The sequence below is a fragment of the Corynebacterium meridianum genome, assembly GCF_016342265.1.
GTDB lineage: Bacteria > Actinomycetota > Actinomycetes > Mycobacteriales > Mycobacteriaceae > Corynebacterium > Corynebacterium meridianum.
This window is the reverse complement of the sequence record NZ_JAEIOS010000011.1, coordinates 519,042-634,384: the sequence shown is the minus strand read 5'-3', so window position 1 is coordinate 634,384 and position 115,343 is coordinate 519,042. Positions and strand designations below refer to the sequence as shown.

Annotated in this window: 99 protein-coding genes and 1 pseudogene (2 of these 100 cut by a window edge); 73 read left to right on the top strand and 27 right to left on the bottom strand. The window is 67.5% G+C overall.

The genetic code is table 11. The features are described from left to right. From JDV75_RS06015 to JDV75_RS05995, 5 genes are all read left to right on the top strand, one after another. Positions 1 to 787, top strand: the 3' portion of a protein-coding gene (locus JDV75_RS06015) for a glycosyltransferase family 4 protein (protein WP_198738309.1). It extends 356 nt beyond the left edge of the window; the window shows 787 of its 1,143 coding nt (coding positions 357–1,143); the start codon falls outside the window, past its left edge; the stop codon is at positions 785 to 787. Positions 788 to 883: 96 nt separating this feature from the next. Next, positions 884 to 1,846 (top strand): ROK family protein, encoded by a 963-nt coding sequence (locus tag JDV75_RS06010; protein ID WP_198738308.1) that lies wholly within the window; start codon positions 884 to 886, stop codon positions 1,844 to 1,846. Positions 1,847 to 1,948: 102 nt separating this feature from the next. Then, entirely contained in the window at positions 1,949 to 2,698 is a 750-nt protein-coding gene (locus JDV75_RS06005; RefSeq protein WP_198738307.1) for a lysophospholipid acyltransferase family protein, read from the top strand. A gap of 5 nt (positions 2,699 to 2,703) precedes the next feature. Further along, complete coding sequence (locus tag JDV75_RS06000) at positions 2,704 to 4,116, top strand: LssY C-terminal domain-containing protein (protein WP_248095310.1); 1,413 nt, start codon at positions 2,704 to 2,706, stop codon at positions 4,114 to 4,116. A 52-nt stretch (positions 4,117 to 4,168) separates the two neighbouring features. Then, positions 4,169 to 4,525, top strand: a complete 357-nt coding sequence (locus JDV75_RS05995) for a zinc ribbon domain-containing protein YjdM (RefSeq protein WP_198738305.1) — start codon at positions 4,169 to 4,171, stop codon at positions 4,523 to 4,525. A gap of 96 nt (positions 4,526 to 4,621) precedes the next feature. On the opposite strand, the gene JDV75_RS05990 is transcribed toward JDV75_RS05995, so the two are convergent. Beyond that, the gene (locus JDV75_RS05990) at positions 4,622 to 5,626 is read right to left on the bottom strand and encodes a sortase family protein (protein WP_198738304.1); all 1,005 of its coding nucleotides are present in this window, start codon (positions 5,624 to 5,626) and stop codon (positions 4,622 to 4,624) included. 407 nt (positions 5,627 to 6,033) lie between these two features. Between JDV75_RS05990 and metE the strand changes: the two genes are divergently transcribed. Further along, positions 6,034 to 8,403, top strand: a complete 2,370-nt coding sequence (gene metE, locus JDV75_RS05985) for a 5-methyltetrahydropteroyltriglutamate--homocysteine S-methyltransferase (protein ID WP_198738303.1) — start codon at positions 6,034 to 6,036, stop codon at positions 8,401 to 8,403. A gap of 101 nt (positions 8,404 to 8,504) precedes the next feature. Next, entirely contained in the window at positions 8,505 to 9,251 is a 747-nt protein-coding gene (locus tag JDV75_RS05980; protein WP_198738302.1) for a cyclase family protein, read from the top strand. Here JDV75_RS05980 and JDV75_RS05975 read toward each other — a convergent pair. Beyond that, entirely contained in the window at positions 9,238 to 11,538 is a 2,301-nt protein-coding gene (locus tag JDV75_RS05975) for a glycosyltransferase 87 family protein (protein WP_198738301.1), read from the bottom strand. The genes JDV75_RS05980 and JDV75_RS05975 overlap by 14 nt on opposite strands. A 131-nt stretch (positions 11,539 to 11,669) precedes the next feature. Here JDV75_RS05975 and JDV75_RS05970 point away from each other — a divergent pair, with 131 nt between their 5' ends. Both JDV75_RS05970 and JDV75_RS05965 read left to right on the top strand, forming a co-directional pair. Continuing rightward, positions 11,670 to 12,185: a polyadenylate-specific 3'-exoribonuclease AS gene (locus tag JDV75_RS05970; RefSeq protein WP_198738300.1), complete on the top strand. Its 516-nt coding sequence runs from the start codon at positions 11,670 to 11,672 to the stop codon at positions 12,183 to 12,185. A gap of 81 nt (positions 12,186 to 12,266) precedes the next feature. After that, on the top strand, positions 12,267 to 13,658 hold the full coding sequence (locus JDV75_RS05965; protein WP_198738299.1) for a class II 3-deoxy-7-phosphoheptulonate synthase: 1,392 nt from the start codon (positions 12,267 to 12,269) through the stop codon (positions 13,656 to 13,658). 108 nt (positions 13,659 to 13,766) lie between these two features. Here JDV75_RS05965 and JDV75_RS05960 read toward each other — a convergent pair whose 3' ends face one another. Further along, positions 13,767 to 16,058 carry a PASTA domain-containing protein gene (locus JDV75_RS05960; protein WP_198738298.1) on the bottom strand — a complete coding sequence of 764 codons (2,292 nt, stop codon included), beginning with the start codon at positions 16,056 to 16,058 and terminating at the stop codon, positions 13,767 to 13,769. 148 nt (positions 16,059 to 16,206) lie between these two features. Here JDV75_RS05960 and JDV75_RS05955 point away from each other — a divergent pair, with 148 nt between their 5' ends. After that, entirely contained in the window at positions 16,207 to 16,572 is a 366-nt protein-coding gene (locus JDV75_RS05955; protein ID WP_248095304.1) for an Rv2175c family DNA-binding protein, read from the top strand. Here JDV75_RS05955 and JDV75_RS05950 read toward each other — a convergent pair. Both JDV75_RS05950 and JDV75_RS05945 read right to left on the bottom strand, forming a co-directional pair. Next, a complete protein-coding gene (locus JDV75_RS05950; RefSeq protein WP_198738476.1) occupies positions 16,541 to 18,055 on the bottom strand; it encodes an alpha-(1->6)-mannopyranosyltransferase A in 1,515 nt (504 codons plus the stop codon). The two genes, JDV75_RS05955 and JDV75_RS05950, sit on opposite strands and share 32 nt — an antisense overlap. A 28-nt stretch (positions 18,056 to 18,083) precedes the next feature. Next, positions 18,084 to 19,172 (bottom strand): polyprenyl synthetase family protein, encoded by a 1,089-nt coding sequence (locus JDV75_RS05945; RefSeq protein WP_198738297.1) that lies wholly within the window; start codon positions 19,170 to 19,172, stop codon positions 18,084 to 18,086. 117 nt (positions 19,173 to 19,289) lie between these two features. Between JDV75_RS05945 and JDV75_RS05940 the strand changes: the two genes are divergently transcribed. Further along, the gene (locus JDV75_RS05940; RefSeq protein WP_198738296.1) at positions 19,290 to 20,273 is read left to right on the top strand and encodes a methylenetetrahydrofolate reductase; all 984 of its coding nucleotides are present in this window, start codon (positions 19,290 to 19,292) and stop codon (positions 20,271 to 20,273) included. Here JDV75_RS05940 and JDV75_RS05935 read toward each other — a convergent pair. Next, on the bottom strand, positions 20,251 to 20,856 hold the full coding sequence (locus JDV75_RS05935; RefSeq protein ID WP_418884382.1) for a GNAT family N-acetyltransferase: 606 nt from the start codon (positions 20,854 to 20,856) through the stop codon (positions 20,251 to 20,253). The two genes, JDV75_RS05940 and JDV75_RS05935, sit on opposite strands and share 23 nt — an antisense overlap. A gap of 264 nt (positions 20,857 to 21,120) precedes the next feature. Here JDV75_RS05935 and JDV75_RS05930 point away from each other — a divergent pair, with 264 nt between their 5' ends. The 24 genes from JDV75_RS05930 (at position 21,121) to JDV75_RS05815 (ending at position 48,720) form a co-directional block, all read left to right on the top strand. After that, complete coding sequence (locus tag JDV75_RS05930; protein WP_198738294.1) at positions 21,121 to 21,543, top strand: SAV_6107 family HEPN domain-containing protein; 423 nt, start codon at positions 21,121 to 21,123, stop codon at positions 21,541 to 21,543. A gap of 137 nt (positions 21,544 to 21,680) precedes the next feature. Further along, positions 21,681 to 22,088 carry a DUF3040 domain-containing protein gene (locus JDV75_RS05925; protein WP_198738293.1) on the top strand — a complete coding sequence of 136 codons (408 nt, stop codon included), beginning with the start codon at positions 21,681 to 21,683 and terminating at the stop codon, positions 22,086 to 22,088. Positions 22,089 to 22,617: 529 nt separating this feature from the next. Continuing rightward, on the top strand, positions 22,618 to 23,049 hold the full coding sequence (gene mraZ, locus JDV75_RS05920) for a division/cell wall cluster transcriptional repressor MraZ (protein ID WP_198738292.1): 432 nt from the start codon (positions 22,618 to 22,620) through the stop codon (positions 23,047 to 23,049). A gap of 193 nt (positions 23,050 to 23,242) precedes the next feature. Then, positions 23,243 to 24,253, top strand: a complete 1,011-nt coding sequence (gene rsmH, locus JDV75_RS05915) for a 16S rRNA (cytosine(1402)-N(4))-methyltransferase RsmH (RefSeq protein WP_198738291.1) — start codon at positions 23,243 to 23,245, stop codon at positions 24,251 to 24,253. After that, complete coding sequence (gene ftsL / locus JDV75_RS05910) at positions 24,250 to 25,095, top strand: cell division protein FtsL (protein WP_198738290.1); 846 nt, start codon at positions 24,250 to 24,252, stop codon at positions 25,093 to 25,095. Before rsmH ends, ftsL begins: the two co-directional genes overlap by 4 nt. A gap of 140 nt (positions 25,096 to 25,235) precedes the next feature. Next, entirely contained in the window at positions 25,236 to 27,077 is a 1,842-nt protein-coding gene (locus JDV75_RS05905; protein ID WP_198738475.1) for a peptidoglycan D,D-transpeptidase FtsI family protein, read from the top strand. 132 nt (positions 27,078 to 27,209) lie between these two features. Then, complete coding sequence (locus tag JDV75_RS05900; RefSeq protein ID WP_198738289.1) at positions 27,210 to 28,757, top strand: UDP-N-acetylmuramoyl-L-alanyl-D-glutamate--2,6-diaminopimelate ligase; 1,548 nt, start codon at positions 27,210 to 27,212, stop codon at positions 28,755 to 28,757. Next, entirely contained in the window at positions 28,754 to 30,262 is a 1,509-nt protein-coding gene (locus JDV75_RS05895; RefSeq protein WP_198738288.1) for a UDP-N-acetylmuramoyl-tripeptide--D-alanyl-D-alanine ligase, read from the top strand. The genes JDV75_RS05900 and JDV75_RS05895 overlap by 4 nt, the downstream gene beginning before the upstream one ends. Beyond that, positions 30,259 to 31,359: a phospho-N-acetylmuramoyl-pentapeptide-transferase gene (mraY, locus tag JDV75_RS05890; RefSeq protein ID WP_198738287.1), complete on the top strand. Its 1,101-nt coding sequence runs from the start codon at positions 30,259 to 30,261 to the stop codon at positions 31,357 to 31,359. The genes JDV75_RS05895 and mraY overlap by 4 nt, the downstream gene beginning before the upstream one ends. A gap of 3 nt (positions 31,360 to 31,362) precedes the next feature. Next, complete coding sequence (gene murD, locus JDV75_RS05885) at positions 31,363 to 32,745, top strand: UDP-N-acetylmuramoyl-L-alanine--D-glutamate ligase (protein ID WP_198738286.1); 1,383 nt, start codon at positions 31,363 to 31,365, stop codon at positions 32,743 to 32,745. 22 nt (positions 32,746 to 32,767) lie between these two features. Further along, the gene (locus JDV75_RS05880; RefSeq protein ID WP_198738285.1) at positions 32,768 to 34,273 is read left to right on the top strand and encodes a peptidoglycan glycosyltransferase FtsW; all 1,506 of its coding nucleotides are present in this window, start codon (positions 32,768 to 32,770) and stop codon (positions 34,271 to 34,273) included. A gap of 6 nt (positions 34,274 to 34,279) precedes the next feature. Further along, positions 34,280 to 35,371: a UDP-N-acetylglucosamine--N-acetylmuramyl-(pentapeptide) pyrophosphoryl-undecaprenol N-acetylglucosamine transferase gene (locus tag JDV75_RS05875; protein WP_198738284.1), complete on the top strand. Its 1,092-nt coding sequence runs from the start codon at positions 34,280 to 34,282 to the stop codon at positions 35,369 to 35,371. A 33-nt stretch (positions 35,372 to 35,404) separates the two neighbouring features. Beyond that, a complete protein-coding gene (gene murC / locus JDV75_RS05870; RefSeq protein WP_198738283.1) occupies positions 35,405 to 36,847 on the top strand; it encodes a UDP-N-acetylmuramate--L-alanine ligase in 1,443 nt (480 codons plus the stop codon). Beyond that, positions 36,844 to 37,500: an FtsQ-type POTRA domain-containing protein gene (locus JDV75_RS05865; RefSeq protein WP_198738282.1), complete on the top strand. Its 657-nt coding sequence runs from the start codon at positions 36,844 to 36,846 to the stop codon at positions 37,498 to 37,500. Before murC ends, JDV75_RS05865 begins: the two co-directional genes overlap by 4 nt. A gap of 197 nt (positions 37,501 to 37,697) precedes the next feature. Beyond that, a complete protein-coding gene (ftsZ, locus tag JDV75_RS05860; RefSeq protein WP_198738281.1) occupies positions 37,698 to 38,957 on the top strand; it encodes a cell division protein FtsZ in 1,260 nt (419 codons plus the stop codon). 12 nt (positions 38,958 to 38,969) lie between these two features. Further along, complete coding sequence (gene pgeF, locus JDV75_RS05855; RefSeq protein ID WP_198738280.1) at positions 38,970 to 39,725, top strand: peptidoglycan editing factor PgeF; 756 nt, start codon at positions 38,970 to 38,972, stop codon at positions 39,723 to 39,725. After that, entirely contained in the window at positions 39,722 to 40,420 is a 699-nt protein-coding gene (locus JDV75_RS05850; protein WP_198738279.1) for a YggS family pyridoxal phosphate-dependent enzyme, read from the top strand. Before pgeF ends, JDV75_RS05850 begins: the two co-directional genes overlap by 4 nt. Positions 40,421 to 40,495: 75 nt before the next feature. Then, a complete protein-coding gene (locus tag JDV75_RS05845; protein ID WP_198738278.1) occupies positions 40,496 to 40,960 on the top strand; it encodes a cell division protein SepF in 465 nt (154 codons plus the stop codon). 129 nt (positions 40,961 to 41,089) lie between these two features. Then, positions 41,090 to 41,380: a YggT family protein gene (locus JDV75_RS05840; protein WP_198738277.1), complete on the top strand. Its 291-nt coding sequence runs from the start codon at positions 41,090 to 41,092 to the stop codon at positions 41,378 to 41,380. A 205-nt stretch (positions 41,381 to 41,585) separates the two neighbouring features. Further along, positions 41,586 to 42,599, top strand: coding sequence for a DivIVA domain-containing protein (locus tag JDV75_RS05835; RefSeq protein ID WP_198738276.1), 1,014 nt, complete (start codon positions 41,586 to 41,588; stop codon positions 42,597 to 42,599). Positions 42,600 to 42,708: 109 nt separating this feature from the next. Next, positions 42,709 to 42,888, top strand: coding sequence for a hypothetical protein (locus JDV75_RS05830; RefSeq protein ID WP_198738275.1), 180 nt, complete (start codon positions 42,709 to 42,711; stop codon positions 42,886 to 42,888). Positions 42,889 to 43,192: 304 nt separating this feature from the next. Next, on the top strand, positions 43,193 to 46,375 hold the full coding sequence (ileS, locus tag JDV75_RS05825) for an isoleucine--tRNA ligase (protein WP_198738274.1): 3,183 nt from the start codon (positions 43,193 to 43,195) through the stop codon (positions 46,373 to 46,375). Positions 46,376 to 46,484: 109 nt separating this feature from the next. Then, the gene (locus JDV75_RS05820) at positions 46,485 to 47,879 is read left to right on the top strand and encodes a DNA polymerase IV (RefSeq protein ID WP_198738273.1); all 1,395 of its coding nucleotides are present in this window, start codon (positions 46,485 to 46,487) and stop codon (positions 47,877 to 47,879) included. 133 nt (positions 47,880 to 48,012) lie between these two features. Next, positions 48,013 to 48,720, top strand: a complete 708-nt coding sequence (locus JDV75_RS05815; protein ID WP_198738272.1) for a TM2 domain-containing protein — start codon at positions 48,013 to 48,015, stop codon at positions 48,718 to 48,720. 20 nt (positions 48,721 to 48,740) lie between these two features. Here JDV75_RS05815 and JDV75_RS05810 read toward each other — a convergent pair whose 3' ends face one another. Then, positions 48,741 to 49,706, bottom strand: a complete 966-nt coding sequence (locus JDV75_RS05810; RefSeq protein WP_198738271.1) for an asparaginase — start codon at positions 49,704 to 49,706, stop codon at positions 48,741 to 48,743. A 239-nt stretch (positions 49,707 to 49,945) separates the two neighbouring features. Between JDV75_RS05810 and JDV75_RS05805 the strand changes: the two genes are divergently transcribed. Then, a complete protein-coding gene (locus JDV75_RS05805; protein WP_198738270.1) occupies positions 49,946 to 50,548 on the top strand; it encodes a WKL family lipoprotein in 603 nt (200 codons plus the stop codon). A gap of 89 nt (positions 50,549 to 50,637) precedes the next feature. Here JDV75_RS05805 and JDV75_RS05800 read toward each other — a convergent pair whose 3' ends face one another. Further along, positions 50,638 to 51,696 carry a hypothetical protein gene (locus JDV75_RS05800; protein ID WP_198738269.1) on the bottom strand — a complete coding sequence of 353 codons (1,059 nt, stop codon included), beginning with the start codon at positions 51,694 to 51,696 and terminating at the stop codon, positions 50,638 to 50,640. 68 nt (positions 51,697 to 51,764) lie between these two features. On the opposite strand from JDV75_RS05800, the gene lspA reads away from it, so the two are divergent. Genes lspA through JDV75_RS05785 form a run of 3 tightly spaced genes read left to right on the top strand, consistent with a single transcriptional unit; the run spans position 51,765 to position 53,823 of the window. Beyond that, on the top strand, positions 51,765 to 52,298 hold the full coding sequence (gene lspA, locus JDV75_RS05795; RefSeq protein WP_198738268.1) for a signal peptidase II: 534 nt from the start codon (positions 51,765 to 51,767) through the stop codon (positions 52,296 to 52,298). Further along, a complete protein-coding gene (locus JDV75_RS05790; protein ID WP_198738267.1) occupies positions 52,295 to 53,224 on the top strand; it encodes an RluA family pseudouridine synthase in 930 nt (309 codons plus the stop codon). Before lspA ends, JDV75_RS05790 begins: the two co-directional genes overlap by 4 nt. Before the next feature lie 26 nt (positions 53,225 to 53,250). Continuing rightward, positions 53,251 to 53,823 (top strand): hypothetical protein, encoded by a 573-nt coding sequence (locus JDV75_RS05785; RefSeq protein ID WP_232958184.1) that lies wholly within the window; start codon positions 53,251 to 53,253, stop codon positions 53,821 to 53,823. Here the strand turns inward: JDV75_RS05785 and rarD are convergent. Beyond that, positions 53,810 to 54,700 (bottom strand): EamA family transporter RarD, encoded by an 891-nt coding sequence (gene rarD, locus JDV75_RS05780; RefSeq protein WP_198738265.1) that lies wholly within the window; start codon positions 54,698 to 54,700, stop codon positions 53,810 to 53,812. The genes JDV75_RS05785 and rarD overlap by 14 nt on opposite strands. A gap of 140 nt (positions 54,701 to 54,840) precedes the next feature. On the opposite strand from rarD, the gene dnaE reads away from it, so the two are divergent. Continuing rightward, positions 54,841 to 58,398 carry a DNA polymerase III subunit alpha gene (gene dnaE / locus JDV75_RS05775; protein WP_198738264.1) on the top strand — a complete coding sequence of 1,186 codons (3,558 nt, stop codon included), beginning with the start codon at positions 54,841 to 54,843 and terminating at the stop codon, positions 58,396 to 58,398. Here dnaE and JDV75_RS05770 read toward each other — a convergent pair. From JDV75_RS05770 to JDV75_RS05750, 5 genes are read right to left on the bottom strand one after another with little or no spacing between them, the layout of a single operon-like run. Then, on the bottom strand, positions 58,334 to 59,821 hold the full coding sequence (locus tag JDV75_RS05770; RefSeq protein WP_198738263.1) for an ABC transporter ATP-binding protein: 1,488 nt from the start codon (positions 59,819 to 59,821) through the stop codon (positions 58,334 to 58,336). The two genes, dnaE and JDV75_RS05770, sit on opposite strands and share 65 nt — an antisense overlap. Continuing rightward, positions 59,821 to 60,666 carry an ABC transporter permease gene (locus JDV75_RS05765; RefSeq protein ID WP_232958183.1) on the bottom strand — a complete coding sequence of 282 codons (846 nt, stop codon included), beginning with the start codon at positions 60,664 to 60,666 and terminating at the stop codon, positions 59,821 to 59,823. The genes JDV75_RS05770 and JDV75_RS05765 overlap by 1 nt, the downstream gene beginning before the upstream one ends. After that, the gene (locus JDV75_RS05760) at positions 60,663 to 61,601 is read right to left on the bottom strand and encodes an ABC transporter permease (protein WP_248095258.1); all 939 of its coding nucleotides are present in this window, start codon (positions 61,599 to 61,601) and stop codon (positions 60,663 to 60,665) included. The genes JDV75_RS05765 and JDV75_RS05760 overlap by 4 nt, the downstream gene beginning before the upstream one ends. After that, positions 61,598 to 63,121 carry an ABC transporter substrate-binding protein gene (locus JDV75_RS05755; RefSeq protein ID WP_198738262.1) on the bottom strand — a complete coding sequence of 508 codons (1,524 nt, stop codon included), beginning with the start codon at positions 63,119 to 63,121 and terminating at the stop codon, positions 61,598 to 61,600. Before JDV75_RS05755 ends, JDV75_RS05760 begins: the two co-directional genes overlap by 4 nt. Before the next feature lie 38 nt (positions 63,122 to 63,159). Continuing rightward, on the bottom strand, positions 63,160 to 64,239 hold the full coding sequence (locus JDV75_RS05750; RefSeq protein WP_198738261.1) for an FAD-dependent oxidoreductase: 1,080 nt from the start codon (positions 64,237 to 64,239) through the stop codon (positions 63,160 to 63,162). 331 nt (positions 64,240 to 64,570) lie between these two features. Here JDV75_RS05750 and JDV75_RS05745 point away from each other — a divergent pair, with 331 nt between their 5' ends. From JDV75_RS05745 to JDV75_RS05725, 5 genes are all read left to right on the top strand, one after another. Then, entirely contained in the window at positions 64,571 to 66,442 is a 1,872-nt protein-coding gene (locus JDV75_RS05745) for an ABC transporter ATP-binding protein (RefSeq protein ID WP_198738260.1), read from the top strand. Beyond that, on the top strand, positions 66,439 to 68,229 hold the full coding sequence (locus JDV75_RS05740; protein ID WP_198738259.1) for an ATP-binding cassette domain-containing protein: 1,791 nt from the start codon (positions 66,439 to 66,441) through the stop codon (positions 68,227 to 68,229). The genes JDV75_RS05745 and JDV75_RS05740 overlap by 4 nt, the downstream gene beginning before the upstream one ends. A 119-nt stretch (positions 68,230 to 68,348) precedes the next feature. After that, positions 68,349 to 68,567 (top strand): hypothetical protein, encoded by a 219-nt coding sequence (locus tag JDV75_RS05735; protein ID WP_198738258.1) that lies wholly within the window; start codon positions 68,349 to 68,351, stop codon positions 68,565 to 68,567. Positions 68,568 to 68,669: 102 nt separating this feature from the next. Continuing rightward, positions 68,670 to 68,834 (top strand): hypothetical protein, encoded by a 165-nt coding sequence (locus tag JDV75_RS05730; protein ID WP_198738257.1) that lies wholly within the window; start codon positions 68,670 to 68,672, stop codon positions 68,832 to 68,834. Positions 68,835 to 68,940: 106 nt separating this feature from the next. Next, the gene (locus JDV75_RS05725; RefSeq protein ID WP_198738256.1) at positions 68,941 to 69,192 is read left to right on the top strand and encodes a hypothetical protein; all 252 of its coding nucleotides are present in this window, start codon (positions 68,941 to 68,943) and stop codon (positions 69,190 to 69,192) included. Here JDV75_RS05725 and JDV75_RS05720 read toward each other — a convergent pair. Next, complete coding sequence (locus JDV75_RS05720) at positions 69,189 to 69,866, bottom strand: choice-of-anchor I domain-containing protein (protein WP_198738255.1); 678 nt, start codon at positions 69,864 to 69,866, stop codon at positions 69,189 to 69,191. The two genes, JDV75_RS05725 and JDV75_RS05720, sit on opposite strands and share 4 nt — an antisense overlap. Continuing rightward, the gene (locus tag JDV75_RS05715; RefSeq protein ID WP_198738254.1) at positions 69,760 to 70,899 is read right to left on the bottom strand and encodes a choice-of-anchor I family protein; all 1,140 of its coding nucleotides are present in this window, start codon (positions 70,897 to 70,899) and stop codon (positions 69,760 to 69,762) included. The genes JDV75_RS05720 and JDV75_RS05715 overlap by 107 nt, the downstream gene beginning before the upstream one ends. A 258-nt stretch (positions 70,900 to 71,157) precedes the next feature. On the opposite strand from JDV75_RS05715, the gene ilvA reads away from it, so the two are divergent. Continuing rightward, positions 71,158 to 72,468 carry a threonine ammonia-lyase IlvA gene (gene ilvA / locus JDV75_RS05710; RefSeq protein WP_198738253.1) on the top strand — a complete coding sequence of 437 codons (1,311 nt, stop codon included), beginning with the start codon at positions 71,158 to 71,160 and terminating at the stop codon, positions 72,466 to 72,468. A gap of 81 nt (positions 72,469 to 72,549) precedes the next feature. Continuing rightward, entirely contained in the window at positions 72,550 to 74,040 is a 1,491-nt protein-coding gene (locus JDV75_RS05705) for an MFS transporter (RefSeq protein WP_198738252.1), read from the top strand. 38 nt (positions 74,041 to 74,078) lie between these two features. Here JDV75_RS05705 and treZ read toward each other — a convergent pair whose 3' ends face one another. Continuing rightward, on the bottom strand, positions 74,079 to 75,797 hold the full coding sequence (gene treZ / locus JDV75_RS05700; protein WP_232958179.1) for a malto-oligosyltrehalose trehalohydrolase: 1,719 nt from the start codon (positions 75,795 to 75,797) through the stop codon (positions 74,079 to 74,081). 46 nt (positions 75,798 to 75,843) lie between these two features. Between treZ and JDV75_RS05695 the strand changes: the two genes are divergently transcribed. Genes JDV75_RS05695 through JDV75_RS05685 form a run of 3 tightly spaced genes read left to right on the top strand, consistent with a single transcriptional unit; the run spans position 75,844 to position 77,139 of the window. Then, positions 75,844 to 76,476 (top strand): IMPACT family protein, encoded by a 633-nt coding sequence (locus JDV75_RS05695; RefSeq protein ID WP_418884381.1) that lies wholly within the window; start codon positions 75,844 to 75,846, stop codon positions 76,474 to 76,476. A 28-nt stretch (positions 76,477 to 76,504) separates the two neighbouring features. Next, positions 76,505 to 76,735 (top strand): hypothetical protein, encoded by a 231-nt coding sequence (locus JDV75_RS05690; protein ID WP_198738250.1) that lies wholly within the window; start codon positions 76,505 to 76,507, stop codon positions 76,733 to 76,735. After that, positions 76,735 to 77,139: an RNA-binding S4 domain-containing protein gene (locus tag JDV75_RS05685; RefSeq protein ID WP_198738249.1), complete on the top strand. Its 405-nt coding sequence runs from the start codon at positions 76,735 to 76,737 to the stop codon at positions 77,137 to 77,139. Before JDV75_RS05690 ends, JDV75_RS05685 begins: the two co-directional genes overlap by 1 nt. A 208-nt stretch (positions 77,140 to 77,347) precedes the next feature. Here JDV75_RS05685 and JDV75_RS05680 read toward each other — a convergent pair whose 3' ends face one another. From JDV75_RS05680 to JDV75_RS05660, 5 genes are all read right to left on the bottom strand, one after another. Next, positions 77,348 to 78,361: a GTP pyrophosphokinase gene (locus tag JDV75_RS05680; RefSeq protein ID WP_198738248.1), complete on the bottom strand. Its 1,014-nt coding sequence runs from the start codon at positions 78,359 to 78,361 to the stop codon at positions 77,348 to 77,350. Continuing rightward, a complete protein-coding gene (gene treY / locus JDV75_RS05675) occupies positions 78,361 to 80,889 on the bottom strand; it encodes a malto-oligosyltrehalose synthase (protein ID WP_198738247.1) in 2,529 nt (842 codons plus the stop codon). Before treY ends, JDV75_RS05680 begins: the two co-directional genes overlap by 1 nt. Positions 80,890 to 81,413: 524 nt before the next feature. Then, positions 81,414 to 82,652, bottom strand: coding sequence for a hypothetical protein (locus tag JDV75_RS05670; protein ID WP_198738246.1), 1,239 nt, complete (start codon positions 82,650 to 82,652; stop codon positions 81,414 to 81,416). Positions 82,653 to 82,688: 36 nt separating this feature from the next. Further along, on the bottom strand, positions 82,689 to 85,004 hold the full coding sequence (gene glgX, locus JDV75_RS05665) for a glycogen debranching protein GlgX (RefSeq protein WP_198738245.1): 2,316 nt from the start codon (positions 85,002 to 85,004) through the stop codon (positions 82,689 to 82,691). Positions 85,005 to 85,013: 9 nt separating this feature from the next. Then, positions 85,014 to 85,592 (bottom strand): TetR family transcriptional regulator, encoded by a 579-nt coding sequence (locus JDV75_RS05660; RefSeq protein WP_198738244.1) that lies wholly within the window; start codon positions 85,590 to 85,592, stop codon positions 85,014 to 85,016. Between the two features lie 282 nt (positions 85,593 to 85,874). Here JDV75_RS05660 and JDV75_RS05655 point away from each other — a divergent pair, with 282 nt between their 5' ends. The 4 genes from JDV75_RS05655 to JDV75_RS05640 all read left to right on the top strand — a co-directional run bounded on the left by JDV75_RS05655 (position 85,875) and on the right by JDV75_RS05640 (position 88,892). Next, entirely contained in the window at positions 85,875 to 86,561 is a 687-nt protein-coding gene (locus JDV75_RS05655) for a hypothetical protein (protein ID WP_198738243.1), read from the top strand. 275 nt (positions 86,562 to 86,836) lie between these two features. Then, a complete protein-coding gene (gene bioB / locus JDV75_RS05650; RefSeq protein ID WP_198738242.1) occupies positions 86,837 to 87,874 on the top strand; it encodes a biotin synthase BioB in 1,038 nt (345 codons plus the stop codon). A 22-nt stretch (positions 87,875 to 87,896) separates the two neighbouring features. Continuing rightward, complete coding sequence (bsaP, locus tag JDV75_RS05645; protein ID WP_198738241.1) at positions 87,897 to 88,157, top strand: biotin synthase auxiliary protein BsaP; 261 nt, start codon at positions 87,897 to 87,899, stop codon at positions 88,155 to 88,157. Between the two features lie 66 nt (positions 88,158 to 88,223). After that, a complete protein-coding gene (locus JDV75_RS05640) occupies positions 88,224 to 88,892 on the top strand; it encodes a hypothetical protein (protein ID WP_198738240.1) in 669 nt (222 codons plus the stop codon). Here JDV75_RS05640 and JDV75_RS05635 read toward each other — a convergent pair. Both JDV75_RS05635 and JDV75_RS05630 read right to left on the bottom strand, forming a co-directional pair. Next, complete coding sequence (locus JDV75_RS05635) at positions 88,889 to 90,049, bottom strand: type III secretion system chaperone family protein (protein WP_198738239.1); 1,161 nt, start codon at positions 90,047 to 90,049, stop codon at positions 88,889 to 88,891. The genes JDV75_RS05640 and JDV75_RS05635 overlap by 4 nt on opposite strands. 4 nt (positions 90,050 to 90,053) lie before the next feature. Continuing rightward, a complete protein-coding gene (locus JDV75_RS05630) occupies positions 90,054 to 91,142 on the bottom strand; it encodes a YbjN domain-containing protein (RefSeq protein WP_198738238.1) in 1,089 nt (362 codons plus the stop codon). Between the two features lie 216 nt (positions 91,143 to 91,358). Here JDV75_RS05630 and hisD point away from each other — a divergent pair, with 216 nt between their 5' ends. The 16 genes and pseudogenes from hisD (at position 91,359) to glgP (ending at position 108,438) form a co-directional block, all read left to right on the top strand. Then, a complete protein-coding gene (gene hisD, locus JDV75_RS05625; protein WP_198738237.1) occupies positions 91,359 to 92,702 on the top strand; it encodes a histidinol dehydrogenase in 1,344 nt (447 codons plus the stop codon). Then, positions 92,699 to 93,847 (top strand): histidinol-phosphate transaminase, encoded by a 1,149-nt coding sequence (locus JDV75_RS05620; protein WP_198738236.1) that lies wholly within the window; start codon positions 92,699 to 92,701, stop codon positions 93,845 to 93,847. The genes hisD and JDV75_RS05620 overlap by 4 nt, the downstream gene beginning before the upstream one ends. Positions 93,848 to 93,897: 50 nt before the next feature. Then, positions 93,898 to 94,545, top strand: a complete 648-nt coding sequence (gene hisB / locus JDV75_RS05615) for an imidazoleglycerol-phosphate dehydratase HisB (protein ID WP_198738235.1) — start codon at positions 93,898 to 93,900, stop codon at positions 94,543 to 94,545. 21 nt (positions 94,546 to 94,566) lie between these two features. Next, positions 94,567 to 94,758 (top strand): hypothetical protein, encoded by a 192-nt coding sequence (locus JDV75_RS05610; protein WP_232958306.1) that lies wholly within the window; start codon positions 94,567 to 94,569, stop codon positions 94,756 to 94,758. Between the two features lie 58 nt (positions 94,759 to 94,816). Continuing rightward, positions 94,817 to 96,076: pseudogene (locus JDV75_RS05605) on the top strand (MFS transporter); the annotation flags it as partial. Between the two features lie 521 nt (positions 96,077 to 96,597). Continuing rightward, positions 96,598 to 97,242, top strand: coding sequence for an imidazole glycerol phosphate synthase subunit HisH (hisH, locus tag JDV75_RS05600; RefSeq protein ID WP_198738233.1), 645 nt, complete (start codon positions 96,598 to 96,600; stop codon positions 97,240 to 97,242). Between the two features lie 57 nt (positions 97,243 to 97,299). Further along, positions 97,300 to 98,061, top strand: a complete 762-nt coding sequence (gene priA, locus JDV75_RS05595) for a bifunctional 1-(5-phosphoribosyl)-5-((5-phosphoribosylamino)methylideneamino)imidazole-4-carboxamide isomerase/phosphoribosylanthranilate isomerase PriA (protein ID WP_198738232.1) — start codon at positions 97,300 to 97,302, stop codon at positions 98,059 to 98,061. Between the two features lie 14 nt (positions 98,062 to 98,075). Further along, positions 98,076 to 98,870, top strand: coding sequence for an inositol monophosphatase family protein (locus tag JDV75_RS05590; protein WP_198738471.1), 795 nt, complete (start codon positions 98,076 to 98,078; stop codon positions 98,868 to 98,870). Positions 98,871 to 98,908: 38 nt separating this feature from the next. Then, positions 98,909 to 99,685, top strand: coding sequence for an imidazole glycerol phosphate synthase subunit HisF (gene hisF / locus JDV75_RS05585; RefSeq protein WP_198738231.1), 777 nt, complete (start codon positions 98,909 to 98,911; stop codon positions 99,683 to 99,685). Further along, on the top strand, positions 99,682 to 100,068 hold the full coding sequence (gene hisI / locus JDV75_RS05580; RefSeq protein WP_198738230.1) for a phosphoribosyl-AMP cyclohydrolase: 387 nt from the start codon (positions 99,682 to 99,684) through the stop codon (positions 100,066 to 100,068). Before hisF ends, hisI begins: the two co-directional genes overlap by 4 nt. After that, on the top strand, positions 100,065 to 100,736 hold the full coding sequence (locus JDV75_RS05575; protein ID WP_248095222.1) for a TIGR02234 family membrane protein: 672 nt from the start codon (positions 100,065 to 100,067) through the stop codon (positions 100,734 to 100,736). Before hisI ends, JDV75_RS05575 begins: the two co-directional genes overlap by 4 nt. Before the next feature lie 155 nt (positions 100,737 to 100,891). Further along, entirely contained in the window at positions 100,892 to 101,701 is an 810-nt protein-coding gene (gene trpC, locus JDV75_RS05570; protein WP_198738229.1) for an indole-3-glycerol phosphate synthase TrpC, read from the top strand. A gap of 55 nt (positions 101,702 to 101,756) precedes the next feature. Then, a complete protein-coding gene (locus JDV75_RS05565) occupies positions 101,757 to 102,872 on the top strand; it encodes a hypothetical protein (RefSeq protein ID WP_198738228.1) in 1,116 nt (371 codons plus the stop codon). A gap of 176 nt (positions 102,873 to 103,048) precedes the next feature. Next, entirely contained in the window at positions 103,049 to 104,053 is a 1,005-nt protein-coding gene (lgt, locus tag JDV75_RS05560) for a prolipoprotein diacylglyceryl transferase (RefSeq protein ID WP_198738227.1), read from the top strand. A gap of 230 nt (positions 104,054 to 104,283) precedes the next feature. Continuing rightward, positions 104,284 to 105,708, top strand: coding sequence for a pyruvate kinase (pyk, locus tag JDV75_RS05555; protein ID WP_198738226.1), 1,425 nt, complete (start codon positions 104,284 to 104,286; stop codon positions 105,706 to 105,708). A 153-nt stretch (positions 105,709 to 105,861) separates the two neighbouring features. Next, positions 105,862 to 108,438 (top strand): alpha-glucan family phosphorylase, encoded by a 2,577-nt coding sequence (gene glgP, locus JDV75_RS05550; RefSeq protein ID WP_198738225.1) that lies wholly within the window; start codon positions 105,862 to 105,864, stop codon positions 108,436 to 108,438. 126 nt (positions 108,439 to 108,564) lie between these two features. Here glgP and JDV75_RS05545 read toward each other — a convergent pair whose 3' ends face one another. Together JDV75_RS05545 and JDV75_RS05540 are read right to left on the bottom strand one after the other, a co-directional pair. Then, entirely contained in the window at positions 108,565 to 109,863 is a 1,299-nt protein-coding gene (locus JDV75_RS05545; RefSeq protein ID WP_198738224.1) for an amidohydrolase, read from the bottom strand. 286 nt (positions 109,864 to 110,149) lie between these two features. Next, positions 110,150 to 111,532: a DUF4921 family protein gene (locus JDV75_RS05540; protein WP_198738223.1), complete on the bottom strand. Its 1,383-nt coding sequence runs from the start codon at positions 111,530 to 111,532 to the stop codon at positions 110,150 to 110,152. 31 nt (positions 111,533 to 111,563) lie between these two features. On the opposite strand from JDV75_RS05540, the gene JDV75_RS05535 reads away from it, so the two are divergent. Continuing rightward, positions 111,564 to 111,962 (top strand): hypothetical protein, encoded by a 399-nt coding sequence (locus JDV75_RS05535; protein WP_198738222.1) that lies wholly within the window; start codon positions 111,564 to 111,566, stop codon positions 111,960 to 111,962. Here JDV75_RS05535 and JDV75_RS05530 read toward each other — a convergent pair. Beyond that, on the bottom strand, positions 111,932 to 113,104 hold the full coding sequence (locus tag JDV75_RS05530) for a glycerate kinase (protein WP_198738221.1): 1,173 nt from the start codon (positions 113,102 to 113,104) through the stop codon (positions 111,932 to 111,934). The two genes, JDV75_RS05535 and JDV75_RS05530, sit on opposite strands and share 31 nt — an antisense overlap. Positions 113,105 to 113,161: 57 nt before the next feature. Here JDV75_RS05530 and JDV75_RS05525 point away from each other — a divergent pair, with 57 nt between their 5' ends. After that, positions 113,162 to 114,226 (top strand): esterase/lipase family protein, encoded by a 1,065-nt coding sequence (locus tag JDV75_RS05525; RefSeq protein ID WP_198738220.1) that lies wholly within the window; start codon positions 113,162 to 113,164, stop codon positions 114,224 to 114,226. 176 nt (positions 114,227 to 114,402) lie between these two features. Continuing rightward, positions 114,403 to 115,343, top strand: partial view of an NADP-specific glutamate dehydrogenase gene (gdhA, locus tag JDV75_RS05520; protein ID WP_198738219.1) — the 5' portion only. The gene runs 403 nt beyond the window's last position; only the first 941 of its 1,344 coding nucleotides appear in the window; its start codon is at positions 114,403 to 114,405; the stop codon falls past the right edge of the window.

Sequence of the window (115,343 nt, the reverse complement as noted above, 5' to 3'; positions counted from 1 at the left end):
CGGCTGGTCGATGATTCCGGGTGCCCGGTCCGCTCTCCGCAGGATCGGTGAGCACTGCGACCACATCACCTACATCTCCGAGTACACCCTGGGCAGGTTCCGGCGGGCCTTCGGGGGCAACGTCACCTTCAGTCCACTGCCCTCCGGGGTCGACACCACGCTGTTCAACCCCGCATCGGCCCAGGAGCATCTGGAGACGCGACGCCGGTTCAGCGTTCCCGCGACCGCACCGCTGATAGTCTGCATCTCCCGACTGGTCCCGCGGAAGGGCCAGGACCAGCTCATCCGTGCGATGCCCATGGTCCTGTCCCGCCACCCCGACGCACACCTGCTCATGGTTGGGGAGGGGAGCTACCGCCGCAAACTCACCTCGATGATCGGGGACGATATCGCGGGCAACGTCCGGTTGGTGGGAAAGCTGGGATTCGCGGAAATGCGGCAGCTTCTCGCCGCCGCCGATGTGTTCGCGATGCCGTGCCGGACCCGTGGCCGCGGTCTCGACGTCGAGGGCCTCGGAATCGTCTACCTCGAGGCACAGGCGAGTGGTGTGCCGGTCATCGCCGGTGATTCCGGCGGCGCACCGGAGACGGTGACCCCGGACACCGGAATCGTCGTCGGAGGGCGCGACACCGACGCCCTCTCGAACTCGTTGATCCGGCTGCTCGACGACGCCGAGCTCCGGGAACGAATGGGACAAGCAGGTAGAAGGCACGTCCTCGGCAACTGGACCTGGGACACCATGGCTGCGCGGCTGCGCAACGTGCTATCCGGAACTGCATCGATTTAGAGGTCGGGCGCCCGGGGTACAAGTGGGGAGTTTCGGTTTCCTCCCGATATAATGGCCAGGTTGTTGATCAGGACGTCAAAGAAGCAAGGTGCGCACATGCCACTCCCATCGGGTTCGGTCACCGTCGGTTTCGATATCGGTGGGACCAACCTCCGGGGTGCTGCGGTGGACGCCACGGGCCGCATCGTCGACTCCGCGCAGGTCCCCACTCCGACCACGGCAGATGAACTCGAATCCGCGGTCGCGGAGATAGTCGCCCACCATGCCCGCAGACATGAGGTAGGGGCCGTCGGGCTCGCCGTCGCCGGTTTCCTCGATCCCGAGTGCACCACAGTCCGCTTCGCCCCGCACCTGCCGTGGCGGGACGCACCTGTCCGGGACACCCTGCAGGAGCAGCTCGGCATCCCGGTGACCCTGGAACACGACGCGAACGCCGCGGCGTGGGGTGAGTACCGCTTCGGCGCCGCTCGCGGGGCCCGGGTCTGGGTCCTGTTCGCGGTGGGGACCGGAATCGGTGGTGCGCTCATGATAGACGGCAGGATCTACCGGGGCGCCTACGGAACAGCCCCCGAGTTCGGGCACCTGACGGTCGTCCGGGACGGGCGACCGTGCTCCTGCGGTAAATCCGGGTGCCTCGAACGCTACTGTTCCGGGACCGCGCTCGTCGACACCGCCAGGGAGATCATCGATCGGGGGGCCGACGGGACCTACGGGCTCTCCGCCGCATACCGGGAGAACGGAGGGGGGGAACTCACCGGGCGCGCCATCATGGCCGCTGCCAGGGGTGGGGATCCCGTCGCGACGGCTGCGGTGTCCGACTACACCGGCTGGTTGGGGCAGGGACTCAGCGTCGTCGCGGACGTCCTGGACCCGGAGCTCATCGTGATCGGAGGCGGGGTGTCGGTCGACTCGGATCTGTGGCTGGACGAGGCCCGCGTGCAGTTCACCGAATCCATCGTCGGGTCCGGACACCGTCCGGTGGCCCGGCTGGCCACGGCGGAGCTGGGCGCCGACGCAGGTATGATCGGCGTGGCGGACCTCGCCCGTCGTGCCGGTTGACGGGCAGGTGGGGTTCGGGGAGTACCAGTCGCATCCGGAGCGCGGGCCGATACGGTCGGCGACCGGGAGCCGATTCAACTCGTCTAAGGAGCGTGTGACGCCATGAAGATCAAGTGGTACTGGCTTTTCAAGCAGGTGGCGATCGGGCCGTTCCTGCGGGTCTACAACCGCCCCGAGGTCCGGGGCGTCGAGAACGTCCCCGCTTCTGGAGGGGCCATCATGGCGTCCAACCACCAGTCCGTCATGGACTCGTTCTTCCTTCCGCTCCTCATTCCCCGCCGGGTCACGTTTCTCGCCAAACAGGAGTACTTCACCGGCAAGGGAACCATCGGGAAGCTGCAGCGCGCCTTCTTCCTTTCCGTCGGTCAGGTTCCGATAGACCGGAGTTCGGGCGATGCCGCGCGTTCGGCCATCGAGACCGGCATCAAGCTCGTCCGTGAGGGAAAGGTCCTGGGAATCTACCCGGAGGGAACCCGCTCGCCGGATGGTCGGATCTACCGGGGAAAGACCGGAGTCGCCCGGATGGCCCTGGCCACCGGAGCCCCGGTGATTCCCGTCGCCATGTTCGGCACCCGGCGGGCGAACCCGATCGGGACCTGGATACCGCGCCCCGTGAAGGTGGCGATGCACATCGGGCCCCCCATCGATCCGGTGGAATTCATCACTTCGCGAGGTCTCGAGGAGGGCAGCTACGAGGCTGCGCGGGCGTTGACCGACCGGATCATCGAGGTCCTCGTCGAGATGACGGGCAACGAGTACGTCGACCACTACGCCGCAGACGTCAAGCAGTCGCTGGCGGAGGGGCACGGGTACCCCGAGGGCATCCAACCCGTCTACAACCGGTCCAGGTGACCGGGGTGAGGGACTCTTCCGCGGAGAAGTCTCCCGGAAAGATCCGCACCGGCCCCACCTGGGTTACACACTCCGGGCGAGCGATCGACGTCTTCTTCTTCATCGTCGCCACCCTCGCCGCCGTCGTGCTGGCGATCGACATCTTCCGCGCGTCGTTCAACACCCGCATACTTCATCTCCTTCTGCTGCTCCCGTTCTGGGGCATCGTCGCCTACCTGGTTCTGCCGCGCATCCACAGCCTGTTGACGGCGGTCTACGTCCCGGACTACTTCATCGGCCGGGCACGGACGTCAGACGGCCTCCTGGGGGACCCGATCAATCTCGCTCTGGACGGCAGCGCCCGGGAGATCCACTCCGCCATGACCAGAGCCGGGTGGATTCTCGCCGACGACATCACACCCCGCAGCACCCTGGGCATCATCCGCTCGGCCGTGTTCCGGAGCAGCTATCCCCATGCACCGGTCAGCCCACTCCTGGTGTTCGGGCGGAAACAGTGCCTCGCCTACCAGCAGGAGGTCGACGGAAACGCTTCGCAACGACACCACGTGCGGTTCTGGCGGTGTCCCGACGGCTGGTACCTGCCCGGCGGGATCCGGGCGCAGTGGGTCGCCGCCGGAACCTACGACCGGGCCGTGGGGCTCTCGCTGTTCACGTTGCAGATAACGCACAAGATCGACGCCGACATCGACGTCGAGCGTGACTACATCGTGAGATCGCTGGAGAGCGCGGACCACAAGATCCGGCACCGGGTGATCGAGAAGTTCTCCACCGGCTACCACTCCCGCAACGGAGGTGGTGACGAGGTACGCACGGACGGTGATCTCCCCGTCGTGGATCTCACCGCTCACACGTCGGAGTTCACATACGATGAACTTCCTTCCGCCGTGCTGCGTGCGGCCCGGGGTTACCCGGACATCGGTGATCCGGCGGCCGGTGCCGCGGCGGGGCCCGATCCGGATCTGCCCGGACACCACCGGGGGGACACCGGGACGAAACGGCCGATGTCCGTCGTCGCCGGGGTGCTGCTGGCCGTCGTGGGGGTCATCGCCGACATCATCGTCGATGTGCAGACGCTGGAACAGTTCATAGGCGACGCCGGGGTAGGAACGGGAGCCACCCTCCAGGTTCTCCGCGGGATCAGCTATCTGGGTCTGCTCTTCTGCGCCTGGCGCACCTGGCGGGGAAGCGGTGCAGCCAGGATCTGGCTGCTGGGTTTCGCACTGTTCAACCTTGTGGCGGACGGCACCATCATCGAGTTCGCCGGTGATCAGTTCAACGGGCTCGGCGCAATGACGGCCGTCGGGGCGAACATCGTGCTGCTGCTCGCCCTGTCCGGCGATGCGGCACGCGTGTGGAGCACCCGGATGAGCGGCCACCAGCCGCTGGCCCGGGATTTCCGGCGTACGGACGCGGATTGACGCAGACGAGGCGATGGGGGAGGTTTCCGTCTGACGTGGTTGGATGGACGTCATGACTGACACCACACCCCCGTGCCCCGAGTGCACCTGTGAGTACACCTATCCGCTGGATGCCCTGGTCATCTGCCCCGAATGCGCCCATGAGTGGGCGCCGGGTGATCCGGAGTCGGCGGCGGAGGACGGTTCGCCCAAGGTGATCGTCGATTCCGTCGGTAACCCGTTGCACGACGGGGACACCGTCACCGTCATCAAGACGATGAAGGTGAAGGGCTCCACTCAGCCGATCAAGGCCGGGACGAAGGTGAAGGGGATCCGGTTGGTGGACGGCGTGGGTGACCACGACATCGACTGCCGGATCGAGGGATTCGGTGCGATGCAGCTCAAGTCATCGGTGGTTCGAAAAGCGTAGCCTGAGGGGGAATGCCGACAGCTCACCTGATGGCGGCACCGGGGGAGAGGACACAGATCCACTTCGCTCCGATGCCGCCGTTGGTTTCGGTGGGCGTCAGACCAGATGCCCGGAGACGATCACGTTGTAGTCGAGGTCGCGGCCATCGCCGACGGCGCAGGCGATGAGGATGATGCGACCGGGAATGTTCGTCGAGTTGAGCTCGACGTCATTGATCGCCTCCGTCTTCGGGACGAGCCAGGTGTTGTCCACCGCCCACTCCCGCTGTCTCCCGCCGGCATCGGACATGGTGATCCGGGAACCGTTGAGCACCGGCGTGGACCAGCGTCGGACCGTTCCGCCGCCGTAGGCGGGTACGTGCTGCGGTGGCGCGCCGAGGTTCACGGACCGCGTGGCGAGTTCAGAGAATCCGTTGAATACGAGCCACTGCTGCGCCCAGGCGTGTCCGAGGATGTAGACGGTGCCCTGTTCGGCGGCGGTCGGGGATACCCCCATCCCCTCGACCCACCGGACCATGCTGTTCTGCGGTCCCGGAGGATTCAGCGGCAGGACATAAGCCATCGGGCCGTAGTCGGCGCTGTTGACCGGTGCCGGCCCGGTCATCCGGAACAGACCGTTCGCGCCGGGGGCCGGACCGCTGTTGGGACTGTGCCCGGTGACGTTTCCGATGGCAGCGGGCGTGGGGATGTGCGGCGGGGCGGGTAGCGGGAGCGCGACCGGTTCGGCCACCGCCGGAGCCGCCTGTCGTGTGTTCTCCGCAGCCACCGTGTCCCGCCCGCCGGAGTCGGCGGCGGTATCGGGGGTTGCCCCGGGAACCGGTGACACCGGGATCGGGATGCCGGACGCAGGCACCCCGGTTTCCGGGGCACCTGCGTCCGGGGTTGTTTCCGCGGTGGGAGACGGTGTCTGCGACGGGGTGATGCCCGTGGACGGGAGTGCGGATGTGGTCACTGCCGGTGACGGCACGTCTGCTTCGTCCCGGGGTGACCCGGTGGTGTTCGTGGACACCAGTGCGATGGTTGCGATGATGAGGATCACCACCGCGAGCACGGAGAGTGCAGTGCGGAGACGGGGGCGGGTGCCGGCGGGGGCTGCGTTCATGACGCCCATGATACGCAGGCGCGACGCGTATCCACCAGTGCCGGGAATCGCCCGTGTGGCAGTACGGTGACTGTTAGACAGACCGGTCCGTCGCACAGTGTGTCCTGCAGGGGGTGCCGCCGTTCCCGGGGGTGGTTGTCATGGGGGAGCGGTCGATCGCTGCAGAGCTGCGGTCAGGGAACTCGACCGGAAGATTGTCTGTGCTGTTGAACGGCGTTTTGTCGGTGCATCCCTCGTGGCTGCCGGAGGTTGCCGCGGCGCCGGTCAGGGGACGGGGGAACGGTTCCGCTTGACAGACAAAGCGGTCTAGTATTGGCTTAGATTCACGGCCGCAGGCCACCACGGGCCGCCCCGGCGGTCGAACATCTCATCTGTTCCAGACGAACACAAAGGACCCTCCACCCATCATGAGCAACTCGATTACCGCCACCGTCGCAGGTGTGCCCCGCATCGGACCGAAGCGCGAGCTGAAGAAGGCACTGGAAACCTACTGGCGCGACTCCTCGACAGGCGCCGATCTCGCGGAGACCGCCCGTGTTCTGGCCCGGAACTCCGCGGCGGACCTCGTCGCCGCCGGTCTCGACTCCGTCCCCACCATCGGACGCAGCTTCTACGACCAGATCCTGGACACCTCGGCGCTGCTCGGCGTGCTCCCCGCCCGGGTCCGCGACATCGCGGACCACGAGAGCACCGGTGACGGCGACGATCTACCGGCCTACATCGACCGCTACTTCGCCGCGGCGCGCGGAACCGCAGAGCTTCCCGCGTCGGCCATGACCAAGTGGTTCGACACCAACTACCACTACATCGTCCCCGAACTGGCCGCGGACACCCGGTTCGAACTCAACGACTCTGCGTTCGTCGCCGACGTGAAGGAACTGACCGCGGGTGGGTTCCCGGTTCGCCCCGTGGTCGTCGGTCCGCTGACCTACCTGGCGCTCGCGCGCACCACCGACGGTTCCGACGCGTTGGACCACCTGGACACGGTCACCGAGGCCTACGTCACCCTCATCGCTCGCCTCGGCGAGGAGGGCGTCTCCTGGATCCAGTTCGACGAGCCCTGGCTGGTCACCGACATCGCGGGCGATGCCGCCCGCCGTGAGGAACTGCTCGCCCGCACCCGCGCCGCCTACGAGCGCCTCGCCGCCGCCGCGGCCGCAGCTCCCGGCACCCCCGAGCTGCTGGTCCAGACCTACTTCGGTGACGGCGATGTCGCCGTTCGCACCCTCACCGGAACCGGCGTCGCAGCCATCGGCGTCGACCTCGTCACCGGTCGCACCGACGAGCGTCGGTCCGACGCCACCGCCACCCCGGACGCGGAACTCCTCCCGTCCTGGAAGGGCGAGGAGCTGCTCGTCGCCGGTGTCGTCGACGGCCGCAACATCTGGCGTACAGACCTCAGCGCCGCGCTGGACACCCTGAAGGCCCTGAAAGCCCGCGGCCCCGTCGCCGTGTCCACCTCCAGCTCCCTGCTCCACGTCCCCTACTCCCTCGCCCAGGAGACCTCCCTCGACGGCGATGCCGAGCTGCGCTCGTGGCTCGCCTTCGGTGCGGAGAAGGCCGCCGAGGTCGCCCTCCTGGCCCGCACCCTGACCGGCGCGGACGACGACGCCGACCGCGCGACGGTCGAGGAGTCCGCCAAGGCCGTCGCCTCCCGCCGCGGATCCGCCCGCACACACAATGAGCAGCTGCGCTCCCGCACCGCGGCCGTCACGGACGTCGACCGTGACCGCGACGACTACGACACCCGTGTAGCCGCCCAGCGCGAGGCACTCGGCCTGCCGCCGCTGCCCACCACCACCATCGGTTCGTTCCCCCAGACGACCGAGATCCGGCGCGCACGCGCGGCCCACAAGAAGGGCGAACTCACCGACGAGCAGTACACCCAGGCGATGAAGGACGAGATCGCCGACGTCATCCGCCGGCAGGAGGAACTGGGGCTCGACGTCCTGGTCCACGGTGAGCCCGAGCGCAACGACATGGTGCAGTACTTCTCCGAGCAGCTCGAGGGCTACCACTCCACGGACCTCGCGTGGGTCCAGTCCTACGGTTCCCGCTGCGTCCGCCCGCCGATCCTCTTCGGCGACGTCACCCGGCCCAACCCGATGACCGTCGACTGGTTCCGCGTCGCGCAGGACCTCACCGACAAGCCCGTCAAGGGCATGCTGACCGGTCCGGTCACCATGCTCGCATGGTCCTTCGTCCGCGACGACCAGCCGCTCGGCGAGACCGCCGACCAGGTGGCCCTCGCGCTGCGGGACGAGATCGACGATCTCGTCGAAGCCGGCGCGAAGATCATCCAGGTCGACGAGCCCGCCATCCGCGAGCTTCTCCCGCTGAAGGCCGAGCAGCAGGCCGACTACCTCCGCTGGGCCGTCGGATCCTTCCGTCTGGCGACCTCGGGTATCGCAGCGGACGTCCAGATCCACACCCACATGTGCTACTCGGAGTTCAACGAGCTCATCGGTACCGTCAGCGACCTCAACGCCGACGTCACCTCCATCGAGGCCGCACGCAACGGCATGCAGGTGCTCTCCGCGCTGAAGGACTCCGGTTTCCACGCCGGCGTCGGCCCTGGTGTCTGGGACATCCACTCACCGCGCGTCCCCGACCGGGGCGAGGTAGACGAGCTGCTCGCCGCAGCCCTCGATTCCGTCGATCCCCGGCAGCTCTGGGTCAACCCGGACTGCGGCCTGAAGACCCGCGCCTGGCCCGAGACGACCGCGAGCATCGAGGTTCTCGTCGCCGCGGCGAAGAACGCCCGCTCCGCCGTCTGATCCACGGGCGGTACCCACCCGAACAGACCCCCGCGGCCGTCGATACGCACGACGACCGCGGGGGTCCCCCTTTCCCGCACACACTTTTTCGAGGACACACCATGACCGACAACAACTCGCTCTGGGAACTCGCCACCCGGCTCCGCACGCACCACCGCTACGTGGACCTCACGCACGCGTTCCATGCCGGACAACCGAAGTTCTCCGCGCTACCCGACGAGGAGCGCACAAGACTGTTCACCGTCACCGATCACGGATTCACGGTCGACGAGTACCGCTTCGTCGGCCAGTGGGGCACCCACGTCGACCCCCCGATCCACTTCGTCAACGGTGCACGTACCCTCGACGAGCTGCCCGTCAACGAGATGATCCTCCCGCTGGCCGTCTTGGACGTCACCGAACAGGTCGCCGGAAACCCGGACTACACCCCGACCGTGGACGACGTGCTCGCGTGGGAGGAACGCAACGGCCGCATCCCCGAGGGCGGATTCGTCGCGCTGCGGACCGGTTGGTCGAAGCGCTGGCCCGACGCGGACGCCATGTTCAACGCCGACGCCGACGGCGTGTTCCACTACCCGGCCTGGAACATCGAGCTCGTCCGGTTCCTCCTCGAGGAACGCGGCATCACCGCCATCGGCCACGAGACCACCGACACCGACCCCGGTGCGGTGGTCAGCGGGGGAGCACTGCCGACCGAACTGTTCCTGCTCCAGCAGGACCGGTGGCAGATCGAGCTGCTCGCCAACCTCGACCGGGTCCCCGAGACAGGGGCCCTCGTCGTCGCCACCTGGGCGAAGCCGAAGGACGGCACCGGGTTCCCGGCCCGGGTCTTCGCTATCCTCCCGTGACCCGTCGGGGCCCGCGGGCCAGCAGCACGAGGGTGGCCACGAGATAGAGCACCGGCGTCAGGGCCAGGAACTCGGTCAACGGATTCCAGCCCCCGGAGCCACCGGGCAGGGATGATTCCAGTGCCGTCGCCGGCCAGAAAAACACCAGCAGCCAGGCGCCGAACACGGCCGTCCCGGTGAGCCGGGTGTTTCCGCCGCCGCGCCCGGACCACACCTTCGTCAGCAGCACCACGATCAGCGGTACGGCGAGAGCCCAGCGCTGTACCGGGACCATGGGCAGGACCAGCAGTGGCACGGTCAGCCACGCGGCCATCTGTTCGGCCGTCGTGGCACCGGAGTTCCGCAACCGGTACAGGACCCAGGCCAGGAAACCCGCGGCGACCACCGTGGGAATCACCGTCACCAGCGGGTTGGTGGTCCCCGCCAAGCGGGCGAACAGTCCGGCCGGGGAGGCGTTCAGGGTGGAATCGAGCGGCAGGCCGGTCAATCCGGGTAGCGGTCCGGCGACAGGCCACACGGCGACCAGGACCACGCTCCCCGACACGAGTGCCGTCGCCACGGCACGTCGACCACCCCGGAGTGCCACCGCCCCGAGGGCGAGTACCGGCCACCCGGACAGTCCCACCGCAACCCCGGAGAGCACTCCGCGGGGGAGCCTCCCGATCCTGGGCGCGAAGGCGTCCGCGGCGAGCAGTCCCACCGCCAGGAGTGTCAGGGGTGCGGCGCAGAGCCCGAGCCGTACCGGTAGCGCCATCACGATGACCGGAGCGACGAACCCGACCACGCGCCACCCCGTCGCGGGTATGACGACGAGCATCCCGAGTACCACGAGGACCACGACAGCGGCGAGTCCCGACCACGGGGATGCGCTGCGTCCGCCCGCGGCAAGCACCTCTTCGATCAGCGCCGCCGATTCCTGGCTGACGTCGTTCGGGACGACCCCCGGAGTGGTCCCGCCGACGACCCCCGAGGAGACGACGGCGATGACGGCGGCGAGTGCCGCACCCGGCCACGCGGGCAGTGGGGCGGGGGTTGATCCGAGCCGGCCCGGGCCGCCCCCGAGAATCTCCGGGGCGGCGGTAGCAGCACCGATCAGGAGCACCGCGAGGAGGACGTAGGTCCCACCGACGAGGAGAGCCACCGGCGACCAGTCCTCCTCGGCACCCCGGTAGGGGAGGGTCCAGTGCGGTGCGACGATCGCCGCGGTGACGAAGGACGCCGCCAGCCAGAAGGCCAGCGCGCCCGCTCGGGTTCCCCGGAGGTCCACCGCGCGAGACCCGAGGACCACGGTCACCGGGGCGATCCACACCCAGTGGTGGGTCCATGACACCGGGGAACACAGCAGCGCAACCGTCGCATTGAGCAGGAGCGCACCGAGGAGTGCCCCGTGCGCCACCGCCCGGTGCATCGCGAAGACCACCGCAACGAGAACGACGAGGACCGCGAGGAACCAGAGCGGCGTCTGGAGTCCGTCCCCGACGATGCGTGCGAACACACCGCGGATCGACTGGTTCCCGCTGTAGGAAAGCTGTCCGATGCGGTCCGGGTCGGAGAGGGTGTGCAGCCAGTATTCGGCGGAGTTGGCCGGGGTGATCAACCAGGCGAGAGCGGTGAATCCCACTCCGGAGAGCACGCAGACCCCGGCGGAGCGCCAGTCACGCCGCACCAGGAAGTAGAGGCCGAACACCGCCGGGGTCAGTTTGATCGCCGCCGCCAGGCCGATGAGCGTGCCCCGGGGAATCCGGGTGCGTCGGGCCAGGACATCGAGGATGACTGCGACCATCAGGAGTATGTTGACCTGCGCGAAGTTCAGCGTCTCCGTCACAGGTTCCAGGCGCAGCAGGAACGCCAGGAGGATCAGCGCCCCCGTTCTCGTCGTCGTCGCGTCCCAGTGTGGACGGAGTCGGTCGAGGACGATGACGAGACACCACCACAGTGCGACGACGCTCACGACATTCAGCAGCGCGGCACCGAGATCCCTGTCCAACAGGGCGGTGGGCGCGAAAAAGATGGCCGCGATCGGGGGATAGGTGAAGGGCAGTTCGATACCGCCGACCGGAAAAGACACGGTGTAGAGCGGAACGCCGTCGATCAGTGCGCGTCCGCCGCTCCGGTACACGTCGAAGTCGATGTGGTAGCGGAGCAGCCGTCCGTTGTCCGGGCGGGACATGTTGAACACCATCGGTATCACCGAGACGACGACCGCGATTAGCGCGGGGGCCCGGAGTGCGACAGGGACCCTGCGGAACCTGTGCCCGGAGGCTGTGCCGGGGGCGGAATCAGACATGACCCGGGATTCTATCCGCCCCGGCCCGTCGGTGGAACGGTGCAGCCCGATAGTCTTGGTCCGGTGGCGTTGCGGTCCGGGCGCCGCTGCCGATCCCGCCGGACCATCGACGAACAGTGAGGTGCTCTCCCGTGCGTTTCTTCTACGACACCGAATTCATCGAGGACGGTCGCACCATAGAACTCGTCTCCATCGGGATCGTCGCGGAGGACGGCCGCGAGTATTACGCGGTGTCCACCGAGTTCGATCCGCGCCGCGCGAATGACTGGGTGAAGCGCCACGTGCTGTCGCAGCTGCCGAACATCAGCTCCCCGGTGTGGCGGAACCTGACCACCATCAGGGACGAGGTTATGGAGTTTCTCACCCGGGGGCCGGGGACGCCGGAACTCTGGGCGTGGGTGGGCGCCTACGACCACGTGGTCCTGGCGCAGCTGTTCGGGGACATGCGGGCACTGCCCCGTTCGCTGCCCCGATTCACCCACGAGTTGCGCCAGTACTGGGAGGCCGCCGGGCGGCCCACACTTCCGGATCTTCCCGACGGCAACCATGACGCCCTCGTCGACGCCCGGCACAACCTGGACAAGTTCCGGCTGTGCGAGCGTCATCTCCCGATGGACAACCGGAACCGGGTTCGCTCGGCGTACTGAGGCGTCGCCGCGCCCGGCGGATGCGGGTACTTTCAGGGGGCTAAGGCACTGTGGGTGCCGGTCACATGGTATGAATGTAGCGTGAGTTGGACAGTAGACCTCCCAGTAGATGAACTTCCCGATCTGCCCCCGTTGCCTGACGGCATCCGGCAGCGCTTCGACAGCGTTGTCGCACGGGACGCGAAACAGCAGCCGACCTGGGATCAACGCCAGGCCGACAATGTGCGCAAGATCCTGGAATCCGTTCCCCCCGTCGTCGTCGCGCCCGAGATCCGCAGGCTGAAGAAGCAGCTCGCCGACGTGGCGCTGGGCAAGGCCTTTCTCCTGCAGGGTGGTGACTGCGCGGAGACGTTCGAGTCGAACACCGAGCCCCACATCCGCGCCAACGTCAAGACCCTGCTGCAGATGGCCGTCGTCCTTACCTACGGTGCCTCCACCCCGGTCGTCAAGATGGCCAGGATCGCCGGCCAGTACGCCAAGCCCCGTTCCTCTGATCTCGACGAGAACGGTCTGCCGAACTACCGCGGCGACATCGTCAACGCCGTCGAGGCCACCCCCGAGGCCCGTCGCCACGACCCGGCCCGCATGATCCGTGCCTACGCCAACGCGTCGGCCGCACTGAACCTCGTCCGTGCGCTCGCCGCATCGGGCACAGCGGACCTGCACAAGCTGCACGAGTGGAACCGCGAGTTCGTCGCGAACTCGCCCGCCGGTGCCCGCTACGAGCAGCTCGGCCGGGAGATCGAGGCGGGGCTCAAGTTCATGGCGGCCTGCGGCGTCAACGACCAAAACCTGCATTCCGCGAACATCTACTGCTCCCACGAGGCACTGCTCGTCGACTACGAACGCGCCATGCTGCGTCTGGCAGAGGACGAGAACGGGCAGACCGAGCTCTACGATCTCTCCGCGCACCAACTCTGGATCGGCGAGCGGACCCGCGGAATCGATGATTTCCACATCAACTTCGCCGCACTGATAGCTAACCCGGTCGGCCTGAAGATCGGCCCCGGCTGCACCCCGGAGGAGGCCGTCGCCTACGCGGAGCGCATCGACCCCCACCGTGAGCCCGGTCGCCTCACCCTGGTGGCACGCATGGGCCACGACAAGGTCCGTAACATCCTGCCGGACATCGTCCGCGCCGTCGAGGAGTCCGGCCACCGGGTCATCTGGCAGTGCGACCCCATGCACGGCAACACCACGACGTCATCGAACGGCTACAAGACCCGCCACTTCGACCACGTCATCGACGAGGTCCAGGGATTCTTCGAGGTGCACCGCGAGCTCGGCACCCATCCCGGTGGCATCCACATCGAGCTGACCGGTGAGAACGTCACCGAGTGTCTCGGTGGGGCCGAGGAGATCACGGACATCGACCTCCCGGGCCGCTACGAGTCCGCCTGTGATCCGCGCCTGAACACCCAGCAGTCGCTGGAACTGGCGTTCCTCGTCGCGGAGATGCTCCGCAACCAGTAGCGCGCGTGACCGTAAGCGGTCACGCAGAAATAAGGAGGGCACCCCGCGAACTAGCGGGGCGCCCTCCTTTTCATCCGGGTATCGGGATCCGGAGTTCGGTCCCGTCCGCTAACCCAGTGTCCTGACCTTCACCGTCGTACCGGGGGTGACATCCCGGTTCCCGGCCGGGGACTGGGTGACGACGCGGGCGCCGTCCGAGGTCCCGTCGATGCCGGTGAAGGGCAGTCCCGCATCCTCCAGGAGTTTCCTGGCCTCGTCCGCACGTTTGCCGATGACGAACGGGACGTTGACCTTCCCGGCCACCAGGAGATTCACCCGGGGGTCCGCGGGATCCACGCGGTCGCCTGGCTTCGGCGACACGTCCATCACCGCGTGGGCGGTCGCACCGACCAGATCGGAGCGCGACACCTCGCCCACCGAGAGCCCGGCGTCGGAAAGTTCGCCGAGGGCCTCGTCTTCGGCGATCCCGATGATGTCGGGAACGGTCAGTGCGTTGGAGACGACGAGCGTCACCTCGGACCCGCGCTTGAGTGTGCTTCCGGCCGGCGGCTCCGTCGTGATGGCGTTTCCCCCGTCCACCTCCGGATCGAACTCCGCGTCCGTGGCGGAGACCGCAAATCCGGCCCGTTCCAGCGCGGCGCGTGCCTCGTCACCGGACATCCCGCTGACCCGGGGTATCTGTACCGGTGCCGGTCCCTTGCTGAGGTGGACCGTGACCGTTCCGGCGACCGGAACCGTCGCCCCTGACGGGGGTTCGGTGTTGACCACTCCTCCTGCGGGGACGTCGTCGGAGTAGACGGATGCGCCGTCCCTCCAGTTGAGGGTCCGCTCGGTGAGTGCGGCCCGGAACCGGCCGGAGTCGTGGTCTGTCGGGAGCGCCGGAACCGTGGGGGCACCCAGCGAGATCAGGACCGACACCGGTTCACCCCGGGGAACACGCTGTTCACCCGGGGGATCTGTGCCGACCACCTGATCGAATGGAACGGTGTCGTCGTAGACACTGCGGGAGACGGGCTCGAACCCGGCCTCGGTGACCGTCGCCGTGGCAGTAGCTGGATCCATCCCGAGAACCTGCGGGATCTCACCGTACCGGCCGGAACCGTACCACCACGCACCCACGGCGATCGCGGCGGTCATGACGGCAACGACGACCAGCCAGACGGTCAGGCCGAGCTTCGACCCACTGGTCACAGCGGGTTTGAAGTGGACATCGTCGAGGTCGTCCGGTTCGTCCCGGGAGGGGGTGGGGTCCGCGGGATACGGCTGGGCCGGCGGCTCGACCGGTACCCCGCTGTCGTACCGGTCCTGCTCCGGGAGAACGGTCGTCTCATCCGACCCCACGGGCGACTCCGTGACCGCGGGGAGAACACGGGTCTCGTCCACCGGTGGTTCCTGTGCGGGTAGCCGGGTTGTTTCCGCACCGGTGCCGGGGCCTCCGGTGATCACGGTGGTGTCGGGAGCACCGGGGGCCGGGATCGTGCCGGTGAGCATGTCAGTGGGCATGTCGATGAAACCCGTGGCCCGGTGGGCCGCGGAGTTCCGGGGGGCGGGCACCTGGAAGGCCGCGAGCCCGAGTTCGGTCGCGACGTCCTCGAGCGCCTCGAGGAACTCACCGGCGTCCGCGAACCGGTCCCCGGGATCGCGGGAGGTGGCCGTGGCGACGAGTTCGTCGAACAGGCGCGGAACGCCGTCGATCCAGGTGCTCGGCGGTGGGACATCCTCGGTGAGCCGGGCGTAAGCCCGGGTCGTGTCGTCGTCCCCGGCGAAAGGGGTGCGTCCGGTCAACAACTCGAACAGGACGATTCCCGCTGAATACACGTCGCTGGCGGGCCCGATCCCGGCGTTCTCGACCTGTTCCGGGGAAAGATAGCTCGCGGTTCCGATGATGCGGTCGCCTGCTGCTGGGGACGCGGCGGCGGCCCGGACGAGGCCGAAATCGGCGAGCTTCACCTGGCCGTCGGTGTTGATCAGGATGTTGTCCGGTTTGATGTCCCGGTGCACCATGCCGGCCCTGTGGGCCACCGACAACCCGGTGAGCACGCTGCGCATCACCGCGGTCGCCGCATGTGGGGGCATGGGACCGCGTTCCGCGAGGAGTTCGCGGAGCGTACCGCCGGTGATGAGTTCCATGATGAGGAACACGTGCCCGCCGTCCGCGCTGGTGTCGTAGACGTTGACCAGACACGGGTCGGACAGCTGGGCCATGGAACGGGCTTCCCTCCGGAAACGGTTGCGGAACGTCTCGTCCCCGGCGTAGCGCTCGTCCATCACCTTCGCGGCCACACTCCGTCCGAGCCGCAGATCCACACACCGGTAGACGGTGGACATGCCACCTCGGGCTATCGGGGTGTCGATCCGGTAGCGGTCCTCGAGGACCTCGCCGATGTCCAGCTGTGTCATGGCCCCAGTATGGACGATGCAGGCCCCCGGTTCCAGCTGACGGATCCGGTCCACGGCCGGGGATACGGCCGCCCGTCCGCGGAGCTGCAGCAGCCGCCGGCGTCCGCCCATACCGCCGGAGGCACCCGGGCACGCTAGATTGTGGGGTGTGAGTTACCCAGAAGCCCATGAAGTCCTGCCCACCGATGAAACCCTGCTGAGCATCCCGGAAACCGCAGAGAAGATGGGGGTCGTCGTCACCCGCGTCCACGATCTGCTGGGGGAGCACAAGCTCATCGCAGTCACCGTCGACGGACGCCGGATGATCCCCGCCGTCTTCCTCGACGAGGGGAGCCGTGTCAACCGTTTCGTTCCCGGGGTCATCGCGCTCCTGTCCGACGGAGGCTACGACGACCGGGAGATCCTCGACTGGTTGTTCACCCCGGACGAATCCCTTCCCGGGCGCCCCGTGGACGGCCTCCACGGGCACCTCGCCCGGGAGGTCATGCGCCGGGCGCAGGCCGCCGGGCTCTGAAGGGACGGGCGTCCCCACCGGCGTCGGCCCCGTCTTGGTGCGGAGCCGGGGCGGTGCGCGCCATCAGCCACCGTGTGAGATACCACGCGACCACCGCCAGTACCCCCATCCAGACGAGGTTGTACATCTGGTGGTTCCCGCTCCCGGTGAATGACATCGCCACGACGACGGAGCACCACACCGTGATCCCGACGATCCTCCGGGGAGGCCCGAACGTCCCGAGGAGCACCACGAGGCTGACGTAATACCAGGGGAGCGTGACCGCATTGAGGGTCACGACGACGGTGTAGGCCGCGGCGATCCCGATGATGTTCCTCCGGTCATCGCCCCGGAACACCCACCACGAGATGACCAGACCGATGAGCATGCCGATCATCCCGATCTCGCGCATGACGGCGAGTACCGTGTTGTAACTCACCTCCGCCCCGGTCACATCGAGAACCGGCGTGACGATTCCCGCGAACAGTGACGGCAACGCCAGCGGGTTGATCACCTTCGAGTTCCCGGACAACTGGGCTATCCATCCCCATCCCGCACCGGACAACCAGGTGCAGGCGCTGACCACGACGAGGGTCGTGGTGACCGCCCAGAAGCCGGCGGCTGTGAATGCGCCCGCCGGGCCCAGCGGCAGGCCCCGTCTCCGGAGGTGGCGGTACATCATCCAGACCAGGAACGGTAGCGCGATGACCGCGGTCGCCTTGAACGCGACGGACACGGCGACGAGTGCCATAGCGGCGGTGAACCGCCCGTTCAGGGCCAGGAGGATACCCAGTGACACCAGCGCTACCATCACGGACTCGTTGTGCATGCCTCCGATGAGGTGGAGCACCGTCACCGGATTCGCGACACCCAACCACAGGGCGATGGCGGCATCGCCGTCGATCCGCGCCGCGATCCGGGGCACTGACCAGACGATTCCATAGAATCCGATCAGCGAGATGAGCTTGTAGAGGAACACGCCCATAGTGACGCTGTCGCCCGCGATGGTGGTCACCCCGTCACCCAGCCAGAGGTGCAGCGGGCCGTAGGGGGTCGTGGTGTTGCGCCAGTCGTGGGAAACCTCGAGCAGCATCGGCCCGGGGTTGACCGCGGCACCCTGCGAATAGGGGTCGAATCCGTCCCTGACCATCGCCCCCTGCATCAGGTACGAGTAGACGTCGCGGGAGAGGATCGGAGCGGCGGGAAGGAGGGGGGAGACCCACCAGAAGAGGGTGCGGACGACGTCCCGTTCGCCGACCTTCCCAGACAGGACCCCGCGACCCAGGAGGACCCAGGCGAGTGTCATCAGGGCGAGTCCCAGCCACATCGCGACATTCGATATCGCGGCGCCGTGTCCGTACGACAGGAAGGAAAGCCCGACCGTGTCGAGGACCCCACCCCGGTAGCGGATCGCACCACCACCGAACGAGGCGAGGGTGATGACGACGGCGGCCAGGGTCCCCACCGGTCGGGCGTCCGGGTGGCGCGCGGAGAGGCGGTCCAGTGTGCGGAGCAGATCAACGGTCACGGCGTCACATTCGTCGTGCGGTGGAACGGACCGCGAGATCGTGGAGCATCGACAGGACGGCCGGTGTGATGTCGGCGGCGTCCAGCTCGGCGAGACCCGAGGCCGTCAGTTCACTGATCCGGTGCTCGACCTTCTCCGGGGCACCCGTGGACCGGATGAGATCGGTGAGTGCGGCGATGTCCGCGGGGGACGTCACCGTGCCGATGCCGCGGCGCAGTTGTTCGGCGCCCTCGGGATCGTGGGCGTCGAGGTGGCGGAGCGCTTCCGCGACGAGGACCGTTCTCTTGCCCTCCCGGAGATCATCCCCGGCGGGTTTGCCGGTGACCTCCGGGTCACCGAACACACCGAGAAGGTCATCCCGCAGCTGGAAAGCGATACCGATGTCGTGTCCGAAGCCGCGGTATGCGGAGATGAGGTCGGGGGACGCCCCACCGAGTGCGGCACCCAGATGGAGGGGGCGTTCGATGGTGTAGGCGGCCGACTTGTAGCGGTTGATCTTCTCGGCGACCTCCATTCGTTCATCCCGTGATGATTCGACGTAGATGTCGAGCATCTGGCCCGCGATGACCTCCGTCCGCATCGCCCACCACGGATCCATGGCGGCACGGAGACGCTCGGGTGGCAGCTCCGCGCCGAGCAGCATCTCGTCGGACCAGGCGAGAGCGAGGTCCCCGAGCAGGGTGGCGGTGGAGACACCGAAGTGATCGGAGTCACCGGCCCAACCGGCGTTACGGTGCCGTTCCCCGGCGGTCCGGTGCACGGTCGGGCGTCCGCGCCGGGTGGCGGAGGAATCGATGATGTCATCGTGGATCAGGGCGCAGGCCTGGATGAACTCCAGGGAGCTGACGGCCTCCAGGACGGCATCGGGGTCTTCGGTGGAGGACCGGGTACCGAGCCAGCCCACCCAGGCGAAGAGCGGCCGGATCCGTTTCCCGCCGCCGAGGACGAATTCCTCGAGGAGCCCCGTCGCATCGGCGACGTGATCGTCCATCTCGGCGAGCCGCTCCCTGCGCGCCGCGAAGAAAGCGGCGAGATGGTCTTGGACGAGGCCTGGAACGGCGCTCAGGTCGTGGTGGGTGTCTAGGCTGGTCATGCTTGTCCTCGGGGGGTTTATGAGGGGGGATGATAGACCGTGCAGTGAACAGAGCGGTCTATTTCGAGGTAGGTTCGTTGGGCAACCGTTCCTGTCACACCAACAAGATACCCAGAGATGTCTCCCTCACATACACCTGCCGTCAACCAGACCTCGGTCACCGAAGCGATCGCCAGCTCTACCTCGGGACGCATACCGTTCTCGGTCGAGTTCATGCCGCCCCGCGATGATGCCGCGGAGCAGCGCATGTGGCATGCGGTGGAAACCTTCGACACGCTCGGTGCCGCGTTCGTCTCCGTGACCTACGGCGCGGGTGGATCGACCCGCTCCCGCACGAGCCGGATCGCCCGGCAGCTGGCCCGTCGTCCGCTCCCGACGCTGGTCCACCTCACTCTGGTCAACCACACCGTCGAAGAACTCGAGGACATCCTGTGGACCTATGCGGGCGTCGGTCTGACCAACCTCCTCGCGCTGCGCGGGGATCCGCCCGGTGATCCGACGGGGGAGTGGAAGCCCACCCCGGGCGGACTCACCTACGCCATAGAACTCATCGAGATGACCCGTGCGCTCCCGGAGACCAGGCATTTCCAGATCGGTGTCGCGTCCTTCCCCGAGCGCCACTACCGCGCGGTGTCCGAGGAATCCGACACCCTCCACACCCTGAACAAGCTGCGGGCGGGCGCCGAGTACTCGATCACCCAGATGTTCCTCGACTGTGACCACTATCTCCGCCTCCGCGACCGGCTGGTCGCCGCCGACCCGGAGCAGGGGGCTAAGCCGGTGATTCCGGGCCTCATGCCCATCACCTCGCTGCGTTCGCTGCGTCGGCAGATAGAGCTGTCCAGTGCGCAACTGCCGAAGGAACTCGAGCGGCGGATGGTGAAGGCCGCGGACGGAGACGAGAAGGCCAATGCCGAGGCCGTGCGTGAGGTCGGGATCGAGTGGACGACGAACATGGCGGAACGGCTCATCGCGGAGGGGGTGCCGGACCTGCACTTCATGACACTCAACAACGCCCGGGCGACACAGGATGTCCTGCACAATCTGGGTATGGCGCCCGAGTGGGTTCCGGCGTCGACTAGCACTCTTTCGGTCGGCTGACGGGCGTCCGGTCCCGAAGGGGGAGTTCGACGGCGAGGACCGCGAACAGCCGTGGGTCCGAGAAGAAGGTGAAGTACCTGATCACGTCGGTGAAGCCCAACGCCCGGTAGAGACCGAAGGCCCGGTTGGCTTCATCGGGCACCTCAGGGGTGGAGAGGAGTGCCCAGCGCTGGGGCACGTCGTCGAGCAGGGCCGTGAGGAGCTTCCTGCCGATCCCCTTCCCCTGCATCCCGGGGAGGACGTGCAGTTCGCTGATCTCGAAGTAGTCGGAGAGTATCTCCGGCCACCGCGGATCCCGTCCACCGGACCTGGCGAGGCCGTCGGCGATGGCTCTGGTCCAGTTTCTGCGGAGTTCGCCGTCCATGCCGTAGGCGATGCCGGTGATCCTGTCGTCCGTCACCGCGCAGATGGCCCGGAACCCGGGGTTGTGCACCAGACTTCGCCAATGCCGGACCCGGCTCTGACGCGAATGGCCGCCGAGACCGCTGGCGTCGAGGTCCATGGCGGTCCAGTAGAGGGCGACCAGCTCGGGGCAGTGGTGCACGAACTCCAGGGGGGTCATGGGTCGGATGACGGTACTCACGGGATCCATGGAACCACGATCGGCCGGTCGGGTGCAGCACCCGGGGTTGGGCTGCGGCGGTCCCGTGCTTCTCCGGACCGGTCGGCGGTGGGGTCGGTGGTGGTTGTGCAAAAGAGGAAGATCACCCCTCCACTTTGTAGAACATATGTTCTATAAAGTGGAGGGGCTGTCCGCCGGGCCACCTATCGTGCACAGGTAGCTGAAGGGCTGCGACCGTAGACATCCCGGTACCGGGATGTGGGCCACGAGGAGGGTGATCGGATCATGTCGAACGTCATTTCCGCGACCACGCGGTTCAACCGGGTCGGCGGACGCCGGGCGGAGTACCTGCGTCGTGCCACCGTTCTGCTCGCGGAGGCCCGCGCCCGGCAGTCGGAGGGCATCTACGATGCGGCCGTGGAGGAGGGGTACCGGGCGGCGCTGCGTACGGCAGGCGCCCTCGTCGCCGATAGCCCCGTCTCCCGGAAGCGTCGGCTGCCCACCAGTGCCTGGGATCAACTCGCCCTGCTCGACGCCGACGGTGCGCGCTGGGCGGCGCGGATGTCCCGGTACTCGCGTCTGCGGGACCGGGCGATGTATGCGGGTGGGTGCCCGGATGCGGATCGTGTCGGGGCGTTCCTGAATGAGGTGGGCCGGTTCATCGATGCCGCGGAGCGTCGGGAGGGTGTCCTGCCTTCGGCCGCCTGACCGGACCGTCCGGGTCGGGCATGGGTGCGGGGGTGTGCTCCAGCGGTGACATGTCGGGAACTTTCCGGATAATCTGGGCGTTATCGTTAATGACAGCACGACACAGAAGTCTGGCGCCACATCCCGGGAGGTTCACCATGTCGCTTTCTGAGCAGGAACAGAGGATGTTCCGAGAGATCGAGGAATCGCTCATGTCCGACCCCAAGTTCGGGGCGGGCCTCGGTGCGGGTGTCTCCGCCGAATCCCGACGACCCGCGATCTCCCTGCGGGGTATCGCGATCGGAGCGGTGGGCCTGCTGCTCCTCATCGGGGGTGTCGCACTCAGCCTGCAGAGCCTCTGGTTCGTCGCACTGAGCGTGCTCGGTTTCCTCGTGATGTTCGGTGCCGGGGTCTGGATGCTGAATGGCGGTGACAGCTCGGATGGCCTCGATCTCGACTTCTCCGGAGGGCCGTCGCGCCGGACGCGACTGGGGGGATCCGGTGGATCCGGGTTCGGTCTCGGCTCTGCCATGGAGGAACGATTCCGCAAACGCTTCGAGGATTGATTAGGGTGCAGCTCCTCCCGGGCTGACTGAGAAAGGACCCCACCGGTTGTCGCCGGTGGGGTCCTTTGGTATTCCGGCACTTCCGGGTGGGGTTGCGACGATTGTGTAGCTGATCGCTCCGCTCCGTGCGCCCCGGGTTCCCACTTTCGCCCACCTTCGTTCCCCACTTTCTCCCACCGCCACGATCTGGACCGGGGGAGAAGTCAAAAATGCTGGTCAGCGGTCTCTCTGTGAGCTCTGTAGCTGTTGTGATCCGTGGGGGAAGAGTGAGCTTCTGGCGCTTTTGGGGGAGTTGGTGGGGTGGATCCCTCAATGTGCCCCACCTTGATGGCTGATTGATAACCCCAGTTCAAGACGGTTTTAACGGTGGCTGGATGGGGGAAAATGCGGTTTGAGGTGTTGTTGGTGGGGGAAAGTGGGGTAGTGTGGTGCTTGGTGGTGGGAGATCCGGGCACACGTGTCCCGGTTGGACCACCCGAGACGGATTGATCTCCCAAAAGTGACACGCGGGTGAAAGGCGGTGCCGATCATGTTCCTCGGTACCTACACGCCAAAGCTCGATGACAAGGGGAGGTTGACCCTGCCGGCGAAGTTCCGTGAGGAACTGGCCGGTGGTCTCGTCGTTTCCATGGGGCAGGACCACTCTCTGGCGGTCTTCCCCAAGGAAGAGTTCGAGGCGCGCACCCGGCGTGCCGCCGAGATCTCGCGTACCAACCCGAGGGCCCGTGCCTTCATCCGCAACCTCGCCGCAAGTGCGGTCGAGCAGCGGCCAGACGGTCACGGCAGGATCACGCTCTCTCCGGCGCACCGCGAATACGCGGGGCTCACCAAGGAGTGTGTGGTCATCGGCGCGGTCGAGTCCCTCGAGATCTGGGATGCCGAGTCCTGGAACGAATACCAGAAGCAGACCGAGGAGATGTTCTCCTCGGCCGCGGACCCGGACCTCAGTGGTCTCATCTGACCATGGGTACGGAACGCGGACCACAACAACTGAATCGAGTGGAGTGCGTGCACGGACTCTGTCCGGAGTGTCGCTCTGGTGTACTTCCCCGACATCAGATAGGCGCCCCGGACAGGGCCCTGTATTCACCCCCTCGAAGACAATGACAGCAATTCCCGGGCCCGGAGCCCTGCACGATCGACCAGGAGGGGCGATGACGATGACCGGAAACGGCACTCACGGCCATGTCCCCGTCCTGCGGGAACGGGTGGCGGAACTGCTCCGTCCCGCGGTCGTCGACGCCGGAGACGATGCGGTGATCATCGACGGGACACTCGGTGCAGGAGGACACAGCGAGTACCTTCTCACGGTGTTCCCCGGAGTCCGGGTCATCGGACTCGACCGGGATCCTCTCGCTCTGGAACAGGCCACCGATCGCCTGAAGCCCTTCGGTGATCGTTTCCGTGGACTGCACACCCGATTCGACAGATTCGTCTCCGCCGTGGACTCCGACGACAGTGAGCCCTGCTCCGTCGTCAGGAGACACGGTGTCGCCGGTGCCCTGTTCGACCTCGGGGTCTCATCCATGCAGCTGGACCAGGCGGAGCGGGGCTTCGCCTACTCGAAGGATGCACCGCTCGACATGCGGATGGACCCGACCTCCGGTATCACCGCCGCCGACATCCTGAACACCTACGGGCACGGTGAACTCGCGCACGTACTGAAAACCTACGGCGACGAGCGCTTCGCGGGAAAGATCGCCTCCGCGGTGCTGCGAGAACGGGAGAAAGCGCCGTTCACCACGTCCGGACGGTTGGTGGAGCTGCTCTACGCCACCATCCCGGCGGCAGCGCGGCGCACCGGGGGACACCCGGCCAAGCGAACCTTCCAGGCGCTGCGCGTGGAAGTCAACGGCGAGCTCGATTCAGTCGCCGCCGTGGTGCCGGCGATCACCCACGAACTACGCGTCGGTGGACGGGCGGTATTCATGGCCTACCAGTCCCTGGAGGACCGCATCGTCAAGAAGGCCCTCACGGAACTCACCACGTCGAGGTCCCCCAAGGGACTGCCGATGGATCTACCCGGAACCGCCCCCGAGTTCCGGCTGGTGACCCGTGGTGCGGAAAAAGCCCCGCGACACGAGATCGAAGACAACCCCAGGGCGGCACCGGTGCGTGTCCGCGCCGTGGAACGGATAGCCCAGTCGAACGGAGAAACCCGATGAGCACCACAGCACGCCTCCGGGCGACCCCCGAAACGAGTTACGTCGCGGCACCGGCTGCCCCCACGCGCCGGTCCGCACCCAACCATGCATCGGGGAACCGGGAATACTCCCACCGCGGCGGAACCCGTACCGCCACCTCCGGAGCGGCGATCGTGGACCTCCACCCCGCCCCGCGTACCCGTCCGACGAGGCAGCAGCCTGCGGCGCCGACGCCGCAGCGCCGCAGGTTCCAGCGCACCCCCGGTTCCCGACAGGTCGTGTCGGTCCGCGGACGCCGGATCGTCGCGCCGAAAGCCGACCCCGTACGCGTCCGCTTCGCGGCGGCTCTCGTCGTCACCCTCCTCGCCGGTGTCATGCTGACCATGTACCTCTCCGGTGTGACCACGCAACAGACCTTCCGTCTCCACGAGCTGTCCCGGACCGACAGCAGACTGGGAAACCAACTGGAGACGCTGAACCGGGATCGCCAGTCCGCCACGTCATCGGCCGAGATCGCCCGCCGTGCCGCGGAGCTCGGCATGGTCGTCCCCGATCAGCCGGGTGTGCTCTCGGTCGGGCCTGACGGCGCGGTCGACGAGGTTCGCGCCGCGGATCCCGCAGCGGTCCGCCCGATCATCGACGTCAACGGCTCACGGGTACTTCCACGCCCGGCGAGCAGTGATCCGGTGGAGACCGACGCCGTGACGGAACAGGTTCAGCCACTGCCTCAGGGCGGGATTCCCGCCCTGAGGCAGGCTCCCGACCGCTCTGAACCGGTAGTGGGTGCAAACAGCCAGGTGCCCGCCGTCGCACCGTACTCACCGAATGTCCGCTCCGACCGGACGGGCGGGAGCGGACGGTGACCCCTCCGGACCGTGGGAGGGGAGACCGTCGGCCGAAGCCCCGGACCCCACGGCCCGGTGAACCTGCACGGTCGGTGGACCGGACGTCCGCAGCCCTGGGACACCAGGCCGCCCCGAAGGCCTCGACCGGACCGGACCAGATGCACCGCCGCCTGCGGATCGTCCGCACGCTCGTCATCGTCGGTGTCATCCTGCTGACCCTCCGACTGGCCTGCGTCCAGCTCGTCTGGGGACCGGAACTCGCGGCCCAGGCCCAGAACCAGCGCAGCCGGGAATACACCGACTTCGCGCGTCGTGGAACGGTCACGGACCGGGACGGTGCGCAACTGGCGTACACCATGCAGGCGCGCTCACTGACCGTCGCCCCACTCGTCCTCCGCCGGGAGATCCAGGAGCGGCACGACATGGCCGTCGACTCGGGTGACCCGGAACAGCTCGCGAAGTTCCCGCCGGTCGAGGAGGTTCTGGATGAGATGGCGACCGTCATACCCCAGATGGTCCGGGAATCAGGTGCATCCGCGCAGAAGGTCAAGCCCGCGGAGATCCTCCGGAAGCTGCAGGCCGACAACTCGTACACGGTCCTGGTGCGGAACGTCGATCCCGACGTCGCGGTCGATATCGCCGAGCGCTTCCCCGGGGTCGCCGCGGACCGACAGGACATCCGCCAGTACCCGAACGGTGCCATCGCCGAGAACGTGATCGGCAAGATCTCGATTGACGGCGAGGGACAGTTCGGTCTGGAGGCGTCCTCGGACGGAGTGCTCTCCGGCATCAACGGCAAGTCGACCGAGGACGTGTCCACCAACGGTCAGATCATCCCCGGGACCCTACGGGACCAGGTGCCCGTCGTCCATGGATCGGATATCGAGCTGACCCTCGATCTGGACCTCCAGACCTACGTGCAGCAGCAGCTGGAACAGGCGAAGGAGAACTCCCGGGCGAAATCCGCCTCCGCCGTGGTCCTCGATTCCGCCACCGGTGAGGTCCTCGCGATGGCCAACACCGACACCATCGACCCGACCGGCGACATCGAGCGGCAGCTGGCCAAGGGCAGGTTCTTCGGTAATCCCGCGGTCCAGGCGCCGTTCGAACCCGGATCGGTGGCGAAGATCATCACCGCCGCCGCCGCGATCGAGGACGGTGTCACGACCCCGGACGAGGTGCTCCAGGTACCCGGGTCCATCGACATGGCCGGGGTCACCGTGAAGGACGCATGGCCGCACGGGGTGGTGCCATTCACCACAACCGGTGTCTTCGGCAAGTCCTCCAACGTCGGCACCCTGATGCTGGCGGACCGCGTCGGCCAGGACCGGTTCGCAGAGATGCTCGACAACTTCGGTGTGGGCCGATACACGGGTATCGAGCTCCCGGGCGAATCCCCTGGCCTGCTCCTCGACCGATCGCAGTGGTCCGGTGGAACATTCGCCAACCTGCCGATCGGGCAGGGCATGTCACTGACCCTGCTGCAGATGGCCGGTGTCTACCAGACTGTGGCCAACGACGGCGAGCGCATCCAGCCGCGGATCATCCGGTCGGTCACCACACCCGATGGTGAGACCATCGAACAGCCGGAACCGGAGCGGGTCCGGGTCGTGAGCCCGGAGACCGCACGCACCCTCCGGGGAATGTTCCAGGCCGTCACCCAACGGGATCCGTCCGGTGTACAGCAGGGGACGGGGCCCCAGGCCGCGGTTGAGGGCTACCAGATCGCGGGCAAGACGGGCACCGCCCAACAGGTGAACCCCGACTGCGACTGCTACTCGAACTCCGACTACTGGATCACCTTCGCCGGGATCGCGCCCGCGGACGATCCACGGTTCGTCATCGCGCTCATGCTGGACGATCCGGAACGCGGTGTGCACGGGGAGGGGGGACAGTCCGCGGCCCCGCTCTTCCACGACATCGCGGCGTGGCTGCTCAACCGCGACAACGTGCCGTTGTCGCCCCCGAGGGAAGGAGATCTCATCCTCCAGGCGCAGTGATCAGGCCCGGGTGGGGCACCATCCGTTCACCGGCCCGGGACTCCCGCCCGCCGGGAACCACAGATACAATCACGTTCCGCCCCGTAACCGAGGCAGTACCGATCCGAAAGTAATAAGGAGTGTGCCAGAATCGTGGCAATCACACTGGATACCATCGCCGAATTGAGTGGCGGCAGCCTCAGTCAGGGGTCCGGCACCTCGGTGCGCGTCAGCGCGATCGGGATCAATGCCCAGGAGCTACCGGAGGGCGGCCTGTTCGCGGCGGTCCCCGGTACCCGCACCCACGGGGCGAAGTACGCCCGGGATTCATCCGCGGCAGCGATCCTGACGGATGCAGAGGGGGAGAAGATCCTCGCGGATCGGCACGAGAAGCGACCCGTCATCGTCGTCGACGATGTACGGGCGATCCTGGGCAAGGTGGCGGCCGTCGTCAATGGTCACCCCTCCCGCGACATGACGCTGTTCGGTGTCACCGGCACCTCCGGGAAGACTACGACCAGCTACCTTCTCGAGGCCGCGCTGCTCGCGGCGGGACACAGTGTCGGGGTGATCGGGACGAACGGAACCCGGATCAACGGAGAGCCTGTTCCGACCGAGTTGACGACGCCCGAGGCACCGGTTCTGCAGGAGGTTCTCGCCCGGATGTCGGCGGGGGGAGTCACCCATGTGGTGATGGAGGTCTCCTCGCACGCGATCGCCCTCGGCCGGATCGTCGGCACGGAATTCGATGTCGCCGGCTTCACCAACCTCTCCCAGGACCACCTCGACTTCCACGAGACCATGGAGGACTATTTCGCCACCAAGGCGCGGTTCTTCCGTCCCGGTTCTCCGATCCGGGCGAAGCATTCGGTGATCTGCGTCGACGATGACTTCGGCCAGAAACTGTCGCGACTCGCCGGCCCCGCCGCGACGACCGTCTCCACGGGTACACGTCCCGCATCCGTGACGGTCGGTGAGCCGGAGATCGGTGCCGCCGGATCACAGCGTTTCAACGTCCACATCGACGGCCGGGACATCGCCTGCGAGATACCGCTCCCCGGTCGGTTCAACGTGGCCAACGCCGCCCTCGCACTCACGATGGCGGTCGCCGCCGGGGAGGACCCGAAAACCGTGGCCGGTGGGTTGGCGCACGTCGTGGTACCGGGACGGATGCAGAACATCGATCGAGGCCAGGACTTCCTGGCCGTCGTCGACTACGCGCACAAGCCGGCTGCGGTGTCCGCCGTTCTGAAGACTCTCCGGAGCCAGGCGGAGGGGCGGGTCGGAATCGTAATCGGTGCCGGCGGTGACCGGGACTCGGCGAAACGACCGCTGATGGGATCGGCCGCGGCGAAGGCCGCTGACCTCGTGATCATCACGGACGACAACCCCCGCAGCGAGGATCCCGGGGAAATCCGGGCCGCGGTGCTCCAGGGGGCACGGGAGGCGGTCCGGGAGCGGAAGAGCGCGGGCAAGAAGAAGCGGGTGGCCGACATCAGGGAGATCGGTTCCCGCGAGGAGGCCATCCGGGCAGCCGTCGACTGGGCCCGTCCCGGGGATGCCGTCATCATCGCCGGAAAAGGTCACGAGACCGGCCAATTGGTCGGGGATGTCCGGCATCCGTTCGATGACGCGGAGTGTCTGACGCGGGCGATCAATGACCGGTTGAGTGTGGAAAAGGAAACGGAGGGACAGTCATGATCCGGATGTCTGTCAGTGACATTCTCGGGGTGACCGGCGGCTACCTCGTGGACGGAGCGGACCCGGAGGCCATCGTCACCGGTGCGGTCGAGTTCGATTCGCGGCGGATCGGCCCGGGTGGCCTGTTCGTCTGCCTCCCTGGTGCGCAGGTCGACGGGCACGACTACGCCGTCGGCGCGGTTGACGCGGGGGCCACGGTGGCTCTGGCCGCCAGGGAGACCGGCGCCCCGTCGATCATCGTCCCTGAGGTACCCGCGCCGGAGAGCAACGCAGCCGCCTACGAGCATGACCCCTCCGGCCACGGGGCGGCGGTCATCGCCGCCCTCGGCAGGCTCGCCCGGCACAACGTCGACGTCGCGGCCGGACACGGCATGCGCGTCGTCGGGGTGACCGGCTCCGCGGGCAAGACCACGGTCAAGGACCTCATCGCCTCCGTGCTCGGTGAAGCCGGAGACGTCGTCGCGCCCCCGGGATCCTTCAACAACGAGATCGGACACCCCTACACCGCACTCCGGTGCTCCACCGACACCGACTATCTCGTGGCGGAGCTGTCCGCACGCGGGGTCGGGCACATCGCGGAACTCGCGGCCATCGCACCACCGGTGGTCGGGGTCGTCCTCAATGTCGGGACCGCACACATCGGCGAGTTCGGCGACCGGGACACCATCGCCCGCGCCAAGGGCGAACTGGTCGAGGTCCTCCCGGACGCCGCCGCCGGCGGAGTGGCCGTTCTCAACGCGGACGATCCGCTCGTAGCCGCGATGGCCGGACGAACCCGCGCCCGGGTGGTCACCTTCAGCGCCGCCGGTGACCCGAACGCCGACTACCGTGCCACCGGAATCGACCTCGATGACGTGTGCCGCGCGACCTTCACCCTCGAAGGCCCGGAGGGGCTGTCGGAGCGGGTGACCCTGAACCTCGTCGGCGAGCACCAGGTGGCCAACGCGCTCGCGGCGACCGCCGCGGCCGTCAGCGTCGGCCTCGACCCCCACGTTGTCTGTGCCGCGGTCTCCGACCACGAACCCGTGTCGGGCCGGCGTATGGAGGTCACCCGGAGAGGCGACGGGGTCACCGTGATCAACGACTCCTACAACGCCAATCCGGATTCGATGGCCGCGGGAATCAGGGCACTCGCCCACAGCGCGGCGGCGAGTGGCGGCACCGCATGGGCTGTACTAGGGCAGATGAATGAACTCGGCCCCGATTCCGCCGACCGGCACGCTGAGATCGGGACCCTTCTCGGCGAGAGCGGGATCCCCCGCCTCGTCGCCGTCGGCACCGGGGTCAACACACACGCCCTGGCGCAGGCGGCGGAAGCCGCGGGCACCCGGGTCGTGACCGCCGATTCCGTCGACGCCGCAATCAACTTCGTACAGCCGGCACTCGGTCCGGAGGACGTGGTGCTGGTCAAGGCCTCATCCTCCGAACAGCTCTGGCGGGTGGCGGACGCGCTGCTCGCGCTGCCCGTACCGGAATCTCTAGAGGAGCAGGACGCAGAACAGTGACCCAGATAATCATCAGTGGAGCCATCGCCTTCCTCGTCGCGATCTTCCTCACCCCGGTCCTGATCCGCTGGTTCAGCGACGAGGGACTCGGCCAGCAGATCCGCGAGGACGGCCCGGCCTCCCACATGCGTAAGCGTGGCACCCCGACGATGGGTGGCGTCGCCATCATCGCCGGGATCGTCGTCGCCTACGTCGTCACCTCCCTCATCGGGATCGCCCGCGGTTTCGGGGGCTTCACCGCCTCCGGGCTCCTGGTACTCGGACTGACCCTCGGTATGGGCCTTCTCGGTTTCGCCGACGACTACATCAAACTCGCCAAGGGGCGGAACCTGGGACTGAACAAGAAGGCCAAGCTCATCGGACAGCTGGTGCTCGCTCTCGTGTTCGGTTGGCTCGTGCTCCAGTTCGCGAACCCGGACGGACTCACCCCGGGTACGACCAACCTGAGCTTCATCCGGGACATCGACACCTTCAACATCGCGCTCGGGGGAGGGGGCGTCGGCCTGGTCCTGTTCCTCGCGTTCATGTTCATCCTGATCTCGGCCTGGTCGAACGCGGTGAACCTCACCGACGGCCTCGACGGCCTGGCGGCAGGCACGACCGCGATGGTCATGGGTGCCTACACCCTGGTCACGTTCTGGCAGTTCCGGAACTCCTGCTCGGTCTCCGTCGTACCCGGGTGCTATTCGGTCCGCGACCCACTGGACCTCGCCATCCTGGCGTCAGCCGGGCTCGGAGCGTGCCTCGGTTTCCTCTGGTGGAATGCCGCGCCGGCCAAGATCTTCATGGGGGACACCGGCTCCCTCGCGCTCGGTGGCCTCGTCGCCGCCATCTCCGTGGCCTCCCGGACCGAACTGCTCATGATCGTCATCGGTGCCCTCTTCGTCATCGAGGCGGCCTCCGTGGTGATCCAGGTCGTGGTGTTCCGGACCCGCGGAACGCGCTTCTTCCGCATGGCCCCCTTCCACCACCACTTCGAGAACGGCGGCTGGGCCGAGACCACCGTGGTCATCCGGTTCTGGCTGCTCACCGCAATGGCGTGCATGGCCGGCATCGCACTGTTCTACGGCGAGTGGCTCACGACGGCGGGGGTGTAGACCATGATCCGCCTCGACGGTCCCATCCTCGTCACCGGTGCCGGCGTGTCCGGCGCAGGATGTGCCCGCATGCTGTGTGATCTCGGGGCCCGGGTCACTGTCGCCGACGACAACGAGACGGCCCGCCTCCGCGTCGCGGAGGCCACCGGTTGCGACACCTGCGATGTCGCGACCGCTCTCGCCAGGATCGCGGACTACCGCATGGTCGTCACCTCGCCCGGCTGGCGTCCCGACACCCCGATTCTCCGACGGGCCGCCGACACCGGAACAGAGGTGATCGGTGACGTCGAACTCGCGTGGCGTCTCGATCGGGCCGGATACTTCGGCGACCCCAGGACCTGGCTCGTCATCACCGGCACCAACGGCAAGACCACCACGACCGCGATGTGCGCGGCCATGATGTCCCAGGGACCCGACACGGCCGCCGCGGTCGGGAACATCGGGGTGGCCGTCGGTGACGCGCTCACCGCGGAACCCCGCATCGACGTGCTCGTCGCGGAACTGTCCAGCTTCCAGCTCCACTGGGCACCGACCCTCACCCCGGATGCCGGGGCCCTGCTCAACCTGGCCGACGACCACATCGACTGGCACGGTTCCTTCGACGGCTATGCGGACGCGAAGCTCCGGGCCCTGCGCGGAGGCTACGCGGTCATCGGTGTCGACGACGCCGAGGTCGTCTCCCGCACCTCCGGTCCCCACGGCCCGGATACGGAGACCGTCGGCTTCACCCTCGGCATCCCGGCCCGTGGTCAGCTCGGTGTGATCGACGGAAACCTTGTCGACAACGCCTTCGGGGACAACCTCGTCCTCGCCCCGGCCGACGGAATCTCACCCGCCGGCCCGGCAGGCATCCAGGACGCCCTGGCCGCGGCGGCACTCGCACGCTCGCAGGGACTGGAGCCGGCGGCCATCCGGGAGGCGCTCGCGGTGTACGAGGTGTCCGGCCACCGGGGGCAGGTGGTGCACGACCACGCCGGGGTCGACTACATCGACAATTCCAAGGCCACCAACCCACACGCCGCCGATGCCGCTCTGACCGGGCACGACTCGGTCATCTGGATCGCCGGCGGACAGCTGAAGGGTGCCGACGTCGATGAACTCGTCGCACGGCACGCCCCACACCTGAAGGCGGTGCTGCTTCTCGGCGCGGACCGTGAGATTCTCGCCCGGGCCGTGCGGAAGCACGCGCCCCACGCGGTAGTCCACCGCACGGATTCCACCGATCCGGAGGAGGCGATGAACCGACTCGTGGCCGCCGCCGTCGACATCGCCGAAGCCGGTGACACCGTCCTGCTCGCGCCGGCGGCCGCGTCCCTCGACATGTACCGCGGCATGGGGCACCGCGGCGACTGTTTCACCCGGGCCGCCCGGGACCTGACCGAATGACCCGAAGAGAGGCCCGACGACCATGACCCAGGACACCACGCCGCGCAGGCAATCGGCGCCCGACCGGCTCCGCGCCCGCTGCCGTGACTATCTCTCCCGACCGTTCTTCGACTATTTCTTCATTCTCTCCGTCGTGGGGCTGATCACCGCGGTCGGCGCGGTGATGGTCCTGTCGTCGTCCACCACATGGTCCGCACTCGACAGCGGGGTCTGGACCCAGGGCGTGCGGCACATCATCTTCCTCGGCATCGGATACCTGGTCCTGTGGCTCACCCTCTGGATGCGGCCGTCGTTGATCCGCAGACTCGCCACGCCGCTGCTCGTCGTCACCGTCATGTTGCTCGGCGCGGTACTCATCCCCGGCGTCGGAACCGGACTCGTCGAGTCGGGTGCCCGCTCCTGGCTGGCCCTGGGCCCCTTCACCTTCCAACCCTCGGAACTCGCCAAGGTCACGCTCGCGGTGTGGGGCGCCCACCACCTGAGCGACCGCCGCCCCACCAGACACTGGCTGCACGACCCCTTCGTCCACTACGGCCTGGTCGCCGCCCTGATCGTCGTCCTGATCCTCCGGCAGCCCGACTTCGGGATGGCCGCTGTCTGCATCTCCGTCGCCGTTCTCGTGCTGATCTTCTCCGGTCTCCCCGGCCGCCTGATCGTCAGTATCGGGGGCGGGTTCGGGTTGCTCGCCCTCGGTACGGCGATCTTCTCCACTCTCCGCAGCAAGGGCGAAGGCAGCTACCGGACCCACCGGATCGAGGTCTACCGCGATGCACTCCTGGGTGACTTCGACGACGTGCGGGGCAAGGCCTTCCAGTCCTACCAGGGCTTCCTCTCACTCGCGGAGGGCGGGACCAGCGGTGTCGGTCCCGGTCAGTCCCGCGCCAAGTGGTTCTACCTCCCGGAGGCGAAGAACGACTTCATCTTCGCGATCATCGGCGAGGAAACCGGACTCGTCGGCGGCACGATCGTCATCCTGCTCTTCGGCGCACTCGGTCTCGTCGGCCTGCGGTGCGCGATGCGCTCGGCCGATCCCTACCTCAAGCTACTCGCGGCGACCCTCACCGCGGGCGTCGTCTCCCAGGCGTTCGTCAACATCGGATACGTCGTCGGTCTGCTTCCCGTGACCGGAATCCAGCTGCCGATGATCTCATCCGGAGGTAGCTCCGCGATCATCACCGTGGGATCCATGGGGTTGCTCGCGAGCGCAGCACGCCACGAGCCGGAGGCGGTGTCGACGATGCAGTCCTACGGGCGCCCGGCGATCGACAGGCTTCTCCGGCTCCGTGAACCGGATCCCGCCGGGTCACGGGGACCAGCGGCGCGCGGGACCCGCCCGGACCGCAGTCCGGCTGAACCCGTGACCCGGCGCCCGCGCCCCGTTCCACCGTCCCCCGGGGAAGGTCGACCGGCGCCCCGGTCCACCACCGCACCCGGTGGTAGCGTCACTGGCGGAACGACACCGCGACGCAGACCCCGCCCCGGAGGTCCTGTCCGAACCGACCGTCACCACCCGCGCAGAAGAGGCTGATCACACATGAACACCCCCCTGTCCGTCGTCGTCGCCGGTGGTGGGACCGCCGGACACATTGAGCCGGCACTCGCCGTCGCCGATGCCCTGCGATCCCGGCACGGCGCCCGCGTCACCGCACTCGGTACCGCCCGTGGACTGGAACAGGAACTTGTTCCGGCGCGCGGCTACGAACTCGCGCTCATCGACCCGGTGCCCGTGCCCCGGAAACCCGGAATGGACCTGCTCCGGCTGCCGATGCGGGTACGCCACGCCGTCGGCCAGACGGTAGACATCCTCCGCGAGGTGGACGCCGACGTACTGATTGGTTTCGGGGGATACGTGGCGGCGCCCGCCTATCTCGCCGCCAGGAGACTCGGGATACCGTTCTTCGTCCACGAAGCCAACGCCCGCGCCGGACTGGCCAACAAGCTGGGGGTGTGGTGCGGCGGCACCGGGCTCAACGCCGTCGCGGACTCTGGACTCCGCGGAGAGGTCGTGGGCGTACCGATCCGCCCAGGTCTGGCCGGTGCGGAACTCAGCGAATCCGGACGCGCCGCACGGCGGGCTCAGGCCGTGGCCAGGTTCGGGCTCGACCCGGAGAAGAAGACACTCCTGGTCACCGGCGGATCGCAGGGGTCCGCGTCCATCAACCGGGCACTCACCGGCGCCGCCCCGGCGATCACCGGGGCGGGTCACCAGATCCTCCACGCCCACGGCCGGAAGAACGCCGCACCCGAGACCTGCGAGGGATGGCACACACTGCCCTACATCGAGGCCATGGACCTCGCCCTGGCGGTTGCCGACCTCGTGGTGTGCCGCGCGGGTGCCATGACCGTCGCGGAGGTCACCGCTTCCGGTCTGCCGGCGATCTACGTCCCCCTCCCGCACGGAAACGGGGAGCAGGAGCTAAACGCCCGCCCCGTCATCGACGCCGGGGGAGCGGAGCTCATCCGCGACGCCGACCTCACCGGTGACATCCTCGCGGAGAGGGTCACCGAAATCCTCGGCGATGACGACAGGCACGCGCGTCTGGTGACGGCGACCCGGGGCAGCGGCCTCGGGCACGCCGCGGAGACGATCGCGGACCTCGTGGCCGACACCGCGCATACGAACTGAACTTCACGACCGAACAAAACAACGAGGTAGACGATGACTGATCTTTCCCGTGTCCATCTGATCGGCATCGGGGGAGCCGGGATGTCCGGTGTCGCCCGCATCCTGCTCGCCCGCGGCATGCAGGTGTCCGGATCAGACGTGAAGGACTCCCGCATCGTCCTCGCACTGCGGGCGATGGGGGCGAGGATAGCGATCGGTCACGACGCCGCGAACCTGGAGCTGCTCGGCGAACCCCCGACGGTGGTCGTCACCTCCTTCGCGGCGATCCCGGAGGACAATCCGGAACTCGCCGGAGCGCGCGTCGCGGGCCTCGAGGTGATCCGTAGATCCGATCTGCTCGCGGAACTGATGACCGACCACCGGCAGCTGCTGCTCGCCGGAACCCACGGCAAGACCTCGACGACGTCGATGGCCGTCGTCGCTCTCCAGTCGGCGGGCTGCGACCCCAGCTTCGCCATCGGCGGTCAACTCAACAAGGCCGGGACGAACGCGCACCACGGCACCGGCGACATCTTCGTAGCGGAAGCGGATGAATCCGACGCCTCACTCCTCCGCTACGAACCGACCGTGGCCGTGGTCACCAACATCGAGCCCGACCACCTGGACTTCTTCGGTACCCCCGAGGCCTATTTCCGGGTGTTCGATGACTTCGCCCGCCGACTGACCCCCGACGGAACGCTCGTGGTCTGCCTCGACGACGAGCACGCGGCGGCCCTCGGGGAGCGGTGCGCGGCCGCCGGTATCCGCGTCCGCGGATACGGCACCGCAGCGGCGGCCGCCGCGCACCCCGGTGTCGAGTGTGGTGCGGAGATCACCGAGATCGTCACCGAGTCCTTCGGCTCGAGGGCAACGATCTCCGTTGGCGGTAAGACACTGAACGTCAACATGCACACCCCGGGGGTGCACATGGTGCTCAACACCACCGCGGCGCTGCTCGCGGGGACGCTGCTCGGGGCCGATGCCGACAAGCTCGCCGTCGGTCTGTCCGGATTCACCGGTGTGCGCCGCAGATTCGAACTCAAGGGTGAGATCCCGGCCCTGCCGGACGGCGCCCATGCGGGTGTCCGCGTCTACGACGACTACGCCCACCACCCCACGGAGGTCACGGCGGTCCTGCGCGCGACGCGGGCAAAGCTCGACAGTGAGTCCGGGGACGGGCGAATCGTCGTCGTGTTCCAACCACACCTCTACTCCCGCACCACCGAATTCGCGGAGGAGTTCGCGACCGCGCTGTCGCTGGCTGACCGTGTCGTGGTACTCGACATCTTCGGCGCCAGGGAGAAACCCGTCGAGGGCGTGGACGGGCGGATCATCGCGGACATGGTGCGGACGGAGCGGTGCGTCTACGTGCCGGAGTTCAACCGTGTCCCTGCGGTGGTCGCCGACCTCGCCGGTCCCGGCGACATCGTCCTCACCATGGGGGCTGGCAGCGTCACGATGCTCGCCGAGGAGATTCTCACGGAGCTCGGACAGTGAGGGGTCGGGTCTCCTGGATCGCCGGTGGTCTGGCACTCATCCTCTGTCTCGGACTACTGCTCTGGTTCGTGCCCGTGTTGAAGGTCGGGGAGATCACCGTCACCGGCGCGCAGCAGACGGCCGAGGAGGACATCGTTACGGCGACCGGGGTGCCCCCCGGCGCGAACATGGTGCGGGTCGACGCCGCGCGGGCGGCGCGGAACGTCGCCGCACTGCCGTGGATCGAGCGAGCCCACGTGGAACGTCGGTTCCCCGGAACCGTGGCCGTGGAGGTCACGGAGCGCAGTGCCGTGCTGTACGCGACGCGTCCCGACGGCGAGCACCTGATCGATGCGGCGGGGGCACCCTTCATCATCGGCCCGCCACCGGTAGGGGCGGTGGAGATCACCGATACCCGGGAGGACGACCGCGAGTTGTTCGCCGGCGCCGCAGCCGTGGTCGAGAGCCTCGATGAGCCGCTGCGGGCGCAGCTGGTGCGGGTCCGTGCACCCGGTCCGTACGAGATCACGCTCGTTCTCCTGGACGGCCGGGAGATCTACTGGGGTGCTCCCGAGGACAATCACGACAAGTCGCGGGCGGCTTCCGCTGCCCTGAGCCGGGATGGGCGGGTCTACAACGTGTCCGACCCGGTGCAGGTCACCGTCCGTCAGTAGCGGACGGGAAGCCGCCGTTTGCCCACGTCAGAAACTTTAAAGTTGAGGTTGAGGGTACCGACACGCCGCGCAGATGTCCGCCACATGCGCGTGTCTTTCGCACATTATGGAAGGCAACAACTCCCGTACGCACGGTCCCTCAGCTGTGTGGCCTTCTCCAACTGATCTAACAAACTGAAAGGCGAGTGCCTAAGACCATGACCTCACCGAAAAACTTCCTCGCCGTCATCAAAGTCGTCGGTGTCGGCGGTGGCGGCGTCAACGCCGTCAACCGCATGATCGAGGAGGGGCTCAAGGGCGTCGAGTTCATCGCCGTCAACACCGACTCGCAGGCACTGATGTTCTCCGAGGCGGACGTCAAGCTCGACATCGGGCGCGAGGCCACCCGTGGTCTCGGGGCCGGAGCGAACCCCGATGTCGGACGCACCTCCGCGGAAGACCACAAGTCCGAGATCGAGGACTGCCTCAAGGGCGCCGACATGGTCTTCGTGACCGCAGGTGAGGGCGGCGGAACCGGTACCGGCGCCGCCCCCGTCGTGGCCAACATCGCGAAGAAGGCCGGGGCGCTGACCGTCGGCGTGGTCACCCGCCCGTTCCGCTTCGAGGGACGTCGCCGCACCAAGCAGGCCATGGAGGGCATCGAGGCCCTGCGTGCCGTCTGTGACACCCTCATCGTCATCCCGAACGACCGACTGCTTCAGCTCGGCGACCTGAACCTGTCCATGATGGAGGCGTTCCGCACGGCCGACGAGGTCCTGCACAACGGTGTTCAGGGCATCACCAACCTCATCACCACGCCCGGCGTGGTCAACGTCGACTTCGCGGACGTTCGCTCCGTAATGGCGGACGCCGGTTCCGCACTCATGGGCATCGGCTCCGCCAGCGGCGACAACCGGGCGGTCGAGGCCACGGAACAGGCCATCAACTCCCCGCTCCTCGAGTCCACGATGGAAGGCGCCCAGGGAGTCCTGCTGAGCTTCGCCGGTGGATCCGATCTCGGCCTCCAGGAGGTCAACGAGGCCGCCGCGCTCGTCGAGGAGAAGGCGGACGAGGACGCGAACATCATCTGGGGAACCATCATCGACGACAATCTCGGCGACGAGGTCCGGGTCACCGTCATCGCCGCTGGATTCGACTTCGACCAGTCCGCCGCGGAGAAGATCGGCCAGGCCACCACCCAGACCCGTGCTGCCCAGCCCGCGACCACCCCCACCCCGGAGCCGAGCCGTGGCCAGTCCCTGTTCGGCGGCGACGACCGCGACGACGAACGCCCCGCGGACCGCGAGCCGGCGGACCCCGTCGAGAGCTCCAACTACGATCAGCGCGCGGACTCCGCCCGGCACCGTCTCGGTTCCGAGCGTTCCGCGGCGGAACGCCCCGGGCACGGCATGTTCACCAGCTCGCGGGGTCGCCGCGACGACGTCGACGACCTGGACGTTCCGGACTTCCTCCGCTGACGGGGCGGGAGCATGGAGCAGGATTCCGCGAACCCCGAAACAGACATTGCCCGCCGCCCGGTGCGGAAGGTATTCACCACCCGCACCGGTGGTGCCTCCAGGGGGGCGTTCGCGTCCTTCAACCTCGCCGACCATGTCGGTGACGACCCTGCGGCGGTGACCGCCAACCGGGCACGCCTCGCCCGGTCCCTCGGCCTGCCGCCCGACCGGATCGTCTGGATGGAGCAGCTGCACACCCCGACCGTCACCGTTGTGCAGGGGCCCTGCGAGGAGCCGGTGCCGGCCACCGACGCACTGGTGACCAGGACCCGGGGCATCGCCCTCGCGGTCCTCACCGCCGACTGCGTCCCCCTGCTCATCAGTGACCACGACGCGGGGGTCATCGCAGCGGTCCACGCCGGGCGGATCGGGGCACGCAACGGGATCGTTCCACGGACCGTCCAACGCATGACCGAGCTCGGCGCACGGCCGGGACACCTCCACGTGTGGATGGGTGCCGCCGCGAGCGGCGTGAACTACGAACTGCCGGAACCGATGCTCGCGGACCTGGAATCGAGGCTCCCCGGGGTCCGGACGCGTACGGCGAAGGGCACCTGGGGTGCTGATCTTAGGATCGGCATCTCCCGCCAGCTGGAGGAACTCGGCGTCACGAAAATCGACGCCGATCTACGGTGCACGGTGGCTGACCCTACGTTCTTCTCCTACCGCAGGGAGGGGACGACCGGTCGTCAGGCCGGTGTCATCTGGATGCCGGAGGAGGACCGGTGACCCGAGCTGAAGACCTGGCGCACCGGCTCGCGTCCGTCCGCGCGGCGGTCCGCTCGGCCGCACACGCCGCTGGGCGTGATCCGGGGGAGATACGGCTGTTGCCGGTCACGAAGTTCCACCCGGTCTCCGATGTCGGGATCCTGCGCGACCTCGGCGTCGAAGCCGTGGGGGAGAACCGGGTCCAGGATGCAGTGGAGAAGGCCACGCGGTACCCGGATGTTGCCGTCCACCTCATCGGGCAGATACAGACCAACAAGGCCAACGCCGCCTGCCGGGTCGCCGCGGCGGTGCATTCGCTCGACAGCGTCCGGCTGGCGGAGGCCCTCAACCGGGGCACGGCTCTGGCGATCGAACGTGGCCAACGTCCCGGGGGACCGCTTCCGGTCCTCGTCCAGTACAGCTTCGACGGGGACCCGAGACGCGGGGGAGTGCCCGAATCCGGGATTCCCGAGCTGCTCGACGCTCTGTCACGGTGCTCGAACCTGACGCTCTCCGGGGTCATGTGCGTGCCACCGGTGGGTAGTGACCCCGCCGAGGTTTTCGCCTCGGCAGCGGACCTCCGGGACCGTCTCGCCACTACCGGGAAACGGCCGATGGAGCTGTCCGCGGGAATGTCGGGGGATCTCGGAGACGCCGTCGCCGCGGGTTCGACAATCGTGCGTGTCGGTACCGCGATTCTCGGACCCCGTGGATAGGGTGGTGACAAACCGCAGTGGGAGACGACCGGAGGACGCGCTAGCCGACGTCCCTTGAGAAGCAAAGGAAACTACATGTCGAGTGTCAAGAAGTTCAAGGAGTTCTTCGGACTGGCGCCCTACGAGGACGGGCCGCACGACGCGGCGTACTACCGTGACGATGTCGACTACGACGACACCGTCGCACCCGGGGACAACTACGCTCCCGTGACACGCGCAGCCGGTCGTGGCTACAGCTACGGCTCGCCCCGACCCGCCTACGAGCCGCAGTCCTATGCCGCGACCATCGTTCCCGTCCGGCTCGTCAGCTTCAAGCAGTGCACCCGGGTGGGTGAACCCTTCCGCGCCGGTGACGCCGTGGTGATCGACCTGAACTCCATGGACCGCGAAGAGGCACGGCGCGTCATCGACTTCGCCGCCGGACTCGTGTTCGCGCTCCGCGGAGAAATGCGCAAACTCTCGCCCCTGACCTTCGCGCTCATCCCGGATGACGTCGAGGTCACGATCGCCGAGCTCGAGGAAGCCGCGGGAATCCGCTGATCCCCGGTTCGCCCACCTGGGCGCCCCATCCTGATCGCGCCCCCGCGATCGACACCCCCGCATCCGGTTGAAACCGTCCGCATGCGGGGGTGTCGCGTGTCCGGCCCCTGATCCGATAGGCTCGGACCGGTGAACCCAATCATCCTGATTCTGCTGCTGCTCATCCGGATCTACAGCTACATTCTCGTACTGCGGATCGTTGTCGAGATGATCCATTCGTTCTCCCGGAACTTCCGGCCGCCACGGTGGTTCGCGTATCTCGCCGAACCCCTGTTCGTTCTGACCGATCCGCCCGTCAAGGCGCTGCGTCGGGTGATTCCACCCCTGCGAATGGGAAATGTGGCGCTCGACATGTCGATCATCGTCCTTTTCCTCATTCTCTGGCTGGCGGCGATCGTTCTCGGGATGATGCTGCGCTGACGACGGGTAATTTCCGCCGCGAAGAACTTTTGCGGTTTGAAGATGTCCGAGTATTTCCGACACGGTGAAACGCCCAGGTACACTTTCGCGATAATTAGAAGTAATATCGGATCAGTCAATGAACCGCAGATGACCACTGTGGGCACCAGGGGCCCGATACACCGAAGTTTCACCAGGGTCCACCAACGAGCGAAGGGAACCGTCCATGCCGCTGACTCCAGCCGACGTGCACAATGTCGCTTTCAGCAAACCGCCGATCGGAAAGCGTGGCTACAACGAGGACGAGGTTGATCAGTTCCTCGACATGGTCGAAGACACCCTCGGTCGTCTGATCGACGAGAAGGAAGACCTGCAGCAGCGGGTCGAGGAAGCGAACAACGAACTGAAGCAGGCCGGTTCCGGCTCTGCCGGCGTGGATGAGGGCGCGCTCCGTTCGAAGATCGAGAAGGAGATCCGGGCGGACTACGAGCGCAAGCTCGCCGAGGCGAACGAAGCCACGAAGAAGGCCCGCAGCGAGGCGGATCAGGCGCGCAAGGCAGCCGCGGATGCCAAGGCCGAGGCCGAGAAGGCCGCCAGGGCTTCTTCCGCGGCACCCGCAGCCGCTCCCGCCGCGTCCAGCGCCGACAGCCAGGTGCAGGCCGCCAGGGTTCTCGGGCTCGCGCAGGAGGTCGCCGACCGCATCCAGGCGGACGCCCGCACCGAGTCGAAGTCGATGCTCGACGAGGCGCACGCCGCCGCCGAGAAGGAACTCTCCGAGGCGACACAGAAATCGAAGACGCTGGTGGCGAACGCCGAGAAGCAGGCATCCGAGAAGCTCTCCAAGGCCAACTCCGAGGCCGAGCAGAAGCTCAGCCAGGCCAACTCCCGCGCGGAGACCCTCGTGAGCGAGGCGACGAAGAAGGCCGACACCATGGTCGCCGAGGCGAAGAAGACCTCCGAATCCATGGTCTCCGACGCCAACGCACAGGCCGAGGCACAGCTGAAGCAGGCGAAGGACAAGGCCGATGCGCTGCAGTCCGACGCCGAGCGCAAGCACACCGAGATCATGGCCACGGTGAAGAACAAGCAGTCCGTCCTGGAGGCCCGTATCGCCGAGCTCCGGACCTTTGAGCGGGAGTACCGTACCCGCATGAAGACCTTCCTCGAGAGCCAGCTAGAGGAGTTGTCCAGCCGCGGCTTCGCCGCCCCCAACGGCGGGGACAACGAGGGCAAGGCCTAGACCCCGCGAATCACCCCAGACGACAGGCCTCCCCGCGGGGAGGCCTGTCGTCTTTCGCCTTGCCACACACCGCAGTCACACACCGCACGATCCGTCGAGAAGGGACGCCATGCTGATCGCCGCCCTCGTCACCGCCCTGATCGGGTTCGGGCTTCTGGTGATGACCGTCCAGTCAGGTTCGGACGTCTATTCCTGGCTGCTCATCGCCGACGCCGCAGTGGGGCTGGGATTCCTCGTGGCGGACATGGCGATCAAGAGCCATCGGAGGCGCGAGCGGCCGGAGGATTGACCGCGGGTTCCCGTGAGTTATACTTTGTTCGCGTCATGCTTCCCCGGCGGGGAGCACGCAAGGCAGTGATCCGGCCATCACCGGGGAGCCATCCGGAAGAACAGATACCGCGGTCTCCGTACCGTGGCTCCCAGTAGAACCGGACGGGTGGGACCGTGACAGACCTTCTCGAAGACAATCAAGTGGGGCGCCCTCAAAGGTGCCCAAGCAGGGTGGTACCGCGTGCCGGTTGATCCGGGGCGTCCCCGCACACGATGAGCACCTTTCATTGATTGTCCTCGAACGCAAGGAGCGTTGAACGCCCATGAATAACCCAGTTGGCGGTGTCTACCCGAAGGTGGATCTCACCGGAGGCTCCACCCGTTTCCCTGACATGGAGAAGTCGGTACTCGACTTCTGGCGTGCCGACGGAACCTTCCGTCAGTCCATCGATCAGCGGGACGGCGCGCCCGAGTACGTCTTCTACGACGGACCGCCCTTCGCCAACGGCCTCCCGCACTACGGACACCTGCTCACCGGCTACGTCAAGGACATCGTCCCCCGGTTCCAGACGATGCGCGGGAAGCGCGTCGAACGGGTCTTCGGCTGGGACTGCCACGGCCTGCCCGCCGAGCTCGAGGCCGAGAAGCAGCTCGGCATCAAGGACAAGGGTGAGATCGAGTCCATGGGCCTCGAGAAGTTCAACGAGTACTGCGCCTCCTCCGTCCTGCGCTACACCGAGGAGTGGAAGGACTACGTTACCCGGCAGGCACGGTGGGTGGACTTCGACAACGGATACAAGACCATGGACTCGGACTTCATGGAGTCCGTCATGTGGGCGTTCAAGGAGCTCTACGACAAGGGGCTGATCTACCAGGGCTTCCGCGTTCTGCCGTATTCCTGGGCTGAGCACACGCCCCTGTCCAACCAGGAGACCCGTCTCGATGACTCCTACAAGATGCGGCAGGACCCGACCCTGACGATCACGATGCCGCTCACCGGTGCGCTCGAGGGATCGGCCGCGGAGAAGACGCTGGCCGAGCACCCCGAGCTCGCCGACGCCGCGGCGATCGCCTGGACGACCACCCCCTGGACGCTGCCCTCCAACGCGGCGTTGGCCGTCAACCCCGGCGTCGACTACGTACTTGCCAGGATCGGTGAGTCGGGCCACGCCGACTTCGTCGGCCGGAAGATCCTCCTCGCGGAGGCTCTCGTCGGCGCGTACGCCAAGGAACTCGGCGAGGACCACGAGGTGCTGGCGACCTTCCCGGGCTCGGACCTGGTGGGCTTCACCTACGAACCCATCTTCACGTTCTTCCCCGTGGAGAACGGATTCCGGATACTCGGGGCCGAGTACGTCACCACCGAGGACGGCACCGGCATCGTCCACCAGGCTCCCGCCTTCGGTGAGGACGACATGCTGATCTGCCAGGCCAATGACGTCGAGGTCGTCGTTCCGGTCGACATGGACGGTAAGTTCACCGCCCAGGTGCCCGACTACGAGGGCATGCTCGTCTTCGACGCGAACAAGGACATCATCCGGGATCTCAAGGCCCGGGGCAGGGTTCTGCGGCACCAGACCATCGAGCACTCCTACCCGCACTCCTGGCGCTCCGGTGAGCCGCTGATCTACATGGCGCTGCCGAGCTGGTTCGTCGCCGTCACCAAGTTCCGCGACCGGATGGTCGAGCTGAACCGCGAGGAGATCGAGTGGATGCCGTCCCACATCCGGGACGGACAGTTCGGCAAGTGGCTCGAGGGTGCACGGGACTGGAACATCTCCCGTAACCGCTACTGGGGCTCCCCGATCCCCGTGTGGGTGTCCGACTCCGACGAGTACCCCCGCGTTGACGTGTACGGCTCACTCGACGAACTCGAGCGTGACTTCGGACGTCGACCCGAGTCCCTGCACCGCCCGCACATCGATGCGCTCACCCGTCCGAACCCCGATGACCCCACCGGGAAGTCCACGATGCACCGCGTCCCCGAGGTGCTGGACTGCTGGTTCGAGTCCGGATCCATGAGCTTCGCCCAGAAGCACTACCCCTTCGAGAACAAGGACTGGGTGGAGACGCACTGGCCGGCGGACTTCATCGTCGAGTACTCGGGACAGACCCGCGGCTGGTTCTACACCATGCACGTCCTGTCCACCGCACTGTTCGACAAGCCGGCCTTCCGGAAGTGCGTCGCCCACGGCATCGTGCTCGGCGACGACGGACTGAAGATGAGCAAGTCGAAGGGGAACTACCCGAACGTCAACGAGGTCTTCGACCGTGACGGATCCGACGCGATGCGCTGGTTCCTGATGAGCTCGCCGATCCTGCGTGGCGGCAACCTCATCGTCACCGAGCAGGGCATCCGCGAGGGCGTCCGGCAGGCGCTGCTGCCGATGTGGAACGCCTACAGCTTCCTGCAGCTGTACTCCTCGAAGCCCGCGGAGTGGTCCACCGACTCCGACAACGTCCTCGACCGGTACATCCTGGCGAAGCTGCACAACCTCGTCACGAACGTCCGGGACGCCCTCGACGGCACGGACATCGCCCGCGCCTGCGATGAGGTCCGCTGGTTCTGTGACGCCCTCACCAACTGGTACGTGCGTCGCTCCAGGGAGCGGTTCTGGGCCGGTGACACCGAACACCCTGAGGCATTCAACACCCTCTACACCGTGCTCGAGACACTCGCACGCGTCGCCGCCCCGCTGCTCCCCATGGTCACCGAGGTCATCTGGCGGGGTCTCACCGGCGGCCGCTCCGTCCACCTCACCGACTACCCGGATCCCACCGACTTCCCCGTCGACGAGGACCTCGTCCGTGCAATGGACCAGATCCGGGGCGTGTGCTCCGCGGCGAGCTCCGTGCGCAAGTCCCACAAGCTGCGCAACCGGCTGCCTCTGCCGAAGCTCACGGTGGCGATGCCGGAGTCCGATCTGCTCGCACCGTTCACCTCCATCCTGCGGGACGAGGTCAACGTCAAGGAGGTCGCCCTCACCGACGACGTCGACTCCGTCGGACGCTTCGAGGTCGTCGTGAACGCCCGTGAGGCCGGACCGCGTCTCGGGAAGGACGTCCAGCGCGTGATCAAGGCGGTGAAGTCCGGGAACTACACCCGCGAGGGTGACACAGTCGTCGCGGACGGTATCTCGTTGAAGGCCAACGAGTACACCGAGCGTCTCAAGGCCGCCGACCCGGAGTCCACCGCACAGGTCGACGGAGCCGAGGGCCTGGTCGTCCTCGATCTGACGGTCACCCCGGAGCTCGAGGCCGAGGGCTGGGCGGCGGACATCGTCCGTGGCCTGCAGGACGCCCGGAAGGCCAGCGGCTTCGAGGTCTCCGACCGGATCACCGTCGAACTGTCTGTCCCCGCGGACAAGCTGGAGTGGGCGGAGCGTCACCGCGAGCTCATCGCCGGAGAGGTTCTCGCAACCGGTTTCGAGGTCCGTACCGGGGAGCTCGCCGGCGACGTGCACGACATCGTCCCCGGGGTCACCGCGGTGGTGGCGAAGGCCTGATCCACCCACCCACGACAGAGCGGGCGCCCGCTCTGTTCCGGGCCGCCGGACGGGAGGTGGCCCGGCCGGTCATTCGCCCACATGTTCGTTTCGCGATACGCTGATTCCCATGCAACGGTGGGTGCTGCACGTAGACATGGATGCGTTCTACGCCTCCGTCGAACAGCTGACCCGTCCCACGCTCCGGGGCCGTCCCGTTCTGGTCGGTGGTGTCTCGGGGCGGGGAGTCGTGGCCGGTGCGTCCTACCAGGCGCGCGCCTTCGGGGCGCACTCCGCGATGCCCATGCACCAGGCGAAGAAGCTCGTCGGTTTCGGGGCGGTGGTGATCACACCACGCGGAAGGGTCTACTCGGCGGCGTCACGCCGGGTGTTCGAGGTCATCCGGCGGCACGCGGGGATCATCGAGCAGCTCTCCATCGACGAGGCATTCATGGAACCCCCGGAGCTGGTCGGCGCGACCCCGGACGAGGTCCGGGACTGGGCGGAGAACCTCCGCTCGGAGGTCAAGGCCGAGACCGGCCTGCCGTGCTCGATCGGAGCCGGTTCCGGGAAGCAGTACGCGAAGATCGGCTCGGGGGAGGCGAAACCCGACGGCGTCTACGTCATCCCCGTGGAAAGACAGCGCGAGATGCTCGATCCGCTGCCGGTCCGGAAACTCTGGGGTATCGGACCAGTCGCGGAGGCGAAACTCCACCAGCTGGGGGTGGACACGATCGCCGATTTCGCCGCGATGACGGAGGCCGAGGTCAGGATAAGCCTCGGGTCAACCGTTGGGGTGGCCCTGTGGCGCCTGGCGCGCGGCCACGATGACCGGCCGGTGGCCCCCCGTGCAGTAGCGAAGCAGATCTCCACGGAGCACACCTACCCGAAGGACCTCACCACGGTCGCGGAGGTGGACGAAGCCATCGACCGGGCTGCCGCGGGTGCCCACCGCCGGCTTTTGGCCGACGGGCGCGGTGCCCGGACGGTCACCGTGAAACTGAAGATGGCCGACTTCCGTACGGAGTCCCGCTCGCAGTCGCTGCCGTACACGACCGACGAGAAGGCCACGCTCGTGGCCGTGGCACACAATCTGGCCCGCTACCCGGACGAAGTTGGCCCGATCAGGCTGGTCGGTGTGAGCTTCTCCGGGCTCGAGCACGCCCGCCAGAACGTTCTCTTCCCGGAGCTCGACCAGCGGATCACGGTGCCCGAACCGGACGCCGACTACGAGGTGGGCGTGCGCGGTTCCACGAATGAGCCACCGGTGCTGACCGTGACGGAACCCGCACCCGAATCGAGGTGGAAGGCGACCGAGGACGTCCACCACCCCGAGTACGGGCACGGCTGGGTGCAGGGGGCGGGCCACGGAATCGTCTCGGTCCGCTTCGAGACCCGGACCACCGATCGTGGCAGGACCCGGAACTTCGACGAGAATGATCCGAGTCTCTGCTCGGCGGACCCCCTCGATTCCCTGGACTGGGATGACTGGTTCGCATCCCGGGAAGACTGCGGGGACGGGTGACGGACGGGGTTCCGGTCCAGTGAGCCTGTGGTTCTTCTGCTGTGGAAATGAAGTAGAGTTTTCCGCATACCCGGCCGGATGGACTGTGCTCCGCTCGGTGGGCCCCGACGCGACACCCTCATGAGGAGACCCGATGACCGACAGCAATCCGTCCCGACCCGAATACGGACAGCCCTCCGGTGAGGGATCAACCTCTCCGATGGAAGGGAACGCACAGAGTCCGTTGGGTTGGGATGACTCCGAAGAGTCTGAATCTCTCCGCCCGCGTGCGGATTCCCGGGAGGCGTCGCCCTCGGAGGACTGGTGGGTTACGGGGCAGGACCCGCAGGCGTCCGACGACGACCAACTGTCCGGGGGATGGGACGACACCGCCGTGTCGGAATCTGCCAACCCGGACGCGGCGGTCCGGGAGACGCCACAGTCGTACAACCCGGGGTATGCCGTGCAGACGCCGGCGCAAAACCGGACGGACCACGCTTACGATCCGCAGGTGCCGGCGTACAGCCAGCAGATGCACGGGTATGCGCCACAGGTGCCCGCGTACGGGCCGCAGGCGAACGGGTACAACCAGTTCGGTGGAGAGCAGAAATCCTGGCTGGCTGCCGTTCTACTCTGTCTGTTCTTCGGGGAACTGGGGGTCCACAACTTCTACATCGGGCAGAAACAGACCGGGACCGTGCAGCTCGCGCTGTACGGAGGCACGTTCCTGTTATTCCTGATCACTTTCGGATTCGGGTTCTTTCTCCTGCTTCCGTCCGTCATCTGGAAGTTCGTCGACCTGATCAAGCTGTTGACCGGTTCGATCTCAACGGACGCGCAGGGTATTCCGCTGAAGCGTTGACCGGCCGGAGCCGGATCGGATCAGAACAGGGTTGCAGGATGTCGCCCGGAGGCGATCGCGATCGCGAGCAGGACCCTCGCCTGTGCGGAGCGGAAGTAGGTTGAGCCGACCGCGCCGAGGGAATTCAACGTCGCCCCGCCGCCGGCGCCACCGTAGCTTCCGCGGACCTCGCCGCGGGGCACCCGGGTGCTGATCACGACCGGGAGTCCGTCGCGCAGCGCGTCGCCCACCGCTGCGGCGAGTCCCGTTCCGATGTTCCCCGACCCCATCGCCTCGATGACGAGGCCGTCCGCGCCCGCCGAGCGGGCCGAGTCGACGAGCTCCCGTGGCGCGCCGGGGTAGGCGTGGATGATGTGGACGACCACGTCCGCGAGATCCACCGCCGGGACAACGTCCGCCCGGGTCGGTTCCTCGGGGGCGTTCGTCGCGAACGCGAGGTCGTCGGTGGTGTGCCACTTCACCGCGCCGCGTGCGGGGAGGACCGCCCTGCCGAACACGATGAGAACCCCGATTCCACGGGCGGTGGGGGAGGTGACCACATTGACCGCGTCCAGCAGGTTGAGTGGGCCGTCCGCGTCGGGATGATCGTGGGGGAGTTGTGCCCCGGTGAGTACCACAGGTCGGTCGTCCGCGTGGAAAGTGTCGAGGGCCACGGCGGTCTCCTCCATCGAGTCCGTGCCGTGGGTGATTACGACGCCGGAGACCTCCGGGTCGCTCAGCGCGTCCTCCACCGCGCGCCGGATCTCGTCGATGTCGGCGAAGGTCATCGAGGATGAGTCCAGCCGGTTGAGTTCGCGGACGTCGAACGCCACGTCCGAGGCCTCGAAACGGGCGGCGACCGGTGCGAGGAGCTCGGACCCCGCCACCGTGGGGAGCAGGACCCCATCCGGGTCGGTGGTGCACGCGATGGTTCCGCCGGTCGTGATCACCACGATCCGCTTCGGGGAGTTTTCGGGGGAGCCTGGGTGCTGGTGCTGCTCGGTCATGGGAACAAGACTGCCACATCCGGTGCACAAAACCCGCAGAGCGCAGAGACTGCCAATGAGCCCCTCGTAACTACGGCAACTTGCGTAACTTCTGTTTACATCAGGCACACTGTTAGGATCAGTGTCGCGTACGCCCGCCACGGGATCCGCCGTGGGCCCAGTCCCTGCCTCGGGCCCCGCAGCACCCGACCGTGGACACTGAACGAGGTACCGGGCGTCCTACCCCACGAGGAGACAACGTGAATATTCTCAAGCACCTGGCCCCCGCAGCAGCGGTGGCCGCAGCCCTGTCACTCGTCGCCTGTTCCGGCGACGATGAGGCACCGGACACCACCGCCCCGGCGTCCTCCAGTACGGCTCCGGGTTCCGCCGCGGCAGCGATTCCGGAACAGCCGACCGCCGAGGAACTCAACGCCATTCTCGCCACGGCGACCAACCCCGACGCCTCCGTCGAGGAGAAGATCCGTACCGTTCAGGGCGGGGAGAACGCTCCCGAGCTGTTCGAGACGATGACCCGCTCCAAGCAGGAATCCGGCGCCGACTTCCAGGTGGTTCCCCCGGTCCTGCCAGGTTATGAGAACGACACCGTCCTCGCCACCGTGAACTTCACCCTCCCGGACCGACCCAGCCAGGTCGCCGAGAACGTCGAGTTCGTCTACGTCGACGGAACCTGGCAGCTCTCCCAGAGCTGGGCGTGCACCCTCATCACCAACACCGTTCCCCCGGAGCAGGTCCCGCCGATGTGCATCGATGCAGGTGCCGAGGAAGTACCTGCGCTCGACCCGGCCGCGCCCGCCGAGGCCCCGGCTGAGGCACCGGCCGGAGAAGCCCCGGCCCAGTAGTCGATCAGGGGAGCCGCCACACCGGCGGCGACGCACCGCGCCCGTCCCACCTTCGGAGGAAGGGGGCCGGGCGCGGTGCGTCGCCGGGTTCAGTCGAAGTGGACCGCCGTGTGGCTGTCCTGGACCACGCGGACGTCGGACCCGTCCCCGGCGTAGATGACCCGGGTGGTGAAGGCGACACCGCCGGACCGCGGCAGCGGGTCGTCGAGATCGAGTTCCAGATGCCCGGTGGAGGAGGTCTCCGCGCTCTCGACGCGTAACTCGCCCGCGGCACCATCGGAGTCACCCTGCGGTGCCAGCGCGTCGAGTGACAGTGCGCCGATGCTGGGGCGCTGATCCACCTCGACATCCATCCCCACCGTCCGCCCGTCGAGCTCGGTGAGCGTGTAGGTCATCGTCTGCAGCATGGTGGTCGAGCCGGTGATCCGGCTCTCGACGGTCCACCGGGCGCCCGGGCCCACCGGCTCGTCGGGGAACACCACCGCGAGGGTGACGAGATTGCCCAATCTGGACTCCATCCCCGCGCGTCCGATGTCTGATGCGGAATCCGGGGCGTGCAGGGACATCGAGACCGGCTTACCCGACGGGGTCGTCGCGTAGCTCACGGTGAACCCGTCGGCTCCCGCGAGTTCGGCGTCCCAGTCGACGTCGGGGTCCTCCCCGGAACGCAGCGTCGTCGTGCCACCGGAGAACCGGGGCGACCCCGCGATCACCGTGACCTGACGGGTCGCACCCGTCTCACCCGCCGTGACCTTCTCGCCGTCCACCGCGCGCACCGTGGCCTGCGCGTCGACGTCGAGAACGGGGAGTCCGTCCGGTTCCGCGGGAGGATGGGGCGGCGTTCCGGCACCGGAGTCGACGAGCGTGGTGAAGCCACCGCCGAACCTCACCGGGAGTTCCTGGGTCGGAGCGTCCGCGTCCGGGACCCCATAGGAGAGAACCTGCCGGGCGGATCCCGGATCGAGGAGAGTGACGCGGGGCGGATCGAGGTCGATACGGACGGTGTCTCCGCTGATCTGGCCGTCCGACTGCGTCGCCGGATCCGGGCCGCCGTCACCGTCGGAGCAGGCGACGAGGGCGGTCGCCGCCACGGCGGACACGCAGAACATGCGGATACGGCGTTTCGTCTTGTTGGGGGAGAGTCTCACCCCGTCAACGGTACCGCTCCCCGGGACGGTGGGCGATCGAGTGGGTTTTGCGGCGGTTTTGGGGGAAGATGGTCACCGTGACTGACAAGGTGACTGACAAGGTGAGGCGAAATAAGGGATATCTGGTGTTCACGGTCGTGGTGATTGTCGTTGCCGCTGCCGTGGACCAACTCTCCAAGGCCCTGATCCTCGCCGGGATGGAACCCGGCGAGGTCGTGCCACTGATCGGCGACTGGTTCCGGTTCCACCTGGTGTTCAATCCCGGGGCCGCATTCTCCTTCGGTACGTCGTTCACGTGGGTGTTCGCCGCCATCCAGTTGATCTTCGTCGTGGGGATCCTCTGGCACTCGCCCCGGGTGGACGGGCGGCTCGCGGCCCTCGGCCTCGCACTCGTCGCCGGCGGTGCGGCCGGAAATCTCACCGACCGGTTGTTCCGGGACCCCGGTTTCTTCGTCGGGCATGTCGTCGACTTCATCTCAGTGGGGGATTTCGCGGTGTTCAACGTGGCGGACTCGTGCATCACCGTCGGGGTGGCCGTGTTCCTGCTGTCCGCGCTGCTGGACGCCCGCGCCGAGTCACGGGCCACGGAGGTGGCCGCATGACCCGGCCCTCCCGCCAACTCCCCGTCCCCGACGGCCTCGCCGGTATGCGCGTCGACGCCGGACTGGCGAAGCTCCTCGGTCTGTCCCGCACCACGGTCGCCGATCTGGCCGCCGCCGGCGACATCCTCGTCGACGGGCGCGCGGTCGGGAAATCCGACCGGCTGACAGCAGGCGACTGGCTCGACGTCACGCTGCCCGAACCAGAGCGCCCCCTGCATCCCAGGGAGGAACTCGTCGAGGGCATGGACATCCTCTACTCCGACGACGACGTCATCGCCGTTAACAAGCCCGTCGGGGTCGCAGCGCACCCGACCGTCGGTTGGGAGGGGCCGACCGTGGTGGGCGGACTGGCCGCCGCCGGCTTCCGGATCTCCACCTCGGGGCCACCGGAACGCAAGGGCATCGTGCAGCGTCTCGACGTCGGTACCTCCGGTGTCATGGTCGTCGCCGCCAGCGAGCGGGCGTACACCCACCTCAAACGCGCGTTCCGGGACCGCACCGTGACCAAGACCTACCACGCGCTCGTGCAGGGCCACCCCGATCCGTCGACCGGCACCATCGAGGCGCCCATCGGCAGGCATCCGTCCGCCGGCTGGCGGTTCTGCGTGCGTAGTGACGGCAAGCACTCGGTGACCCACTACTCGACGATCGAGGCGTTCCGTGAGGCCTCGCTCCTCGACGTCCACCTGGAGACCGGCCGCACCCACCAGATCCGTGTCCACTTCTCCGCGTTGCACCATCCGTGCTGCGGGGACCCGATGTACGGCTCGGACCCGAACCTCAGCAAACGGCTCGGCCTCGACCGCCAGTGGCTGCACGCCGTCTCCCTCGGATTCACCCATCCAGCCGACGGCCGGGCGATGGAGATCGTCTCGCCCTACCCGGATGACCTGCAGCAGGCGCTGGACATCCTGAGGCAGTCGTAGAAGACACCCGGAGGCAGAAAATGGGCATGGACGTGGATCGGATCCGGACCGGTGTCGCGGTGGTCAGCATCGCCGCGCTCATCGGTGCCGTCGCCTGGCTGTCCACCTCGGACCGGGTGGCCAAACCGATGCCGGTCAACGGGGATGTCCTCGGCCGGTACCACGGTGAATCCCTGGACGACTACCTCGCCCGCGCCGGAGACAGCCTCGCGGTGACCCCGGACGACGACGATGGCTTCGCGCTCGTGACGTTCCGCGAGCTGCAGCCCGCCGCGGATGCGGCACGGGTCCTGGAGCAGGCCGACATCGGGCGGGTCAACGCGCTCGTCCTGGATGGTGCGGTCCCCGTGGCGCTGCCCGAACCCACCGGTGCGGAAGGGCGGGAAGAGGTGTTCGACCGCACCCTGAACCTCATCGGACACTCCCTCGGCGACGGCGGCACTCTGCCGGACCGGCGGTTGCGTGGCGTGGTCGTCTGGGACGACGGGAGGGCTCTCCGCGTCCTCGCCGGGGAACCGGAGGTGCTCGCGGTCGAGGTGCTGCCCCCGGATGCTGCGTGGGGCCGGATCGGGGTTCAGCCGGTGGTCAGACCGGAGTGACATCCTCCGCTGCGGGAGCCGCGCGATGCCTGGACCGCTGCTGCGCCACGAGGTCACCGAGGTAGATCGCCACCGAGACCCAGATGATGCAGAAACCCACCCACCGCACGGGGGAGAGCGTCTCGTCGACGATGAGCACCGCCCACAGCATCTGGATCGACGGGGTCATGTACTGGAGCATGCCGATCGTCGCCAACGGGATGCGGCTGGCCGCCATCCCGAACAGCAGCAGCGGTACCGCGGTGACGACCCCGGTGCTCATCAGGATCAGCGTGTGGCCCGTGCCGTACCCGGTGCGGCTCCCCCCACCGCGGACGCCGAGGAATACGAGGTACCCGACCGCGAGGGGTAGGAGCACGAGGGTCTCCCCGGCGAGGGAGGCCGTCGCCGGGACACCGACCCGCTTCTTGAGCAGGCCGTAGGCGCCGAAGGTCACCGCGAGGGTCAGCCCGAGCAGTGGGGGCTCACCGCCGACGACCGTGAGGATGAGCACCGCGACGACCGCGATCGCCACCGAGACCTTCTGCGCCGGCCGCAGCCGCTCCTTCAGGAAGATCATGCCCATCGCCACACTCACGAGGGGATTGATGAAGTAGCCGAGAGCCGCCTCCGAGACGTGCCCGGTGTTCACCGCGATGACGTAGACCAGCCAGTTCAGCGCGATGAGCACCGCCGCCCCGGCGATCGTCCCCCAGGTCCTGCGGTCCGCCCGGCGCAGAACCGGTATCCCGCGGGTCACGCCGAGGACGAGGAACATCACGAGCGCGGTCCACACGATGCGGTGCGCCAGGATCTCCAGCGGCGAGGCGGGTTTCAGCAACGGGAAGTAGGCGGCGAAGGAACCCCAGAGCAGGTAGGCGAGAACCCCGAATATCATTCGGAACACACTACCCGTGTCGGCCCCGGTAGCCCACGGATGTCCCGTGGATCGGCGAATGACACCGTTGTCACCCACGGGGTGGGGCCGTGACCTGGGGCCCTCGCCGGGGACCCTCCCGGCGGTTAGACTATGCGGCCATGAGCGGCTCCTCCTTCGTCCACCTGCACAACCACACGGAATACTCCATGCTCGACGGCATGGCCAAGGTGGACCTGTTAGCCGAGGAGGTCGCCCGACAGAAGATGCCCGCGGTCGGCATGACCGACCACGGCAACATGTTCGGCTCGGATGCGTTCTACCACGCCATGACGGATGCCGGCATCAAACCGATCATCGGCATCGAGGCGTACCTCGCCCCCGAATCCCGGTTCAACAAGCAACGTGTCCGCTGGGGCGAGCCCCACCAGAAGTCCGACGACGTCTCGGCCTCCGGCGCGTACCTGCACCAGACGATGATCGCGGAGAACGCCACCGGCCTGCGCAACCTCTTCTACCTGTCGTCGATGGCGTCCTACGAGGGGCAGCTCGGCAAGTGGCCCCGCATGGACGCCGACCTCATCGCCGAGAACGCCACCGGCATCATCGCCACCACCGGCTGCCCGTCCGGTGACGTCCAGACCCGCCTGCGTCTCGGGCAGTTCGACCAGGCGCTCGAGGCCGCGGCGATGTGGCATGACATCTACGGCCGGGACAACTACTTCCTCGAGCTGATGGACCACGGGATCGACATCGAGACCCGGGTGCGCAGCGAGCTGCTGGAGATCGGCAAGCGCCTCGACCTGCCGCCGTTGGTGACGAACGACTGCCATTACGTCGTCAAGGACCAGGCCAAGGCCCACGAGGCCATGCTCTGCGTGCAGACCGGCAAGACCCTGCACGACGAGGACCGGTTCAAATTCGGCGGCGACGGCTACTACATCAAGTCCGCCGCGGAGATGCGCTCCATGTGGGACAGCACCGTCCCGGGGGCCTGCGACAATACCCTGCTCATCGCGGAGCGGGTGCAGGACTACAGCGAGCTGTGGACACCGCACACCCATGACCGCATGCCCATCGCCACCGTCCCCGACGGATACACCCCCACCTCCTGGCTCACCCACGAGGTGATGGAGGGGCTGAAGGAACGCTTCAACGGGGGTCAGGTGCCGCAGGTCTATCTCGACCGCGCGACGTACGAGATCGACGTGATCGACGGCAAGGGCTACCCCTCCTACTTCCTCATCGTCGCCGAGCTGATCAAGCACGCCCGCTCCGTCGGGATCCGGGTCGGCCCGGGCCGTGGTTCCGCCGCCGGCTCTCTCGTCGCCTACGCCCTGACCATCACCAACATCGACCCCATCGAGCACGACCTGCTCTTCGAGAGGTTCCTCAACCCGGAACGCCCCTCCGCCCCCGACATCGACATCGACTTCGACGACCGCCGCCGGGGCGAGATGATCCGCTACGCGGCGGACAAGTGGGGCGAGGACAAGGTCGCCCAGGTGATCACCTTCGGAACGGTGAAGACGAAGCAGGCGCTGAAGGACTCCGCGCGTGTGCAGTTCGGCCAGCCCGGCTACCAGATCGCAGACCGCATCACCAAGGCGCTTCCACCGGCGCAGCAGGCCAAGGACATCCCGCTGTCCGGGATCATGGATCCCTCGCACGAGCGCTACGGGGAGGCACAGGAGGTGCGCACCCTCATCGAGAACGACCCCGACGTGCGCGCCATCTACGACACCGCACGCGGTCTCGAGGGCGTCATCCGCCAGGCCGGTGTCCACGCCTGCGCCGTGATCATGGCCAGTGTCCCGCTGCTCGACTGCATCCCGATGTGGAAACGCGCCCAGGACGGTGCGATCATCACCGGCTGGCCCTACCCCTCCTGCGAGGCCATCGGGCTGCTGAAGATGGACTTCCTCGGTCTGCGCAACCTCACCGTCATCGGCGACTGCATCGAGAACATCAAGGCCAACCGCGGCATCGACATCGATCTCGAGGCACTGACCACGGACGACGAGGAGACCTACAAGCTGCTCGCCCGTGGCGACACCCTCGGGGTGTTCCAGCTCGACTCCGGCGGCATGCGTGAACTGCTGAAACGCATGGAACCTACCGGCTTCGACGACATCGTCGCCGCTCTCGCGCTCTACCGCCCGGGCCCGATGGGAATGAACGCGCACTGGGACTACGCGGACCGGAAGAACGGCCGCCAGCCGATCACCCCGATCCACCCGGAGCTGGAGGAACCGCTCAAGGAGATCCTGGAGGACACCTACGGTCTGATCGTGTACCAGGAGCAGATCATGCGTATCTCCCAGAAACTGGCGAACTACACCGCCGGCCAGGCCGACGGATTCCGGAAGGCCATGGGCAAGAAGAAGCCCGAGGTGCTCGCCAAGGAGTTCGTGAACTTCCAGGCGGGCATGCGGTCCAACGGCTACTCGGACGAGGCGATCAAGAAGCTCTGGGACACCATCGAACCGTTCGCCGCGTACGCGTTCAACAAGTCGCACGCCGCCGGCTACGGATTGGTCAGCTTCTGGACGGGCTACCTCAAGGCGAACTACACCGCCGAGTACATGGCCGCCCTCCTGACCTCCGTCGCGGACAACAAGGACAAGTCCGCGATCTATCTCTCAGACTGCCGGCACCTCGGAATCCGCGTGCTGTCCCCGGACGTCAACGAGTCCCAGCTGACCTTCCAGTCCGTGGGCGATGACATCCGCTTCGGACTCGGCGCGGTCCGCAACGTCGGTGCCGACGTCGTCGAGTCCATCGTGAAGACCCGTAAGGAGAAGGGTACGTTCGCCAACTTCTCCGATTACCTGGACAAGATCGAAACCGGTCCCTGCTCCAAGCGGGTCACCGAGTCCCTCATCAAGGCCGGAGCGTTCGACTCCCTCGGGCATCCCCGCAAGGGGCTGATGCTGATCCACGAGGAGGCCGTGGACTCAGTCATCACCACGAAGAAAGCTGCGGACAAGGGCCAGTTCGATCTCTTCGCCGGCCTCGGGGGAGAGGACGAGACCCTCGCCAACGCGTTCGCGGTGCAGGTTCCGGACGAGAAGTGGGAACGCAAGCACGAGCTCGCCCTCGAACGCGAGATGCTCGGACTCTACGTCTCCGGGCACCCGCTCGACGGATTCGAGCAGGCACTGGCGGCACAGACCGACACCCCGATCACGACGATCCTCGCCGGGGAACTGAAGAACAAGGCCGAAGTCAAGATCGGCGGGATCATCTCCGCCGTCGACCGGCGCTTCTCCAAGAAGGACGGTTCCCCGTGGGCGATCGTCACCGTGGAAGACCACAACGGCGCCTCCGTGGAGCTGCTCGTGTTCAACAAGGTCTACGCACTGGTCGCGCCCCAGATCGTAGAGGACAACATCATCCTCGCCAAGGCCCACATCTCGATCAGGGACGACCGCACGAGCCTGTTCTGCGACGACCTGAAGACCCCGGATCTCGGACCGGGAAACGGCGCCGGACTTCCCCTGCGGCTCACGCTCCGCACCGACCAGTGCACCATGCCCACCATCGCGAAGCTCAAGCAGGTGCTCATGGCGAACAAGGGCGACTCGGACGTGTACCTGAACCTGGTCGACGGCGATGAATCGACGGTGATGATCCTCGGGGAGCATCTGCGGGTCAACCGCGACGGAAACCTGATGGGTGACCTGAAGGCCACGATGGGGCCGGGGATCCTGGGCTAGCTGCCGATGGTCCGTGGGACCCGGTCGCCGGAGCCACGCACACCACCCGATCGGCGAGTTCCAGCAGCTTTGGATCGTGGCTGGCCGAGACCACGCAGGCGCCCCGCTCACCGCAGCGGCGCAGCGCGGTGAGAACCAGCTCGGCGCTCGCACCGTCGAGAGCTGACGTCGGCTCGTCGGCCACGAGGACGTCCGGCCGGGCGAGCAGCGCCGCCGCCACGCAGACCCGCTGTCTCATGCCTCCCGACAGGTCACCGGGTTTCACCCGTGCGACATCGACGTCTCCGAGATCGAGCATGGCGAGGACAGCGTCGATCTCCGCGCGTGGAGCCCCGGTGACACGAAGCGCCCGGGCGACCGGCACAGAGGGATTCAAGGCGAGTTCCGCCTCCTGCGGTATCCAGGCGAAACACCTCCGAACCGATCGTGGTCGTCGCCTCAACACGGGAGCGAGTGGTGTGCCGTCGAGGTCCACGGATCCGCTCCGGGGAGGGAGCAGACCGAGCAGCGTGCGCAACAGCGTCGATTTCCCGGAGCCTGATGGTCCGGAGATGACGGTGATACATCCGTGCGGTGCGGTGAAATCGACGGGGACGGTCACCGGCCCTCCAGCCCATCCGACGGAGAGACCGGCGGCGCGGAGACCACCGTGGGCGGTCGCCGGGGAATCAGTGGCCGTGGTCGTCTGATCCATCAGATTCGGAAGGTCTCTGGTGGATGTGGTGGCTGGAGATGCCGGCCCGACGCGGATGATGCCCCGTTCGAGGTGCACCGTGCGGTCCGCCAGTGCCGCGGCCACCTCGGTGTCGTGGGTGATGATCAGTGACGTGGCTCCGGTGCGGGCGACGGCCCTCCGGATGGTGTCGATGACGTCGGCGACGGAGGCGGTGTCGACGCCGGCGGTGGGTTCATCGACGATGAGCAGCTCCGGTCCGGAGACTATTCCCGCGGCTACCCCCACCCGGCGCCGTTGTCCACCCGACAGCTGGCCGGGTGTCCGGTCGAGTATCTCCGCGGTGTCGCCGAGCCCCATGTCGGACAGCAGTTCGCGGATCCGGTCATCGCCCGGGCGGGCACTTCCGGCTCCCGACGCACGTCGTTGGCGGAGGATGTCGCGGACGGACATCGTGGGAGGGAGTGCCGCCCCCGGATCCTGGTCGACGTAGGCGGCACGTCGCAGGAAGGTCCGTCGCTTGCGCCCGGACAGTTTCAGGGGGTTCGTGCCGCCACAGGAGATGTCACCGGCTGTCACGGTCAGTCCCCGGGGTATGTGCCCGAGAAGTGCGTGGGCGAGTGTGGTCTTCCCGGTCCCTGATCCACCGAGCAGCGCCGTGATTTCCCCTGCGTCCATCCGGAGATCCACCCCGTCGAGCACCGTGCCTGTCCGTGCGCTGACGGTTAGCCCGGAAACGATGACGTCCATCAGCGTCCACCTCCGTTGACGATGTCGATCAGGATCGCAGGTGGGGCGGTGAGAGCGATGATCAGCAGGACCGGGGCCGCGGCCGCCCACGGGTTCAACGCCAGTCCGGCAAAGGCCTCCGGAACCATCGAGGCCCAGGTTCGGGTGCCGGTACCGACCGTCGCACCGAGAAATGCCGCGGTCGCCGTCAGGAACACCACGCCCACGTAACGGACGCCGAGATCGGCGAACAGGGCGCGACGCATCGCGGGGAGGACGTCACCGATGACTACCACGGGAAACGGTATCCCTGTGGCTCGCCGAACTTCGACGTACCCGGATGAGACGACGGGTTTCGCCGCAGCTTCCAGATACCGTGAGGACAGGGGAAGAGAGAGGATCACGGCCATGAGGGTGACACCGGGAAGTCCGACTCCGTTCGCCGAGATGACCGCCAGGAGCATGATCGTCGGCGGGATGACGAGCAGCGTGTCCGTCAGGAATCTGATCCAGGGCCTCAGCCGGGGGCACAGAGCGGCCGTCAGCCCGACCGCGGCGCCGGAGATGGTCGACGCCGCGGCAGCCAGGGCAGGGGGAATCACCAGAACCGTATTGCCCGTGCAGAGTCGCGCGAGGACATCTCTGCCCACCCGGTCGGTACCCAACGGATGACCCGGTCCCGGGGCGGTGAAGGGGCGGGCGACGGGCTCCGCGGGATCAGGAAGCCCGAGAACAGGGGCGATCAGAGGACCGGCGAGTGCGGTGAGCACCGCACCCGCCCACACCGCCAGCAGGAGAACGGAGAACATCACCGTGGCGGTCCGGCGGTCAGCTCTGCGGGGACCGTACGGCACCGGTGATCTCATGGTGACCCCACATCCGTGGTCTTCCGGTCCGCGACCAGGAAAGCGGTCATCGTGATCACCGCGAGGAGCACGGTCACGGTTGCCGTGGCTTCGGTCTCCCGGTTCGCTATGAGGTTCGCCACCAGCGTTCCGATTCCCGGGAATCCGACCACGTTCTCCACCACGACGGTCCCCGTCACCGCATACGGAACGGTCGCCGCGCAGGCTTGGGCCACCGGTGCGGACGCCGCGGGCAGCGTGTGCCGCACCAACACTGCGAGTGGGTGCATACCGGAGAGCCGTGCCGCGGCGACGTGGGGGAGCACGTGCGCGTCGGCGACCGCAGCACGGACCATGCGTTGCAGCCAGGCGCCGCCGGTGACGGCGATACCCAGTGCCGGCACGAACAGTCCCTCGGGTCTGTCCAACGGGGTCCCGCCCGGTGGCACCAGCGATACGGCGGGGACGAGATGCAGGATGCCCGACAAGATGACGAGGAGAAGGGTCGTGGTGGCGAACTCGGGTACCGCGAGTGTCGCCTGTGCACCCGTGGACAGCCCCGTGTCCCTGGCTGATCCAACGGCTGTCCCCGCAGCGATGCCCAGGGTGCATCCCAGGATGACGAGCAGTGGCCAGGCGAAAGCCACGAGAATCGCCGAGTTGCGGACGGGGATTTCGATCGCCGACCACACTGAGCGCCCGGACCCGTGGAGTGTCCCGCCCTCACCGTGCAGCAGTCCGCCCCACCAGGAAAGGAGCCGGTGGAGTGTCGGTTGGTCGATTCCCATCTGTGCGCGTAATTCCGCGATCCGTTCGGGGTCCGGTGTGTGCACCGCGACCGTCGCCGCATCTCCCGGTAGCCACACCATGATCAGGAAGACGACCGACCCGGAACACAGAACCACAGCGGCGAAGCGGACCACGGTGCGCACCGCGGTGGGTGGTCGCCGGATCACGCGGTGAATACGGGAACTGAGTAGGACACCGGCACGGGCGGGACCCCCTCCCCGAGACCGTTGACGGAGTTGGCGAACGCCCAGATGAGGTCGCCGCCTTCCCGACTGACTGTCGTGGCCAGGGTCGTCAGCATCCGCCGGCGCTCCGACTCATCGGTCTCCGCGAGTGTCGCCGAGAGTTTCTCATCCCACTCTCCGTCGGTCCCGAAACCGGACAGGTTGAACACCGCCCGGGAGCCGGTGGTGAACGTGAGGGATGCGAGGACGGAACGGTTGACGAGGTAGCTCGCGAACATGGGGAGCTCCTGCAGCGCAGGTACGTCGGCGTAGTAGGAGACGGGATCACGTTTGTCGACGGTGACGGTCACACCGGCGTCCCCGAGCTGACGGGCGATGAGATCAGCTCCGTCGTTCATACCGGGGACCAGATCCGCGGTGAACAGCGTCAGCTCACTGATGCCCTTCTCCGCGAATATGGCGGCGGCTTTCCCGACGTCTCGCTTCGGCGGGGTGAGTTTCTCCGGGTAATCCGCGAAGCCCAGTCCCGGAACGTCGGCGCCCGGCTCACCGGCGCCGTCGAGTGCCTGCGCGACGAGTTCCTCACGGTCGATCGCGATCTTCACGGCATGCCGCACCTCGGGGTCGTCGAAGGGGGCCACCCGGGTGTTGAGCACGACCACGAGCGGACGCGAATCGTATGGGCCGGGTATCCAGACCATGCTTTCGTCGAGTGTGCGGGCCGCGGTGGGGGGAAGGTTCAAGGCCATGTCCACGGCACCGGACTCGAGGGCCCGCGTGCGTGCCGCCGGATCCGTGATGACCTGTATCTCGAGGGCTTCCGACACCCGTCTGTCGGCGGGGAAGTGTGGGTTGGCGTCGAGTGTCCATCCCTGCGCGGAATCCCCGGCGCCGAGAACATACGGACCGGAACCGATACCGGTGCCGGGGTCGCCGTCCTTGAACACGAGGCTCGTCATCCCGAGCACCGACTCGATGAAGTCAGCGCGCGGACGGGCCAGTCTGAGTGCGACCGTCCGGTCATCGACGATCGTGGAGGCTTCTGTGTCGATGTCCGCGACGATCGCCGACTGCATCGGGTCTCGGGTGGTGAATGCCACGGATTTCATCACGTCACCTGCGGTGACGGGGCTGCCGTCGGAGAAGGTCGCGCCTTCGCGGATTGTCACGGTCCACTCGGTGGCGTCATCGTTTGACTCGACGGTGTCGGCGAGCTGGTACCGCGCGTCGGATTCCGTGTGGATCACCAGGGGCTCGAACACCGCGTAGATCGCGGCCCAGGTCGCGGTCTGCAGTGCCTTGCTCGGGTCGACTTCTTCACCGGGGCCACCTGTCGCGGCGACCCGCAGGGTCTTCAGGACAGCCTCACCGGTTGCGCCGGAATCCGCCGGATCACCACCGTTGGCATTGTCGCCGTTGTCCGAGCATCCGGCGAGCCAGAAACCGGTTGTGGCGGTCGCCGTCGCTGTGGCGAGAAACTTGAGGAAGGTACGTCTGTGCACGTGGTTCTCCTTGTGGGATCGGGTCGTGGGAGGTGTGGTCATTCGGTGGATCCGTGGAGGATGCGGGGGGATGTCGGGAGGGTGGGAGGTGTCTCGGTGAGGGCGGAAGGAGCCGGGATACCGGGTCTGGCGAGGAACAGGTCCTGGTCGGCCCAGATCGCCGCGAGCTGTCCCTGTGCGGCTGCCTGGGTGACGAAGGTCATCGGCTCGGGTTCGCCCCGGCGCACAGCGCCGTCGCCTGCGGCGAACACCTGTGGGACCGAGGACCGTTGACGGGCATCGGTGAGGATGCACGGTCCCTGCATCTGCACCCCCAGCATTTCCCCGAGCGGGGATCCGGCTGTTGTCGGTGGTGTGGCGAAAATCGTGTCGGCGCGGATGGTGCGCCCACCCGTCGTTCGCACGCTCACCGCATCCGGGTCGCCACTCATCGTGCTGACGGTGTCATCGATGAGGTTCACCCCGGCGTCCGACAACGCCCCTCGGAATTCATCCGGTACTTCCGCGGCGTCGACGATGATGCGGACACGGTCGGATGTCCGGTCCCGCAGGTACAGGGCCTGGTAGACGGTCCGGATGACCGGAGCCCCCGGAACCGGCACCACCAGTATGTCCTTGTCCCTGTTCTCCCATCCGTGGCAGTAGGGGCAGTGTCGGGTCCAGATACCGTGTCCCCGGTCGAGGCCATTGATCAGGGGGACGCCGTCGGCGTCCCGGGTGACGTCCCGTTGGCCGGTCGCGATGATGAGGCGTCGTGCGGTGACCCGTCGGCCGTCGGAGAGTGTCAGGGACACCGCGGGCTCCGTGCGATTCTCGCCGTCTTCCGTGTCGAGGTGCGCCGCTGTGACGGTCGAACGGAGGTAGATGACGGTGTTCAGGCCGGCGATGTCGGCGAGCGCTCGGTCACGGATCTCCGTCGGTGGGGTGCCGTCGAGCCCGAGCAACATGTGTGCCCCGGTGGAGCGGGCGTTGCGGTAGTCACCTGAGTCGATGAGGAGGACGCGTCGACGTTGCCGACCCAGGACCAGCGCGGCTTCGAGTCCGGCGGCTCCGGCCCCGACGACCGCGACCTCGGTGCGGTCGTCGGCGGAGAGACGGGGATGGGACGGTGTGTTCATCGGGGACTCCTGAACTTGAAGAGTGTGACGGAGATACGGAGGAGTGCGGGTGGCCCCGGTTCCGTGGCGGATGGGGGTACACGTCACGCCCGGCCCGGGCGAGGCCGGCCATGGTCGGGGTGATCCCATGACGGGCGTTGATGGAATACATTACCATTAGTTGGTGGTAGGGATTGTCAACTAGATCTCGCAAAACCATCAGCCAATCCGTGGTTGGCGTTGGGGGGCAACTGGAGTAGCGGCCTCCGGCCGGGAGGCCCGGCGCCGGTTGCCATCGCCACGGGGACACACACGAAGAACGACATGGAACACACGAAAAGAGCATGACGTCATGAGTAGCGAGAAAGATCGGTCCCCCCGGCGGCGCCGACAGGGTGGACTCGACTTCTGGGCCGCGCCCCTTCTTCTCGTCCGGTATCTCGGCGGGCGTACCACTCAGCTCCTCGGCGCGGTTGCGCTGGGGATCGCCGCGGGATTCGGTGAACTGCTGTCGGTGTGGGCGATCTGGCGGGTCGTGGTCGTCATCGTCGACGGTGACGGGGACCCGGCGACCGTGTGGCGCCACGTGGTGCTGTGCGGGGTCGGGGTCCTGGGGCGGGCGGTGGCCTACTCCGCTGCGACAGCTCTGGCGCACCTGGTGGCGTTCCACACGATCGCCGAAATCAGGCTTGCCCTGGGCGGAGCGTGGGTGAGGCGTCCGGTCGGTGAGGTCCGACGGAGGCACTCTTCGACGGCCAAAACCCTCGCGCTGGACAGCTGCGAGAAAATGGAGTTGTTCATCGCCCACGTCATTCCGGAGACTGCCGCGGCCGTGACAGTGTGGATCAGTGTGACCGTGTGGCTGTTCACCGTCGACTGGCGGATGACCGTGGCTGCGGTGGCGCTCGTACCCCTGGCCTTCGCGACGATGTTGCGGGCGATCCGCAGCAACGGACACCGCATGGGCCGGTGGCTCGAGGCGAGAACCGCAATGGAGGCCGCGGTGCTGGACCTGCTGACCGCGCTCCCCGTCATCAGGGTATTCAACAGGACCGGGGCGGAACACCGCCGGACCACAGACACAGTGCGTGAAAACGCCCGGTTGCAGTCCGAGTGGGGTGCCGCCTTCGTCAGGTGGGGATCCCCGTTCTCGAGCCTCGTGGCATCCACCGTCCTGGTCATCACCCCGGTGGGCACGTGGCTGTTGTACACCGGCGACCTCACCGTCTCCGGGTTTCTGTTGTTCGTCGTCATCGGACCGGCCTACCCGGTCCCACTCGTCACAGTCTTCCACCGCATGGTCGCGCTGCCGATGCTAGCCGCCGGTGCGACCGCCATAGAAACCGAATTGGCCGAAGGCCCGGACACCGGCATCCACCGCGGCACAGGGGCCCCCGCCCGGGTGCCGGGATACCTCCGGCCGGTCGCCGTCGACTTCGATTCGGTGTCCTTCTCCCACGAACCCGGATCGGAGGTGCTCCACAACCTCTCATTCCACGTTCCCGCAGATTCGGTCACCGCCATCGTCGGTGCCTCCGGAGCCGGAAAATCAACGGTCATCGAGCTGATGGCGGGCTTCCACACCCCGGATTCCGGAAAGATCCGACTCGGTGGCCGCGCAGTCGACGAGATGGAACCCGGTGAACTGTCCCGCCATGTCGCGGCGGTGTTCCAGAAGCCGTACCTCATCGCCGGTTCCATCCGCGACAACATCTGCCTCGCCCGGCCCGATGCCGACGACGCCACCATCGCCGCGGTGGCACACGCTGCCGCAGTCGACGGATTCGTGGAAGACCTGCCGGAGGGGTTGGAGACCGTACTCGGTGAATCAGGTGCCGGGCTGTCCGGGGGACAACGCCAACGCATCGCCATCGCCCGCGCACTGCTCGCCGACCGCCCCGTACTCCTTCTGGATGAGGCGACGGCGGCCACCGACCCGGACAACGAGGCCGCCGTGCACCGTGGTCTGAACGAGCTCACCCGTGGGCGCACCGTCATCGTCGTCGCACACCGGCTACACACGATCCGCCACGCGGACAACATCATCGTCCTCGACGGGGGAACCGTCGCGGAACAGGGCACCCACGATGAACTCATCGCGCGTGGCGGTAGATACGCCGTCCTGTGGGGTGCACACACTGTTCCGGCCGATGTCGTCGCCGGGCGCGCCGGAACGACACACCCGGACCACGGAACGGGTATGCACCGGGGGGATCAGCTGTGAGCGGGGCGGCGATGCTCTGGCGGTACGCCGGCGGCGCCAGGTGGCGGGTGCTCGGTGGAGTTGCGGCCCGAATCGCGCAGTCGCTGTTCCTGGCCCTCGGGTTCCACGCGGCGGTCACGGTCATCATGGTTCTCGCCAGCGGCGGGATCGTGCATCGTGATCACGTGACGCAGGTCGCGGTGCTGTCGATCCTCTCATTGTCCGGGCAACTGGTCATGGGGTGGCTCGCCGCACGATTGTCGTGGCTTGCGGCCTACGAGGTGGTCGCCGAACTGCGGATCGCGGTACTCAACCATCTCGTGACCCTCCCACAGACTTCACTCGGCGGCCGTACGCGTGCGGACATCTCCGCCCTGGTGACCAGTGACACCCAGACCGTCGAGGAGTTCCTCTCCGATGCGCTACCCCGCGCCGGGCAGGTGCTCGGCTTTCCCCTGACGGTGATCGTCGTCGTGTCACTCCACGACCCGGTTCTCGCACTGGCGCTCGCCGCTCCGATCATCGCCGTCTGGCCCGTCATGGCAGTGAGCGGCAGGCGGCTCGCCGAGCTCGGTGATGAGCGACAGGGGAAACAAGCTCATGCGGCTGCCGCGATGATCGATCTCGTGGCCTCGGCACCGGCGCTGTGGCTCTACTCGGGTGAACAGCGGAGCCTGTCGTACTACAGCCGTGCGGTGAACGCGTTTCGTGAGGTGTCCGTGAAAATGGTGCACCGATTGGTCGTGCCCTCCGGTGCCGCCGGGTTCGTCGTCCAGACCGGGCTTCCCCTGATCCTCGCGATCGGAGGTTGGCGGCTGACCCACGGGGAGGTGACCGACACCCGTGTCGTCGTCGCAGTGGTGGCGACACTCGCGGTCGGCGTCTACCAGCCGGTGCACGGGGTGCTCGCCGCCGGCGAATCCTGGCAACTCACCCAGGCTGCGATCAGGCGGGCGGTGGACGTTCTGCGGCTCCCGCCGCTCCCCGCACCCCGTCAACCCCGACAGCCCTCCGACAACGGTGTGGAACTCTCCGGGGTGAGCTACACCTTCGCAGACGGTGCCCCGGCCCTCCGGAAGGTGAGCTTCCGCGTCGCCCCGGGAACGACCACCGCCCTCGTCGGACGCTCCGGTAGTGGCAAATCGACACTGCTGTCCCTGATCGACAGAGGGGACGACCCCGGGGAAGGCGTGGTCCTGATCGGCGGCGTCGATGTCAGGGACATGGACACAGTCACCCGGTGCAGGACGATCACCCAGGTGTTCCAGGACATCCATCTGTTCCCGGGCACCGTTGCGGACAATATAGCGGTCGGCAACCCGGGGGCCTCGCGGGACCAGATCATCGCCGCCGCCCGCACCGCGCAGGCACACCGGTTCATCACCTCACTCGATGACGGGTACGACACCGTCCTCGGGGAAGACGGCGCAGGACTGTCCGGTGGGCAGCGTCAACGACTGTCCATCGCGCGGGCTGTCGTCAGTGACGCGCCCGTCGTCCTGCTCGATGAGGCGACGGCCTCCCTCGACCTGGTGAGTGAAGCCGCCGTCCTCCGTGCGCTCGACGAGCTGTGCCGGGAACGGACGGCGATCATCGTCACACACCGACTGTCCACCATCGTCAGGGCCGATGAAATCGTCGTCCTCGATGGAGGTCAGTGCGTCCAGCGGGGAACCCACCGGAAGCTGTTGGCGGCAGGTGGGACATACGCCCAACTGTGGGCGACGCTCCGCGAATCCGAGACCTGGGCCCTGAACCGGGGGAGTGGAGACGCGGATCCGGCTGATGGTGCCGCCGTCGCGCACTGAAACCCTGGACGCCGGTGCACCGGACGCGGTGACGGTGGGAGAAGTGCCTTTCCGGGAGGGTTACACACCCGACCGTCCTCATTTGTGGATTGAGGGGGACGGGGATTAAATGGGGGTGAGTGATCCGCAAGACAGTGGAGATGGGGTTCTACCGTGACCGACAATCAGACACAGACGTTCCGACGACACCCCGGTCGAACAGGAAAGCCGTTTTCTCCTGGATCGCCGTGGGCCTCGGGGTGTGCGGCCTGCTGTCGTCGTTCGGTGATTCCGGCGTAGTGCACATCATGTCCTCGATCATCTTCTCCGTGGGTATCGCGCTGCCGGGTGCCATGTGACTGTGGTACGAGGAACAGGACAGGAAAGCTCTCGAGCGAGCCCGTAGAGACCGGGAACTCGACCGGTATCTGACCGAAACGGACCGACTCCTGCTCGGACGGGTGGGACCGGCAGAACCCGAACCGGTCAACCGACGGTGGGGACCGATCTGGATCGCGACCCTGGTCCTGCTCTTCGTCGGCGGTGCCCTGGACCCGTCACCGTCCACAGACAGCCCGGGAAACGGACACTCCGTGACCGTCGATCACGGAACCGTCGACAACTGACCACCGCTTTTCTACTGGCCCCGGGCCACCCGTCGACCCGCGCCGTCGGATCGGCGGATCAGGTGGGTCCCACCGCACCGGGGCGTGGTGGGACCCACCACGGTGGATGAGAGAACAGGACGTCATGGTCCGGTTCCTCGTGCTGGTGGCCGTCGCCCCGGTCGTCATACCGGTACAGCTGGTCCGGGCCACACCGGACGGGAAGATGGACGCCCACGGCCCCGATGTGCGTCGTGCCGCGCAGGAAACCCCGCGCGACATCGACCTTCGTCGGACCGGTTTCCAGCCCCGGTTCCACCGGCCCGGTACAGCCGTCGGCTGCTGGCTGCCGGCTGTCCGACGCCTCCCCGCCGTCTAGCGCTGGCGCGGCAGGAGGTTCTGCAGTGCGGCGTGCAGGTGACCGCCCAGGACCGGGACGATCCCGAACAGCGGGCCGAGGATCGCGAGGATCACACCGATGATCCCGCCACCGGACGAACCGTGGGAGGAGCCTCCGGGTAGGGGGAGCTGCTCTCCGTTGTCGTTCCCGTTGTCGCCGCCGTCCTCACCGCCGGTCCCGGTCGTGATCTCCCAGATTGTCGTGGTTCCCGACACCTCGTTGGCCACGGCAAGCAGATTCCGGGCGTTCGGTGACTCGGCTGCCGGGATGAACGTCAGTCCCTCGGGGCCGATGTCGCCCGCGGCCGGGCTGTCGGCCGGCTGGCCGAGGTCGCGGTTGTTCACGTAGGTGACGAATGCGGGGGATCGGGGGTCGGTAACGTCGTAGACCATGATCCCGCAGGCACGCTCCAGTCCGATGAAGGCGTAGGTGCGTCCGCCGATCTCGCCGAGTGTTACGCCCTCGGGCTCCGTGCCCTTGTTGTCCGAGCGGCCGTCGATGTCGGCGGCGAGCTCCGGGAACTGCGCGACGGTGCGGAGGAAATCGTCACCGGAGTTGTAGATGCGCGTCCCGTCGGCGGTGAAGATGCTGAACCCGCGCCCGCCGAAGGCGAACAGCTCGTCGTGGCAGGAGCCATCCGGGTTGTACCCCAAGGGTGGTGGTCACGGTGAGACGCCCCAGCCGCTTCTTCTTCTGCAGCTTGTCGATAGCGTCGGCGTCGAGACCCTCGAATCCGGGGCACAGGGTGAGGTCACCGACCCTGGCCTCCTCGAAATCGCGGACGTCCCCCTCGTTCGCGGTGACGAGGTAAGGGGCTCCGGCGACCTCGTAGGAGGTGATCGCGTCGGGCTGCAGGAGTCCCTTCACCGGCCAGTTGCCGAGCTTCAGTTCGTCGTCCCTGTCGGAGACGTCGGTGGGCACCTCCCGGAAGTCTACGGTGCCGAGCGGGAGCAGTTCGGTGACGGTCGCGGAGGGGATGTCGATGACCGCGAGTGCGTTGTTCTCCTGCAGGCTGACCCAGGCGGTGTCCACGTGGGTGGTGATGTACTCGGGTTCGAGATTCTGCGCGACGGTGCCCGTGACACCCTCCGGGTTGAACACCCGGACCTCCACCGGGAGAATGTCCCCGGTGAAACCGGTGAAATCCGCGGTCCGGACATCGGCGCCGGTGGCCGCCGCGAGTCCGTCCGGCAGCGCGATGACGCTGACACTGCCCTCGGGATCGATGGCGTGGTCCTTGTTCGGTTCACCCTCGTTGGCGACGAGGGCGTGACGACCGTCGCCGGTGATGGTCACCATGTCGGGCAGTGCACCGACACCGACGGAACCGAGGATCGTTCCGTCACCGGCGGCGTCGAAGAACACGACGGTTCCCGGATCCGTGGCGGTCGAGGGCTCGACCGCGGCGACGGCCGGCCCGTCTGCGCGGACGGCGACGGAGTTGATGGTGACATCCGCCCCGGCGCTGACGGAGAACAGCTTGACCGGGTTCGCCGGATCCGCGAGAGCGATGACGTCGATCGCCCCGGCATGGGCGTTGACCGTGAGCAGGCGCCTGCTCGCCGCGTGGTAGGCGGTGATCTCGGCGGCCGATTCGCCGATCAGACCGCTCTCGTACGTTCCGAGGGGCGCCAGGGACAGTGCTGCGTCAGGTGCCTGCGCGCTGATCTGATTCCCGACGATCACCGCCCTGATGTCGGGGTCGCCAGGAAGGTGGCGGTCAGGGCGGCCGTGGTGCAGAGGGCGAGGACACTGCGGCGGTGCGGTGGGCGTCGGGACACGGTGCATCTCCTTGTGACTGGGACGGGTCGCCACCACTTCTACGGGACCCCGGTGCACGGAAGGTGGCGGTCCGGCCAACAGGACCAAAAACCGCGTCACGTGTTCTGGTGTCCGGGACCCATAGATACGGAGATGGTGCAGGGCGCACTACAATCAACGCCTATGACCGATCACCGCACAGACACTGTCTCATCCGACTCCGCAGCAATGGCCCCACTGCCGATTCGCGCCGCGGACATCCAGATGGCGCAGGCGCGGATTTCCACGGTGATCGCCCCGACCCCGCTCCAGTACTGCCCCCGGTTGAGTGAGGAGTCCGGTGCGGATGTGTACCTCAAGCGGGAGGACCTGCAGGATGTCCGCTCGTACAAGATCCGCGGCGCCTACAACAACGTCGCCCAGCTGAGCCCGGAACAGCGGGCCGCCGGGATCGTCGCCGCGTCGGCGGGCAACCACGCCCAGGGTGTGGCGTACGTCTGCCGGACCCTCGGCATCGACGGCCGGATCTTCGTCCCCGATCAGACCCCGAAACAGAAACTCGACCGGATCCGCGTCCACGGTGGAGACCGCATTGAGGTCGTCGTGACCGGCCGCAACTTCGATGAGGCCTCCGCGGCTGCGCGCGCCGCCGCCGCGGAATCCGGTGCGACCCTCGTGGAACCCTTCGACGCGAGAAACACAATCATCGGCCAGGGGACCGTGGCGGCGGAGATCCTCGCCCAGCTCACTTCCCTGGGGAAGACCGCCGACACCATCTTCATCCCCGTCGGCGGTGGCGGGCTCATCGCGGGTGTGACCAGCTACCTCGCCGACATGGCTCCGCGGACCGCCGTCGTCGGTGTCGAGCCCGCCGGTGCCTCCTCCATGCAGGCCGCACTCGCGGCCGACGGCCCCGTGGCTCTGGAGACCATCGACCCCTTCGTCGACGGCGCGGCGGTCAAGCGGGTCGGCGACCTGAACTACCGGGTGATCGACCGGAACCGGTCCCGGGTGCACATGATGAGCGTCAGCGAGGGTGCCGTGTGCACCGAGATGCTCGGTCTGTACCAGAACGAGGGAATCGTCGCGGAACCCGCCGGGGCGCTCTCCGTCGCGGGGCTCAAGGAATTCAGGAGCCGCTCGGGCGACGTCGTGGTCTGCATCATCTCCGGGGGCAACAACGACGTGCTGCGCTACAACGAGATCGTGGAGCGCTCCCTGGTCCACCGCGGGCTCAAGCACTACTTCCTGGTCGACTTCCCGCAGGAACCCGGCCAACTGCGCATGTTCCTCGAGGAGATCCTCGGACCGGACGACGACATCACCCTGTTCGAGTACCTGAAGCGCAACAACCGGGAGACCGGTACCGCGCTGGTCGGTCTCCAGCTCGGTGCCGCCACGGATCTCGACCCGCTGCTCGAGCGCATGGCGCAGTCCCGGATCGGGTGCCGTCAGCTGCAGCCCGGGACCCCGGAGTACCACTTCCTGACGTAGCATTTCCACGGCTTGTCGGGGTCGGAAAAGATCATGTTATCTGATGGACGTGACACGCCCGAACCGACCCCGGAAGAACCCGTGACTGATACCGCTCAGGCCCACCCGCGACGCTGGTGGGGACTCACCGTCCTCTGCTTCGCCATCGCGATCCTGGCCATCGACACCACCGTGCTCAACTTCGCCGTACCGGCGATCGCCGCGGACCTCGACCCGTCCGCGACGCAGCTGTTGTGGATCATCGACGTCTACGCCTTCGTGCTCGCCGCGCTCCTCATCACGATGGGGACGCTCGGCGACCGCGTCGGGCGCCGGAAGGTGCTGCTCATCGGGGCGGGACTGTTCGGTGCGGCCTCGGTGCTCGCCGCCACGGCCCAGACCCCCGAATGGTTGATCGTCGGGAGGGCACTCCAGGGAGCTGCGGGCGCGACGCTCATGCCGTCGACGCTGTCGCTCATCCGGGCGATGTTCACCGACGCCAGGGAACGGGCACGGGCCGTGTCGGTGTGGGTTTCGGTGTACGCCGTGGGTGCCGCCGTCGGCCCCGTGTTGGGCGGCTACCTGCTCGGGCACTTCCACTGGGGTTCCGTGTTCCTCATCAACGTGCCGCTCGTCGCCGTGATCATCGTCGGAGGACTGGTGACACTCCCGGCGTCCGCGGGCAAGAGCGGAGCGGCGTTCGACGGCCCAGGTGCCGTGCTGAGCATTCTCGCGCTGTTCACCCTCGTCTACGTGGTGAAGGTCGTGCCCGTCGAGGGGATCGACGTCTGGGTCATCGCGTGCGCGGTCGTGTGCGTCGTCTCCGCCCGACTGCTCGTCCGGCACCTCCGGACCACGGAGACACCGCTGATCGACGTCGAACTCCTGCGCAACCGCGTCTACGCGACGGTCGTCGTCATCAACGGGGTGTCGATGTTCCTCTACATCGGTGTGCTGTTCTACCTCTCCCAGTACCTGCAGACCGTGCTCGGGTACACCCCGCTCGCCGCGGGACTGCTCATGTTCCCGGGGCTCATCGCCTCGGTCGTCGCGACGCTGATCACCGGCCGGCTCATGGTACGGATCCCACCCCGCCCGCTGCTCGTCGCCGCGCTGATCCTCGCCGCCGTGGCGAGCGTCATCTTCGCCGCCGACGCCCTCGGCATGGGGGAGCACCTCGGTGGCTCCGGGCCGTGGCTCGCCGTCGGATTCACGGTCCTCGGCGTCGGTTGCGGCATGATCGACCCCGTCAGCAACGACTACATCCTCACCGCCGCGCCCCCGAGGCGTGCCGGTGCCGCGGCCTCACTGTCCGAGACCGGCTACGAACTCGGCGGGGCGTTCGGTACCGCGGTGCTCGGCGCGACGGTGATGGGTGTGTTCGGCCACCGGCTGGCCGCGACGACCGATCTCCCCGAGGGAGCCGGGGACTCCCTAGTGCGCGCCCACCAGCTGGCGGGCGGGGACGCCGACCTGATCGCAGCGGCGGACCTGGCGTTCCGGCACGGGGTCGTGGCCGCCAGCGTGGTGGCCGCGCTCGTGGCGTTCCTGACCGTCATCGTGGCGAACCGGACGCTGCGCACCCGGGACTGAGTCGCGCACGGGGCACGGCTCAGTCCCGGGTGGAGCGGTCAGCGCCGGATCAGCGCGAAGCCCCAGGGGTCCAGCGTCGTGGTGTCCGCACCGACCTCGGGTTCCGTGAACGAGTAGATCAGCTCGCCACCGAAATCGACCCTGACGGGCTCGTCGGAGTAGTTGCCGACGAACACCACGTCGCCTCGGTCCACCGCCACCCACCGCTCACCGTGGGTGACGTCGATGTCGTACAGCCACGGACGCGCGAGACGCTGTTCCCGGCGCAACCGGAGAAGCGTGCGGTAGGCGTCGAGAATGTCCCGCTGCCCGTCGGTGAAGTCCCAGTCCAGCTTCGAGGCCTCGAACGTGGCGGGATCGGAGGGCTCCGGGATCTCCTGCTCATCCCAGCCCCAGCGGGTGAACTCCCGTTTCCGGCCCTCACCGGTGAGCCGGTTCAGCTCATCGTCGGTGTGGGAGCAGAAGAACGCGAACGGCGTCGTCGCCCCGAACTCCTCACCCATGAACAGCATCGGCGTGTACGGCGAGGTGAGGATCGTCGCCGCCTTGAGCACCTGCTGGGCGGGGGAGAGATGCATGCTCGGTCGGTCGCCGATCGCCCGGTTGCCCACCTGGTCGTGCGTGGTGGTGTAGGTGACGAAGCTGCTGGCCGGAGTGAACTCCCGGTTCACGGGGCGACCATGCCGCTTGCCGCGGAACGTCGACATCGTCCCGTCGTGGAGGAACACCTCCCGCAGCGTCTTCGCGAGGACCTCCGTGGTGCCGAAGTCGGCGAAGTAGGCGTGCCGTTCCCCGGAGACGAGGGTGTGCAGCGCGTGGTGGATGTCGTCGTCCCACTGGCCGGCGATACCGTAGCCGCCGGCCTGGCGGGCGGCGACCAGACGGGGGTCGTTCTGGTCCGATTCGGCGATGAGGCTGCGCGGGATCCCCGTCGCGGCGGAGACCTCGGTGGCCATGATCTGCAGTTCCTCCAGCAGGTGCAGCGCACCGGGATCGTGGTAGGCCTGCACCGCGTCGAGGCGCAGGCCGTCGACGTGGAAGTCCTCGAACCACGCGCGCGCGGCGTCGATGACGTACCGGCGCACCTCGTTGCTGTCGGGGCCGTTGAGGTTGACCACATCCCCCCAGCCGGTGGAGCCACCGGCGGTGTAGGGGCCGAAGAAACCGTTGTAGTTTCCGTCCGGGCCGAAGTGGTTGTAGACGACGTCGAGGATGACGGCGACGCCGCGCGCGTGGGCGGCGTCGACGAGTTCCCGCAGACCGTCCGGGCCACCGTACCCGGCGTGCACAGCGTGCCAGAGCACCCCGTCATAGCCCCAGTTGCGGTCGCCGCCGAAGGGCTGCACGGGCATGAGCTCGATGGTCGTCACACCCAGGTCGACGAGGTGATCGAGGCGATCTACGACACCCGCGAAGTTACCGGTGGGGGAGAAGGTGCCCACGTGGAGTTCGTAGATCACCTGACCGGGGAGATCATGGCCCGTCCACGAGTCATCGGACCAGCGGTAGCCGTCGTCCGGGACCCGGGACAGGCCGTGGATGCCGTCCGGCTGCTCCGCGGAGCGCGGATCCGGCCACGGGCCCACCCACTGCCCGTCCTTCAGCACCCGGTACCCGTAGCGCATACCGGGTTCCGGGGTCAGGGGCTCGTCCGTTGACCACCAACCGTCGTCGGTGTGCCGCATGGCGTGTGTGTTGTCATCGACGATGAGCTGGAGGTCGTCGGCGTGGGGTGCCCAGACTGAGAAATTTCGCATGCACCCAAGGCTAGGCGAGTACCCGGCTTCCGGCACAATGGTGTGCATGTACCGCCTTCCCGCGCCCGACGTGGTCACCAAGACAGAATTGGAGATCAAACGTTCCAGGTTCATCACCCTGGTCACCAGGGCGGCGGATGAGGAGCAGGCGAGGGGCTTCATCGCCGAAGTGCGGTCCCGGTATCCGGACGCCCGTCACCACTGCAGCGCCTACATCCACCACGTCGACGACGCGAACCCGGTCGAGCGGTCCAGTGACGACGGGGAACCGTCGGGCACAGCCGGTGCCCCGATGCTGGAGGTACTGCGGGGGTCGGGGCTTCTCGACGTCGCGGTGGTCGTCGTCCGCTATTTCGGTGGCGTGAAGCTGGGCACCGGCGGGTTGGTGCGCGCGTACTCGGACGCGGTCTCCGGGGCATTGAGCCGGGTACCGGTGGTTACCCGGGCGAGACGCGAGCTGTACGCGGTCACCGTCGGGCACGCCGACGCGGGCCGACTGGAGTCGGAGCTGCGCAACCGGGGAATCGATGTGACGGGCACCGAATACGCGGCCCGGGCGACCATCCACGTCGCGGTGGAGCCCGGCGGCGGTGCCGGTCTTGCCGGGACCCTGGCGTCCGCGACCCAGGGGACCGTGGAGCCGGAGCGGTTGGGCACGGAGTGGATCGAACTGCCCTGATCGGCCCGCCCCGATAGACTTGTTCCTCATGAGCATCGAAAAGTACCCCAGGAACCCGATCGAGCAGCGGAAGCAGGCGGTTCGCGATCACGCCCGGGCGGGTGTGATCTGCGTGGGCGGTGGTGTCGTCGGCGGCGCCGTGCTGGCGCTCGTCGCGTCGAGCTGGTTCTGGTTGATCCTGGGCCTCGTCGTCGCGGTCGCCGGTGGGTTCTACAACTGGCGACGCATCCAGGCCATCACCGGTCACCGGGACGACTGATGACGGGGGCCGGCGACACACGCTCCGTCGGGGAGACGGGTCCGGTCCGCGTCGATGCGTGGGTCTGGGCCGTACGGCTGCTGAAAACCCGCCAGGCCGCCGGTCAGGCGTGCAAGGCGGGACACGTGAAGGTCAACGGTGGGGCGGTCAAGCCGGCCCAGCAGATCGTGCCCGGTGACCGCGTTCGGGTGTGGGTGAACCACCGGTTGCACGAGGTTGAGGTGACGCGGACGATCCGGAAACGGGTCGGTGCCGCCGTGGCCCGTACCTGCTACATCGACCATTCCCCACCGCCGCCTCCGAAGGAGATACTCGCGTCGGTGCCCCGGCGGGATCGTGGGGCGGGCCGCCCCACCAAGCGCGAGCGGCGGGAGACGGACCGGTTGCTCGGTCGGGCTCCCTGACCGCTCTCACACCTCAGGTCACATGCTGGAGCCCGCCGGCGGGAAGTTGACGCCGAATCCGCGGAAGAAGTCCGCGACGGAGAGCGCCCAGACGTGGACGGCGTCGGCGAGAGCGGGGAAATTCTGGATGGAACTCATGGTTTTCATCTACTCCTTGTATCGATGCCGCAGGAGTCCTGCGGTGTCGTTGTGGCAGTGGGTGCCGGTGTCAGCCGATGATGTGATCAGCTTCCATCACCTTAAGCCGTTGTTTAAGTCGGGCGGCCCGGCTCGCCGCGCGGGTACCCGTCTTTTTCGTTCGCTCGATGTGCTCCCTGCCGAAACGACGCAGGAGCAGGTCGTCGATGATCCGGACCTGGCCGGGGGTGAAACGGTAGCGCATGGACCGCTGGACCGCATCGATGTCGGCGTCGTCGAGCAGGCGTTTCAGTTCCCCGACGGTGGTGATGCCGTTGGCGGCCAGGATCTCCTCCAACCATACGTAGTACTCGGACTTGGACCGGGGGAATCGGTTGCCGACGAGGACGGCGAGGACGCCTGGGAGCGTTTCGGCGGACAGCTCGACGTCGCCGGTCTCCGCGGGGGCGTCCCCCTGGATCGAGGCGATCAGATCGAACTGCTGGTCGGCGAGTTCGATCAACCCGGCCGTCAGAGTGAATGCTCGGTCGACCCGGGGATCCAGGGGCGTACCGCCGCCCTTGTACCGGATGTCGTGCTCGAACTCGGCCCACGCGTGCTGCAGCACCGTGCGGACCTGAACCTCGAAGCGCAGCCCCGAGTAGCCGGCGAGTTCGGCCGCGGCGTCGCTGGTTCCCTCGACACCGACCACCAGGTGGTGGGAGCCGTATCCGAAGGAACCCGACACTCGGGTCTCTGCGGTCTTGTCCACCGATCGGTGCACTGTGAAGGCCTCACGGAGCACGCTGATCACCTGCGGGATCTCGGTGGAGTGGTAGACGGTGACCCGGACCCCGAGGACGTCGTGGATGTCCTCCCACGGGTCGGGGTAGACGGGTTTTCCGGTCTCGTCGGTCTTGTAGGCCTTCGCCTTCAGCGAGCGCCACTCCTTGACCCGCACGGAAACCCGGTCGTAGGTGACTCCGGCTTCCGCGAGCAGCTCCTCGATGACGTCGCGGAACTCGCTCGCCGCCCGCGGATGGGCGCGAACCCATTCGGCGTACCGCTGCCCGAGAACGGAGATCCGCCTGTTCTGTTCGCCCATCAGCCCTCCTCTGACTCCCGGACGAGCAGTGCCGCGGGGAGGAGCGCGAACAGATCGGCGGCCTCCTGGACACCGGAGAACGTCCTTCCGGTGAGCCGTTCGGTCCACGTGCCCTCGGGAAGGGTGACCGTCGTGTGCTGCCAGCCCCCTTCGGCGGCCAGACGGAGCGGACGCCGGACCGCGAGTGCGATGACGTGGACGTCACGTTCCTCCGGTCCGCGGGCGATTCCGACGACGTGTGATTCAGCGGGGCCCACCGCGAAGACGGCCTGGTAGTCGCCGCCGACGAAGGATCCGGGCTCGTCCCGTCGGACGCCGAGCGCTGCGTGCACGACCGCCTGTTTCGCCATGTCGGCGCGCACCTTCAGGTGGGGGTACGTGTCCTCGGCCTCCTCGGGAGTGAGCTCGAGGTCCGTGTCCCCGGTGTGCGCCGGGACGGAGACGCCGGCCGCGATGGCCGATTCGCAGACCGCGGCGACCGGGCTCGGGGCCGCCGACAGCAGCTCGAGGGTCTGGTTACGGGCCGTGTAGTCGACGAAACGCCGGTTGTCCGGGTCCACCAGGGAATCATCGACGAACTCGGTGCCCTGGTAGACGTCCGGGACACCCGGGCCGATCAGGTGCAGCAGCTTCCGTCCGAGCGTGATCTGCACGGCGGCTGCGGCGAGGGGCTCCACGTACGCCGCGATCCTCTCGGTGGCGGGCCCGGAACAGAGTGCGTCGATCCAGTCGGACACGGACTGCTCGAAGCCCTCGTCGACGTCGGTCCAGGTCGTGTGCACACCGGCCTCGCGGACCGCCTTGGTGGCGTAGGCGTGGAAGCGCTCCCGCACGGAATCGGTCATCCGGCCGTCAGCGGGCCACACACCGATGAGGTTCTGCAGCAGGAAGTGCCCGGTGGTGCCATCTGGGGGAGGGGTGATCGCCGTGACCTCGCGGACCATCTCGGCGAAGTCACCCGGGATGTCGGTCACCTCGATGATCCGGGCCCGTACGTCCTCGCTGCGCTTCGTGTCGTGGGTGGACAGGGTCGTCATCGTCCGCGGCCACAGCACACTGCGTTCCTGCTGCAGCAGGTGGAACTCGGCGGGGCCGACACCGAACCGGCCCGGGGCGCCACCGACCTCCTGGAGGGCGACCAGGCGGCAGGCACGGTAGAACGTCGTGTCCTCCACGCCCTTGGCCATCACGGCGCCACAGACCTGGGCGAAGCGGACGGCCGCCTCGCCGTCCGCGAGCAGTCCCGCGGTGATGAGGTCGAGGGCGTCCCGCCTGGACGGGAAGCGGCGGGTCATCTCAGCGACGACCGTCGCGGTCACCCGGGACAGGGAGATGTAGTCGGCGCGGTAGACCGGCATCGCGGCGACGAGTTCGATGATCGTGTCCGTCAGCATCCGCTCACTGACCCCGTCACCGGCGGTGGAGAAGTTGTCGCGGCGCACCGCCCGTGCGAGTCGGCGAACCTCGGCGGCAAGTTCGTCGGCCGCGACGGAACGCTTCAGCGCCTGCTCGGTGGCGGTGACGGCGGCATCGTCCCAGGCGGAACCCGACTGCTGCATCGCGAGCATGGACAGGGTGTCCTCCGCATCGCGGGAGATGAACACGCCGTCCAGCTCCCGGAGCGCGTCGTATCCGGTCGTGCCGTCGACCGCGAGACGCGGATCGAGGGGTTCGTCCACACCGAGGATCTTCTCGACGACGAGCCAACGGTCTTCCCCGATGAGCGCGCGCAGTCGCCCCAGATAGGAGAAGGGATCCGACAGTCCGTCCGGATGATCGACCCGGACCCCGTCGATGAGGTCCTCGGCGATCAGGCGCGACAGCACCCGGTGGGTGTGCTCGAACACCACGGGGTCCTCCTGACGGATACCCGCCAGCCCGTTGACGGAGAAGAAACGTCGGTAGCCGATGATGCCGGACTTCCAGTACATCAGCCGGTAGCTCTGGGCGTCGTGGACGGTCACCGGGTCGTCGGCGTCCTCGGTCCCGGGGCGGACGGGGAAGACGTTGTCGTAGTAGCGGAGTACCGGCTCGCCGTCGATCTCATCGAGGGTGAGCTTGTCCTCGTCGCCCTCCGCGCCGAGGACCGGGAGCCCGAGTTTGCCGCCGGCCCCGTTGTCGTCGTGCCAGTCGATGTCGAAGTAACTCTCGTACTCACTGTCCCTGCCGAGCTTGAGCACATCCCACCACCACGGGTTCTGGCGCGGATCATCGACCCCGAGATGGTTCGGGACGATGTCGATGATGATCCCGAGGCCGTGTTCGCGGGCGGTCGCCGCGAGACTCCGCAGGCCCGCGATGCCCCCGAACGCCGGATTGACCTCGGTGGGGTCGATCACGTCGTAGGAGTGCGCCGAGTCGGCCGGTGCGGTGAGAATGGGGGAGAGGTAGAGGTGACTGACACCCAGTTCCGCCAGGTAGGGAACCACAGCCTCGGCCTCGGCGAAGCCGAACGCCCTGCCCGAAGGATCGGCCTCGGGTCCACGCAGCTGCAGGCGGTAGGTGGCGGTGATGGGACGGCGGGTCATGATTCTCCTGGGTTGGTCATCGGGGTGGGCGGCTGGCCCGTGCGCCCACCACTGTAGCCCGCGTGGCTGGCGGAACACGCGTGACGGGAGTGTCGCGCGGCCCGGGAGCCGGCCGGTGAGGGCGGGAATGGGGCGCCGATCGGTGGGGAAGGATCCCGGGTGCGCCAGTGCACCGGTCGCGGTGCCCCGGGGAGGCACCTGGAGAACTTCATCCGGGTACAGCGGCACCGTACAGCTCGGGAGGCGCACCCGGACACCGCGACCCGCGCCCGCGGCGGCCGGTCCCGGGGGACATCAGCTCATCCTCCGCGAGGGGGCGGCTCCCGGAACAGAGTCCCGGGGCGAATCCCGTCGACACGGTGCAGCGCACGTAGCCCGTGCGTACGGAGTCGGGAGCGGAACGGGAAACGGTCGCGGACACCACCGCGGGCTTGGTGAGAGGCGGGTGTGCGTACGGGCCGGAGCGGTGGTTGCCCCCGAAGCCCCTGAGAGCAGGTCGGCCACCGATCCGGTCATCGGTCATCTCAGAACGGCGGCTGGAGATCCTCTTCCTCATCGGGATCGAGGCCCAGGGTGGTGAAGAGCTGATCGGCGGACCAGAGCGATATCTCCTGTCCCTTGGCGATGAGCTCCTCCGCGCGTTTCTGTTTGGAGGTCGGTTTTCCCCACTCACCGCAGACGAGGATGGTGGTTTTTCTGGTCACGTTCTTGCCGATGGTCGCCCCGGCGTCGGCGATCTCGTGCCAGAGCCGTCCCTTGTCGAAGGGATCGAAGTCTCCGGAGAGGGTCACGTTCTGCCCGAAAAGCAGACCGTCGGGGTCGGCATCGGGATTGGGGTCCGGAACGGTGTCGGGAACCGCGACCTTGGCCCAGGGCACCGACCGGGGGGACTTCTTCTTTCCGGTCGCCGTGCCGGTGGGGGCGGGGCGCGCCGGGGCCTCCGGGATCGTGTCCAGGACCGGCCACACCCGTTCAGCGTCAATCCGCCCGAGGGCGAGGCCTGATCCGTCGAGAACCTCGGCGACGGTGTGTCGGGTGGTGGCGTCGCCGTTGAGGAGCACGAGGAGCCGGGCGGTGGCCTCCGCCGAAGACGCCGGTGAATCCGGTACGCGGAGCCCCAGGGCCCGGCATAGTCCGGTGAGCGAGTGGTCGGTGCCGTCGGGCCGTTCCCGCCGGGCCAGTGCGAGTGTGCAGCCGAGAGGGTGAGCGGACAGAGATGTCGACCCCGAGGAGCGCAGCGCCCGGATGATGGCGGTGACCTGACGGTAGACGTTGTGGGCGACCAGCACCTCGCCGTCGAGGTCGCTGACATGGTCGAGGAGGGCATCGATCGGGTTCCTCCCGTCGCCGCCGTCACCGGGGTCCACCCAGGAGGTGCTTTCCACGACGATTCCGTCGCGGACTCTCGCGACGCTGATGGCGGTGACGGTGTCCCAGCCGGTGTCGTGCTCGACGTGGAGGGCGGTGAAATCGAGGCCGGGGATCTCCACCTCCGGACCGCCACCACTGCGGGCCGCGGCCAGCGCATCGACGAACTGCCGCAGCTCGGCGGTCTGGTTCGGGCTGAACACGATCTCCGTGCCCGGTCCCTCCAGGATCACCCGGCCGCAGGTGACCGGGTCACCGGGCACGGAGGTGACCCCCGTGATCGAGTCCAGCGGGATCTCCGGACCACGGCCACGGAGCGCCGTCAACAGTGGATCGTTGTGGACCGTCACCTTTCGTGGAGTGACGGAGACGGTGGCGCCGTGGGCTGCGATCACGTCGGGTTCACCTCTCGATGCTGGTGTCGTTGCGGATCAGATGTAGTCCCCGGTCCGGTCGCGGTAGTCGTCCTCGGTTGCGCCGGTGCACCGGGGCCCAGCCGCGGGTGTCTTCGACTCGGGCATCTCGTCGTCCGTGCCGTGGACGCAGCCGGGGGCGCTGCGGTCGTTGCCGGACTCGTCGTCCGGTTCCTCCGCCGGGGGTTCCATCTGCTTGAGGATCATCGTCGAGCGGGCGGGGACGGTGATCTTTCCTCCGGCCTCGATGACCTCCTCCTCCAGCGGGTAGCCGGTCTCCTCGACGGTGTTGACGATCAGGCGCCAGCGCACACCGAACCGCTTGCCGGGCAGAGTGAACTCCAGCGGCTCGTGGTAGGCGTTGAAGCACATGATGAATGAGTCGTCGGTGATCCGTTCGCCGCGGTCGCCGGGCTCCGCGATGGCGTCACCGTTGAGGTAGACCATCAGGGATTTGCCGAAGGTGAAGTCCCAGTCGGCCTGGGTCATCAGCTTGCCGGACGGCACCAGCCAGGCGATGTCCCGCTGACGCAGATCATCGTCACCGAGCGGACCGCCGGCGAGGAAACGGCGGCGGCGGAACACGGGGTGGTTCGCCCGGATCCGCAGCAGTCGGCGGGTGAAGTTCACCAGTGTCTTGTTGTCCTCGGCCTGGTCCCAGTCGATCCAGGACAGCTCGGAGTCCTGGCAGTAGACGTTGTTGTTGCCGTCCTGGGTGCGGCCCATCTCGTCGCCGTGGGCGATCATCGGGGTTCCCTGGCTGAGCAGGAGCGTGGTGAGGAAGTTCCGGCGCTGCTGCGCACGGAGCTGGCGGACCTCCGGATCGGAGCTCGGCCCCTCGACACCGCAGTTCCAGGACCGGTTGTGGCTCTCGCCGTCGCGCCCGTCCTCGCCGTTGGCGTCGTTGTGCTTCTCGTTGTAGCTGACCAGGTCGTTGAGCGTGAAGCCGTCGTGGGCGGTGACGAAGTTGATCGACGCGGTGGGGCGACGCCCGTTGTTGGCGTAGAGATCCGACGAGCCGGTCAGTCGGGAGGCGAACTCACCGAGGGTCGCGGGCTCACCGCGCCAGAAGTCGCGCACGGTGTCGCGGTACTTGCCGTTCCACTCGGTCCACAGGGGCGGGAAGTTGCCCACCTGGTAACCGCCTTCGCCGATGTCCCAGGGCTCAGCGATGAGCTTGACCTGGCTGACGACCGGGTCCTGCTGGACGAGATCGAAGAACGCGGACAGTCGGTCCACGTCGTGGAGCTCACGGGCGAGCGTGGAGGCGAGGTCGAAGCGGAAACCGTCGACGTGCATCTCGGTGACCCAGTAGCGCAGAGAGTCCATGATCAGCTGCAGGGTGTGCGGGTGCCGAACGTTCAGGCTGTTGCCCGTACCCGTGTAGTCCATGTAGTGCCGCTTGTCGTCCTCGACGAGCCGGTAGTAGGCGGCGTTGTCGATTCCGCGGAACACGATGGTCGGTCCCATGTGGTTGCCCTCGGCGGTGTGGTTGTAGACCACGTCGAGGATGACCTCGATCCCGGCGTCGTGGAACGCCCGGACCATGCCCTTGAACTCGCTGACCGCACCGCCCGGCTTCGTCGCGGCCGCGTAATCCTGGTGCGGGGCGAGGAAACCGAAGGTGTTGTAGCCCCAGTAGTTGCGCAGGCCGAGCTCCCGGAGCCGGTCATCCTGGAGGAACTGGTGGACCGGCATCAGCTCGATGGCGGTGACGCCGAGGTCCTGCAGGTACTCGATGATGGAGGGGTGCGCCAGTCCGGCGTAGGTGCCGCGGAGGTTCTCGGGGACATCAGGGTGCGTCATGGTCATGCCCTTGACGTGGGCCTCGTAGATGACCGTCTCGTGGTAAGGGGTCTTCGGTGCCCGGTCGTTCGCCCAGTCGAAGAAGGGGTTGATGACGACTGAGGTCATCGTGTGCCCGAGGGAGTCCTCGGTGTTGCGCTTGCTCAGGTCCTCGGGATCGTTGATGTCGTAGGAGAACAGGGAGGGGTGTCCGTCGAACTCACCGTCGAAGGCCTTTGCGTAGGGGTCGACGAGAAGCTTGTTGGGGTCGCACCTGTGACCGTTGTCGGGATCGTAGGGGCCGTAGACCCGGTAACCGTAGCGCTGGCCGGGCTGGACTCCGGGCAGGTAGCAGTGCCAGGTGTGGGCGTCCACTTCCTCGATGGAAATGCGGGTCTCGTTGTTGTCCTCGTCGAGCAGACAGAGCTCGACCTTTTCCGCGACGTCGGAGAAGAGGGCGAAATTGGTGCCGGCTCCGTCATATGTGGAGCCGAGCGGGTAGGCGTCGCCGGGCCAAACCTGGTGGGCGTCTGCGGTGGAACTAGTCATGGTGAGCCATCATATATCCCGCGGAGCGCCAAGTCCCTTCAGAACAAGCGCCACGCCCTGCCGGAACGTGGTTTCCCCTGTCGGCGTGGACGCCTCGGCCGGGTCCGACCCCTCCGCGATACGGAGAGCGGTGACCGACTGCTCGTGGAGCGTCTCGCCCATGATGAAGTGCAGGAGCGTCGTGGCACCGGCCTCCCGGTGCGCCTGGCTCAGCGCGTTTCCGGTGTCGAGAGCTGCGGAAATGGTGGCGGTGAGTGCTGAACGGAGGTCGGCGTCCGACAGTGCGGCAGAGACGATCTCCGCGCCGTCGCGGTGGTCGAGGAGGGCGGTGCGCAGACGGTCGCACATCACGATGGTCCGCTCCATCCATGTGTCGCCGGTGACAGTTGCGGCGCCATCGAGGATCGGAGCACAGATGGCCTGTCCGATGGCTGCGATGAGTGCCTGCTTGCTGGGGAAGTGCCAGTAGAGGGCGCCCGGGGCGACGCCGAGCTGCCGGGCCACCCGGCGCATGGTCATGTCCGCCAGGCCGTAGGTGTCCGCGATATCGAGGCTGGCGGTGATGATGGACTCTCGCGTCAACTGCACACCGCCACGATATCCCGCGATGTCCTCTCCCGGGCGGTTTCAGGGGCGACCGGGGAGGGCGCTGGATCGGAAACCTGTGGTGCAGTAGATTTGCGGACCATGGAGTTTGTGCAGTGGGTGCCGCACATCTGACGGTCAGTCAAAGATTGTCCAAGTTTAAGGAAAAACAACGGGGAATCTGGGACGCGGTTGTTAGGGTGGGGACGCTAGATCTTGTGAAACTTCAGATCAGGGCGCGGATCCCCGCGCTGTCCGTATGAAAATCAGTCAGGAGTACTACCCGTGCCGAGTCTCAGTCTCGCAAAGAAGACCATTGCAGCAGCCGCACTCATCGCCCCGCTCTCCATGAGCATGGTGTCGTGCAGCTCGAACGGAGATGACGCGGCGGAGGCCACGTCATCCACCACCACGTCCGCGTCGACGTCGACGTCGACCTCGACCGAGACCTCCACTTCGACCACGAGCAGTACCACGACCACCGGGTCCGAGGAGACCTCCACCCCGGAGGAGACCTCTACCCCGGAGCCGGCACCGGCGCAGGACAAGGAGGCCGCTGCGGCGGTGGCGGCCGCCGCAGCGAACCTTCCGTCGCCGAAGCCTGCCGCTCCGGTTCAGGGCGGCAGGCCGGCGACCCCCGAGGAAGCCCGTGCCATCGAGGATCTGACCCGACGCGTCGCCTGGGCCCCCACCCTGAAGGGCTACCTGGGCGGCATCCTGGATAACACCTGCAATTCCGTGCTTCAGGCCAATGGTGGTCGTGAGGCCTACGACCTGAACCAGATCCCGGATGTCCCGATGGAGGTCATTCCCGAGCTGCAGGGCCGCAAGGCCGAGGTGCAGAGCGTGACCGACATCATGGTCGAGGGCAACACCGCCTCCGCGACGGTGACCGCCAACTCCGGAGATCAGGTTGAGACCGGCACCATGCGGTTCATGAAGGAAGACGGCGTCTGGAAGCTCTGCGACTGATCGACACGCTCGGCCGCCGGTGACGGTGGCGGCCGCGGAGACCCGGATCCGCAGAACCCCGCCCGCGAACCCGTGAAGAGGTTCCCGGCGGGGTTTTTGCTTTCGTTACAGCTCTCGTGAAGCTCCCCCCGGATCGGGTTATCCGGTCGTTCACTTGGACCGTTTTTTGAACAGCGTTCAACGGAGTCGGTATCCTTGCATTCCAATGACCACCAGCCCGACCTTTAGGGTCTCCGGAACCAGACCCCGGAGCCCGATCCGCAGGAGGACCGAAAATGACCAAGGCAACCATCGACAGTGATGTGTCTGAGCGAGCGCAGGACGACATTCTCGCGGTCGCCCGGAAGAAGGTTCTCGAGGGCGGGGTCGGTCTCGATCAGGACGAGACCCTCGCCGTTCTGAATCTGCCGGATGACCGTCTCCCAGAGCTCCTCGAACTGGCCCATGAGGTCCGCCTCAAGTGGTGCGGCGAAGAGGTGGAGATGGAGGGGATCATCTCCCTGAAGACGGGTGGGTGCCCCGAGGACTGCCACTTCTGCTCGCAGTCCGGTCTCTTCGAATCTCCCGTCCGTTCCGCGTGGCTGGACATTCCCGCCCTGGTCGAGGCCGCGAAGCAGACCCAGAAGACCGGTGCCACCGAGTTCTGCATCGTCGCCGCGGTCAAGGGACCCGACGAGCGTCTCCTGTCCCAGCTGGAGCAGGCTGTCGCGGCGATCAAATCCGAGGTCGACATCGAGGTCGCGGCCTCCGTGGGCATCCTGACCCAGGAGCAGGTCGACCGACTCGCGGCCGCCGGCGTGCACCGCTACAACCACAACCTCGAGACCGCCCGTTCCTACTTCCCCCAGGTTGTCACGACGCACTCCTGGGAGACCCGCCGGGACACGCTCCGAATGGTCAAGGAAGCGGGCATGGAGGTGTGCTGCGGTGGCATCCTCGGCATGGGGGAGACCCTCGAGCAGCGCGCCGAATTCGCACAGGATCTCGCCGCTCTCGATCCGACCGAGGTCCCGATGAACTTCCTCGACCCGCGCCCCGGAACCCCGTTCGCCGACTACGAGGTCATGCCCGCCCAGGATGCGTTGCGTGCGATCGGCGCGTTCCGGCTCGCGCTACCGAAGACGATCCTCCGTTTCGCCGGTGGCCGGGAACTGACCCTCGGTGACCTGGGCGCCGAGCAGGGCCTCCTCGGCGGCATCAACGCGATCATCGTCGGCAACTACCTCACCACCCTCGGGCGTCCCCAGGAGCAGGACCTCGAGATGATGGGTAAACTGCGACTGCCCATCAAGGCACTCAACTCCACCTGCTAGAGAATCCAGGAGACCTCGACCCATGGCCCGCATCGCGGACAACACGGATCTGCTCGAGGCACTGATCACGGGGGCCGCACCGGTCTACCACCCGAACACCGGTCAGTGCATCGCCGAAGGGGAGACGCTCCGGTTGTCCCCCTCGGCGCGTGCCGGCTTGGAGGCGCCCCGCTACTGCCAACTCTGCGGTCGCCGGATGGTCGTCCAGATCCGGCCCGACGGATGGGACGCCGCGTGCTCCCGGCACGGACGCGTCGACTCCGCCTACCTCGGTCAGCGCTGACCGGCCAGGGGCCCGAAGACCCGGCAGCTGGCTGACGGCGGGCTTCCACGCGTAGATTGGACGTCCATGAACCACCCTGAGCACGCCGACGGGCGACCGGAGACGTCAGAAACCGTCGGCGCGCACGCCGGTAATGCCCCGGAGTCCACGCCGGTCGACCGTGTGGCGGCACCGACCGGGCGACTGCTCCCCCGGGTGAAACGCTCCACGGGATCCTATGCGGGGATCCTGGCGCTCTCACTCATCCTGGCCCTCGTCGCGGGCGTGCTCTCCGGTGCGTTCCGCCCCGTCTACACGGGCCGGGTGCTGGAGGACGCCACCGTGGTCATCGTGACACCCGGATCCCAGGAGTTCGACACCTGGCTGGGAATGATCACCGGAAGCTCGATTCTGGGGATCATCGTCGCGATGATCGCGTTCTTCCGGGCTCCTGAGCTCCTCGGCCCCCGGATGCTGGCGTGGGTGGCGTTCTGCTCGCTCATCGGTGCCTTCACCATCGTCGGAATCAGCGATGCCGTCGCGCACCTCGTGCATCCGGCCCCCAACGAGGATGCGCTGCAGATCGGAAAAGAGTACTCATTCGTTCCCCAGGTAACCCTCCACTGGGGTGTGGTGATAGCCCCCTACCTGGCGCTGCTGACCTACTGGTCCGCCGCGGTCCTCGTCCGGCCTGGCCGCGCCCCGATCGAGGATGACGGCGGATACCGTGCGCCGTCAATCCCCGGGAGTGCCTAGCGGGGACGCGACAATGCGCCCCGGATCACGGTGACCGCCTCCACCACGCCCGTGATACCGCAGTTGATCGCCGCCTCGAGCTGGGCGTCGGTCGCCCCGGCCGCGACCGGGAACACCGCCACCGCGCAGACCACCACACGGTCAGGGGTGCCGGACACGAGCGCCGCCCGGGCGTTGACGGTCGGGCAGCGGCGGTCGAATGCCGCGCACGCCGTCGCGGCCTCCCCGAACACCTCGGTTGCCGCACCCTCCACGGGGACCTCCCACCGGGAGATGACGATGAGGTCGCGGCCCGCGCTCCCCACGGCCTCGGTGTCGGAGGTGACCTGCACCTCGACCTCATCTACCGTCAGGGCGAGCGCCCGGAACCGGGGGTGGGGTTCCGCGTCCCCGCGCATCCGTTCCAGGACGATCCGGAGCCGGTACATGTCGAGCGGCTCCGGGATCGCCGGTGTCAACGGAGGCACCCCGGAACCGGGAACAACGGCCCCCGGCACCGGCCGGGTGGACTCCACGGCATCGGTACGCAGCAACTCCGAGGAGTCGATCGCCGGTCCGGCCAAGGGCGGGATTTCGTCGATGAGCGCGAGGCACCCGGTGATCACGAGGATGAGGGCTCTCTCCAGGAACGTGCGCAACTGCGCGTCGGTGATCCCGGCTTCCACACACAGCGACGCGTGGAACCGGACGCTCAGGGTCCCGTCCGCCGCGACCGACGGATAGAAGCACACCGGCAGGGAACGCTGCTCACCGAGCGCGAGCGCATTCTGCAGGACAGGAAGCTGCTCGACGCCCGTCCGCCCTCTGAGTCGTCCCCGGAAGACCAGGTGCAGTCCACCGTTGTCCCGGATCACGAGGAGCTCACCGCGGACGCTCGGCCAGGAGACCATGATCCGGTCCGTGGTCACCGAATGCCGCACCCCGAAGGTTTCCAGTGCCGCCTCCACCATGCCGAAGGTGAGACCCACGGTCGGCTCGTCGGAAGTCCGGTTCCGGCGGCGTCGCAGTGCGCGGAGCGGTGCCGGTCCGAGCAACCGGAGCAGGGTCAGCCTCAACCCCCGGTTCAATTCGCCGGTCGGTGCGTCCCGGGGGAACAGCCCGGAGGGGTCGTCGGGGACTTCCCCGGTGGAGTCCGGTCCGTGGTCGGCGGAAGACACCGGGTCAGTCCTCGGGCCATTCCACCACCGACACCCCGGTGACGTCCTCGCTGATGGACCCGACCGCGATCAGGACGCGGCGGAGCCCGAGGGAGAGCGTGTGCCGGAGCTGGGTGGAGGTCAGACCCGCTGCCGTCGGAACCGACATCTCCACCCGGACCTGGAGCCCGTCGTCATCGGTGTGGCAGTAGGCTTTCGTCAGTGCGGACTTCTCGTTCCAGGTGTTGCAGCAGAGGAATACACGCATGAAGTCCCGTTCCGGATCGAGGTTCGGATCCCACAGCCCACGGAGGATGAGCGACGGGCCGTTGTCCAGGTGGAGGCCGATGAGAACACTGTTGACCGTCGTCGCGAGCCAGGTTTCCCCTCTGTGCATCCCGTGGATACCGAGGTCCTTCAACGTGGACTCCAGTCGGGCCAAATCCACCGGGGAAGGTGGATCCGCGTCCGGGAGATCGATGTCGCCGTCGGCGTTGGAGTTCACCCCGTCGCTGATGTCGCGTTCCTCGTCCGGGTCATCCGGTTCGGTCACGGTCGGTGTCCCCTCATCTCCGTCGTGGGTGCTGTCTTCCGGTGTCTTCTGGAGCCGGAGTGGTCCGTGCAGTGCGTCCCTGTCGAGGGCGTCCCCCGGCGGTGTCGTCGTTTCGGCGGGTTTCAGCTGCGGGAACTCGGTGAGGAACAGGTCGGCGGCCAGCTCCATCGCCTGCATCGCCGAACGGATGAAGGTGTGCAGCTGCTCCGCGGTGGCCCCCGCGCCGATGGGCAGCGCCGCGCGGAAACGGACGGACACCGCCCCGTCATCGGTGATCTTCAGCATCACGGTCGGATTGATCCGCTCCGCGTTCCACGCCGTGATGGTGTGCGCCAGGGCATTGATATCCGACAGGTCGAGGGTACCGCGCAGTTCCCCCTCCACGATGAGCACCGGAGCGTCAACCCGGCCGATGTACACGAGTACCCGGTGCGTCTTCCAGGGCAGCAGCAGCCGTTGACTGCCGGACAGGAAGCGGTAGCCGCAGGCGGTGACGGCCTCCGAGACGTCCGCGAGGCTGATCTTCGTCGGGCCCGTGTCTCCCCCGGTGCGGTCGCCCATGATCTGCCTCACTCCTAACCGTCTGATGTTCGAACTTCTCCGCCAATATACGCGCGCCCCTGGTCTCGCCGCCCCGGTACGGTGTCCCCGTGGAGCACCCGGAACCGGCGCCTAATACAATGGTCACAGACAGCGTCACCGTTCCCCGCCGTCGAACCGGGGCGACGGGTCGCCATGACCAATGCAGACATATGACGGGATGATGCAGGAATGCCCATGCTCACGCTCACCGACCTCACCGGCCAGAATCCGACCGCCAGTCATCTGCGGCGGACCCTGCCCCGGGGCGGAACGGACGTTGACTCGGTCCTCGACGTCGTCGCGCCGCTGGTCGCCGACGTCCGTGACAACGGCGCCGCCGCAGCACTGGCCTACGGACAGAAATTCGACGGGATCACGCCGGATAGCGTCCGGGTTCCCGCTGAGATTATCCGCGCCGCTGTCGACACCCTCGATCCGCAGGTCAAGACTGCGCTGGAGGAATCCATCAACAGGATACGACGGGTCCACCGCGCCCAGGTCCCGGAGGGGCACACCGTCGAACTCACCCCCGGGGGAACCGTCGAGGAGAGATTCATACCCGTCGAACGGGTCGGGCTCTACGTCCCCGGTGGAAACGCCGTCTACCCGTCCAGCGTCCTCATGAACGTGATCCCCGCGCAGGAAGCCGGCGTGGACACCCTCGTCGTCGCCTCGCCACCCCAGGCCGCGCACGGCGGCTGGCCGCACCCCACGATCCTGGCTGCCTGCTCCCTGCTCGGAGTCGACGAGGTGTGGGCCGTCGGCGGTGCGCAGGCGGTCGCGTTGCTCGCGTACGGCGACGAGGATGGAGCCGACCTGGCCCCGGTGGACATGATCACCGGCCCCGGCAACATCTTCGTCACCGCTGCGAAGCGACTGTGCCGCTCGGTCGTCGGTATCGACTCGGAGGCCGGCCCGACGGAGATCGCCATCCTCGCGGATAACACCGCAGACCCCGTGCACGTCGCCTATGACCTGATCAGCCAGGCGGAACACGACGTCATGGCCGCCAGCGTCCTGGTCACCGACTCCCGGGAACTCGCCGACGCGGTCGACCGTGAGGTCGCGGCGCGCTACGGGGTGACCCGGAACTCCGAGCGGGTCGCACAGGCGCTGACCGGAACCCAGTCCGGCATCATCCTCGTCGACGACCTGGAGACCGGCATCCGCGTCGTCGACGCCTACGGCGCCGAGCACCTGGAGATCCACACCGAGAACGCCGCGGATGTCGCCCGCCGTATCCGGAACGCCGGCGCCATTTTCGTCGGCCCGTACGCGCCGGTCCCGCTCGGCGACTACTCCGCCGGCTCCAACCACGTCCTACCCACCTCCGGGACGGCCCGCCATTCGTCGGGGCTTAACACCCGCACCTTCCTCAAGGCCGTCCACCTCATCGAATACGACGAAACCGCGCTCAAGGGGGTCGCGGACACCGTCGTCGCCCTCGCAGACGCCGAGGACCTGCCCGCCCACGGCGAGGCGATCCGCGCCCGCTTCGAGAACCTGCCCACCGACTCCACCACCGAGGACAACCGATGACCGACGCCACGACACCGCTCGCAGCGGACACCACGCTCGCGGATCTTCCCCTCCGGGAGGCCCTGCGCGGCGAACATGCCTACGGCGCACCGCAGCTCGACGTTCCCGTCCGGCTGAACACCAACGAGAACCCGTACCCGCCGTCGGACGCGCTCGTCGAGGAACTCGTGGACACCGTGCGCCGGCTCGCCGGCGAGCTGAACCGCTACCCCGAACGGGACTGCATCGAACTGCGTGAGCATCTAGCCGCCTACATCTCCGCGCAGACCGGTGTCTCCGTCACCCGGGACAACCTCTGGGCCGCCAACGGCTCAAACGAGGTGCTCCAGCAGCTGCTCCAGGCCTTCGGCGGTCCGGGCCGAACGGCCCTGGGCTTCGTTCCCAGCTACTCCATGCACCCCATCCTCGCCACCGGCACGCACACCGAGTTCCTCCACTGCGCACGCGGCGCCGGTTTCAGCATCGACATGGATCGCGCGCTGACCGAGATCGAGCGGCTCCGGCCCGACGTCGTGTTCGTGACCACCCCGAACAATCCCACCGGGGATGTGACCTCACTCGACGACATCCGGCGGATCGCGGCGGCAGCCCCGGGCATCGTCATCGTCGACGAGGCCTACGCCGAGTTCAACGACGGGCCCTCCGCGGTGGAACTCATCGAGGAATTCCCCGCCCGTCTCGTGGTGTCCCGGACGATGAGCAAGGCGTTCGACTTCGCCGGAGGGCGTCTCGGCTACTTTGTCGCTGCGCCCGCGTTCATCGACGCGGTCATGCTCGTGCGCCTGCCGTACCACCTGTCGACGCTGTCGCAGGCGACGGCGATCGTGGCACTGAAGCACTCGGGGGACACACTCGCCACGGTCGCCCGGATCGCCGCGGAACGCGATCGTGTGGTCGCCGCCCTGGAGGAAATGGGATACGACGTCACACCCAGCAGGTCGAACTTCATCTTCTTCGGGCACTTCGATGACGCGGCGGCCGTCTGGCGCCAATTCCTTGATGCCGGTGTACTCATCAGGGACGTCGGTGTACCGCACCGGTTGCGCGCCACGATCGGCCTCGACGCGGAGAACGACGCCTTCATCGCGGCCGCCCGGGACATCGCGGTCACCGCCGGAATAACCCCCGGTACGTCCACCACATAGAACCACCTATAGCACCCGCCACCGAGTCACGAGGAACGAGACGACAAGCCATGGCTGACCTCAACCACACCACCAGCAACAAATCTGACGGGTCCGGCTCCTCACGTCGGGCCCGCGTGGAACGCGCCACCCGCGAATCGACGATCGCCGTGGAGATCGATCTCGACGGCACCGGCAACTGCGAGATCACCACCGGGCTGCCGTTCTTCGACCACATGCTCACCGCATTCGGTACCCACGGCAGCTTCGATCTCACCGTCCACGCCTCCGGGGACACCGAGGTCGATGCACACCACACCGTCGAGGACACCGCGATCGTTTTGGGTGGGGCGATCCGGGAGGCGCTCGGGGACAAGTCCGGCATCCGGCGCTTCGGCTCCTGCCAGCTGCCGATGGACGAAACGCTGTGCGAGGCCATCGTGGACGTCTCCGGTCGTCCGTACTTCGTCATGGACGGCGAACCGGACCAGATGATCACCGCCGTGATCGGTGGTCACTACGCCACCGTCATCAACCGGCACTTCTTCGAGTCGCTCGCCTTCAACGCGCAGATCGCCCTCCACGTTCGGTGCCACTACGGGCGAGATCCGCACCACATCACCGAGGCCGAGTACAAGGCCGTGGCGCGTGCACTGAGGGCCGCGACGGAACCGGATCCCCGGGTCTCCGGAATCCCGTCCACGAAGGGGTCGCTGTAGCCGATGCCGGACCTTGTTAGAGTGGCAGCCGGACAGCAGGACGGTTCCGCACACTGGTTCATCTACCTGCTGTTCCTCATCGCCGGCCTCCTGGTCGGCGGAACCTGGGCGGCCTATCAGGCCGAGAACCGGGTCTTGACATTCATCGGCGCTCTGGCGGCGGCCGTGGCGTTCGCCGCGGGGCTGCTGTGGCTACTGGGAGAGGTGGGTTAGATAGGTGAAGACGTCGGCGCGGCTGCTGTCACGCGATGAACTCGAGAAGCTCGACAACATGTGGAGCAGTCCGGCGCTGAAGACGACGCTGATCGCCGTCGCCGCCGCCTTCGCCTCCTGGTCGCTGATGCTCCCGGTGGTCCCGCTCGCGGTGATCAGTTCGGGTGGCTCCGACAGTCTCGCCGGTTCCGTCACGGGTGTATTCATGGCGGGCACGGTCCTAACCCAGATGTTCACGCCGAAGGCACTTCGCCGGTTCGGCTACATCCCGGTGATGGTCGTCTCGGCGTTCCTGCTGTGCGTGCCCTCCGCGCTGTACGCCTTCTCCGTCGACGCGATCCCGGTGCTGACGATCTCCGCGGTCCGTGGCGTCGGCTTCGGAGCACTGACGGTCGCCCAGTCCGCGCTGATGGCCGAGCTGGTGGCGCGGAGATTCCTCGGTAAGGCGTCCGGGGCGCTGGGGCTCGTCGTCGGGCTCCTACAGATGCTTTTCCTGCCGGCGGGACTCTACCTCGCGGAGACCATCGGATTCACCGCGGTCTACATCATCTCCTCGGTGATCGGCATCGGTGCCACCGCACTGTGCTGGTCCCTTCCGCGGCTGTCGCCGGAGAAGCGGGAGTCTCTGCGCGGTACCGGGTCGGTCACTGAGACCGGCTACTCCGTGGCCACCTGGAAACTCATCACCGTCCCAGCGCTCGCGATCTCCACCATCGCGATGGGTTACGGCGCGATCTCCTCCTTCCTCCCCGCTGCGGTGAAGGAACTCGACCCGGCTAGCGGCGCCGTGGTCGGAGGACTCGTTCTGGCTGTCGTGGGCGGATCCCAGATGCTCAGCCGCTACGGTGCAGGCATCATCGCGGATCGTCGTGGTGAGGCCGGGCGGCTGGTCATCCCGTCGCTCATCGCCGGTGTCGTCGGCCTGGCGCTGGCGACCCTCGTCCTCGCTGCGGGGCTCAACCCGTGGCTGCTGCTCCTGTCCGCCCTGCTGTTCGGTGCCGGTTTCGGTGCCGTCCAGAACGAGGCACTGCTGATGATGTTCGCGAGGCTGCCCCGGTCGAAGGTCACCGAGGCGTCCGCGATGTGGAACATCGCCTTCGACTCCGGAACCGGCCTCGGCTCCGTGGTTCTCGGTGTCGTGGCTGCGCGTGCCGCCTACTCCGGATCCTTCGGGACGGCGGCCGGTCTCGTGGTTCTCGGTCTCGCCGTCGTGGTCGCGGACCGGGTCATCGGTAGGCACCGCATCGCGGAATACAACAACACCCGTGCCACCCTCCGGCGTGTCCCGATGGCCCGCACAGCGGTACGCAGTGCCCGGGCCATCGGCCGCGCGGGCATGAAACCCGTGCACGTCGCCGAACTGCTCGCCAAGAACACCCCCCGTCCGCACGTCCGGCGTCGTCCGGAGGGCATGAGCCGCGAGGAGTTCAACGCCGAACTCCGCGCGGAAGCGGCCGAGCGGCGTGCCCTGAAGGCCGAGCGGAAATCCGACCAGCGCGAGTACCGGATCCAGGTCCGGGAGATCCGGGCGGACGCCCGGGCCCACGTCGAACGGGCCCGCCAGGAGGCTCAGGCGCACATCGAACGCGCCCGGGAGGAAGCCCGCAAGATGGAACGTCGGCGTATCGCGGAGCTCCGCTCCCCGGACCGCTCCACGCCCGGGGAGCGGGAGCGCCCCGCGAAGAAGGCCTCCGTCACACCCGTGGACCTCACCCCGCGGGACGGTGGCCGGACCGCATCACCGTCCGGGACGTCGGACGCCGACGAACCGGACACCGGGGCCCGCGCAGCCGACGATCCGACCACCGATTCCGACAGCGACACAACCGGGAGCACCAGATGACCAGCCGTAAGACCCCCACCGTGGCCCTTCTCGACTACGGTTCCGGAAATCTCCGGTCCGCGCACCGCGCCGTCGAGCGCGCCGGAGCCGAGGTGACCGTGACCAGCGACCCGAAGACCGTGCTCGCCGCGGACGGCCTCCTCGTCCCCGGCGTCGGGGCGTTCGCCGCGTGCATGGACGGTCTGCGCAACGTCCACGGGGCCCGGCTCATAGGCGAACGACTCGCCGGGTCGCGTCCGGTCCTCGGAATCTGCGTCGGCATGCAGATCCTCTTCGAGCGGGGCGTCGAGCACGGTACGGCTGCTGAGGGCTGCGGTGAGTGGCCGGGAACGGTGGAGAAGCTCCGGGCGAACATCCTGCCGCACATGGGCTGGAACACCGTCGACACGCCGACCGATTCCCGGATGTTCCGCGGTATCGCAGACGAGCGCTTCTACTTCGTCCACTCCTACGCGGCCCGGGGCTGGGAGATGCCGGAGGATGACGTGCTCACCCCGCCGGCGCTCACCTGGGCGCAGCACGAGGGCGACCGGTTCCTCGCCGCCGTGGAGAACGGCCCGTTGTGGGCCACCCAGTTCCACCCCGAGAAGTCCGGTGACGCGGGTGCCGAGCTCCTGCGCAACTGGATCGACACCCTCTGACCACCGGCCCACCGACGGGGTGTCACGTCTCGCCCCGGCACCGCTAGGATTGGCCCCATGAGCCTCACACTTCTACCCGCAGTCGACGTCGTGGACGGCAGGGCCGTCCGCCTGCATCAGGGGGAGGCGGGCAGCGAGAAAAGCTACGGAAGCCCGCTCGACGCCGCTTTGAACTGGCAGGACCAGGGGGCGCGGTGGCTGCACTTCGTCGACCTCGACGCCGCCTTCGGACGCGGGTCCAACCACGAGATGATGGCCGAGGTCGTTCGCAGACTCGACATCGACGTCGAACTGACGGGCGGAATCCGGGATGATGCGTCACTCGAACGGGCGCTCGCGACCGGGGCACGGCGGGTCAACATAGGCACCGCCGCGCTGGAGAACCCGGAATGGGCCGAGAAGATCATCGGCACCCACGGTGACCGCGTCGCGATCGGCCTCGATGTTCGCTTCATCGACGGCGAGTGGCGGACACGCGGTCGCGGATGGGTGTCCGACGGCGGCGATCTCTGGGAGATCCTCGAACGCTTCGATCAGGCCGGTTGCAGCCGGTTCGTCGTCACGGACGTCTCCAGGGACGGCACCCTGACCGGACCGAACATCGAACTCCTGCGGGACGTGGCCGCGGCCACGGACGCGCCCGTCACCGCCTCCGGTGGCATCGCCGAGCTCTCCGACGTCACCGGACTGGTGCCCTACGTGGACGAGGGAATCGACTCCGTCATCATCGGAAAGGCACTCTACGAGGGGCGCTTCACCCTCCCCGAGGCCCTTGCCGCCGTCGGAGAGCCGGCCGAAGATTCGACCGGACGCGACTGACCGTGTCCGCAGATCTGGATGCCCGCGGACTGCTCGCGGTGGCTGAGGCCGTCGCCGATGACGCGGAACGGATGATCCGCTCGTCGCTCGGCGAAGCGCGCGTCATGGAGAAGGGCGAGGGGGACATCGCCACCGAGGTCGACCTCGCCGTCGAGGAAGCCGTCCGCCAGCGGCTCACACTGCTCACCGGCATCCCCGTGTTCGGGGAGGAAGCGGGCGGCGAGCTCGGTTCCGGGGCCGTGTGGGTGGTGGATCCCGTCGACGGGACCTCCAACTTCGCCGCGGGAAACCCGATGTGTGCGTTCCTGCTCAGCCTCCTCATCGACGGACAGCCCGTGTGTGCCCTGACCTCCCAACCCGCGACGGGTCAGCGCTTCACCGCGTACACCGGCTCACCGCTGATGCGCAACGGACGACCGCAGCGCCCGGTCACCGAGCGCGACCCGTGGCTGAGTCACATCGGGTTCGGTTCGATCATCTCGCCGGTGCACTCCTCGTTCCCGACCTGGGCGCGGCACGAACTCCTGGACCGCCTGGGCGCGAAGCACCCCCGGCTGCGCGTGACCGGATCGGTCGGCCTCGATCTCGCCTTCACCGCTGCGGGTATCTTCGGCGGCACCGTCACCTTCAGCCCCCACGTCTGGGACAACGCCGCGGGTGTTCTGCTCGTCCGTGCCGCCGGGGGCGTGGTGACCGATCTCGCGGGGGAGGAGTGGCGCCCGGACTCCTTCGGTGTGGTCGCCGGGGCGAAGGGTGTGCACGACGTCATCCTCGGTACGATCAGTGAGACCCTCGGCACCGACCGTTGAAATCGCTTCACCCGATCTGAGAAGGAGGCGGACGGAACTTGTCCGTAGCTGTCCGTATCATTCCCTGCCTGGACGTGGCCGACGGCCGCGTCGTCAAAGGCGTCAACTTCGCCAACCTGCGTGATGCCGGCGACCCCGTGGAACTGGCCGCCCGCTACGACGCGGAGGGGGCCGACGAGCTGACGTTCCTGGATGTCTCCGCGTCGAAGGACGGGCGGGGAACGATGCTCGATGTCGTCCGGAGGACCGCCGAACAGGTGTTCATTCCCCTGACCGTCGGCGGCGGTGTGCGCTCCGTCGAGGACGTCGACCAGTTGCTGCGCGCGGGGGCGGACAAGGTCAGCGTCAACACCTCGGCCATCGCCCGACCGGAACTGCTCCGCGAGCTCTCCGAACGCTTCGGCGCGCAGTGCATCGTGCTGTCCGTCGACGCCCGCCGCGTCCCAGAGAGGGGAATCCCCCAGCCCTCCGGATTCGAGGTGACCACCCACGGTGGCTCCAGGTCCGCGGGTATCGACGCGATCGAGTGGGCCCGCCGCGGTGAGGAGCTCGGGGTGGGGGAGATCCTGCTGAATTCCATGGACGGTGACGGCACGCGGGACGGCTTCGATCTCGAGCTTCTGGAGGCGGTCCGCGAGGCCGTGACGGTCCCGGTGATTGCCTCCGGCGGTGCCGGTGCCGTGGAGCATTTCCCGCCGGCGGTTGCCGCCGGTGCCGACGCGGTGCTCGCGGCCACGATCTTCCACTTCCGGGAGATCACCATCGGCGAGGTCAAGGAAGCGCTCGCCGACGCGGGATATGAGGTCCGGCGATGAACGTCGATCCGATCACCGGCCCGGGCCACGACGGTGACCCCTCCCGGTATGAACTGGACCCGGCCGTGGCGGAGCGGCTGAAACTCAACGATGCGGGGCTTTTGCCCGCCGTGGTCCAGGAGGACGGGACCGGGGACGTGCTGATGCTCGCGTGGATGGACACCCACGCGTTGGCACACACCCTTGCCACCCGCCGGGGCACCTACTACTCCCGGTCCCGCGGGGAGTACTGGATCAAGGGACTGACTTCGGGGCACGTCCAGGAGGTCACCGGGGTGAGGCTCGACTGCGACGGGGACACGATCCTGCTCACGGTCCGGCAGACCGGCGGCGCGTGCCACACCGGGGACCACACCTGCTTCGACGCGGATAAGCTGCTGTGAACGCCGCACGTCTGTCGCAGGTGGCGGCACTCACGGTCGGGGTGGGGGCGGTCCTGCTGTGGCTGTCCTCCCGGTTGGTGTGGGTGACGGTGACGGCGTTCGACGACAAATCGGGTGATGCCGTCCGTGAGCTTCCCGGTGCGGTGTGGGCCTCGCAGGTCACCGTGATCGCCCTAGTGCTGGTCGCCGGCACGCTCGGGGCCTTCGCGCTGCGGCGGACTGCACGCAGGGGGATCGGGGGACTGACGGCACTCGCGGCGATCGGCGCCAGCTGGGCACCGTTGTCGTTGCTGGCCGGCTCACCGGATCCCGAGCGGGCCCGGATGCTGCTCACCTCGGGCGCCGCGACACAGAAGGCCAGCGCGCCGGTGACGTTGAGCGACTGGGCTACGGTGACCGCCCTGGACGTCCACCACACGGGCCCCACGGTTGCGTTCATAGGGTCCGCACTGGCTCTCGTCGGTGGAGTGCTTCTCGTACTACGACCCGGCGGCACGGGCCGGTCGGGATCCAGCAGATATGTCACGCCGGGCGCCCGGCAGGCACGGCTGGAGCAGGATCTCGAGGAATCGCCGGATTCCGGGCGGGTGCTCTGGGATGCGCTCGATGCGGACATCGACCCCACTGACGACCAGGGGGAGGGTTTCGGGGGTACTTTCGGGCGGTGATTCCGTGATTCCATGTTCTTTCGGAGGGGATTTGTGGGGGTATTCTGTGGGGCGGTTTGTCAGGGTAATTTCGCCGGGCGACGGGGCAGCGGTTAGCCTTGTCCCTGAACACCGACGGGGCTGACCGTCGGGGGCCGCACGCGGACGGATCAAACATGACCACGGTTTTCGATCAGATCATCGCCGGCGTCGTTGAGGACGTCGCCGCGCGAGAGGCCGTCGTGCCGTTCAGGGAGATGAAGGCCCGCTCCCGCGACGTTGAACCGCCGCGGGACGCTATCGCAGCACTCACCCAGCCCGGCTGCGGCGTCATCGCAGAGCTGAAACGGGCGAACCCGGTCCGTGGTCCCATTGCCCTCATAGAGTCACCCGCAGAACTGGCCTGCGCCTTCGAGGCGGGTGGCGCCCGACTGATCGGGTGTCAGACGGAGCGCCGCCGTTTCCACGGCTCCCTGGAGGATGTCCGAGCGGTGCGCAGCGCGGTCACGGTTCCGGTGATGTGCCGCGACTTCATCCTCGACCCGTACCAGATCCACGAGGCCCGCTACTACGGAGTCGACATGGTTCCTCTGCTGGTCAGTGCGCTGGACCAGGCGCGGCTCGAATCACTGCTCGACCGGGTCCAGTCGCTCGGAATGACCGCCATGGTCGAGGTCCGCACCCCGGAAGAGGCATCGCGCGCGATTCAGGCCGGCGCGCGGGTGGTCGGCGTCAATGCCCGGGATCTACGGACCCTGACGATCAATCGGGAGGCGTTCGCGGAGATCGCACCGGGTCTACCCCGCGGCACCATCCGGGTCGCCCTGTCCGGGGTCCGGACGGCGCGGGATCTGATGAGCTACGCGGGATCCGGTGCGGACGCCGTCGTCATCGGTGAGGAACTCGTCACAGCGGAGGACCCCGCGGGAATGTGCCGGACACTGGTCACGGCTGGACAACACCCGGCGTGCCCTTCCGCGTGGTGAACCCGATTCACACCTGAAGTTGCCGCCCGGTCCCCGGACAGTCACACTGGAGCGCATGACCATCTCACCCCAAAACCACAATTCCGCCCGTCGGCGCTCGACGGTGCTCCGTACCTCCGTCGCGACGTTGTCGGCGACGGCCCTCGTCCTGACCGGCTGCTCCAGCTCGGACGCCCAGAAAGATGACACAGTGATCGGTGCGCTGTGCAACGCGTTCTACAGTCTCGCCGCGGCCCAGACCGACGCGGGTGACGGGCGTCTGCTGGCAGGCACGCACGAATACCTGGTAACCGCGCAGGACAAGCTGCGGGCGGTAGAAGGCGATGCCGAGGGTGAGGCTGCAGAGCAGTACTCGACCGCCACGCGGCTCATCGACGCCGCCGTCGACACCACCCCTGACATGACCGTTCAGGAGCAGCTGACCAACGACGCCGAGATCCCCCCGATGGCGATGGACGGCGGTGCCGAGGGTGTCGAGAGCTTCTTCTCCTTCGTTGAGGGACTCGAAGGAGATCAGCGGGAGCAGTTCGACGCCGCCCCGGTGTGCGGTGCCTTCGATCCCGACGTGGACGTCGCCGAGGACAAGATCGTGACGGCCTACATCGACTTCATGAATCTCACCCAGGGCGAGAGCATCCGGGACAACGAGGAATTCGCCCGGGTCATCGAGATTCTCCCGCTGGAGAACCCGCCGCTGCCGGGCACGGAACTACCCGACATCAGTTCCGACGACTACCGCGTGATCGCCGATGCGATCGGTGAGATCGCCGACGGCTTCGATGACTGGAAGATCCCCGAGGACGCGACGCCCGCGGAACGCCGGGCCCTCGACCCGCTGGTCTGGCACCGTCCGAAGCTCGCCGAGACCTACCGAGCGGCGGCGGATTCCGCCGGGAAGATGGCGGAGAACCCGAACGAGGACAACTTCTACGCGCTGATCAGCGCGGCACTCGAATCCGGAGCCGCGTCCTCCCGTGCGGTACGCATGGTGCCGCCACCGAACAATGCGACCGTCGAGAAGCTGGTCGCCCAGCAGGAGGGCACTAGCCAGGAGGAGGCCCCGGAGAACCCGGACATCGAGGCCCCGGAGGTAGACGCCCCGGAGATTCCGGAGCAGGCTCCGGAGATCCAGGATCCGGAGAACCCCGGTGGGGAATCCGCCGAGCAGTAGTCCGTAGGCGACGGCCGAAAGAAGGGAGGGGCACACCCGTGCCGGTGTGCCCCTCCCTTCTTGGGTGGTCGGGCCGGGATAGGGCACACTGGTCTGGTCAGTTCGACGGGACACGACCCACCCGCAGGTGCCCCCCGTCGCCACAGTTTCCGCACCGGCAGACAGGTTCCCATCTCGTGACCACCACACTTCTCGCCACAATCCCCTCACCGCCCCAGGGCGTCTGGCACCTCGGTTTTCTCCCCATCCGGGCCTATGCCCTGTGCATCGTCACCGGCATCATCGCCGCCATCTTTCTCACGCGTGCCCGCTACGCCGCGCGCGGCGGCAACCCCGAGATAGTCATGGACGCCGCAGGCATCTCCGTCATCCTCGGGATCATCGGAGGCAGGCTCTACCACGTCATCACCGACTACGACTCGTACTTCTGCTCCAACTGCGATCTGGTCCAGGTGTTCATGGTCACCAACGGTGGCCTGGGGATCATGGGGGCCGTGACCCTCGGTGCGCTCGGCGTCTGGATCATGATGCGGCGCAGGGGTCTGCCCTTCGCCCCGCTGGCCGATGCGGCGGCACCGGGCATCATCCTCGCCCAGGCCATCGGCAGACTCGGCAACTGGTTCAACCAGGAACTCTACGGTCGCCCCACCGATGTGCCGTGGGGCCTCGAGATCTACCGGAGGGTCGACGAGACCGGCGCCACCGCGCCGCTCACCGGGCGTTCCACGGGTGAGGTGCTCACGGTGGTGCACCCGACGTTCCTGTACGAACTGCTGTGGAACCTCGGGATGGTCGTGCTGCTGCTCTGGGCCGACCGACGCTTCCGGATGGGACACGGCCGGGTCTTCGCCCTCTACGTCGCGGCCTACGCGGCGGGACGGTTCTGGGTCGAGCTCATGCGCTCTGACCCGGCGAACCACATCCTCGGGTTCCGGGTGAACACGGTGACGTCGACACTGCTGTTCATCGGGGGAGTCCTGTTCCTGCTCCTGATCCGGGGGAAGAGGGAGGAGCCGGAGGTCGTCGATCCGCGGGGGGACGGCTCCCGCACGGAGGGAACCGACTCCGCGGGAGTCGACCCCGTCTCCGGTACGGGAGATACGGTCACAGGCGACCGTCGCGGTGGCTCCCGTGTGTCGGGACCCGGGCCGGAAGCTGACGGACCAGCGACGGGACGGTGAATTCTCGACTCGGCCGAGCGGTGTGAGCAGTATCGCGAACACCGCGTGACGGACCGCCACCCCTGACTGTTTGCGCCCGAACGTGTCTGTTTGTGCCTGGTTGTGGGAGTTTCGTGCGGGTTCCGGGAGGACTGTGTCGGGCTTCACAGACAGCCCGTGACGTGCGACGGAGGTGGCCGACCGGCCTCGACCGGCGGCGTTTCCGGAGCCGGGGGACTACAGTCGGGGACGTGGATAGACGAACCAAGATTGTATGCACCCTCGGACCTGCCGTTGCGAGCAAAGAAGGGATCGAATCCCTGGTTGACGCGGGCATGAATGTCGCCCGCCTCAACTTCTCGCACGGTGACTACCCAGACCATGAACAGAACTACAGGTGGGTACGCGAAGCGACCGACGCCTCCGGGCGCGCCATCGGTATCCTCGCCGACCTGCAGGGGCCGAAGATCCGTCTCGGCCGCTTCGCCGACGGTCCGCAGATGTGGGCCACCGGCGAAACCGTGCGCATCACGGTCGACGACGTGGTCGGCACCCACGACCGCGTGTCCACCACCTACAAGAACCTGGCCAAGGACGCCCAGCCCGGCGACCGGCTCCTGGTGGACGACGGCAAGGTCGGTCTCGTGTGCGTCGAGGTCGACGGCAACGACGTCGTCTGCGAGGTCATCGAGGGCGGTGAGGTGTCCAACAACAAGGGCGTCTCGCTGCCCGGCATGGACATCTCCGTCCCCGCGCTCTCCGAGAAGGACATCGCGGACCTCAAGTTCGCGCTGAAACTCGGCGTCGACTTCATCGCGCTCTCCTTCGTCCGTTCCCCGGCCGACATCGAGCTCGTGCACGAGGTGATGGACGAGGTCGGACGCCGCGTCCCGGTCATCGCCAAGCTCGAGAAGCCGGAGGCCATCGACGCGCTCGAATCGATCATCCTCGCCTTCGACGCCATCATGGTCGCCCGCGGTGACCTCGGCGTCGAGGTGCCGCTGGAGGAGGTGCCGCTCATGCAGAAGCGCGCCATCCAGATCGCCCGCGAGAACGCCAAGCCGGTCATCGTGGCCACCCAGATGCTCGACTCCATGATCGAGAACTCCCGACCGACCCGCGCGGAAGCCTCCGACGTCGCCAACGCCGTCCTCGACGGCGCGGACGCCGTCATGCTCTCCGGAGAGACCTCCGTCGGCCGCGACCCGCAGAACACCGTGCGCACCATGGCCCGGATCGTGCGGACCGCGGAGTCCGCGGGCAGCGTCCCGCCGCTCAGCCACATTCCGCGCACCAAGCGTGGCGTGATCAGCTACTCCGCCCGCGACATCGCCGAGCGCCTCAACGCGAAGGCCCTCGTGGCGTTCACCTCCTCCGGTGACACCGCGAAGCGGGTCGCCCGGCTCCATTCGCAGCTGCCGCTGCTGGTGTTCACCCCGGATCCGGCTGTCCGCTCGCAGCTCGCGCTGACCTGGGGTGCCGAGACCTTCCTCTGCCCGCAGGTCGAGGACACCGACGGCATGATGCGGGAGGTCGACAAGGCTCTCCTGGCGATGCCCGAGTACAAGCGCGACGACATGATGGTCGTCGTCGCGGGTACCCCGCCCGGAATCCGCGGCAACACCAACATGATCCAGGTGCACCTGCTCGGCGAGAACACCTCCTCCGGATCCTGACCGACCGAAAGCCATCCCTGCTCAACAACGAGAACCCGGCCCGCAGACCGCGAGCCGGGTTCTCGTCGTCACAAGGGGTGGAAAAGCACACCGGGTACACCCTCGCCCCCCGGTCACCCATGGAAACGCGAACGCTAACGTAAGGTTGAACAAGTGATTTCTTCAGGAAACGTCCATATATCCCACAACACCCCGACGGCGCTGCTGCCCCTGCGTCGTCTCGCACTGAATCTGCGCTGGTCCTGGCGGGATTCCACCCGCGAGCTCTTCGAGTCCATCGATCCTCTCCTCTGGGAGGAACTGGGGGAGAACCCCAAGATGATGCTGCACCGGGTGAGCAATTCCCGGCTGCAGGAACTTGCCGCCGACAAGGACTTCATCGACCGGATGAAGGCTGAGGTCGAGGATCTCGACGACTACCTGGGCGGCAACTTCTGGTACCAGAAGACCCACTCGGCCGAGGCGGCCGCGACCTCCACGGACCCCGTGGCGGCGTACTTCTCCATGGAATTCGGCATCCACCCCTCGCTGCCCATCTACTCGGGCGGACTCGGCGTTCTCGCGGGCGACCACATGAAGTCCGCCTCCGACCTCGGCGTCCCGCTGATCGGTGTCGGTCTGCTGTATTCCTTCGGGTACTTCACCCAGTCGCTGTCCGCGGACGGCTGGCAGCAGGAACGGTACGAGTACCACAACCCCGAGGACCTGCCCATCGAGCGCGTCACTGACGCCGACGGTGAGCAGATCAAGGTGACCGTCGCCTACCCCGACGGGCGCGACATCGTCATCGCCCTGTGGATCGCCCACGTGGGACGGATCCCGCTGCTGCTGCTGGACACGAACATCGACGACAACCCGCCCGGCATGCAGGAGGTCACCGACCGCCTCTACGGCGGCGACAGTGAGCACCGGATCAAGCAGGAGCTCGTCCTCGGCGTCGGCGGCGTGCGCGCCGTCAACGCATTCTGTGCCGTCCGTGGCCTCTCCCGTCCCCGTGTCGCGCACCTCAACGAGGGACACGCCGGTTTCCTCGGTCTCGAGCGGATCCGGGAGCGCATGGAGGAGGGGCAGTCCTTCGACGCCGCCCTCGCCCAGGTCCGTGCCGCCAACATCTTCACCACCCACACCCCTGTCCCGGCCGGAATCGACCGTTTCTCCGTCGATCTCGTGCGCCGCTACCTCGGTGAGGGACAGGATCCCTCCCGTCACCTGTGCCCGGGTGTCCCGATCGGTCGCGCGCTGGAGCTCGGCGCGGAGGCCACCCCGGGAATGTTCAACATGGCGCACCTCGGTCTGCGCCTGTCGCAGCACGCGAACGGCGTGGCGAAGCTGCACGGTGAGGTCTCCCGAGGCATGTTCGCCTCCCTCTACCCGGGCTGGCACGGCGACGAGGTCCCGATCGGATCCGTGACAAACGGCGTCCATCTCCCGACGTGGGTGAAGCCCGAGATGGCCGAGATCATCGCGAAGATCTCCGGCGACGCCGACCTCACCTCCACCGACGTCTGGGACCACCCGGACGCCGTGAGCGACGATGAGCTGTGGGCGGCACGCAACGGTCTGCGCCACGACCTCGTAGCCGTGGCGAGGGAAGCGGTCCACTCCTCGTGCCTGATCCGTGGGCAGCAGGAGGCCCAGCTGTACTGGACCCGCAACGTCCTCGACCCCGAGGTGCTCACCGTCGGCTTCGCACGTCGCGTGTCCACCTACAAGCGGCTCACCCTGATGCTCCGCAACCCGGAGCGGCTGCGCCGGATCCTGACCAACCCGGAGCGGCCCGTCCAGTTCGTGATCGCCGGAAAGGCGCACCCGCACGACGAGGGCGGCAAGCAACTCATGCAGCAGGTCATCCAGTTCGCCGATGACGCCGGCCTGCGGGACAAGTTCATCTTCCTGCCCGACTACGACATCGGACTAGCCGGCTACCTGATCTCCGGCGCGGACATCTGGCTGAATAACCCGGTCCGCCCGCAGGAGGCCTCCGGAACATCGGGCATGAAGGCCGTCATGAACGGCTGCCTCACCCTGTCGGTCTCCGACGGCTGGTGGGACGAGATGCCGCAGGAGGGCTACGGCTGGACGATCCCGACGGTGCACACCCAGGACCTCGACCACCGGGACAATCTGGAGGCCCAGGCCCTCTACGACCTGCTCGAGTACGAGATCGCGCCGCTGTTCTACGACCGCGACGACGAGGGCATCCCGCGCCGCTGGCTCGAGATGGTGCGCCGTTCGCTGACCACCCTGTCCCCGATGGTCACCTCCTTCCGCATGGTCCGCGACTACACGGAGGGGTACTACCGCCCGGCCGACACCTCCGCGCGGCTCATCATGGAGAACGACGGCGACGCTTCGGCGTTCGTCGACTGGATGGAGCGGGTCCGCGGGAACTGGAACGCCGTCCAGCTGCACGACCTCAGGGTCAACGGCGTTTCCACCCAGTCGGACTGCCGGCTCCTCGCCGGTGAGCCGATGACGTTCACCGTCTCCGCAGACCTGGGTGGACTGAACCCGGATGATGTGACCGTGCAACTGGTCAAGGGCCTCCGCACACCGGTCGGCACCCTCGAGTCCCCCGAGGTGTTCGACATGGCCCGCGCGGATGACGGCTACACCGTCACCCTGCCCAGCGACCGTCCCGGAGACATCGGTTTCACCGCCCGGGTGATCCCCTCCCACCCGTTGCTCGTCAGCCCCGCGGAACTCGGTCTCATCACCTACCACCCCTGATCGGCTCCGCCGTGCGGCAGGAGTGACCCGCCGCACGCGGACGGCGCCCCACGACCTTTCCTCCGGTGAATCCGGAACAGGTCGTGGGGCGCCGTTGTCGTTCGCCGGTCGGGCCCGCGGTACGGGTCAGCGGCCCAGGTAACTCAGCACAGCCGCCGCTGCCGCCCGGGTCGAGGCGTCGACAGAGGGGGCGTAGTCGGGCAGGAACGTGCCGGAGTGGTTCGTCGGGATGTCCCGGCTGATCCGGCCCGCCGCCTCAGCCGCGGCCCACTGCTCGCGGGGGGTGACCCCGACCGTCCAGAACAGGTAGGGGACCTCGAACGCGTTCGGGATGTCGCAGAAGTCCTCTGATGCCGTCCACCGCCGGGCGTCGACGGAATCCTCACCGAACACCGCGTCGAAGGTCGCCCGGACCCGCCGGAACACCGCCGGATCGTTGTCGGTGAGGTCCCCGTGCGCCGAGTAGACGAACTCCGGGTCCCGCTCGCAGCCACTCGCCGCGCACTCCGCGCGCACCACCCGTTCGATGGCCCGGTAGACTCGGTGCTTGACGTCGTTGTCGTAGAAGCGGCAGTTGAGCACCAGGGTCGCGGTGTCCGGAATCGTGTTGTTCGAGTGCCCGGAACTCAGCGTGCCCACGGTGATCACGGCGAAATCCTCCGGGGAGACCTCCCTGCCGACGATGCCCTGGAGCCGCACCACGACCATCGCCGCGATGAAGGTCGGGTCGATCGAGTTGTGGGGCATGGAACCGTGGGCGCTGCGCCCGTGGATCGTCACCGTGATGGTGTCGCAGGCTGCCAGGGCCGCACCGGGCATCGACATCACGGTTCCGGCGGGCCCCGGGACTATGTGCTGCCCCAGGCAGACCTGGGGACGGGGGATGATGTCCATGAGCCCGTCGTTGACCATGGCGATCGCACCGTCGGAGTTCTCCTCCGCGGGCTGGAACAGGGCGATGAAGGTGCCGCGCCACGCGTCACGGTGCTCGTCGAGGATCTGGCAGGCACCCAGCAGAGCGGTGGTGTGCATGTCGTGCCCGCACGCGTGCATCACCGGGCTGACGTAGCCGTTGTCCTGCGTGTGGATGTCCGTCGAGGCGAACTCGACACCCGTCTCCTCCTTGACGGGCAGTCCGTCGAAATCCGCGCGCATGAGCACGCACGGCCCCTCACCGTTCGTGAAGACGGCGACGATGCCGTAGCCGCCGATGTGGGTGGTCACCTCCGCGTCGAAGCGGGTCAGCTGGGCCGCGATTCGGCCGGCGGTCTCCTTCTCGTGCCCGGAGAGTTCGGGATGTGCGTGCATCTCACGGTAGAAGTCGCGCTGCCAGGACAGGTCACTGCCGTGGGCCTCGAGGAGCGCCGCCACCGTGGTCGGGGCCGCGGTGGTGGTGGGGAAGTCTATCTCCGTGTTCTCCGCCATGTGGAGTGCTCCTATCGAAAATCTGTCGGTATCGGTTTGTTTATCCGTATCAGTGGACGGGTGGGGCGCCCGTACCGGCGGGGATCGTGTACCCCGCGCCGGTCCGGAAACCGGTCCGCGTCACTTCGGGCACCAGCCGCATACACGACGGCACCCAATACTCCAGATATACCGGAAGAACGGGCGCTGGGCGTGGAGATCCACCGCTCGGACGGGTGTCTCCGCAAGGATCGCGGCGTGAACGGTGGGCGAATTCTCCTCCCGCTCCGGGGGACGTGGAGCCGGATCAGTGCCCGCTGAGGAACGGGTTGTACCGGAGGCTGTTGCGTTCCAGGCGGCACTCGGTGGCGATCCGCAGGTCCGGCGCGATGGCACCGTCGTCACGCAGGCGGTACATCGCCGCCACCATCCGGTCCCTGATCGACTGCGGAGAGATGGTGTTCAGGTAGATTTTCGTGCCGCCCTCGAATCCCGCGAGGGTGGAAACCCGCCACTTGATGACGACCCGCCACGGCATCGGCATGTCTAGGTCGATGGGCTTGTGGTGCCACTCCTCGTTGCACGGGACGTCAGGCCCGGCCGCGGCGTGGCAGGCGTGGATGAGATCACTCATCGCCCGGACCTCCTCGTTGGACTGTAGCCAGGGCTCCGGTGTGGCCGACTTCGAGTAGATCTCCAGCGTGGGGTAGCGGTGCCCGATACCGGCGAAGCAGATCGCGTGGTCGTTCTCCGCGATGGTGAGGTTGTGGTAGGCGGCGTAGTCCACCGCGAGCTCGTTGTACATGTTCGGGTTGGCGCGCAGCTGCGCGATCTCGGTGTCCGCCTGCACCCCGCGCTCGTCGATCGCGACGAGTTGCTTGTGCAGGTGATCGAACGAGGCGCCCGCCGGTTTGAGCCAGTTCTGGAACACGGCCACGTACGGCGTGTAGCGGTTGCGGTGGTAGAGGTCGGCGGCCGCGGCGATGGTGAACCGGATCAGAGCCGCGTGCTCGTCCGGGGTGAGGGTCCCGGAGGAGGCGAGCTGGCCCGTGTCGGTCGCTCCCGGTGCGAAGTGGTTGCGGGCGATGATGATGTCGTGCCCACCGGCGAAGAAGCCGCCGGCGCGTTCCAGCAGATCGGACTCGGTCAGGTCCGCGACCTCGTCGGCCCCGAGGGCACCGGAAGCCCGGAGCCTGGTCTCGACGGTGCGGCGCACGTGCTCCCGTCCCTCGGTGTCCGCTATGTAGGCGGCCATGCGTGCGGAGGTGGCGGAATCCATGATGAATCCGTAGTTCGCCCGCCAGTAGTCGTAGGAGACGATCTCGAAGAGATTGGGCACCCGGCGGAACTCCGCGGTGGTGTCGTGCAACTGGTGGGGGAGCAGTCCCGTGACGATCTCCCACTCATCGTCGTCACCGCTGTTGGCGTGCTCCGCGTGATCACCCCCGGTACGCACCATGCGTGCCTTCTCCGGGGGAGTTAGCAGCAGGTTGCCGGGACAGAACGCACAGTGGTGGTCGGTGTCGATCTCCGCGATGGGGGTCGTGGCGGTCGCGGGAACTGACAGGGGTCGGTTTCCGCGTCCGGGGACCGTCCATACCTCCGTGCCGGTGAACGGGTTGACCTGCTTGATCGTCCCGTCGGCCATTGTCGTGAGCGGCGTCTGTCGGGTGGGAAAATAAGGGCTCATAATTCTCCAGAATATTCGCTAGTGTGGCGGCATGCCCACGATAGTTTTTGACTGCCTGGTTCCCGACACGGAGGCCACCGGCTTGTCCGAGCGCTTCAGTCGCGCGACCGATGAGCTCGTCGAGGCCGGTGACATCGAGGCCGCGAGTGTCGTCTTCGACGCGTCCCCGCGTGTGGATCCGCATCTGGAATCGGAACTCCGGAGGATCTACCGTGTGGAACACGCGGATCTCGAGATGGCCGATGCCTCGGTGTGCCGCTACCGGATTCAGCTGAATGGGGTCCGCGGATCCGTGAATCAGCTGGCGATGACCCTGTCCCGGCTGCTGACGCCGCCCGCGGTTCTGCCGCGGGACCGCGTGCTGCTGGAACAGGAGGCGCTGTACGAGCGGCCCGCCACCTATCCCTGGTCGGTGCAGGTCTCCAGGTAGCGTTCCGCCAGGCGCCGCCCGGCATCCCGCAGCTGGGACTCGGTCCGGCGTGGACCATCGGCGTCGCTCCGTGGTCCGAGCTCTATGCCGATGACTCCGTCGGGTAACTCTGTCCGGATCTCCCCGGCGACGACAGCGGCCGGGGTGTCGGCGCGGCCCGCGATGTCGAGGACCGTGCCCACGACCTTGCCGGTGAAGCTCTGCCCGTCGACCCGGCCCTCGCCGGTGACCACGAGGTCGGAGTCGGCGGCGAATCCGGGTAGTCCGACCGCCTCGGCGACGGTCTCCGCCCCCGGGCGCAGGTGGAGACGTGGTGCGCCGCCGGTGACGACGGAGCTCAGCCAGTGCAGGCCCACGGGGACTCCTCCGGCGGCACCGTAGCCGGGGGTTCCCGGGTAGATGTCCGCGAAGTCACAGAAACGGTGGAGTCCGGCGTCGAGCCGCCCGATCAGTTCGGGGTCCGCGCCCTTCTGCGGGCCGAACACCGCGGCGGCCCCCTCAGGTCCCGTGACTGGCGCGGTGACGTCGGCGAGGAGGGTCCACTCGACGACGGCGGCCCGCACGTTCAGCTGGGCCGTGTCGATGTCCGCCAGCTCCGCGAGGTGCTCACCCCCCTGGGGAAGCGCCCTTCCCGTGACGTCGAGCGGCTGCGCGCCGAGGGCGATGAGGATTCCCGTTCCGCCGTCCACGGTCGCGGACCCGCCCAGCCCGAGGACGATGTGCGCCGCGCCTCGGGAGACCGCATCCGCGATGAGCACTCCGGTCCCGAAGGTGTCTCCGGTGCCCGGTACGGGGGTGTCGGCGACCGCGGGGAGCCCGGATGCGGCGGCTACGTCGATGTACGCCTGTGCCACGCCAGACCCGCCCCCGGTGGCGTCGAAGACGTACGAGGCCTCGGTGAGGCGGCCGGCGGCTGTGACCGTCGGGAGCGTGCACACCTCGCCACTGAAACACGATGCGGTGCCCTCGCCGCCGTCGGCCATCGGGACAAGGATGATTTCGGCGTCGGGACAGATCTCGGTGAACCCCGCGGCGATCCATTCCGCGGCCTCGGGCCCGGTCGCGGTGCCCTTGAAGGAATCGGGTGCCAGGACGACGGTCGGTCCCGGGGTGCTGCCGTCAGGTGTGTTCGGTGCGGTCACGACGTTGTCTGCCTCTCCGGGGATAGGTCCGGTGTCCCGGACGCTACTGTGGGGGGAATGGGAATCAGCTGGGTGATATCCGGGCCGCGGCTAGCCGCCGCGGTGCTGCTCGCCGGTGTCGTCAGTTTAGCGGGCGCGGGTGCCGCGGCTGCCGGGGTCCCCGGTGCCTCAGTCGGTGGGATCGGGGTCACCGGTCCGCGGAACACCAACCTTTCCGGGGCCCGGGTGACGGAACGGACGATGGGGTATCCGCCACTCGTTCCGGAGGGCGTCAATGATCCGGGGTGCCGGGTTTCCCCGGGGCGGGAACAGGCGGTCGTGCTCGTCCACGGCACGGATTCGACGCTCTACGCGGACTATTCGCTTCTCGGTGCCGAGCTCGCAGATGACGGGTGGTGCGTCTACGGCCTGGACTACGGGCGGGGGCAGGGGCCGGATGACGGTTTCGGGTGGCGTCCGATCGCCGATTCCGCGGTCGAACTCGATGCGACGGTCACCGCTGCGCTCAGATCCTCCGGCGCGCGGCAGGTGTCGCTGATCGGATTCTCCCAGGGGGCGACCGTCGCGCGGTACTGGACGAACGTCATCGACGGCGGGAAACACACCGCGACCTGGATCGGTCTGGCCTCACCCACCCGGGGCGGCGGTCCGGACGGTCTGATCCATCTGGTTGCGCTGCTGCCGGAGCCGTTCCGGGATGCGGTGTTCTCCCCGGCGTTGCAGGACCTGCTCGTCGGCTCGCGGTTCCTGACGGAACTCAACTACACGGCGGAGACGGTCCCGGGGCCCGCCTACGTGACGGTGTCAACGCGGTTCGACGAGATGATGTGGCGGTCGGACCTCCAGCCGATCCGGGGAGGACGGACCCGCAACATCGTGCTGCAGGACCTCTGTCCGGAGAACCTCGGTGGGCACATGCTGATGCCCTACAACCGAACGGTGGTGACTCTCGTCAAATACCTGTTGGTCGATTGGCAGGCCGGGGGTGGGGAGGGGGAGAAATACTGCGTTCCGGTACCTCTCGGGACGGGTATCTGGCCCGTCGTGGTGCAGACGAACCTCGGAAAACTGCAGGGTGTGCCCATAAATCGACAAGGAGTGATCTACGACACACAATTTTGAGTTGCGTGACAGGTATTGCCAGTCAAGACTGGAGTAAACCCCGTCGCAGCACCGCGACCCACGGGGTCCCGGATAGCCCCCGACCCGCCCCTGTGCGGAGAGGGGAACACCGGTCTCGGGACGGCACCGCCCGTCCCCTGTCGTAACCGGGTCGCGGAGACAAGGAATATAGCCACATGAACGTTGACGAACAGGTTTCCCAGTACTACAACACGGTGCTCAACCGAAACCCCGGCGAGGCTGAGTTCCACCAGGCTGTCGCCGAGGTCCTCGACTCCCTGAAGATCATCCTGGAGAAGGATCCGCACTACGCCGCAGAGGGCCTCATCGAGCGTCTCTGCGAGCCCGAGCGTCAGCTCATCTTCCGTGTGCCGTGGACCGATGACCAGGGCAAGGTTCGCGTCAACCGCGGCTTCCGCGTCCAGTTCAACTCGGCGCTCGGCCCGTACAAGGGCGGCCTGCGGTTCCACCCGTCGGTCAACGTCGGCATCATCAAGTTCCTCGGCTTCGAGCAGATCTTCAAGAACTCCCTCACCGGTCTGCCCATCGGCGGCGGCAAGGGCGGCTCCGACTTCGACCCCAAGGGCAAGTCCGACGCCGAGATCATGCGCTTCTGCCAGTCCTTCATGACTGAGCTGCACCGCCACATCGGCGAGTACCGCGACGTCCCCGCCGGCGACATCGGGGTCGGCGGCCGTGAGATCGGCTACCTCTTCGGTCAGTACCGCCGCCTCGCCAACCAGCACGAGTCCGGTGTCCTCACCGGTAAGGGCCTGACCTGGGGCGGTTCCCTCGTCCGTACCGAGGCCACCGGCTACGGCCTGGTCTACTTCACCAAGGAGATGCTCGCCGCCCACGGTGAGTCCTTCGACGGCAAGAAGGTCATCGTCTCCGGCTCCGGAAACGTCGCCATCTACGCCATCGAGAAGGCCCAGGAGCTCGGCGCGACCGTCATCGCCTTCTCCGACTCCTCCGGCTGGGTCGAGACCCCCAACGGTGTCGATGTCGCCAAGCTGAAGGACGTCAAGGAGATCCGCCGCGAGCGCATCTCCTCCTACGTCGACGAGGTCGAGGGTGCGACCCTGCACACCGACGGTTCCATCTGGGATCTCCCGTG

Coding starts and splice junctions, on each gene's coding strand:
- ftsL (WP_198738290.1), top strand. CDS start 24,250: ATGAGCACCACAGCACGCCTCCGGGCGACCCCCGAAACGAGTTACGTC.
- JDV75_RS05815 (WP_198738272.1), top strand. CDS start 48,013: ATGACCGACAGCAATCCGTCCCGACCCGAATACGGACAGCCCTCCGGT.
- JDV75_RS05685 (WP_198738249.1), top strand. CDS start 76,735: ATGACGGGGGCCGGCGACACACGCTCCGTCGGGGAGACGGGTCCGGTC.
- ileS (WP_198738274.1), top strand. CDS start 43,193: ATGAATAACCCAGTTGGCGGTGTCTACCCGAAGGTGGATCTCACCGGA.
- JDV75_RS05640 (WP_198738240.1), top strand. CDS start 88,224: ATGAACCACCCTGAGCACGCCGACGGGCGACCGGAGACGTCAGAAACC.
- JDV75_RS05690 (WP_198738250.1), top strand. CDS start 76,505: ATGAGCATCGAAAAGTACCCCAGGAACCCGATCGAGCAGCGGAAGCAG.
- JDV75_RS05875 (WP_198738284.1), top strand. CDS start 34,280: ATGAACACCCCCCTGTCCGTCGTCGTCGCCGGTGGTGGGACCGCCGGA.
- JDV75_RS05960 (WP_198738298.1), bottom strand. CDS start 16,058: ATGACACAGCTGGACATCGGCGAGGTCCTCGAGGACCGCTACCGGATC.
- JDV75_RS05930 (WP_198738294.1), top strand. CDS start 21,121: ATGTCGAACGTCATTTCCGCGACCACGCGGTTCAACCGGGTCGGCGGA.
- JDV75_RS05745 (WP_198738260.1), top strand. CDS start 64,571: ATGAGTAGCGAGAAAGATCGGTCCCCCCGGCGGCGCCGACAGGGTGGA.
- JDV75_RS05810 (WP_198738271.1), bottom strand. CDS start 49,706: ATGACCGAGCAGCACCAGCACCCAGGCTCCCCCGAAAACTCCCCGAAG.
- JDV75_RS06005 (WP_198738307.1), top strand. CDS start 1,949: ATGAAGATCAAGTGGTACTGGCTTTTCAAGCAGGTGGCGATCGGGCCG.
- JDV75_RS05830 (WP_198738275.1), top strand. CDS start 42,709: ATGCTGATCGCCGCCCTCGTCACCGCCCTGATCGGGTTCGGGCTTCTG.
- JDV75_RS05565 (WP_198738228.1), top strand. CDS start 101,757: ATGACCATCTCACCCCAAAACCACAATTCCGCCCGTCGGCGCTCGACG.
- treY (WP_198738247.1), bottom strand. CDS start 80,889: ATGACCCGCCGTCCCATCACCGCCACCTACCGCCTGCAGCTGCGTGGA.
- trpC (WP_198738229.1), top strand. CDS start 100,892: ATGACCACGGTTTTCGATCAGATCATCGCCGGCGTCGTTGAGGACGTC.
- JDV75_RS05925 (WP_198738293.1), top strand. CDS start 21,681: ATGTCGCTTTCTGAGCAGGAACAGAGGATGTTCCGAGAGATCGAGGAA.
- JDV75_RS05975 (WP_198738301.1), bottom strand. CDS start 11,538: ATGTCTGATTCCGCCCCCGGCACAGCCTCCGGGCACAGGTTCCGCAGG.
- JDV75_RS05765 (WP_232958183.1), bottom strand. CDS start 60,666: ATGAGATCACCGGTGCCGTACGGTCCCCGCAGAGCTGACCGCCGGACC.
- ilvA (WP_198738253.1), top strand. CDS start 71,158: ATGACCGATCACCGCACAGACACTGTCTCATCCGACTCCGCAGCAATG.
- JDV75_RS05725 (WP_198738256.1), top strand. CDS start 68,941: ATGAGAGAACAGGACGTCATGGTCCGGTTCCTCGTGCTGGTGGCCGTC.
- JDV75_RS05540 (WP_198738223.1), bottom strand. CDS start 111,532: ATGAGCCCTTATTTTCCCACCCGACAGACGCCGCTCACGACAATGGCC.
- hisI (WP_198738230.1), top strand. CDS start 99,682: ATGAACGTCGATCCGATCACCGGCCCGGGCCACGACGGTGACCCCTCC.
- treZ (WP_232958179.1), bottom strand. CDS start 75,797: ATGCGAAATTTCTCAGTCTGGGCACCCCACGCCGACGACCTCCAGCTC.
- bioB (WP_198738242.1), top strand. CDS start 86,837: ATGACCAAGGCAACCATCGACAGTGATGTGTCTGAGCGAGCGCAGGAC.
- JDV75_RS05980 (WP_198738302.1), top strand. CDS start 8,505: ATGACCGACAACAACTCGCTCTGGGAACTCGCCACCCGGCTCCGCACG.
- rarD (WP_198738265.1), bottom strand. CDS start 54,700: ATGATATTCGGGGTTCTCGCCTACCTGCTCTGGGGTTCCTTCGCCGCC.
- JDV75_RS05880 (WP_198738285.1), top strand. CDS start 32,768: ATGACCCAGGACACCACGCCGCGCAGGCAATCGGCGCCCGACCGGCTC.
- pgeF (WP_198738280.1), top strand. CDS start 38,970: ATGGAGCAGGATTCCGCGAACCCCGAAACAGACATTGCCCGCCGCCCG.
- priA (WP_198738232.1), top strand. CDS start 97,300: ATGAGCCTCACACTTCTACCCGCAGTCGACGTCGTGGACGGCAGGGCC.
- JDV75_RS05770 (WP_198738263.1), bottom strand. CDS start 59,821: ATGGACGTCATCGTTTCCGGGCTAACCGTCAGCGCACGGACAGGCACG.
- glgX (WP_198738245.1), bottom strand. CDS start 85,004: ATGACTAGTTCCACCGCAGACGCCCACCAGGTTTGGCCCGGCGACGCC.
- JDV75_RS05835 (WP_198738276.1), top strand. CDS start 41,586: ATGCCGCTGACTCCAGCCGACGTGCACAATGTCGCTTTCAGCAAACCG.
- JDV75_RS05945 (WP_198738297.1), bottom strand. CDS start 19,172: ATGACCAGCCTAGACACCCACCACGACCTGAGCGCCGTTCCAGGCCTC.
- JDV75_RS05750 (WP_198738261.1), bottom strand. CDS start 64,239: ATGAACACACCGTCCCATCCCCGTCTCTCCGCCGACGACCGCACCGAG.
- JDV75_RS05785 (WP_232958184.1), top strand. CDS start 53,251: ATGGACGTGGATCGGATCCGGACCGGTGTCGCGGTGGTCAGCATCGCC.
- dnaE (WP_198738264.1), top strand. CDS start 54,841: ATGAGCGGCTCCTCCTTCGTCCACCTGCACAACCACACGGAATACTCC.
- murC (WP_198738283.1), top strand. CDS start 35,405: ATGACTGATCTTTCCCGTGTCCATCTGATCGGCATCGGGGGAGCCGGG.
- murD (WP_198738286.1), top strand. CDS start 31,363: ATGATCCGCCTCGACGGTCCCATCCTCGTCACCGGTGCCGGCGTGTCC.
- JDV75_RS05695 (WP_418884381.1), top strand. CDS start 75,844: ATGTACCGCCTTCCCGCGCCCGACGTGGTCACCAAGACAGAATTGGAG.
- metE (WP_198738303.1), top strand. CDS start 6,034: ATGAGCAACTCGATTACCGCCACCGTCGCAGGTGTGCCCCGCATCGGA.
- ftsZ (WP_198738281.1), top strand. CDS start 37,698: ATGACCTCACCGAAAAACTTCCTCGCCGTCATCAAAGTCGTCGGTGTC.
- mraZ (WP_198738292.1), top strand. CDS start 22,618: ATGTTCCTCGGTACCTACACGCCAAAGCTCGATGACAAGGGGAGGTTG.
- JDV75_RS05620 (WP_198738236.1), top strand. CDS start 92,699: ATGACCGACGCCACGACACCGCTCGCAGCGGACACCACGCTCGCGGAT.
- JDV75_RS05680 (WP_198738248.1), bottom strand. CDS start 78,361: ATGGGCGAACAGAACAGGCGGATCTCCGTTCTCGGGCAGCGGTACGCC.
- JDV75_RS05995 (WP_198738305.1), top strand. CDS start 4,169: ATGACTGACACCACACCCCCGTGCCCCGAGTGCACCTGTGAGTACACC.
- JDV75_RS05535 (WP_198738222.1), top strand. CDS start 111,564: ATGCCCACGATAGTTTTTGACTGCCTGGTTCCCGACACGGAGGCCACC.
- rsmH (WP_198738291.1), top strand. CDS start 23,243: ATGACGATGACCGGAAACGGCACTCACGGCCATGTCCCCGTCCTGCGG.
- hisD (WP_198738237.1), top strand. CDS start 91,359: ATGCTCACGCTCACCGACCTCACCGGCCAGAATCCGACCGCCAGTCAT.
- lspA (WP_198738268.1), top strand. CDS start 51,765: ATGGTCACCGTGACTGACAAGGTGACTGACAAGGTGAGGCGAAATAAG.
- hisB (WP_198738235.1), top strand. CDS start 93,898: ATGGCTGACCTCAACCACACCACCAGCAACAAATCTGACGGGTCCGGC.
- JDV75_RS06010 (WP_198738308.1), top strand. CDS start 884: ATGCCACTCCCATCGGGTTCGGTCACCGTCGGTTTCGATATCGGTGGG.
- JDV75_RS05845 (WP_198738278.1), top strand. CDS start 40,496: ATGTCGAGTGTCAAGAAGTTCAAGGAGTTCTTCGGACTGGCGCCCTAC.
- JDV75_RS05895 (WP_198738288.1), top strand. CDS start 28,754: ATGATCCGGATGTCTGTCAGTGACATTCTCGGGGTGACCGGCGGCTAC.
- JDV75_RS05990 (WP_198738304.1), bottom strand. CDS start 5,626: ATGAACGCAGCCCCCGCCGGCACCCGCCCCCGTCTCCGCACTGCACTC.
- JDV75_RS05905 (WP_198738475.1), top strand. CDS start 25,236: ATGCACCGCCGCCTGCGGATCGTCCGCACGCTCGTCATCGTCGGTGTC.
- JDV75_RS05525 (WP_198738220.1), top strand. CDS start 113,162: ATGGGAATCAGCTGGGTGATATCCGGGCCGCGGCTAGCCGCCGCGGTG.
- JDV75_RS05545 (WP_198738224.1), bottom strand. CDS start 109,863: ATGGCGGAGAACACGGAGATAGACTTCCCCACCACCACCGCGGCCCCG.
- JDV75_RS05820 (WP_198738273.1), top strand. CDS start 46,485: ATGCAACGGTGGGTGCTGCACGTAGACATGGATGCGTTCTACGCCTCC.
- JDV75_RS05940 (WP_198738296.1), top strand. CDS start 19,290: ATGTCTCCCTCACATACACCTGCCGTCAACCAGACCTCGGTCACCGAA.
- bsaP (WP_198738241.1), top strand. CDS start 87,897: ATGGCCCGCATCGCGGACAACACGGATCTGCTCGAGGCACTGATCACG.
- JDV75_RS05630 (WP_198738238.1), bottom strand. CDS start 91,142: ATGGGCGACCGCACCGGGGGAGACACGGGCCCGACGAAGATCAGCCTC.
- JDV75_RS05790 (WP_198738267.1), top strand. CDS start 52,295: ATGACCCGGCCCTCCCGCCAACTCCCCGTCCCCGACGGCCTCGCCGGT.
- hisH (WP_198738233.1), top strand. CDS start 96,598: ATGACCAGCCGTAAGACCCCCACCGTGGCCCTTCTCGACTACGGTTCC.